Origin of the sequence: Bradyrhizobium sp. AUGA SZCCT0177 (assembly GCF_018130125.1) — a bacterium.
In the GTDB taxonomy this organism is placed as follows: Bacteria; Pseudomonadota; Alphaproteobacteria; order Rhizobiales; family Xanthobacteraceae; genus Bradyrhizobium.
This window is the reverse complement of the sequence record NZ_JAFCMA010000020.1, coordinates 1-108,921: the sequence shown is the minus strand read 5'-3', so window position 1 is coordinate 108,921 and position 108,921 is coordinate 1. Positions and strand designations below refer to the sequence as shown.

General features: G+C 62.7%; 116 protein-coding genes, 1 pseudogene and 1 riboswitch (1 of these 118 only partly in view). Of the genes and pseudogenes, 56 read left to right on the top strand and 61 right to left on the bottom strand.

Annotated features, from left to right (window positions below; genetic code table 11):
- Positions 1-15 carry the 5' portion of a pyrroloquinoline quinone precursor peptide PqqA gene (gene pqqA / locus JQ597_RS23315; protein WP_012029362.1) on the bottom strand. The gene continues 66 nt to the left of window position 1, outside the view, so 15 of the gene's 81 nt are visible here — the first part of the coding sequence; the start codon lies at positions 13-15; its stop codon lies off the left edge, out of view.
- Positions 16-321: 306 nt separating this feature from the next.
- Between pqqA and JQ597_RS23310 the strand changes: the two genes are divergently transcribed.
- The 7 genes from JQ597_RS23310 (at position 322) to serA (ending at position 6,460) form a co-directional block, all read left to right on the top strand.
- Positions 322-579, top strand: a complete 258-nt coding sequence (locus JQ597_RS23310) for a DUF6894 family protein (RefSeq protein WP_192740088.1) — start codon at positions 322-324, stop codon at positions 577-579.
- 199 nt (positions 580-778) lie between these two features.
- Complete coding sequence (locus JQ597_RS23305; protein WP_212266902.1) at positions 779-2,062, top strand: PQQ-dependent sugar dehydrogenase; 1,284 nt, start codon at positions 779-781, stop codon at positions 2,060-2,062.
- 148 nt (positions 2,063-2,210) lie between these two features.
- Positions 2,211-2,777, top strand: coding sequence for a c-type cytochrome (locus JQ597_RS23300; protein WP_212266900.1), 567 nt, complete (start codon positions 2,211-2,213; stop codon positions 2,775-2,777).
- A gap of 70 nt (positions 2,778-2,847) precedes the next feature.
- On the top strand, positions 2,848-4,248 hold the full coding sequence (locus JQ597_RS23295; RefSeq protein WP_212266898.1) for an amidase family protein: 1,401 nt from the start codon (positions 2,848-2,850) through the stop codon (positions 4,246-4,248).
- Positions 4,249-4,322: 74 nt separating this feature from the next.
- On the top strand, positions 4,323-4,799 hold the full coding sequence (locus JQ597_RS23290; RefSeq protein ID WP_212266896.1) for a glutathione peroxidase: 477 nt from the start codon (positions 4,323-4,325) through the stop codon (positions 4,797-4,799).
- Positions 4,796-5,059: a DUF3297 family protein gene (locus JQ597_RS23285; RefSeq protein WP_212266894.1), complete on the top strand. Its 264-nt coding sequence runs from the start codon at positions 4,796-4,798 to the stop codon at positions 5,057-5,059. Before JQ597_RS23290 ends, JQ597_RS23285 begins: the two co-directional genes overlap by 4 nt.
- Positions 5,060-5,200: 141 nt before the next feature.
- A complete protein-coding gene (serA, locus tag JQ597_RS23280; RefSeq protein ID WP_212266892.1) occupies positions 5,201-6,460 on the top strand; it encodes a phosphoglycerate dehydrogenase in 1,260 nt (419 codons plus the stop codon).
- Positions 6,461-6,674: 214 nt separating this feature from the next.
- On the opposite strand, the gene JQ597_RS23275 is transcribed toward serA, so the two are convergent.
- The gene (locus JQ597_RS23275) at positions 6,675-8,027 is read right to left on the bottom strand and encodes a malonyl-CoA decarboxylase (RefSeq protein WP_212266889.1); all 1,353 of its coding nucleotides are present in this window, start codon (positions 8,025-8,027) and stop codon (positions 6,675-6,677) included.
- Between the two features lie 116 nt (positions 8,028-8,143).
- The gene (locus JQ597_RS23270; RefSeq protein ID WP_249136094.1) at positions 8,144-8,944 is read right to left on the bottom strand and encodes an AraC family transcriptional regulator; all 801 of its coding nucleotides are present in this window, start codon (positions 8,942-8,944) and stop codon (positions 8,144-8,146) included.
- Between the two features lie 127 nt (positions 8,945-9,071).
- Here JQ597_RS23270 and JQ597_RS23265 point away from each other — a divergent pair, with 127 nt between their 5' ends.
- Entirely contained in the window at positions 9,072-10,250 is a 1,179-nt protein-coding gene (locus tag JQ597_RS23265; RefSeq protein ID WP_212266884.1) for an MFS transporter, read from the top strand.
- Positions 10,251-10,283: 33 nt separating this feature from the next.
- On the opposite strand, the gene JQ597_RS23260 is transcribed toward JQ597_RS23265, so the two are convergent.
- Positions 10,284-11,903, bottom strand: coding sequence for a GMC family oxidoreductase (locus JQ597_RS23260; RefSeq protein ID WP_212266882.1), 1,620 nt, complete (start codon positions 11,901-11,903; stop codon positions 10,284-10,286).
- A gap of 175 nt (positions 11,904-12,078) precedes the next feature.
- Here JQ597_RS23260 and JQ597_RS23255 point away from each other — a divergent pair, with 175 nt between their 5' ends.
- From JQ597_RS23255 to JQ597_RS23245, 3 genes are all read left to right on the top strand, one after another.
- Positions 12,079-12,876, top strand: coding sequence for a transporter substrate-binding domain-containing protein (locus tag JQ597_RS23255; RefSeq protein ID WP_212266880.1), 798 nt, complete (start codon positions 12,079-12,081; stop codon positions 12,874-12,876).
- Between the two features lie 569 nt (positions 12,877-13,445).
- Positions 13,446-14,258 carry a formate/nitrite transporter family protein gene (locus JQ597_RS23250; protein ID WP_192740075.1) on the top strand — a complete coding sequence of 271 codons (813 nt, stop codon included), beginning with the start codon at positions 13,446-13,448 and terminating at the stop codon, positions 14,256-14,258.
- Between the two features lie 76 nt (positions 14,259-14,334).
- Positions 14,335-16,074: a bifunctional protein-serine/threonine kinase/phosphatase gene (locus JQ597_RS23245; protein ID WP_212266878.1), complete on the top strand. Its 1,740-nt coding sequence runs from the start codon at positions 14,335-14,337 to the stop codon at positions 16,072-16,074.
- Positions 16,075-16,243: 169 nt separating this feature from the next.
- Here JQ597_RS23245 and JQ597_RS23240 read toward each other — a convergent pair whose 3' ends face one another.
- Positions 16,244-17,038 carry a substrate-binding domain-containing protein gene (locus JQ597_RS23240; protein ID WP_212266876.1) on the bottom strand — a complete coding sequence of 265 codons (795 nt, stop codon included), beginning with the start codon at positions 17,036-17,038 and terminating at the stop codon, positions 16,244-16,246.
- Between the two features lie 214 nt (positions 17,039-17,252).
- On the opposite strand from JQ597_RS23240, the gene JQ597_RS23235 reads away from it, so the two are divergent.
- The gene (locus JQ597_RS23235; protein WP_212266874.1) at positions 17,253-17,990 is read left to right on the top strand and encodes a cupin domain-containing protein; all 738 of its coding nucleotides are present in this window, start codon (positions 17,253-17,255) and stop codon (positions 17,988-17,990) included.
- A 214-nt stretch (positions 17,991-18,204) separates the two neighbouring features.
- Here JQ597_RS23235 and JQ597_RS23230 read toward each other — a convergent pair whose 3' ends face one another.
- Positions 18,205-19,497: a M20/M25/M40 family metallo-hydrolase gene (locus JQ597_RS23230; protein ID WP_212266872.1), complete on the bottom strand. Its 1,293-nt coding sequence runs from the start codon at positions 19,495-19,497 to the stop codon at positions 18,205-18,207.
- 165 nt (positions 19,498-19,662) lie between these two features.
- Between JQ597_RS23230 and JQ597_RS23225 the strand changes: the two genes are divergently transcribed.
- Together JQ597_RS23225 and JQ597_RS23220 are read left to right on the top strand one after the other, a co-directional pair.
- The gene (locus tag JQ597_RS23225; protein ID WP_212266869.1) at positions 19,663-20,040 is read left to right on the top strand and encodes a nuclear transport factor 2 family protein; all 378 of its coding nucleotides are present in this window, start codon (positions 19,663-19,665) and stop codon (positions 20,038-20,040) included.
- 251 nt (positions 20,041-20,291) lie between these two features.
- Positions 20,292-20,450, top strand: coding sequence for a hypothetical protein (locus JQ597_RS23220; RefSeq protein ID WP_192740070.1), 159 nt, complete (start codon positions 20,292-20,294; stop codon positions 20,448-20,450).
- Between the two features lie 239 nt (positions 20,451-20,689).
- On the opposite strand, the gene JQ597_RS23215 is transcribed toward JQ597_RS23220, so the two are convergent.
- Positions 20,690-22,267, bottom strand: a complete 1,578-nt coding sequence (locus JQ597_RS23215; RefSeq protein ID WP_212266866.1) for a L,D-transpeptidase — start codon at positions 22,265-22,267, stop codon at positions 20,690-20,692.
- A 467-nt stretch (positions 22,268-22,734) separates the two neighbouring features.
- Here JQ597_RS23215 and JQ597_RS23210 point away from each other — a divergent pair, with 467 nt between their 5' ends.
- Positions 22,735-23,670 (top strand): helix-turn-helix domain-containing protein, encoded by a 936-nt coding sequence (locus tag JQ597_RS23210; protein ID WP_349628873.1) that lies wholly within the window; start codon positions 22,735-22,737, stop codon positions 23,668-23,670.
- A 130-nt stretch (positions 23,671-23,800) separates the two neighbouring features.
- On the opposite strand, the gene JQ597_RS23205 is transcribed toward JQ597_RS23210, so the two are convergent.
- Entirely contained in the window at positions 23,801-25,024 is a 1,224-nt protein-coding gene (locus tag JQ597_RS23205; protein ID WP_212266986.1) for a polyhydroxyalkanoate depolymerase, read from the bottom strand.
- A gap of 193 nt (positions 25,025-25,217) precedes the next feature.
- Between JQ597_RS23205 and JQ597_RS23200 the strand changes: the two genes are divergently transcribed.
- From JQ597_RS23200 to JQ597_RS23190, 3 genes are all read left to right on the top strand, one after another.
- The gene (locus JQ597_RS23200; RefSeq protein WP_212266863.1) at positions 25,218-25,871 is read left to right on the top strand and encodes a glutathione S-transferase family protein; all 654 of its coding nucleotides are present in this window, start codon (positions 25,218-25,220) and stop codon (positions 25,869-25,871) included.
- 81 nt (positions 25,872-25,952) lie between these two features.
- Positions 25,953-26,126: a hypothetical protein gene (locus JQ597_RS23195; protein ID WP_212266860.1), complete on the top strand. Its 174-nt coding sequence runs from the start codon at positions 25,953-25,955 to the stop codon at positions 26,124-26,126.
- Between the two features lie 5 nt (positions 26,127-26,131).
- Complete coding sequence (locus tag JQ597_RS23190; protein WP_212266857.1) at positions 26,132-26,269, top strand: hypothetical protein; 138 nt, start codon at positions 26,132-26,134, stop codon at positions 26,267-26,269.
- A 236-nt stretch (positions 26,270-26,505) separates the two neighbouring features.
- On the opposite strand, the gene JQ597_RS23185 is transcribed toward JQ597_RS23190, so the two are convergent.
- Entirely contained in the window at positions 26,506-26,724 is a 219-nt protein-coding gene (locus JQ597_RS23185; RefSeq protein WP_212266854.1) for a hypothetical protein, read from the bottom strand.
- Positions 26,725-26,907: 183 nt separating this feature from the next.
- Between JQ597_RS23185 and JQ597_RS23180 the strand changes: the two genes are divergently transcribed.
- The 7 genes from JQ597_RS23180 (at position 26,908) to JQ597_RS23150 (ending at position 34,318) form a co-directional block, all read left to right on the top strand.
- Positions 26,908-27,258 (top strand): hypothetical protein, encoded by a 351-nt coding sequence (locus JQ597_RS23180; protein ID WP_502752315.1) that lies wholly within the window; start codon positions 26,908-26,910, stop codon positions 27,256-27,258.
- Positions 27,259-27,391: 133 nt separating this feature from the next.
- Complete coding sequence (locus JQ597_RS23175; protein WP_212266852.1) at positions 27,392-28,228, top strand: AraC family transcriptional regulator; 837 nt, start codon at positions 27,392-27,394, stop codon at positions 28,226-28,228.
- A gap of 505 nt (positions 28,229-28,733) precedes the next feature.
- Entirely contained in the window at positions 28,734-29,876 is a 1,143-nt protein-coding gene (locus JQ597_RS23170) for a hypothetical protein (RefSeq protein ID WP_212266849.1), read from the top strand.
- Positions 29,877-30,067: 191 nt separating this feature from the next.
- Positions 30,068-30,994: an SMP-30/gluconolactonase/LRE family protein gene (locus JQ597_RS23165; protein WP_212266846.1), complete on the top strand. Its 927-nt coding sequence runs from the start codon at positions 30,068-30,070 to the stop codon at positions 30,992-30,994.
- A 196-nt stretch (positions 30,995-31,190) separates the two neighbouring features.
- Positions 31,191-31,784 (top strand): GNAT family N-acetyltransferase, encoded by a 594-nt coding sequence (locus tag JQ597_RS23160; protein WP_212266843.1) that lies wholly within the window; start codon positions 31,191-31,193, stop codon positions 31,782-31,784.
- A 27-nt stretch (positions 31,785-31,811) separates the two neighbouring features.
- On the top strand, positions 31,812-33,455 hold the full coding sequence (locus JQ597_RS23155; RefSeq protein WP_212266840.1) for a GMC family oxidoreductase: 1,644 nt from the start codon (positions 31,812-31,814) through the stop codon (positions 33,453-33,455).
- Positions 33,455-34,318 carry a hypothetical protein gene (locus JQ597_RS23150; protein ID WP_212266837.1) on the top strand — a complete coding sequence of 288 codons (864 nt, stop codon included), beginning with the start codon at positions 33,455-33,457 and terminating at the stop codon, positions 34,316-34,318. The genes JQ597_RS23155 and JQ597_RS23150 overlap by 1 nt, the downstream gene beginning before the upstream one ends.
- A gap of 233 nt (positions 34,319-34,551) precedes the next feature.
- Here the strand turns inward: JQ597_RS23150 and JQ597_RS23145 are convergent, their stop codons facing one another.
- From JQ597_RS23145 to JQ597_RS23135, 3 genes are all read right to left on the bottom strand, one after another.
- A complete protein-coding gene (locus JQ597_RS23145; RefSeq protein WP_212266834.1) occupies positions 34,552-35,538 on the bottom strand; it encodes a PDR/VanB family oxidoreductase in 987 nt (328 codons plus the stop codon).
- A 112-nt stretch (positions 35,539-35,650) separates the two neighbouring features.
- Positions 35,651-36,400, bottom strand: a complete 750-nt coding sequence (locus JQ597_RS23140; protein ID WP_212266831.1) for a GntR family transcriptional regulator — start codon at positions 36,398-36,400, stop codon at positions 35,651-35,653.
- 4 nt (positions 36,401-36,404) lie between these two features.
- Positions 36,405-37,457, bottom strand: coding sequence for an aromatic ring-hydroxylating dioxygenase subunit alpha (locus JQ597_RS23135; RefSeq protein WP_212266829.1), 1,053 nt, complete (start codon positions 37,455-37,457; stop codon positions 36,405-36,407).
- A 175-nt stretch (positions 37,458-37,632) separates the two neighbouring features.
- Here JQ597_RS23135 and JQ597_RS23130 point away from each other — a divergent pair, with 175 nt between their 5' ends.
- The 3 genes from JQ597_RS23130 to JQ597_RS23120 are packed head-to-tail and all read left to right on the top strand — an operon-like array spanning position 37,633 to position 40,255.
- Positions 37,633-38,151 (top strand): MarR family winged helix-turn-helix transcriptional regulator, encoded by a 519-nt coding sequence (locus JQ597_RS23130; protein ID WP_212266827.1) that lies wholly within the window; start codon positions 37,633-37,635, stop codon positions 38,149-38,151.
- A 22-nt stretch (positions 38,152-38,173) separates the two neighbouring features.
- Positions 38,174-39,217 carry a Bug family tripartite tricarboxylate transporter substrate binding protein gene (locus tag JQ597_RS23125; RefSeq protein WP_249148125.1) on the top strand — a complete coding sequence of 348 codons (1,044 nt, stop codon included), beginning with the start codon at positions 38,174-38,176 and terminating at the stop codon, positions 39,215-39,217.
- Positions 39,218-39,238: 21 nt separating this feature from the next.
- Positions 39,239-40,255, top strand: coding sequence for a methyltransferase (locus JQ597_RS23120; RefSeq protein WP_249148122.1), 1,017 nt, complete (start codon positions 39,239-39,241; stop codon positions 40,253-40,255).
- 44 nt (positions 40,256-40,299) lie between these two features.
- On the opposite strand, the gene JQ597_RS23115 is transcribed toward JQ597_RS23120, so the two are convergent.
- The 3 genes from JQ597_RS23115 to JQ597_RS23105 form a co-directional block, all read right to left on the bottom strand.
- Positions 40,300-41,805: a flavin-containing monooxygenase gene (locus JQ597_RS23115; RefSeq protein WP_212266823.1), complete on the bottom strand. Its 1,506-nt coding sequence runs from the start codon at positions 41,803-41,805 to the stop codon at positions 40,300-40,302.
- 75 nt (positions 41,806-41,880) lie between these two features.
- A complete protein-coding gene (locus JQ597_RS23110; protein ID WP_212266821.1) occupies positions 41,881-42,723 on the bottom strand; it encodes an AAA family ATPase in 843 nt (280 codons plus the stop codon).
- 98 nt (positions 42,724-42,821) lie between these two features.
- Positions 42,822-43,064 (bottom strand): GlsB/YeaQ/YmgE family stress response membrane protein, encoded by a 243-nt coding sequence (locus JQ597_RS23105; RefSeq protein WP_212033892.1) that lies wholly within the window; start codon positions 43,062-43,064, stop codon positions 42,822-42,824.
- A gap of 148 nt (positions 43,065-43,212) precedes the next feature.
- Here JQ597_RS23105 and JQ597_RS23100 point away from each other — a divergent pair, with 148 nt between their 5' ends.
- The 3 genes from JQ597_RS23100 to sseA all read left to right on the top strand — a co-directional run bounded on the left by JQ597_RS23100 (position 43,213) and on the right by sseA (position 45,899).
- Complete coding sequence (locus JQ597_RS23100) at positions 43,213-44,388, top strand: vWA domain-containing protein (protein WP_192740051.1); 1,176 nt, start codon at positions 43,213-43,215, stop codon at positions 44,386-44,388.
- A gap of 130 nt (positions 44,389-44,518) precedes the next feature.
- Positions 44,519-44,932: a rhodanese-like domain-containing protein gene (locus tag JQ597_RS23095; RefSeq protein WP_212266819.1), complete on the top strand. Its 414-nt coding sequence runs from the start codon at positions 44,519-44,521 to the stop codon at positions 44,930-44,932.
- Positions 44,933-45,041: 109 nt separating this feature from the next.
- Complete coding sequence (gene sseA / locus JQ597_RS23090; RefSeq protein ID WP_212266817.1) at positions 45,042-45,899, top strand: 3-mercaptopyruvate sulfurtransferase; 858 nt, start codon at positions 45,042-45,044, stop codon at positions 45,897-45,899.
- Between the two features lie 15 nt (positions 45,900-45,914).
- Here the strand turns inward: sseA and JQ597_RS23085 are convergent, their stop codons facing one another.
- Complete coding sequence (locus JQ597_RS23085; RefSeq protein WP_212266814.1) at positions 45,915-46,718, bottom strand: hypothetical protein; 804 nt, start codon at positions 46,716-46,718, stop codon at positions 45,915-45,917.
- Positions 46,719-47,155: 437 nt separating this feature from the next.
- On the opposite strand from JQ597_RS23085, the gene JQ597_RS23080 reads away from it, so the two are divergent.
- Both JQ597_RS23080 and JQ597_RS23075 read left to right on the top strand, forming a co-directional pair.
- The gene (locus tag JQ597_RS23080; protein ID WP_212266979.1) at positions 47,156-48,376 is read left to right on the top strand and encodes a L,D-transpeptidase; all 1,221 of its coding nucleotides are present in this window, start codon (positions 47,156-47,158) and stop codon (positions 48,374-48,376) included.
- Between the two features lie 297 nt (positions 48,377-48,673).
- Positions 48,674-49,639, top strand: a complete 966-nt coding sequence (locus JQ597_RS23075; protein ID WP_212266810.1) for an NAD-dependent epimerase/dehydratase family protein — start codon at positions 48,674-48,676, stop codon at positions 49,637-49,639.
- A 19-nt stretch (positions 49,640-49,658) separates the two neighbouring features.
- Here the strand turns inward: JQ597_RS23075 and JQ597_RS23070 are convergent, their stop codons facing one another.
- From JQ597_RS23070 to JQ597_RS23060, 3 genes are all read right to left on the bottom strand, one after another.
- Positions 49,659-50,618, bottom strand: coding sequence for a D-2-hydroxyacid dehydrogenase family protein (locus JQ597_RS23070; RefSeq protein ID WP_212266807.1), 960 nt, complete (start codon positions 50,616-50,618; stop codon positions 49,659-49,661).
- A 94-nt stretch (positions 50,619-50,712) separates the two neighbouring features.
- Positions 50,713-51,000, bottom strand: coding sequence for a hypothetical protein (locus tag JQ597_RS23065; protein WP_212266806.1), 288 nt, complete (start codon positions 50,998-51,000; stop codon positions 50,713-50,715).
- A 101-nt stretch (positions 51,001-51,101) separates the two neighbouring features.
- Positions 51,102-51,290, bottom strand: coding sequence for a hypothetical protein (locus JQ597_RS23060; RefSeq protein WP_212266804.1), 189 nt, complete (start codon positions 51,288-51,290; stop codon positions 51,102-51,104).
- A gap of 263 nt (positions 51,291-51,553) precedes the next feature.
- On the opposite strand from JQ597_RS23060, the gene ettA reads away from it, so the two are divergent.
- A complete protein-coding gene (gene ettA, locus JQ597_RS23055) occupies positions 51,554-53,203 on the top strand; it encodes an energy-dependent translational throttle protein EttA (RefSeq protein WP_212266802.1) in 1,650 nt (549 codons plus the stop codon).
- 157 nt (positions 53,204-53,360) lie between these two features.
- Positions 53,361-53,954 (top strand): TIGR00645 family protein, encoded by a 594-nt coding sequence (locus JQ597_RS23050; protein ID WP_192740043.1) that lies wholly within the window; start codon positions 53,361-53,363, stop codon positions 53,952-53,954.
- Between the two features lie 29 nt (positions 53,955-53,983).
- On the opposite strand, the gene JQ597_RS23045 is transcribed toward JQ597_RS23050, so the two are convergent.
- Positions 53,984-54,439, bottom strand: coding sequence for a hypothetical protein (locus tag JQ597_RS23045; protein WP_212266800.1), 456 nt, complete (start codon positions 54,437-54,439; stop codon positions 53,984-53,986).
- Positions 54,440-54,540: 101 nt separating this feature from the next.
- Between JQ597_RS23045 and JQ597_RS23040 the strand changes: the two genes are divergently transcribed.
- Positions 54,541-55,764, top strand: a complete 1,224-nt coding sequence (locus JQ597_RS23040) for a lytic murein transglycosylase (RefSeq protein WP_212266977.1) — start codon at positions 54,541-54,543, stop codon at positions 55,762-55,764.
- Positions 55,765-55,869: 105 nt separating this feature from the next.
- Here JQ597_RS23040 and JQ597_RS23035 read toward each other — a convergent pair whose 3' ends face one another.
- Both JQ597_RS23035 and JQ597_RS23030 read right to left on the bottom strand, forming a co-directional pair.
- Positions 55,870-56,145, bottom strand: a complete 276-nt coding sequence (locus tag JQ597_RS23035; protein WP_212033871.1) for a hypothetical protein — start codon at positions 56,143-56,145, stop codon at positions 55,870-55,872.
- Between the two features lie 292 nt (positions 56,146-56,437).
- The gene (locus JQ597_RS23030; protein ID WP_211997293.1) at positions 56,438-56,758 is read right to left on the bottom strand and encodes a hypothetical protein; all 321 of its coding nucleotides are present in this window, start codon (positions 56,756-56,758) and stop codon (positions 56,438-56,440) included.
- On the opposite strand from JQ597_RS23030, the gene JQ597_RS23025 reads away from it, so the two are divergent.
- The 3 genes from JQ597_RS23025 to bfr all read left to right on the top strand — a co-directional run bounded on the left by JQ597_RS23025 (position 56,724) and on the right by bfr (position 58,429).
- Positions 56,724-57,341: a hypothetical protein gene (locus tag JQ597_RS23025; protein ID WP_212266798.1), complete on the top strand. Its 618-nt coding sequence runs from the start codon at positions 56,724-56,726 to the stop codon at positions 57,339-57,341. The two genes, JQ597_RS23030 and JQ597_RS23025, sit on opposite strands and share 35 nt — an antisense overlap.
- 205 nt (positions 57,342-57,546) lie before the next feature.
- Positions 57,547-57,807 (top strand): (2Fe-2S)-binding protein, encoded by a 261-nt coding sequence (locus tag JQ597_RS23020; protein WP_212206892.1) that lies wholly within the window; start codon positions 57,547-57,549, stop codon positions 57,805-57,807.
- Positions 57,808-57,943: 136 nt separating this feature from the next.
- Complete coding sequence (gene bfr, locus JQ597_RS23015) at positions 57,944-58,429, top strand: bacterioferritin (RefSeq protein WP_212266796.1); 486 nt, start codon at positions 57,944-57,946, stop codon at positions 58,427-58,429.
- A 216-nt stretch (positions 58,430-58,645) separates the two neighbouring features.
- Here the strand turns inward: bfr and JQ597_RS23010 are convergent, their stop codons facing one another.
- Entirely contained in the window at positions 58,646-59,251 is a 606-nt protein-coding gene (locus JQ597_RS23010; RefSeq protein ID WP_212266793.1) for a pyridoxamine 5'-phosphate oxidase family protein, read from the bottom strand.
- Between the two features lie 108 nt (positions 59,252-59,359).
- Positions 59,360-59,713 carry a hypothetical protein gene (locus JQ597_RS23005; RefSeq protein WP_212266790.1) on the bottom strand — a complete coding sequence of 118 codons (354 nt, stop codon included), beginning with the start codon at positions 59,711-59,713 and terminating at the stop codon, positions 59,360-59,362.
- Positions 59,714-60,031: 318 nt separating this feature from the next.
- On the opposite strand from JQ597_RS23005, the gene JQ597_RS23000 reads away from it, so the two are divergent.
- Positions 60,032-60,706, top strand: a complete 675-nt coding sequence (locus JQ597_RS23000; protein WP_212266787.1) for a hypothetical protein — start codon at positions 60,032-60,034, stop codon at positions 60,704-60,706.
- Between the two features lie 38 nt (positions 60,707-60,744).
- Here the strand turns inward: JQ597_RS23000 and JQ597_RS22995 are convergent, their stop codons facing one another.
- From JQ597_RS22995 to JQ597_RS22980, 4 genes are all read right to left on the bottom strand, one after another.
- A complete protein-coding gene (locus JQ597_RS22995; RefSeq protein ID WP_212266784.1) occupies positions 60,745-61,089 on the bottom strand; it encodes an MmcQ/YjbR family DNA-binding protein in 345 nt (114 codons plus the stop codon).
- 19 nt (positions 61,090-61,108) lie between these two features.
- Complete coding sequence (locus JQ597_RS22990; protein ID WP_212266782.1) at positions 61,109-62,167, bottom strand: alpha/beta fold hydrolase; 1,059 nt, start codon at positions 62,165-62,167, stop codon at positions 61,109-61,111.
- Between the two features lie 67 nt (positions 62,168-62,234).
- Positions 62,235-62,828 (bottom strand): hypothetical protein, encoded by a 594-nt coding sequence (locus JQ597_RS22985; RefSeq protein ID WP_212266779.1) that lies wholly within the window; start codon positions 62,826-62,828, stop codon positions 62,235-62,237.
- 82 nt (positions 62,829-62,910) lie between these two features.
- Positions 62,911-63,156: a DUF2188 domain-containing protein gene (locus JQ597_RS22980; protein ID WP_212266777.1), complete on the bottom strand. Its 246-nt coding sequence runs from the start codon at positions 63,154-63,156 to the stop codon at positions 62,911-62,913.
- A gap of 131 nt (positions 63,157-63,287) precedes the next feature.
- On the opposite strand from JQ597_RS22980, the gene JQ597_RS22975 reads away from it, so the two are divergent.
- Both JQ597_RS22975 and JQ597_RS22970 read left to right on the top strand, forming a co-directional pair.
- Positions 63,288-63,554, top strand: a complete 267-nt coding sequence (locus tag JQ597_RS22975) for a DUF2277 domain-containing protein (RefSeq protein WP_211997302.1) — start codon at positions 63,288-63,290, stop codon at positions 63,552-63,554.
- 144 nt (positions 63,555-63,698) lie between these two features.
- Positions 63,699-63,920, top strand: coding sequence for a hypothetical protein (locus JQ597_RS22970; protein ID WP_212277134.1), 222 nt, complete (start codon positions 63,699-63,701; stop codon positions 63,918-63,920).
- Between the two features lie 271 nt (positions 63,921-64,191).
- Here JQ597_RS22970 and JQ597_RS22965 read toward each other — a convergent pair whose 3' ends face one another.
- The 5 genes from JQ597_RS22965 to JQ597_RS22945 all read right to left on the bottom strand — a co-directional run bounded on the left by JQ597_RS22965 (position 64,192) and on the right by JQ597_RS22945 (position 67,996).
- On the bottom strand, positions 64,192-64,698 hold the full coding sequence (locus JQ597_RS22965; protein WP_212266773.1) for a collagen-like protein: 507 nt from the start codon (positions 64,696-64,698) through the stop codon (positions 64,192-64,194).
- 341 nt (positions 64,699-65,039) lie between these two features.
- Positions 65,040-66,209: a cytochrome P450 gene (locus JQ597_RS22960; RefSeq protein ID WP_212266771.1), complete on the bottom strand. Its 1,170-nt coding sequence runs from the start codon at positions 66,207-66,209 to the stop codon at positions 65,040-65,042.
- 118 nt (positions 66,210-66,327) lie between these two features.
- Complete coding sequence (locus JQ597_RS22955) at positions 66,328-67,095, bottom strand: SDR family NAD(P)-dependent oxidoreductase (protein WP_212266769.1); 768 nt, start codon at positions 67,093-67,095, stop codon at positions 66,328-66,330.
- Positions 67,096-67,313: 218 nt separating this feature from the next.
- Positions 67,314-67,565, bottom strand: coding sequence for a hypothetical protein (locus tag JQ597_RS22950; RefSeq protein WP_212266766.1), 252 nt, complete (start codon positions 67,563-67,565; stop codon positions 67,314-67,316).
- A gap of 176 nt (positions 67,566-67,741) precedes the next feature.
- Positions 67,742-67,996: a hypothetical protein gene (locus JQ597_RS22945; protein ID WP_212266763.1), complete on the bottom strand. Its 255-nt coding sequence runs from the start codon at positions 67,994-67,996 to the stop codon at positions 67,742-67,744.
- Between the two features lie 285 nt (positions 67,997-68,281).
- On the opposite strand from JQ597_RS22945, the gene JQ597_RS22940 reads away from it, so the two are divergent.
- Entirely contained in the window at positions 68,282-68,722 is a 441-nt protein-coding gene (locus JQ597_RS22940) for a hypothetical protein (protein ID WP_212033840.1), read from the top strand.
- A gap of 87 nt (positions 68,723-68,809) precedes the next feature.
- On the opposite strand, the gene JQ597_RS22935 is transcribed toward JQ597_RS22940, so the two are convergent.
- From JQ597_RS22935 to JQ597_RS22885, 11 genes and pseudogenes are all read right to left on the bottom strand, one after another.
- Positions 68,810-69,508 carry a glutathione S-transferase family protein gene (locus tag JQ597_RS22935; protein ID WP_212266761.1) on the bottom strand — a complete coding sequence of 233 codons (699 nt, stop codon included), beginning with the start codon at positions 69,506-69,508 and terminating at the stop codon, positions 68,810-68,812.
- Positions 69,509-69,512: 4 nt separating this feature from the next.
- Entirely contained in the window at positions 69,513-69,899 is a 387-nt protein-coding gene (locus JQ597_RS22930) for a RidA family protein (protein ID WP_212266759.1), read from the bottom strand.
- 965 nt (positions 69,900-70,864) lie between these two features.
- Positions 70,865-71,161 (bottom strand): helix-turn-helix domain-containing protein, encoded by a 297-nt coding sequence (locus JQ597_RS22925; protein ID WP_212266757.1) that lies wholly within the window; start codon positions 71,159-71,161, stop codon positions 70,865-70,867.
- A 107-nt stretch (positions 71,162-71,268) separates the two neighbouring features.
- The gene (locus tag JQ597_RS22920; RefSeq protein ID WP_249148121.1) at positions 71,269-71,859 is read right to left on the bottom strand and encodes a hypothetical protein; all 591 of its coding nucleotides are present in this window, start codon (positions 71,857-71,859) and stop codon (positions 71,269-71,271) included.
- Positions 71,860-71,952: 93 nt separating this feature from the next.
- Positions 71,953-73,026, bottom strand: coding sequence for a CBS domain-containing anti-phage protein (locus JQ597_RS22915; RefSeq protein ID WP_212266755.1), 1,074 nt, complete (start codon positions 73,024-73,026; stop codon positions 71,953-71,955).
- Between the two features lie 171 nt (positions 73,027-73,197).
- Positions 73,198-75,114 (bottom strand): phosphomethylpyrimidine synthase ThiC, encoded by a 1,917-nt coding sequence (thiC, locus tag JQ597_RS22910; protein ID WP_212266753.1) that lies wholly within the window; start codon positions 75,112-75,114, stop codon positions 73,198-73,200.
- Positions 75,115-75,331: 217 nt separating this feature from the next.
- A complete protein-coding gene (locus JQ597_RS22905; RefSeq protein ID WP_212266751.1) occupies positions 75,332-75,940 on the bottom strand; it encodes a thiamine phosphate synthase in 609 nt (202 codons plus the stop codon).
- Positions 75,927-76,709, bottom strand: coding sequence for a thiazole synthase (locus tag JQ597_RS22900; RefSeq protein ID WP_212266748.1), 783 nt, complete (start codon positions 76,707-76,709; stop codon positions 75,927-75,929). Before JQ597_RS22900 ends, JQ597_RS22905 begins: the two co-directional genes overlap by 14 nt.
- A gap of 162 nt (positions 76,710-76,871) precedes the next feature.
- Positions 76,872-77,069: a sulfur carrier protein ThiS gene (gene thiS, locus JQ597_RS22895; RefSeq protein WP_212266746.1), complete on the bottom strand. Its 198-nt coding sequence runs from the start codon at positions 77,067-77,069 to the stop codon at positions 76,872-76,874.
- Positions 77,060-78,073: an FAD-dependent oxidoreductase gene (locus tag JQ597_RS22890; RefSeq protein ID WP_212266744.1), complete on the bottom strand. Its 1,014-nt coding sequence runs from the start codon at positions 78,071-78,073 to the stop codon at positions 77,060-77,062. Before JQ597_RS22890 ends, thiS begins: the two co-directional genes overlap by 10 nt.
- Positions 78,061-78,199: riboswitch (TPP riboswitch) on the bottom strand. It overlaps the preceding gene by 13 nt.
- A 236-nt stretch (positions 78,200-78,435) precedes the next feature.
- A pseudogene (locus JQ597_RS22885) lies at positions 78,436-78,900 on the bottom strand (transglycosylase SLT domain-containing protein); the annotation flags it as partial.
- A gap of 279 nt (positions 78,901-79,179) precedes the next feature.
- On the opposite strand from JQ597_RS22885, the gene JQ597_RS22880 reads away from it, so the two are divergent.
- Positions 79,180-79,374 (top strand): hypothetical protein, encoded by a 195-nt coding sequence (locus tag JQ597_RS22880; protein WP_192738155.1) that lies wholly within the window; start codon positions 79,180-79,182, stop codon positions 79,372-79,374.
- 163 nt (positions 79,375-79,537) lie between these two features.
- Here JQ597_RS22880 and JQ597_RS22875 read toward each other — a convergent pair whose 3' ends face one another.
- Both JQ597_RS22875 and JQ597_RS22870 read right to left on the bottom strand, forming a co-directional pair.
- On the bottom strand, positions 79,538-80,866 hold the full coding sequence (locus JQ597_RS22875) for an ATP-binding protein (RefSeq protein WP_212266740.1): 1,329 nt from the start codon (positions 80,864-80,866) through the stop codon (positions 79,538-79,540).
- A 2-nt stretch (positions 80,867-80,868) separates the two neighbouring features.
- The gene (locus JQ597_RS22870) at positions 80,869-81,621 is read right to left on the bottom strand and encodes a response regulator (RefSeq protein WP_212266738.1); all 753 of its coding nucleotides are present in this window, start codon (positions 81,619-81,621) and stop codon (positions 80,869-80,871) included.
- A gap of 183 nt (positions 81,622-81,804) precedes the next feature.
- On the opposite strand from JQ597_RS22870, the gene JQ597_RS22865 reads away from it, so the two are divergent.
- The 4 genes from JQ597_RS22865 (at position 81,805) to JQ597_RS22850 (ending at position 84,022) form a co-directional block, all read left to right on the top strand.
- On the top strand, positions 81,805-82,410 hold the full coding sequence (locus tag JQ597_RS22865; protein ID WP_212266736.1) for a hypothetical protein: 606 nt from the start codon (positions 81,805-81,807) through the stop codon (positions 82,408-82,410).
- Between the two features lie 132 nt (positions 82,411-82,542).
- Positions 82,543-82,920 carry a PRC-barrel domain-containing protein gene (locus JQ597_RS22860; protein WP_212266734.1) on the top strand — a complete coding sequence of 126 codons (378 nt, stop codon included), beginning with the start codon at positions 82,543-82,545 and terminating at the stop codon, positions 82,918-82,920.
- A gap of 139 nt (positions 82,921-83,059) precedes the next feature.
- Complete coding sequence (locus JQ597_RS22855; RefSeq protein ID WP_212266732.1) at positions 83,060-83,617, top strand: PRC-barrel domain-containing protein; 558 nt, start codon at positions 83,060-83,062, stop codon at positions 83,615-83,617.
- Positions 83,618-83,809: 192 nt separating this feature from the next.
- The gene (locus JQ597_RS22850; protein ID WP_212266730.1) at positions 83,810-84,022 is read left to right on the top strand and encodes a dodecin family protein; all 213 of its coding nucleotides are present in this window, start codon (positions 83,810-83,812) and stop codon (positions 84,020-84,022) included.
- A gap of 166 nt (positions 84,023-84,188) precedes the next feature.
- On the opposite strand, the gene JQ597_RS22845 is transcribed toward JQ597_RS22850, so the two are convergent.
- The 5 genes from JQ597_RS22845 to JQ597_RS22825 all read right to left on the bottom strand — a co-directional run bounded on the left by JQ597_RS22845 (position 84,189) and on the right by JQ597_RS22825 (position 90,570).
- Positions 84,189-85,757, bottom strand: coding sequence for a DUF4403 family protein (locus JQ597_RS22845; protein ID WP_212266728.1), 1,569 nt, complete (start codon positions 85,755-85,757; stop codon positions 84,189-84,191).
- 580 nt (positions 85,758-86,337) lie between these two features.
- Positions 86,338-86,703, bottom strand: coding sequence for a GYD domain-containing protein (locus tag JQ597_RS22840; RefSeq protein ID WP_249132819.1), 366 nt, complete (start codon positions 86,701-86,703; stop codon positions 86,338-86,340).
- A gap of 334 nt (positions 86,704-87,037) precedes the next feature.
- Positions 87,038-88,015: a Bug family tripartite tricarboxylate transporter substrate binding protein gene (locus tag JQ597_RS22835; protein WP_212266726.1), complete on the bottom strand. Its 978-nt coding sequence runs from the start codon at positions 88,013-88,015 to the stop codon at positions 87,038-87,040.
- Between the two features lie 244 nt (positions 88,016-88,259).
- Positions 88,260-88,943, bottom strand: coding sequence for a L,D-transpeptidase (locus tag JQ597_RS22830; protein ID WP_212266724.1), 684 nt, complete (start codon positions 88,941-88,943; stop codon positions 88,260-88,262).
- A gap of 226 nt (positions 88,944-89,169) precedes the next feature.
- Positions 89,170-90,570, bottom strand: coding sequence for a TAXI family TRAP transporter solute-binding subunit (locus tag JQ597_RS22825; RefSeq protein WP_212266722.1), 1,401 nt, complete (start codon positions 90,568-90,570; stop codon positions 89,170-89,172).
- Between the two features lie 135 nt (positions 90,571-90,705).
- Here JQ597_RS22825 and JQ597_RS22820 point away from each other — a divergent pair, with 135 nt between their 5' ends.
- The 3 genes from JQ597_RS22820 to JQ597_RS22810 all read left to right on the top strand — a co-directional run bounded on the left by JQ597_RS22820 (position 90,706) and on the right by JQ597_RS22810 (position 93,225).
- Positions 90,706-91,761: a glycosyltransferase family 4 protein gene (locus JQ597_RS22820; RefSeq protein WP_212266719.1), complete on the top strand. Its 1,056-nt coding sequence runs from the start codon at positions 90,706-90,708 to the stop codon at positions 91,759-91,761.
- A gap of 35 nt (positions 91,762-91,796) precedes the next feature.
- Positions 91,797-92,486, top strand: coding sequence for a class I SAM-dependent methyltransferase (locus JQ597_RS22815; RefSeq protein WP_192738113.1), 690 nt, complete (start codon positions 91,797-91,799; stop codon positions 92,484-92,486).
- Positions 92,487-92,607: 121 nt separating this feature from the next.
- Positions 92,608-93,225 carry a hypothetical protein gene (locus JQ597_RS22810; RefSeq protein ID WP_212266717.1) on the top strand — a complete coding sequence of 206 codons (618 nt, stop codon included), beginning with the start codon at positions 92,608-92,610 and terminating at the stop codon, positions 93,223-93,225.
- A 132-nt stretch (positions 93,226-93,357) separates the two neighbouring features.
- Here JQ597_RS22810 and JQ597_RS22805 read toward each other — a convergent pair whose 3' ends face one another.
- A complete protein-coding gene (locus JQ597_RS22805) occupies positions 93,358-95,022 on the bottom strand; it encodes an aminotransferase class III-fold pyridoxal phosphate-dependent enzyme (protein ID WP_212266714.1) in 1,665 nt (554 codons plus the stop codon).
- A 34-nt stretch (positions 95,023-95,056) separates the two neighbouring features.
- Between JQ597_RS22805 and asd the strand changes: the two genes are divergently transcribed.
- Positions 95,057-95,926, top strand: a complete 870-nt coding sequence (gene asd / locus JQ597_RS22800) for an archaetidylserine decarboxylase (RefSeq protein ID WP_212266711.1) — start codon at positions 95,057-95,059, stop codon at positions 95,924-95,926.
- 118 nt (positions 95,927-96,044) lie between these two features.
- Positions 96,045-96,215, top strand: a complete 171-nt coding sequence (locus JQ597_RS22795; protein WP_212266709.1) for a hypothetical protein — start codon at positions 96,045-96,047, stop codon at positions 96,213-96,215.
- A 98-nt stretch (positions 96,216-96,313) separates the two neighbouring features.
- On the opposite strand, the gene JQ597_RS22790 is transcribed toward JQ597_RS22795, so the two are convergent.
- Positions 96,314-96,745: an NUDIX hydrolase gene (locus JQ597_RS22790; protein WP_212266707.1), complete on the bottom strand. Its 432-nt coding sequence runs from the start codon at positions 96,743-96,745 to the stop codon at positions 96,314-96,316.
- 94 nt (positions 96,746-96,839) lie between these two features.
- On the opposite strand from JQ597_RS22790, the gene JQ597_RS22785 reads away from it, so the two are divergent.
- Positions 96,840-97,376, top strand: a complete 537-nt coding sequence (locus JQ597_RS22785) for an NUDIX hydrolase (RefSeq protein WP_212266705.1) — start codon at positions 96,840-96,842, stop codon at positions 97,374-97,376.
- Between the two features lie 124 nt (positions 97,377-97,500).
- On the opposite strand, the gene JQ597_RS22780 is transcribed toward JQ597_RS22785, so the two are convergent.
- The 3 genes from JQ597_RS22780 to JQ597_RS22770 all read right to left on the bottom strand — a co-directional run bounded on the left by JQ597_RS22780 (position 97,501) and on the right by JQ597_RS22770 (position 100,437).
- A complete protein-coding gene (locus JQ597_RS22780) occupies positions 97,501-98,856 on the bottom strand; it encodes a FecR family protein (protein WP_212266703.1) in 1,356 nt (451 codons plus the stop codon).
- Between the two features lie 179 nt (positions 98,857-99,035).
- A complete protein-coding gene (locus tag JQ597_RS22775; protein ID WP_249148120.1) occupies positions 99,036-99,356 on the bottom strand; it encodes a hypothetical protein in 321 nt (106 codons plus the stop codon).
- Between the two features lie 244 nt (positions 99,357-99,600).
- Complete coding sequence (locus tag JQ597_RS22770) at positions 99,601-100,437, bottom strand: DUF2147 domain-containing protein (protein WP_212266701.1); 837 nt, start codon at positions 100,435-100,437, stop codon at positions 99,601-99,603.
- Positions 100,438-100,605: 168 nt separating this feature from the next.
- On the opposite strand from JQ597_RS22770, the gene JQ597_RS22765 reads away from it, so the two are divergent.
- Together JQ597_RS22765 and JQ597_RS22760 are read left to right on the top strand one after the other, a co-directional pair.
- A complete protein-coding gene (locus JQ597_RS22765; protein WP_212266699.1) occupies positions 100,606-101,508 on the top strand; it encodes a DUF2147 domain-containing protein in 903 nt (300 codons plus the stop codon).
- Between the two features lie 351 nt (positions 101,509-101,859).
- Positions 101,860-103,080, top strand: coding sequence for an extensin-like domain-containing protein (locus JQ597_RS22760; protein WP_212266696.1), 1,221 nt, complete (start codon positions 101,860-101,862; stop codon positions 103,078-103,080).
- Between the two features lie 150 nt (positions 103,081-103,230).
- Here the strand turns inward: JQ597_RS22760 and JQ597_RS22755 are convergent, their stop codons facing one another.
- The 5 genes from JQ597_RS22755 to JQ597_RS22735 form a co-directional block, all read right to left on the bottom strand.
- Complete coding sequence (locus JQ597_RS22755; RefSeq protein WP_212266693.1) at positions 103,231-104,139, bottom strand: FAD binding domain-containing protein; 909 nt, start codon at positions 104,137-104,139, stop codon at positions 103,231-103,233.
- On the bottom strand, positions 104,136-106,826 hold the full coding sequence (locus tag JQ597_RS22750; RefSeq protein WP_212266690.1) for a molybdopterin-dependent oxidoreductase: 2,691 nt from the start codon (positions 106,824-106,826) through the stop codon (positions 104,136-104,138). The genes JQ597_RS22755 and JQ597_RS22750 overlap by 4 nt, the downstream gene beginning before the upstream one ends.
- Entirely contained in the window at positions 106,823-107,500 is a 678-nt protein-coding gene (locus JQ597_RS22745) for a TetR/AcrR family transcriptional regulator (RefSeq protein WP_212266688.1), read from the bottom strand. Before JQ597_RS22745 ends, JQ597_RS22750 begins: the two co-directional genes overlap by 4 nt.
- Before the next feature lie 118 nt (positions 107,501-107,618).
- Positions 107,619-108,107 carry a peptidoglycan-binding domain-containing protein gene (locus JQ597_RS22740; protein ID WP_212266686.1) on the bottom strand — a complete coding sequence of 163 codons (489 nt, stop codon included), beginning with the start codon at positions 108,105-108,107 and terminating at the stop codon, positions 107,619-107,621.
- A 318-nt stretch (positions 108,108-108,425) separates the two neighbouring features.
- On the bottom strand, positions 108,426-108,680 hold the full coding sequence (locus JQ597_RS22735) for a PilZ domain-containing protein (protein ID WP_212266684.1): 255 nt from the start codon (positions 108,678-108,680) through the stop codon (positions 108,426-108,428).
- Positions 108,681-108,921: the final 241 nt, after the last annotated feature.

Below are 108,921 nucleotides of genomic sequence, written 5' to 3'. Positions count from 1 at the left end.
TGCTTTCCAGGCCATTAAGCGCTCCTTTTGATACCGGACGAACTCCGCCCTCGGAGATAAGGTACTGCGGATCAGAAAGTTCGCCAGTGAAATCTTTTTGCCGCATGCCTTCCGTGTTTTCATGTTGCATCGCGAGATAATTCACGTTTTTGTGCGGAGGCCCGCGGTCAAAACTGCGTGGGATCAAGCGTTTCCGGGTTGATCGCAACGCCGCGAATGCTGATTTTCCGTTCGACGGAGCGCTGCCGGCTTCAGATAAAGAACTTGTGAAAAATGGGCTGGCCCCCGGCTGCGGGGCATCCATGGAGTAGGTTACCGCCGATGCCACGCTATTTTTTCAACACCCGTATCGGCGATGAGCTGATTTCCGATCCCGATGGCGAAGTGCTGCGGGATCCCGACCGCGCCTGGGAAATGGCGCGCGCCATGATCCGGGAACTGCTCAAGACCGAAGGCACTGACGGCGCGCTGCTGAACGCGACCATCGAGGTCACGGACGACGAGGGCGAGATCGTGCTCGAGTTTCCGTTCACCGAGGCCATTCTCGACACGCCGGATCGCTCCATCACCCGGCATTGATTCAGCCACCGTCATTCCGGGGCGCGCGTCAGCGTGAATCTCAGGTGCGAATTGCGCACCGGGGAATGGCGCTGGATGATGGGTCAGCGATGTTTTCCGATTGCAAATGTACGGACAAATATTAGAGAGTGCCGCCCGGGGGGCCACCGGCGGATGATGTTTGCCGCGCGAGGATAAGGCTTCCGCCAGGGAGAATGCCATGATGAGCTATTCGTCGGCGCCGCGCAGCCTATTGCTGGCCGGTGCTTTTTTCGGTGCATTGACATTGAACGCTGCAGCGCAGCAGCCCGCCACGCCGCCTGCGGCAGGTGCGGCGCCGGCAGCCGCAGCCCCGCTTCCGCCGGGCTCGCCCTTGATCGGCCGGCCTGCCGATAATGAAGCCGCCGCCAAGCTCGCACCGATCGCACCGCCGCCCATCCCCGCCGCGCCCGACAAATTGCCGACCGCCAAGCTGAAGGTGCCGGCCGGCTTCAACATCGAAGTCTACGCCGCCGGGATGGCCAACGCGCGCTCGCTGATCGAAGGCGACAAGGGCACGGTGTTTGCCGGCACCCGCCTGATCGACAAGGTCTATGCGGTCGTCAACAAGGACGGCAAGCGCTCGGTGAAGGTGATCGCCTCCGGCCTCTATCGCCCGAACGGCCTCGCGTTCAAGAACGGCACGCTCTACATCGCCGAACTGTCGAAGATCTCGAGGATCGACAAGATCGAGGACAATCTGGACAATGCGCCGAAGCCGACCGTGATCTACTCCGATCTGCCCAAGGATGAAGCCCACGGCTGGAAGTTCATCGGCATCGGTCCGGACAACAAGCTGTATATTCCGGTCGGGCAACCCGGCAACAACGTGCTGCACAGCGACGCGCACGGCCTGATCAAGCGCATCAATCTCGACGGCTCCGGCGCCGAAGTGATCGCCAGGGGCGTGCGCAACACCGTCGGCTTCGACTGGAATCCGGAGAACAAGCAGCTCTATTTCACCGACAACGGCCGCGACTGGATGTCGGAGGACGTGCCCGAGGATGAGCTCAACCGCATCACCAAGGTCGGCGAACATTTCGGCGCGCCCTACTGCCTGCAGGGCAACATCGTCGATCCCGAATTCGGCTGGGGAAAATCCTGCAGCGACTACACTGCGCCGGTCGGCCTGCTGGGCCCGCATTCCGCAGCGCTGGGCATGCGGTTCTACACCGGCAACATGTTCCCGAAGTCCTACAAGAACGCGATCTTCATCGCCCGCCATGGTTCGTGGAACCGGACCAAGAAGGTCGGCGGTGACGTCCTCATCGCCCGGCTGAACAAGGACGGGTCAGTCAAATCCGTGGAGCCGTTCCTCACCGGGTTCGTCGAGGACAACAAGTACATCGGCCGCCCGGTCGATGTGCTGCAGCTGAAGGACGGCTCGCTGCTGGTCTCCGACGACTACAACGGCGCCGTCTATCGCATCACCTACGGCAAGCAGAAGGTGGCGGGCGCTAAGTGATCGGAAGTTCGTCATTGTGAGGAGCAACGCGACGAACAAGCTACGTGGTCATTCCGGGCTGGTGCGTTAGCACCAGACCCGGAATCTCGAGATTCCGGGTTCGATGCTTGCGCATCGCCCCGGAATGACAGGCATTCCTGGAAGTCCGATGCATAGAACAATAACGGCGCTGGCGTTCACCCTGATCGCCTCAATGGCAAGCGCGGAAACCTTCCAGGATCGCATCGCGCCGTGTCTGGCCTGTCACGGCGAGCGCGGACAGTCCGAGACCGAAAACACGCCCTCGCTCGGCGCGCAGCAGGCGCCTTACACGCTGATCCAGCTCTTCATGTTTCGCGAGAAGCTGCGCAGCTTCGAGCCGATGAACGAGATGGCGAAGGCGCTGACCGACGACGATCTGCGCACCTTCTCCGATTTCATCGCCAAGATACCCAAACCCACACCACCAGCTGAGGCCGGCGATCCCGCGCGGATGCAGCGCGGCCAGACGCTGGGGCAGCAGCATCGCTGCAACAGCTGTCACAACCCGGATTATTCCGGCAAGGAAAACGTGCCGCGGATCGCCAACCAGCGCGAGGATTATCTCGCCAAGACGCTTGGCGAATACAAGGACAATAGCCGCCACGGCTATGACGGCAGCATGGCCGACGTGATGGGTCCGATCACATCAGAGCAGATCGCCGATCTCGCTCATTTCATTGCCCATTTGCGCTAAACCCTGGTTCACGGCCCCGGCTGGCGTTGCTGTTCGCGCGGCGCTACAAGGCGGTCAAACGGAGTTTCCCATGCAAGAAATCTGGCGCCTGTCGGCCGCGGAGCTGGCCTCGCTGATCAAGACAAAAAAGGTCTCGGCAACGGAGGCGGCCACATCCGCATTGGCGCGGCTGGACGCGGTCAATCCCAGGATCAATGCCGTGGTCGACCACAAGCCGGCCGAGGTGCTGGCGCAGGCCGCGGCCATCGATGCCGCGATCGGGCGGGGCGAAGATGTCGGCCCCCTGGGCGGCGTACCCATTACCGTGAAGGTCAATATCGACCAGACGGGCTTTGCCACCACCAACGGCCTGAAGCTGCAGCGCGACGCGATTGCTACGACCAACAGCCCCGTGATCGATAATCTCTACAAGGCCGGCGCCGTCATTTTGGGGCGGACCAATTGCCCGGCCTTTTCCTATCGCTGGTTCACTACCAATCTCGTGCATGGCGATACCAAAAACCCCCGCGATCCCGGCATCACGCCGGGCGGCTCCTCGGGCGGCGCGGGTGCAGCGGTCGCGGCCGGCATCGGGCATATCGCGCATGGCACCGACATCGCTGGCTCGATCCGCTACCCGGCCTACGCCTGCGGCGTCCATGGCCTGCGGCCGACGATGGGCCGGATTCCGGCATTCAATGCCGCGCTCCCCGAGCGCACGATTGGTCCCCAGATCAGCGCGGTATCGGGACCCTTGGCCCGGACCATCGGCGACATCAGGATTGCCCTGGCGGCGATGTCGGCCCGGGATTATCGCGATCCCTGGTGGGTCCCGGCGCCGCTGGAAGGCCCGCCGGTGCAAAAGCGCGTCGCGATGTGCCTCAATCCTGATGGCCTCGATCCCGTGCCCGAGGTGAAAGCCGCCGTTGCCGATGCCGGCAAGCGGCTGGAGCGCGCGGGCTGGATCGTCGAGGAAATCACCAATACACCGCCGCTGCGCGAGCCCGCCGATCTGCAGACCAAGCTCTGGCTCGGCGACAGCTATGAGGCGCAGCTGGAGACCGCCGAGCGTGAGGGCGATCCCGGCGCGCTGGCCTGTCTGCGCGGCAGCCGGACAAAAGTGTTTCCGTTCGATGCCGCGGCGTTCTCGAGGGCGCTGACCCGGCGCGCGACGCTGACCCGTGAATGGCTGGAATTCTTCGAACAATACGCGGTGCTGCTGATGCCGGTATCCGGCGAATTGCCGTTCCCCGATCACCTCGACCGCAAGGACGAGGCGTCTTTTGCGAGGGTGTGGCACGCCCAATTGCCGCAGATTGCCATTCCCTTCATGGGCCTGCCCGGGCTAACGGTTTCGACGGGACTGGTGGGGCGGATTCCGGTCGGCGTTCAACTGGTCTCCGGCCGTTACCGTGAGGATCTCTGCCTTGCCGCGGGCGAGGCGATCGAGGCCGGCGGAACGCCGTCGGCGGCGATCGATCCGGCAAGCTAGCAGAGCGTTTTCAAGCGAAGTGGACACCGGTTCGCGTAAAGAAAACGCGTCAAACAAGAGACCGAAGGAATTCGATGTCAGGCATTTATGATTTCACGGCGCAGTCGCTGGCCGGCGAAGAGGTTCCGCTGAAGCAGTTCGAGGGTCAGGTGCTGCTGATCGTCAACACCGCCAGCGCCTGCGGATTCACGCCGCAATACAAGGGTCTGGAAGCGTTGCATCGCGAACTTTCGCCGCGCGGCTTTGCGGTGCTCGGCTTTCCCTGCAACCAGTTCGGCGCGCAGGAGCCGGGCGACGCCAAACAAATCGAGGCGTTCTGCGAAACCAGATTTCAGGTGACGTTTCCGATGTTCGCCAAGATCGACGTCAACGGCAGCAAGGCGCACCCGCTGTATGAATACCTGAAGAACGAACGGTCGGGCCTGCTGGGCTCGTCGATCAAATGGAATTTCACCAAATTCGTGGTCGACCGTTCGGGCAAGGTGGTGGGACGCCATGCCCCGACCGTGACACCCGAAGCACTGAGAAGAGAAATCGAGGCACTGCTATGAACGAGAAAACCGAAACCGACGCGTTCCCCGACCGCCTGTCGACCAATCCGAACAGCCCTTATTACAACGAAGAGCTGCTGTCGCGCGACGTCGGCATCCGCTTCAAGGGCGCCGAGAAGACCAATGTCGAGGAATATTGCATCAGCGAGGGCTGGATCCGCGTCACTGCGGGCAATGCCAAGGACCGCTTCGGTAATCCCCTGACGATCAAGGTTCATGGCCCGGTCGAGCCGTATTTCCGGGACAAGGCGTCGTCCTGAGGGGGTCCTGTCTCATTCGTCATTGCGAGCGAAGCGAAGCAATCCATCTCGCCACAAAAAGAAAGAATGGATTGCTTCGCTTCGCTCGCAATGACGGCATAGATCAATCATCCATTTCTATCGCTGAAGGACGCCGCGATCTTGACCAGTAAGCTCCCCCAACTCTCGCTCGCAAAGGACAAGATCCGGGTCCTGCTGCTCGAAGGTGTCAACGACAGCGCCGTGCAGCTGATCGAGTCGGCCGGCTATTCCAGCATGACGCGCCTGTCCAAGGCGCTGGAAGGCGATGCGCTCAAGGAAGCCATCAAGGGCGTGCATCTGCTCGGCATCCGCTCCCGCACGCAGATCACCCCGGATGTACTGGAAGCCGCGGACCGGCTGATCGCGATCGGGTGCTTCAGCGTCGGCACCAACCAGGTGGATGTCGACGCCGCGCGCCGCAGCGGGATTCCGGTGTTCAATGCCCCGTTTTCCAATACGCGCAGCGTGGCGGAACTGGTGATCGGCGAGATCGTCATCCTGCTGCGCCGGATCGTGGCGCGTTCCAACGCCGCCCATCAGGGACGCTGGGACAAGTCCGCCAACGACAGCTATGAGGTGAGGGGCAAGACGCTCGGCATCATCGGCTACGGCAATATCGGCTCGCAGCTCTCCAATCTCGCTGAAGCGTTGGGCATGAAGGTCATCTTCTACGACCACACGGACCGGCTTCGTCACGGCAACACCGAGCCGGTCGCGAGCTTGCATGAGCTCCTGGCACAGAGCGACGTCGTGTCGTTGCATGTGCCGGAAACGGCGGCCACGGCCGGGATGATCGGGCGCGACGAGATTGCCGCGATCAAGCCGGGTGCGTATTTCATCAACAACAGCCGCGGCACCGTCGTCGACCTCGAGGCGCTCGCCGACGCGCTGCGCGAAGGCAGGTTGCGCGGCGCCGCGGTCGACGTTTTCCCGGTCGAGCCGCGCTCGAATGCGGATCGCTTCGTATCGCCGCTGCAGGGGCTGGAAAATGTCATCCTGACGCCGCACATCGGCGGTTCGACCGAAGAGGCGCAGGAGCGCATCGGTGCCGAAGTGGCACGCAAGCTGGTCGAATACAGCGATTCCGGCTCCACCATGGGCGCCGTCAATTTCCCGCAGGTCCAACTGCCGCCGCGGCCTTCGGGCACAAGGTTCATTCAGGTGCAGCGCAATTTGCCGGGCATGCTGGGCCGTCTGAACGAAGTGCTCGCGCGCCACTCGGTCAACATCGCCGCGCAATATTACGAGACCGATCACGACGTCGGCTATGTCGTTCTCGACGCCGACGCCTCCGCCGCCGACGGCCAGCGCGTGCTGGCGGACATCCGGGCTCTCGAGGGCACCATTCGCGCCCGCTTGCTCTACGAATACAAGATCTGAGCGGGGCGGAAGCAAATCTGCGTAGCTCCGGCGGCAGGCTCGCTGCACCTCTCCCGCTTGCGGGGGAGGTCGCATCGCATCGAACGATGCGATGCGGGTGGGGGCTCTCGCCACACGGGTACTCGCGGCGACACCCCCACCCCAACCCTCCCCCGCAAGCGGGAGAGGGGGCGCGGTTCCTTCGCGGTTGCTATTGACCTAACTTCATGACGTTTTACGACAGCCGCATATCCAGCAGCCGCCGGCCTTCGGTCTTGAGCAGCTTCTTCACCGCGCTGGAGGCGGCGATCTCGCCCTGGTTGGCGTAGGCTTCGTGGTTCTTTTCGATGTCGTCGAGCCGGTAGAGGTAATTGACCATGATGCCGGCGGACTCGCGAACGCCCTTCGGCGAGAGGTCGCCGAGCCAGTCGATCCGCTCCAGCCGCGCGCCGTTGCCGATATGGAAGCGCGCCACCGAATCGATCAGCCGGCCTTTTGAGGTGCGGGCCTTGAGAAAATAATGCGCGGCCAAGGGCTCGATCACCGCGCGCAGTTGCGTGGTGGTCTCCGCGTTCTCGAACCAGCCGGGCTGGTTGAGCTTTTCCAGCAGCGTTCGTTCCTCGTCGGACAAGGGAACGTCGTCGGCTTCCTTCAGCCATTGCATGAAGCCGGGCACCGGCGACAGCGTCACGAAGGTGTCGAGTTTCGGCAATTCGCGCCGCAATTCCTCGACCACCTGCTTGATCAGGAAGCTGCCGAACGAGATGCCGCCAAGTCCCTTCTGGGTGTTCGAGATCGAATAGAACACGGCGGTACGGGCACGCTCGATCGCCACCGGCTGGCGTTCGGCGGCGAGCAGCGGCGCAATCGCGGTCGGGATCGTTTCGGTCAGCGCGACCTCGACGAAGATCAGCGGCTCGTCGGTCAGCTGCGGATGGAAGAAGGCGTAGCAGCGGCGGTCGACCGGGTCGATGCGGCGGCGCAGATCGTTCCAGTCGTGGATTTCATGCACTGCTTCATAACGGATGATCTGTTCCAGAATGTTCGCTGGCGTCGACCAGTCAATCCTGCGCAGCACGAGAAATCCCCTGTTGAACCAGGAAGACAGCAAATGCACCACGTCGCGGTCCAGCGCTGCCAGATCCTTGTTGCCCTTCATGAGCGAAAGCAGATCGGCGCGCATCGCCACCAGATCGCTGGTGCCGCCCGGCGCGCGGTTGAGCCGGCGCACCAGTTCCTGGCGCCGCGGCTCGGAAGCAAAATGAAGATCGCTGGCGTCGGCGTCGCTCGGCTGCGCGCGCCAGCTCTCGATCGCCCGCGAAAGCCGTTCGCGATCGGGACCGTAGTCGCGGGCGAGGGCGGCAAAGAACGAAAGCCGGCCGGCTGTGTCGAGGTCATGGTAGCGATCGAGCACTTCGCGGGCCATCGCGGTGCCCGTAGCCTCGCCGCGGCCCGACAGCAGCGCCTCGCACAGTTCAAGCAGTTCGGAGGCGTCTTCCTTGGTATCCGAAGATCCGCCGCGCCGAAGCAGCGTACGGCCGCGTTCGGAAATCGTCGAAAGCAGGTCGGAGAAGAAGGCGTTGGCCATGGGCGAAGTCGATTCCGGAGGTGATGCCGAACCTTATATCGAATCTAGGGCGCGGCCGATCTTATTCAAGCGCATGGATCGTACGGAAATATGTCAGGCTTCGACGAAGGTATAATTCAGGCCTTTTCCGCAAATTCGGTTGGCGTCTTGCCGGTGACCTGCCGGAAGGCGTGCGAAAACGCCGGTACGCTGGCATAGCCGAGGTCGGAAGCCAGCTGCTTGACCGAGACGTTGGCGTCGGTGGACAGTTTTTCGATCGCGGCCGCGACACGGGCGCGCTGGCACCAGCTCTTGAAGCTGAGTTGCGTCTCGGCCGAAAACAGCCGCGACAGCGTCCGCGCCGAGGTGCCGACCTCGCGCGCCAGCGTTTCGATCTCATGGGCGCCGGTCGGATCCGACAGCACGATGTCGGCGGCGCGCCGGCAGCGTGGCTCGTGCGGCAGCGGGATGAAGGTCGCGGAATCTTCCGCCTGGTGCAGCTCCAGCATTGCGAGTTTGACCAAAAGGCCGGTGCGCTCGGCTGTGGTGTGCTCGTCGAACAGCGCCAGAATTGCCTGATGCAACAGCGGCGACACCCGCACCACGAATTCTGACCTGAGGCTCTGGCTGCGCTCCTCGCGGGCCAGCCAGTCGAGGTCGAAATACAGGGTGCGCATTTCGATGTCGGCGAGCACGTCGATGGCATGCGCAAGCCGCGCCGGCACCCAGACCGCGCGGTCGGGCGGCACCAGCCAGCGGCCCTTCGGGGTGGTGACCTGCATGGTGCCCCGGGCGGCGTAAACCAGCTGCGCCTCGCGGTGCATGTGGGTGTCGATCCGGAAGCCCTTTTTGTAGTTGTTGGCGATCATATGGATGCCGTCGCCGGTCGAGATGCGGCGCCCGATAATGGCGGCGATTGGCTTTTCGGCGATATTCATTGGCGACATCCCGTCAGGACAACCCCCTATAACCTATTTTGGAAAGTTGCGGGATTCGGGCCCAGGGCTCTGACCGGGACCCGCCTGCCAAGAAATGCCCAACAAGCGCCAAGGACTGGACCAGACCATGAACAGCCCCAGCCGGGTGATCAGCTTCGTCAACGCCGCCCATTTCATCGATCATTACGCGATGCTGATCTTCGCCGCCGCCGTCATCATCATGGGGCCGGCATTCGGCATGGCCTATTCGGAGCTATTGCCTTACGCCACCCCCGGCTTCGTCGCCTTCGGCGCGGGATCGCTGATCACCGGCTGGCTCGGCGACCGCTGGAGCCGCCGCCACATGATGGTGATCTTCTTTGCCGGCATCGGCGCCTCGATGATCGCGGTCGGCTTCGTGCGGACACCGCTGGAGCTCGGCGCGGTGCTGCTCTCGATCGGCCTGTTCGCCTCGATCTATCACCCCGTTGGCACCGCCATGATCGTATCCTATGCCGACAAGCTCGGCCGCGAGATGGGGCTGAACGGGGTCTGGGGCAATCTCGGCGTGGCGTCGTCGGCGCTGGTCACCGGCGTGATCGGGCAATATCTCGGCTGGCGCTGGGCCTTCATCGTGCCGGGGGTCGTCACCATGCTGATCGGCGTGGCCTTCGCCATGCTGGTCGTGCACGAGGATCGAACCGGCTCCAGGCAGGCGGCAGCCCAGGCGCGCATCGCCAAAGAGGACATGTGGCGGGTGATCCTGGCGCTGCTGATCGTCGTGATCGCGATCTCGACCACTTTCAACGCCGTCACCGTGGCGCTGCCAAAGCTGTTTGCGGAGCGGCTGGCCGACTTGACCAATAGCCCGGCGCTGCTCGGCGTCATCGCCGCCGGCGTCTATGTGTTCGGCGCGATGACGCAGTACACCATCGGCAAGCTCATCGATCACTACTCACTGAAGACCGTGATGCTGCCGCTGTCGTTCCTGCTGGCGCCATTCCTGTATTTCGCGGCGACGCTGTCGAACCTGCCGCTGATCATCGCCTCGATCGGCATCGTGATGGGCGCGTTCGGCCAGGTCACGGTGAACGACGCCATGGTCGGCAAGTACACCACCGATGAATGGCGCTCGCGCGCTTACTCCGTGCGCTACTTCATCGGCTTCACGGCCGCGGGCGCTTCCGTCGGGCTGGTGGCGTGGCTGTACGAGAAGGGCGGCTTTGTCACCATGCTGCAGGCGTTTGGCGCGCTGTGCCTCCTGGTGATCGTCGCCGCCATCATCCTGCCGCAGGAAATCAAGGTGCCGGCGGCGCAGACGAATTGATCGCAGTCGAGTTTTCGCGTCAGCTCGCCAGCGTCAGTTCGCCAGCGCGCTGGCGATGATATCGGAGCTCTTCTCTGCGACCATGATCGTCGCCGGGTGAATGTTCGGCGAGGGCATCGCCGGCATGACGGACGCATCGACGACCCGCAGACCGTCGATGCCGCGAACGCGGAGCTGGCTATCGACGACGGCCCCGTCATCCTCGCCCATCCGGCAGGTGCCGCAGGGATGATAGACGGTCGAGCCGATATTCCTGATGTAATCGGCGGCCCGATCGTCGCTGGTGACCTCGGGACCGGGCCTGATCTGTTCGACCACCAGCGATCGGAAAGGCTCGGTCGCGACGATTTGCCGGGCAATGCGAAAGCCCGCCAGCATGATGCGCATATCATCAGGGTCGGTCATATAGTTGGCGCGGATATGCGGCGGCGTGCGGCCCTCCGCGTCGCGCAGCGTAATTTCACCGCGGCTCTTCGGCCGGCAGACGCTGAAGATGAAGGTAAAGCCCGGCCACCGATGCAGGCCGTTCTTGAACCCGTCAGTCGAAAAATTGAGGCACTGATACTGGATGTCAGGCACCGGTTCGGAAGGGTCCGATTTCGCAAACAGCGTCGCTTCGGTCGCGCCGACCGAGAGTTGTCCGGATCCCCTGAGCAGCCATTCGAGCGCGAGCTTGACCGACTTGGCCGGGCTCATCACGGCTTCATTCAAGGTATCGGTCGCGTTGGTCTTGAATGTGAAGTTCGACTGATAATGGTCCTGCAGATTCTTGCCGACGCCGGGCAGGTCGCATTTCACGTCGATGCCGAGCTTTGCCAGTTCTGCGGCCGGGCCAATGCCGGAGGCGAGCAACAGCACCGGAGAATTGATCGCGCCGCTTGAGACGATGAGCTCGCGCCGCGCGCCGATGCGCTGGATCTGGCCGTCGCGTTCGACCTCCACGCCGATGGCGCGGCGTCCGTCGAACAGGATGCGGCGGACGCGGGTCTTCGTCATCAGCTCGAGATTTTTGCGGGCAAGGTTCGGCTTGAGATATCCGACCGCCGTCGAGCGGCGCCAGCCATTGTGGACGTTGAGCGGCGCGAAGCCGACGCCGTCAATACGCTCGCCGTTGAAATCAGGGTTGCGCTGATATTGCAGGCGCTCGCAGGCCTCGACGAATGCCTTCGCCGCCGTCGAAGGGCGTTTGATGTTCGACACCGTCATCGGACCGCCGGTGCCGCGCCATGCATTGGCGCCGTCAACGCTGTGCTCCATTCGCTTGAAATAGGGCAGCACGTCATTGTAGCCCCAGCCACGCGCGCCTAGGCGCTGCCATTCGTCGTAGTCGCTGGGGGCGCCGCGCAGGAAGACGAGGCCGTTGATGGAGCCGGAGCCGCCCAAAACCTTGCCGCGCGGCCAGATCACGGTTCGGCCGCCCAGACCCGGTTCGGGTTCGGTTTCGTAACCCCAGTTCATCTTCGGGTTCGGGACCAGTTTGCCGAAACCCATCGGAATGTGAATCCATGGATTGCGATCGCGTCCGCCGGCTTCGATGACGCAAAGCGACACTCTTGGATTTTCCGTCAGTCGTGCCGACAGCACGCAGCCGGCGGAGCCGCCGCCTACCACGACGACATCGAACTCCGCATCAAAACCGGATTTACCCGTCAAGACGTTTCGCTCCCGATCTGCGTTTGCGGCAGACGATAGTGGCCTGCAGATGGTCTGGATAGGGCTTTGCGTCATATGCGGCGTGCATGGCGGATCGCTGTACGCCCGATCTTCGCTGAGCTAAAAGCAAACTTTCCAGAATTGACCGGGCGAAGACCCGGCGTGGAGGAAAGCTATGTCCCATCAATTGCCGCGACTTGCCGGCCTCGTCCTTGGAGCCATGATGATAGCCATGCCGGCAAATGCCGATGCCCTGAAAGATGAAATCGCGCCGACCGGCAAGCTGCGGGTGGCGATTGCGATCAGCCCGGCGGGCGGCGCGTTCTGGTCGACCAAAACCGAATCCGGCTATGCTGGCGTCCCGGTCGATCTCGGCAAGGCGATGGCGGCGCAGCTCGGCGTTGCCGTCGAATATGTCGTGCACCAGAATTCCGGCCAGATCGTTGACGCCGCGTCGAAGGGCACCTGGGACGTCACCTTCCTGCCGAAGGATCCGGAACGCGAGGGAAAGATGTCGTTCGGGCCGATCTATGAGGTCGCGGACGCCACCTACATCGTCAAGCCCGGCTCGACGGTGACTGATTTCGCGACCCTCGATCAACCCGGCGTCAAGATCGCCGCCGTCAACAACACCACGACCATGCGCGGCGCGATCGTGCATCTGAAGAATGCCAAGATCACCGGCTACCAGACCTTTGACGAAATCGCCGGCCTGCTTGCGAAGGGCGAGATCGATGCCTTCGCGCTGTCGCGCGAAACGCTCAATGCCATGGCCAAAAAAATTCCGGGCACGCGCGTGCTCGACGAAACCTTCAAGCAGACGGTGACCGCGGTCGCGGTGCCGCTCAATCATCCGTTGTCGCACGCGTTTGCGGTCAAGTTCCTGACCGAGTCGATCTCGAACGGCACGCTGCGCAAGGCCTATGACAATAACGGCCTGAAGGACTCGCCGATCCGGACCCAGACGAAGTGAGCGGTTAGAGCGTTAGACCGCACACTGCTTCCACGATGGAGCTGGGCTTTCTCTCCCGCACTTGCGGGGGAGGGTTGGGGTGGGGGTGTCTCCGTGGTTTGCGATGTTAGCGTGAGGAGTCGAACCCTGCGCTACATCTGTGCAACTGCACAAATACAAGGCATGAGATCGATGCGCCTGGATGCGATCCGGGGCGATTAATCCTGTAAAATCACGGGGTTTTTGCCACTTCGGCGCCCGCCCCGTGTTGGCACATCGATTGCTTAATTAAATCTCAGTCAATGACGACTGCCGTCCTACGGATTGCCAAAGCCAGTGTTGGCCAAGGCGCAGGGATCAGGCGACCTCCATGAGGCGCCTGGAGCAGTCATCGGGACCACTCCACAAACATCTCTGTCTCAGATCAAGCGTGAGCGTGTGACCCGCGGCGCCGAGCAGAAGCGTTTTGCTTCTGCTGATGGTGTTGGTTGCGGTACGCGCGCGCGAGGACGGCTCGCCACACCTCACATCGGCGCGGGCCATATGGATGCCGGCGCTGGTTAGATTTTTGCGAAACAGGGGGAACTGCAATGGCTTATCTCGTGCCTTCGGAATTCGTGACCAAGATGGTCGATGCCGGAGAATCCAAGATCTTCATGTCGACGCGCGACACCATCATCCGCGCCTATATGGCCGGCGCGATCCTCGCGCTCGCGGCCGCCTTTGCGGTCAGCATCAACGTGCAGACCGGCGTACCGATCGTCGGTGCGGCGCTGTTTCCGGTCGGCTTCTGCATGCTCTATCTGTTCGGCTTCGACCTCCTGACCGGCGTGTTCGTGCTGTGTCCGCTGGCGCTGATCGACAAGCGTCCGGGCGTGACGCTGGCCGGCGTGCTGCGCAACTGGGGCTTGGTGTTCGTCGGCAATTTCGGCGGCGCGTTCACGGTCGCCGTGATGATGTCGATCGTCTTCACCTTCGGCTTCTCGACGCCGCCGGACAAGGTCGGTCAGGTGATCGGCACCATCGGCGAAAGCCGCACCGTCGGTTACGCCTCGCACGGCGCGTCCGGCATGCTGACGCTGTTCATCCGCGGCATGCTCTGCAACTGGATGGTTTCGGCCGGTGTCGTCGGCGCGATGATCTCGACGACGGTCAGTGGCAAGGTGATCGCGATGTGGATGCCGATCATGCTGTTCTTCTACATGACCTTCGAGCATTCGATCGTGAACATGTTCCTGTTCCCGTCGGGCCTCTTGATGGGCGGCCACTTCACCGTCTGGGATTACCTGATCTGGAACGAGATTCCGACCGTGGTAGGCAACCTCGTCGGCGGCCTCGCCTTCACCGGCCTGACGCTGTACGCCACCCACGTCAAGACGGCGCCGAAGCGCGCCGTGGGTTGACCGCATCGGCCATTCGGGGTCTCAACTCCAGGGATTATTCCAAGGGTTGAGACCCCCATTTCCTTTGACGGGACAGATGCCGCGTGAACTGAAAATATCGGTCGGGCAATATTCTGACAAAGGTCGCAAGGAGACCAATCAGGATTTTCACGGCGTCCTGATTCCGGCCGAGCCGCTATTGAGCCTCAAGGGCATCGCCATCGTGCTGGCGGACGGCATCTCGAGCAGCAATGTCAGCCGGATCGCAGCCGAGTCCGCCGTCAAGGGTTTTCTGACCGACTATTACTGCACCTCGGAATCCTGGTCGGTGCGAACTTCTGCCCAGCGCGTGCTGGAAGCGACCAATTCCTGGCTGCACTCGCAAACGCGAAGAAGCCAGTATTCCTACGACCGGGACCGCGGCTACGTCTGCACGCTGAGCGCCATCGTCCTCAAGTCGACCACGGCGCATCTGTTTCACGTCGGCGACAGCCGGATCTATCGCATGTCCGGCAACTCGCTGGAGCAGCTGACCAACGACCATCGCGTCATCATTTCGTCGGAACAGTCCTATCTCGGCCGCGCGCTCGGGGTGAATCCGCAGATCGAAATCGACTATCTGATGTCCCGGGTCGAGAAGGGCGACACCTTCGTGCTGGTGACCGACGGCATCTACGAACAGGTCAGCGATCGCCATATCGCCAGAACGGTCCGGGATAACGCCGCCGATCTCGACCAGGCGGCAAAAGCCGTAGCCGAACTCGCCTTTGAACTCGGCAGCAAGGACAATCTCACCATTCAGATCGTGCGCGTCGATGAGCTGCCCGAAAGCGCCGCCAGCGAGGTGTTCGGGCAGCCGAGAGAACTGCCGCTGCCGCCGCTATTGGAAGCGCGGCAGGTTTTCGATGGATACCGCATCGTCAGGGAATTGCACGGCAGCAGCCGCAGCCACATTTACCTTGCGGTCGACATCGAGAGCGAGGACGTCGTCACTCTCAAGATTCCGTCGATCGACCTGCGCGACGATCCTGAATATCTGAAGCGGTTCATGATGGAAGAATGGGTGGCGCGGCGGATCGACAGCCCGCATGTGCTGAAGCCGTGTTTGCCGTCACGCAAGCGCAACTTCCTCTATGTCGCGACCGAATACATCGACGGCCAGACGCTGACGCAATGGATGATCGACAATCCCCGGCCGACGCTGGAAACGGTGCGCGGCATCGTCGAGCAGATCGCCAAGGGCCTGCGCGCGTTCCACCGCAAGGAGATGCTGCATCAGGACCTGCGGCCCGACAACATCATGATCGACAAGACCGGAACGGTGAAGATCATCGATTTCGGCTCGACCAAGATCACCGGCGTCATCGAGGCCGCTCCATCCGGCAACCGCAACGACATCCTCGGCACCGCGCAATACACCGCGCCGGAATATTTTCTGGGCGAGCCGGTCTCGTCGCGCTCCGACCTGTTCTCGCTCGGGGTCATCACCTATCACATGCTGACGGGAAAGCTGCCCTATGGCGCCGCAGCGGCGAAAGCCCGAACCCGCTCGCAGTTCAGCAGGCTGATCTACAGCCCGGCCTCGCACCGCGACCGCGAAGTGCCGGTATGGGTCGACGGCACGCTGGAGCGCGCGGTGCATCCGAATCCTTACAAGCGATACGACAGCCTGTCGGAATTCCTGCATGATTTGCGTCATCCCAACGCCAATTATCTCAGCAATTCGTCAACACCGCTGATCGAGCGCAACCCGCTGCTGTTCTGGAAGAGCACCACGGTCGTGCTGGCGCTGGCGATCATCGTGCTGCTGGCGATGCAGCACGGCATGCACCGGTGACGCGGGACTTCACCTCTCCCGCTTGCGGGGTCGAGACGAGCGAAGCTCGCTCTTAGGTCGCTGCGCTCGAAGAGCGCGGCGGGTGAAGACTCTCTCCCCACGAAGAGTGCGACTCGCGGCAACTCCCCCCAACCCTCCCCGCAAGCGGGAGAGGGAGCGCTAGCATCACCTAATTCGTCGCCCCCACGATCGGGTCCATCCCGCTCTTGACGATCTCCGGCCGCGCCGCGGGCGAGGCGAGGAATTTGATCAGCGCCTTGGCGGCGTCGGGCTCCTTGGAGACGCTGGCGATCGCGGCGGAGAACACCGTGATCTTCTGTAGTTCGTCGGGCAGGGGACCGACGATGTCGATGCCTTCGACCGGCCGCAGCTCGCTGATCTGCTGGAAGCCGATCTCGGCGTTGCCGTGCGCGACGATTTCGCCGACCGGGGTCGCGGGAATTTTTCGCGCCTTGTCCTTCATGGCGTCCTTGATGCCGAGCTTGTCGAACATCTCGGTCGAGACATAGACGCCGCTGGCGCTGTCGGAATAGGCGATGGTCTTCGCGGCCAGCAGCGCGCGCTTGACCGCGTCCGCGTTGCTGATGTCCGGCTTCGGGGCGCCTGCCTTCACCGCAACCCCGATCGGCGATTTGACCAGGTCGATCTTGCTTTCCGCAATCGCCTTGCCCTGCCTGGCGAGATCGTCGATCGCATAGCCGACCATGATCAGGACGTCGGCGGCCTCGCCGCGCTCCAGCCGCACCGGGATAGCATTCGCCGTCGTGCCCATCGACGGACCGTAGGCGGTCAGCACCTTGTGGCCGGTGGCACGCTCGAACTCAGGGACCAGCGCCTTATAGGCGGCGGACAATCCGCCGGAGATCATGACGCGGACCTCGGCGGCGGAGGCTGAGCCTGAAAACGCGAAGGCGGCAACGAAGCCGAGTGCGAGTGCGCGGAAAACAGTTGAATTCAGCCGCATGGTTATTCCTCCCGGGGCGCTTCTTGAGCGGACGTCCTTGTGACGATGTTACTGCGCATAAGGCCGAGCGGCTATCCCAAATGAAGCCCTCGCCACCTGCATGCGACACCCTCACTGGTTGCATGTTACACCTAAGGTCTAGTTCCACGGGCCTGCTTGCTTCGGCACAAATAGTACTGACGACTACGAAAACCAAAACAGGCGGAGGACACAGATGAGCAGGCTCTCGTGGCGCTGGTGGACACGAAACAAGGACAAATCCGTAAGCGAGAGGACGCCCCCGTCCGAAGAATTTGCAGGCGGAGATCGGCGCCAGTTGCTGCAGGCGCTTTCCGCGATCGCCGGCAGCGGCGCGCTGGCCGTGATCTCGCAACCTGCCGAAGCCAAGGATTCCAGCGACCTGCCACCGCCCAAGCGGGCGCTGACCGGCCGCGATGAGGCCGGCAAGTCGGTGTTCAAGTCCTTTGACGTCACGTCCAAGGTCGTGGAGATCGATAGCAATCCGGGGCTGACATTCTACGAGCTATACATGACCGAAGGTGTGCCGCAGCTCACCGGCCGGGAGCCGGACCCGATGCTCAAGGGCACAATAGGGTTTCCCGGCCCGGGCGGCACGATGTTCCGCCTGATCTCGTATCCGCCGAGGCGGCCCGAAGGCTACAAGCCGCCGGCCGGCGTCACGTTCGAAAGCGGGCTGAAGGAATTGTCCGACAAGCTCCCCGGCATGGGTGACGTTTTCGACCGCAGCGCGCCGGGCATGCACACGTCCGATACCATCGATTACGGCGTCGTGGTCCGCGGCGAGATGACGCTCGAACTGGACGACGGCCAGAAGGTCCATCTGCGCCAGGGCGATTGCATCGTGCAGAACGGCACCCGCCATCGCTGGCGCAACCCGTTGCCGGAGCCCTGTCTGATGGCCTTCATCTCGATCGGCGGCAAGCGCGGTTAGGACTTGCGCCGTTAGGACGCGATAGCCTTCGCAGATCAGGACACCGTATTTGCCCGGAATCCACAATAGAACGGTTCTGCGCTATCAAGTTGCCAAGCAGGATTTCATACTTAAAAATTTTAGCGAGGCCGCTGACATCACTCAGCGGCCTTTTTATTTTTGGAACTCGTGACAACGAGGCCGATTCCAGCGGCGCAGCCACCGCTGAACCGTCTCATTTCACCTTGTCCTGCGACACATCCATGATCATGCGCGCCGACAGATAAAGCCGCGGCACGATGGTCTCCAGCTTGACGTATTCGGCGTCGTTGGAATGGGCGCCAAAGCCGCTGAGACCAAAGCCCTCGATGACGGGAGCCTTGGTCTTCAGCGCGGCGAAGGCGGCGTCGGTGCCGCCGCCGGAGGCGACGTCGATCACCTTCAAGGGCAACCCGAGTTCCTCGTAGATGGCGGTGCCGTGGGCGGCCAGGCGGCGCGAGGCGGGCGTGGCTTCCAGCGGCGGGCGGCGCATCTCGAACCGGAGCTGCACCTTGGCATCGGGGATCCGCTGGGTCTTGATGCGTTGCTGCAGCGTGGCCTCCAGCTCGGCGAAATCGGACACTTTCAGCGCCCTTGCGTCGCCTTGCGCGGTGGCCTGCGCCGGGATCACGTTGCGATTGGTGCCGGACTGCGAGACCGTCCAGTTCAGGGACAGGCCCTGTTCGCGCCGCGACAGGTCGCTCAATTGCAGCATCTGGTGCGACAGCTCGTATAGCGCGTTGACGCCCTTTTCCGGCGCCGCACCGGCGTGCGAGGCCTTGCCGTCCACCGTCAGGTATGCCGCGCCGATGCCGCTGGTGGCCAGGCGCAAATTGCCATCCATTCCGCCGCCCTCATAGGAGAACACCGCATCGTGCTCGCCCGCCATGCGGGTGATGGTGCTGCGCGAGCCCGGTGAGCTGATCTCCTCATCGCCGTTGATCAGCACGGTGAGCATGCCGTAATCCGTAAACTTCAGTTTTTGCAGCATCGCCACCGCGTGCAGGATCAGCGCGATGCCCTGCTTGTCGTCGCCGACGGCGAGGCCATAGGCGCGGTCGCCGTCGATGCGGAAGGGTTGGTCCTTCAGCATGCCTTTCAGGTAGACGGTGTCCATGTGGGCAATCAGCATGATCTTCCTGGTTCCCGTCCCCTTGAACTCCGCATGCACCATGGAACCCGGCTTCGGCGGCGTGTCGTCCATCCGGTAGATTTCGGTCGGCTCGATGATCTCGACCTTGCCGCCGAGCCTGGTCAGGCGTTCGGCGATCAACGCCGCCAGCTGCGCCAGGCCCTCGGAATCCTTGCTGCCGGACTCGATGTTGACGAGGTCGCGCAGCGTGTCGAGCAGCGGGGCCTTTTCCTGCTGCGCCAGCTCGTGAATGCTGGCCACCGGGGCGGCCCGTGCGGGCAGGGGCGACAAGGCCAGGGTGCAGGCGGCGATACAGGCCAGCGGGAAACGCAGAGGGAACCGGGCGGGACGCGACATGGCGAGCCTTTCGAATGATCTGACGATATTGATAGTTCGTGGGATGGGTAGAGCCACCCTACGGTCCTTGCTTCAAACATTCGAGCGAGGTGTTCTGGAGTTTACAGCTAAATGAATGCGAGGGTTTCGGAAAATAATAGCCGGAAGCGCAAGCGGGAGATTGCGATGGATGATCGAACCGTGCGGGCGAGGCTGGAGCGCCATTGGGATGCTTCGGACGCGAGCGATTTCGAGGCCGAACATGAAATCTACCGCGAGGATGCTGTGCTTGATTATCCGCAGTCGGGCGAGCGGATCCGGGGCCGGCGCAACATTCAGGAGAGCCGAACCGTCCAGCCAAACAAGAAACATTTTGCGGTGCGGCGAATGATCGGCAGCAGCGATCTCTGGATCACTGAATTCGTGCTTACCTATGACGGCATACCATCTTACGCCGTGAGCATCATGGAGTTCCGCGAAGGACTGGTGGCCCACGAAACGCAATATTTCGCCGATCGTTTTGACCCTGCAGCCTCGCGTGCGCATCTTGTTGAGCGAGTCTAGCGCGGCTGAGCCAACGGGTCGCGCGAATGCGCGCCCGATGACAGGCTCCACGATTTCAGGGTTTTCGCTGTGACATCATCCCGTATGGCACTTCGCTTGTACGGGCTACTTGCTGAGGCGCTCACACCTGCGCGCCCCCATGCGCGTGCCTGGGGTCTCCGCAGTCACACGGGCGAAAATCGCTGGCCGCGTCTCATTGCCATACATACTGTACGAGGGCTGCCAAACATGGCGGCGTGGAAGGGGTTCAAATGAACGCCATGATGCAAAAGATCAAAGAGCACACCTGCGCTGCCTGCAATGGAACGGGATTCCCTGCGGTGAAGCAGCCCGTGCTGGCAACTCGCAAGATCTATCCGGCGAAGTGCGAGGCCTGTGCCGGCAAGGGAAGAATTACGGACGCCGACTGAACTCAGCGAGCGTATCCCGGATGAGCCAAACGGGTCGTGCAAATGCGCGCCCGATGACAGGCTCCGCGACATCCGGGTTTTCGCGGTGACGTGATCCCGTTTGGCGCGTCGTTTAAGGCTACTTGCTGAGACCGAGGCCCTCGCGGGGCGGGTTGAGCCGCTCCGCTGATCGGACATCGAGAGGCAGATTAAATCGACGCGAATGAACCTGAGCGTCCCTGCGCCCAGCGTGCCTTGCCCTACCACCAGTTCGTGCCCGGCTGCCAGTACTGTTGGCCGCCGCGCCGGCGCGTATTGGCGGGTTGGGGCGGCTGGGGTTCCCAGCTGCGCTGGAAAAACGGGTTGAAGCCGTCGCCCTGGACGGGGTCGCTCGAAGCGTAGACATCGACCGGGGGCGTCGGCTTGCGCGTGATGAAGCCGCCTTGCGGCTGCGTGCTCAGCACCGCGACGAACTCGGTGCGATAGTTGGTCTCGACGCTCAGCGGCTCGTCCGAGATGATGATCGAGGATCGCGGTATGGCGGTCGGCGCGATGCGATCGAGCACCTCCTGCGGGATGGTGATGCGGTCGAGCGCGGCCTTGGCGTCGTCGGCGCCGTCGATGGTGACCGCGGTCCAGCGCAGGCCCGAACCGGTTTGCGCCACCGCCGTGAAGACATGCGTACCGATCGGCCTGTCGGAATTGCGGATCGTGACCGGAACCTCGATGGTCGCATCGAACACAATGCCGCCGCCGTCGGGCGCCGGCTTATGCGTCGGGCGGCGCACGTACAGCTTTTGCGTCGCGCGGCTGATGTAGATCGAGACCGGCTCGAGCGCGAGCTTGGCCTCGCTCGCCGCCTTGGCGGTGTCGGCCTTCCTGGTCTGGGCCGTCTTGGCCGCTTCCTTGGCCGCGGCGGCGGCGTCGAGCTTCGATTTCGAGTCGGCCTTGGCGGTGTCGAGCTGGGTCCCCAGGTCCGCGGCCTTGGCGGCGGCCTTTTGCTTGAGGTCCTCGGCCCGCGCCTTGACCTCGTCGGTCTTGGCGGCGGCGACCGCCTTCTCGGCGGAGGCAAGCTCGCCGTCGGCGCGGGTCTTCAGGCTCTGCAGCTTGCGCAGCGACGCCGTCAGCGACGCGGTCTCGCGCGTCGCCGTCGCGATGGCTTTCTTCGCCTCGTCGGCTGCCTTGGCAGCCTCGGCCGCCTCGCGGGGCAGCGCTTCGGCCTTGGCCGGCGCGGCCGCGATGGCTTCGCGGTTCGGCGAGAAAAGCGCCGGATGGGAGAATTCCATTGGCTCGGCGTCGTTGGGTGAGATGATCACCCGCATCCCGATCCGCGTCTTGTCGAACATCTTGTCGGCAAAGCCGAACGGCATCCGCACGCAGCCGTGCGAGGCCGCATAGCCGGGCAGCGGCCCACCATGAAGCGCGATGCCGTTCCAGGTGATGCGCTGCATGTTCGGCATCTCGGCATCGTCATACATGTTCGAGCGGTGTTCCCTGTTCTTCTCGAGGATGGCGAAGATGCCGGCGGGCGTCTCGCGTCCCTTGGTGCCGGTCGACACCGGCGCGCGCAGAATCCAGCCGTCGGCGTCGTAGAAAGTGACCTGCTGGCTCTTGATCGACACGATCGCCATGAGCGGCTCGCCGGCATCGCGCGGCGCCGTCGCCTCGGTGGCGGGCTTCGGGCGCGCTTGTTTCGGCGCGGCGTCGGCGGCCAGTCCCGTCAAGGCCGTCAGTGCGGCCACCGCCGCGAATGTCACAATGGCAGGAACACCCCGGGCAGGAACACCCCGACGCCGCATCGCCACGGAGTATCGCGCCGTCGCCAATCGAATTACCATTCCTTGCCCCGGTTCAAATGTCTGTCCGCGCGTGCGTCGATCAGATGTCAGATTCATGAATTTTGGATCAACCAATCGCCACCACTATCCACGCCGCGAATTCGGCCAGTTCCGGGGGCGATTCACTTTTATACGACAGCCTGCGCAGGAGAAAGAGCGGCCCGCGGCTCGGATTGTAACGATCTGGATACATCGGTGCGACAAAACAACCCGGACGGGCGGATCATCAACAGTCTCTCGCCGGAAATTCGGCCTGACCACGTCCGGTCCCGAGGTGGATAAGGATCCCGTCATGGAGTCCAGGTTCCGAAATTGACTCGAAGCGGACCGTGGAATCCACGATACCTTGAAATCGCAGCGTAAACGGTCCTGTCATCGGCCGCGCTGGACGGCCCCTCGCTGATCTACGATAATGCGGGACGGCGCGGCAATGATGCTGATCCCGCGTTACCCATGGGTAGACGCATATGACACAGAGCGGTTTTCACGGTCAGGCGTTCAAGGACCTGCTGCACCTTCAGGATACACCGTCATCGCTGATCACGCGGTCTATGCGCGGTGTCGAGGTCACAGCCACCGAAACGCGGGATGACAATCCCGTGCCGGGCCTTTGCGGCGCCATCGCACCTGAGGATGCCTATCTCGTTAGCTTGAAACTTCGCGATTATCCCGACTGCGAATACTGGGAGCATGGCAAGTGCGTGGCCAAGCCCAATATCCGGGCAGGCACGACATATCTGTACGACATGAAGTGCGATCCGCGCTTTGTGATCGAAAAGCCGTTCCACTCCGTTCATTTCTATGTTCCGGCTTTGGCGCTCAACGGCGTCGCGGAGCGGTTCGGCGCGCGGCGTGTCGGCCAGCTCGACTGCCAGTTCGGCAACGGCTTTGACGACGCCGCCGTGCATCACATCGGCGCAGCGCTCCTGCAGGGATTGCGCCGGCCATCCGAAGCGAACCAGCTTTTCGTCGATCACATGATGCTGGCGCTCACAGCGCATGTCGCTCGGGCGTATGGCGGGCTTCGCAACGCCGAGCCCGTGTATCGTGGCCTTGCTCCGTGGCAGATGAAGCGTGCCTGCGAAAGACTCCAGTCTGATCTCAGTGGCAAATTCACGCTGCAGGAGATCGCGGCTGAATTGGGCCTGTCGGTCAGCCATTTTTCTCGAGCGTTTCGGGCGTCCGTCGGCCTGCCGCCACACCAGTGGCTCCTTCGCCAGCGCGTTGACACCGCCAAGCAATTGATGACCGTCCGTGGCCTCTCGCTTGCGGAGATCGCAATATCCGCCGGGTTTGCCAATCAAAGCCACTTTACGGTTTTCGGCCCTGGTCGGCGTCAGCCCGGCCGCGTGGCGCCGCGAAGCACAAGGTGCGGCGGAAAGCCCTGCGCTCTCCGATCTTGAGGGCGGATGATTTTGAAAACTTCGGGCGCATCGCGCCGCGAAAATGCCGACGCGCGCCCTCACGCCGTTTGAGAATCAGAATCCCACCTCACGTCGTCCCTGCGACGACGCGAAGCGAAAGCGTCCCGCCTCACGAATTCACATGAACAAAATCCCGCAACAGCGGATAGATCTCGTTGTTCCAGCGTTTTCCGGAGAACACGCCGTAATGGCCGACGCCGGCCTGCATGTGATGGACGCGGCGATAGGCGCGCACGCCGGTGCAGAGGTCTTGGGCGGCCAGTGTCTGGCCGATCGAACAGATGTCGTCCTTTTCGCCTTCGACCGTCATCAGGCCCATGCGCTTGATCGCGGCCGGGTTCACCGGCTTGCCACGATGCATCAGCTTGCCCAGCGGCAGCAGATGCTCCTGAAACACGTCGCGTACGGTCTCGATGTAAAATTCCGCCGGCAGGTCCATCACGGCGAAATATTCGTCGTAGAAAGTCTTGATGACTTCCGCCTTCTCCTTCTCGCCCTTGGCCAGATGCTGGGCAAGATCGATGTGTTGCTTGATGTGACGCTCGAGGTTCATCGAGACGAACGCCGTGAGCTGCACGAAGCCCGGATAGACCTGGCGGAACGCGCCCTTGCATTGAACGGGCACGTAGTTGATCAAATTCTCCTCGAACCATTTGATCGGTTTGCTCTTGGCGAAATCATTGACCTTGGTCGGCTGGATGCGGGTGTCGATCGGCCCCGCCATCAGCGTCAGCGTCGCAGGCCGCGCGGGGTGATTTTGCTCCGACATCACGGCCGCCGCCGCCAGCGCCGAAACCGAGGGCTGGCAGATCGCCACCATGTGCGAGCGCGGGCCCATCTTGTCGAGGAAGGTGATGAGGTGGTCGGTATAATCCTCGAGGCCGAAGCGGCCGGCATTGAGCGGGATCTCGCGCGGATTATGCCAGTCGGTGATGTAGACGTCGTGGTCCTGCAGCAAGGTCTTCACGGTGCCGCGCAGCAGCGTCGCGAAATGGCCGGACATCGGCGCCACCAAAAGCAGTTTGGGTTGCTCCGGCGCATGCTCCTTCTTGAACCGCAGCAGCGATCCGAACGGCGTGGCAAAGGTGACTTCCTCGGTCACCTCCAATTCCTGATTGCCGACCATGACCTTGTCGATGCCGTAGGCCGGGCGGGTGTAGGTCAGCGAGGTGCGCGAGATCAGTTCGAGCGCCGCGGCCAGCCGCCCGAACGCCTTGTCGGACACGCCTTGCGGCACGAGGTTGAGATATTTCAGCGCCGCTCCGGCCCCGGTCCGCCACGGCGCCGTGAGGTCCATATGGTTCTGATAAGCTTGGTACATCAATGACATCATACGCATCCGCCCTTGCCCGATGATGCCATGCAATATCGAAGCCAAAGCGGAGCGAACCGCCCGAAAAACTGGCACGTGGCTTGCTGCGGAACGTGACCGGCGCATGTGACCGGCGTAAGCTATCGGCGGCGGCGCGCTGGCGCGGCCGTCCACTTAGCCTTGCGGTAGACGTTCAGGCGTGAGGGAAGGCCCTATGGCGAATACGACACTAACCATCAGCAGCAAGAACTATTCGTCCTGGTCGCTGCGCGGCTGGCTGCTCGCGAAGTTCTCAGGGCTCCCCTTCGAAGAGGTCGTGACCGCACCTGATGACGCGTCGGCGCGGGCCGAAATCCTGCTGCTGTCGTCATCGATCCTGGTGCCGTGCCTGCGGCACGAGGGCGCCACCGTCTGGGACACGCTGGCGATCGGGGAATACCTCAACGAGGTGATGCCGGACGCCGGCCTGTTGCCGGCGGACCGCGTGCTGCGGGCGCACTGCCGATCGATCTGCGGTGAAATCCATTCCGGCTTCACCACGCTGCGGGCCTCACTGCCGGTCAATCTCAAGGGCCATTTCCCGAACTTCAAGATCTGGTCGCGCGCACAGTCCGATATCGACCGGGTCTGTACCATCTGGCGCGAGTGCCTGGCCCAGTCCGGCGGGCCGTTCCTGTTCGGCGAGCGCAGCATGGCGGACGCGATGTACGCGCCGGTCGTGACCCGCTTCATGACCTATGACGTCAAGCTCGACCCGAAGCTTGCAGCCTACGCAAAAACCATCATGGAGATGCCCGAGATGGTCGAGTGGATCGAAGCCGCCAAGGCCGAGCCCGCCGACATCGAGGAGCTTGAGGTCGAATATTAGGCAGTGCACCCGGCGCTGTGCCCGTTTGACGGGCTTTCAGCGGTGATCGCTGCAGTGCAACGCGATTGGCGCGGATTTCGCATGACAGCATGCAGCTGTGAACGCGACGATGCGGCGCTGCCGAAAATCTGGACGCCTTGCGTGGTCGCGATCTCGCGAAGAACCGTGGAGGCTTCGATGAATCACACCGCAATCGCGCGCAACTACTTCCTCTATCGCGACCTCGGAATTTCGCCGCCGACACCTTGGAAGTGACCGCGATGTCATCCCCCGAGGAATTAACCTTTGTCGTCGGCCGCTGGTTGCGGCCAATCGTGGCGGTGCTGCATGTGGTGCGCCGCCTGACGTTCCAGCCGATATCTAGCCGTGAACAGGGGAGTACAGCCGCCAAGCAGTGATTCGGGCGCGATTCGTTCCGTCCGCGTTCCGAAACTTAAAGACCGCTCCGGATGACGCGCGATATCGTCGCATTCTGGAACAATGCGCCGCGCGTCCGGCTGACCTGCAGCCGCCCAGAGCGTTTTCCAGCGAAGTGGACACCGGTTCGCGTGAAGAAAACGCGTCAAAACAAGAATCTAGAGCCCCGTTCCGATTCCATCGGAACGGAAAAGGCTCTAGCCCCGGAAAATGCCCGTCAAACCTGACTGCTCACCCGTGGCAGCCGCCAGCCGACCACGGTCGCCTCGACCGCACCGCCGGTCCGCTCATTGCGCCATTGACCTTCAATCCAGCGGCAGGCGAATGGCAATTGATACGTGCCGCTGTGATCCTCGCACAGCACCTCCACCGGCCGGTCCGGCGGCGGTTCCCCGTTGCCATCGAACTGTGCCAGCCGCTTCTCGCGCGTTGCCATAGGTTAAATCTCCACTGCCGGGGCGTGCAAACCTCTCGTTTGGGTTCCCCGGCGAAAGTCCATCCACACCAATAAAGAGAGCTCACCGCCTGAATGCGGTATCAGTGTGGTATCGCTGCAGCCAGCGGCCTGATACGAGCAAATTGATGTGATTGACCGAATGAAGTTTGAGTGAGGGTTGGAATGATTGCCCGGATTGCAAGAACCGCTGTCGCCGTTGCAGCACTGCTGATGCCTTGCGCAAGCTACGCGCAGGATGTTCCCGGCATCGAAATCTGCACGGTCGAAAAAACCATGGAGCGGCGCACCTCTTGCCTGCAGAGCAATGTCGATTTCCTGCAAAAGACCATCAACAAGATCACGCAGGACAATCAGCAGAAGCTCGACGCCGCCAACCGGCAGATCGAGGCGCTGAAGGGAACGGTGATCGCACTGCAGAAGTTCGTGGACGATCTGCAGAAGAAGACGGCGGAGGAATTGAAAAAGAAAGCCGACGTGCCGGCGGCCAAGGATGCGGCGCCTGCGGCGAAATAATTGCCGCCGTTGCGGGATAATGCCCGGCCTCGGTAATCAGCGGCGCAATTGCAGCTGCGAGAGCAACGCCGGTCAAATGCGGCGCGCGATAAGCGCTCATGGTTGCGGCGGTTTCGAATGAAAGCTGTCACCGATGAATCCGGCCCAGAAGGCGCTCTGGTATATCGAAAGCCATCTCGCCGCACCGTTGACCCTCGACGAGATATCGGCGGTCGCCGGCGTCTCGCGCTTCCATCTGGTGCGGGCGTTTGCCGCTGCGACCGGATATTCGGTCATGCGCTATGTACGTGCGCGTCGTCTCAGCAACGCGGCGCGTGCGCTTAGCGCCGGCGCGCCTGACATTCTCAGCCTCGCGCTGGAGGCGGATTACAGTTCTCACGAAGCTTTCACCCGCGCGTTCCGCGACCATTTCGGCATCACGCCTGAGATGGTTCGATCAGGAACGTGCCTCGATCGTCTCAAGCTTCAGGAGCCCATCGTCATGATTTCAACCGCACTCGATCATCTCAAGCCCCCGCGTTTCGAGACCGGCAAGGCCTTGCTGGTTGCCGGCATCGGCGAACGCTGTACCCACGAAAACGAAGGCGCGTTCATCCCAAGCCTGTGGCAGCACTTCCATCAGACCATTGACAATGTCCCGGGCCGGATCGGCAAGGTCGCCTACGGCGTCTGCTGCAACGCCGACGATGCCGGCAATTTCGACTATGTCGCCGCCGTCGAAGTGACCGATTTCTCCGACTTGCCGCGCGAATTCCAGCGGGTGCGGATTCCCGAACAGAAATACGCCGTGTTTACCCACGCCGAGCACATCTCGACCATCCGCCGTACCGTCAACACGATCTGGAATCACTGGCTGCCGGCGTCCGGCATGAAGGCCGCCGACGCGCCGAACTTCGAGCGCTATGACGAGAAGTTCGATCCCGCGACCGGCAATGGCGGGCTCGAGATATGGATAGCGGTGAGGGAGTAGGACGGCTCGTGGAATGAGTTGGCGGAAGCGAAATCCATCACCTTCGGGGCGAGCGCCGGAGCGCGGGGCCGACGCGCCGGGCATGAGTTCTCTCCGGGATGAATAGACCGCATGACCAACCAAAGCAGCGCGTCGCGGCAGATCAGTCTCGCGGCGTCCAGCTGCGCGTTTCCTGGCAATGCTTGCTGACAATTTACGCAAGGCAACTCTCGCTAATTCTCCCTGGAGTTGCGAAGTTGGCGATGAGGGGCAAGGCAGCGTCAAGCGGCGGGCTGTCTAACGTCCTGTACACCTTGAATTTTTTTCAATCGTCCTGTCCCAAAGAATGCCTTGGGAATCGGCGCGATGCTCCGTGCTCGAACTGGCCCGGAATTCGCATTGCAGCATGAGCCCGTCAGCGTCGACCCGCGACTCCAAGCGCTCTGCCAAAGCTGAGCAGCGCATTTGAACAGGCCAAATTTGAAGAGGGCCGGGTCGCGCTGAAGTTCAGGGATTGGAGGGTGCCATGAATATACATGCCGCGGTTGATCTCAAATGGCCTGGCCTTACTCGTCCGGACGGCGATGCCCTCCGCCTGAATAAAACGAACTTCGTGGCTATCGATCGCGATCGGGATGCCTTGCACGAGCCGACCTATCGCCCGCAAGCCCTCTACAACCGCGCGAACGAAGGCTTTCACGCGAACAACGAAACCTTCCTCCTCCACGAGGTTTCGACAAATCTGCCGATCTACCGCTCCGATACAGGCCCCACCGATTTCCATCTACACCTTCCACCCGGCGGTTACCAACTCGTGCTGGTCACGTCTGGCGTGTTCACCTTCGATTACGATGGCCGATTTTACTACGTCGGTCCCGGTGCGGTGATGCTGCAGAGCGCGATCGTGCATCGCCAGCTCTTTTACACGTGGTCGGGATTGTCCACCGAAGAAAACCTGAAAACGCCGCAGACGGTGGTGCCGGATCCGATGTCGATGGGCTATTCCGGCAAATTTCTTGAAGCCTTCATCACCGATCCCACGACCTTCCCCAACCCGACGGTGGTGGATCATGATCACATCAACGAAGAGGAAACGCCGCGTGTAGCCTGGAGCCATCCGCTGCATGACCGTCCTGCCGATGCCTGTTTCTGGCTGCAGGATCCGCTGGAGCTGGAAGCACTCTACAAGCCGCTGCCGGCAGGCTCGCCGATCAAATCCGCCGGGCCTGTTTACGTGCGCGATATCGGGATCGAGATTCCGAGCGGTCGCCTTACAACTGGACATATCATCGCGACCGACCCGCGTGGCCAGTCGCTGTTGCCGAAGAGCACCTCCGCAGCAGCGGAAACCGCCTTTCTTGGGAAAGGTGAGGTTGTCATCTATCGCGTCATTCGCGGCACAGCCCAATTCACGAATAGCGCGGGGGAGAATTTTGAACTTGCGACCGGCGATACGGTCACGGCGGGCAAGAACACGATCGATCTGGTGGGGCTGGGCGAAAATACCCAGATCCTCCGACTGGGCTTGCTGAAAGGCATGGAAAATCTTCGCAGCTGGACGCCGACGCAGCGCGACGAAATTGACGGCCTGGCTGGTCAAATCATTACGCGGAAGGACGTTCGTCCGCTGCGTAACGAAGGCAAGCCGGTCGGATATTTGTACGAGTGAACTGAAAAAGCGCCCCCACTGGCGACGGAGGCAGGAGGTATTCGTCTCCGGAAAGCGCGGCATACCTGTTGCGCAGGTCGTCGGGTTGGCAAGCGTGATCTGCTTTGCCATAACATCACGCAACGAAATGTTGCGCGTGCGGGGTCGAGCCAAAAATCCGCCTGCAGCCAAAAGCAAGCCGGGAGGATTTCATGGCCAATATCCGCGTTCTCGCCACCGATCTGGAGTTTCCGGAAGGGCCGGTGGTCATGCCTGACGGATCGGTCGTGCTGGTTGAAATCCGCGGCCGTCGGCTGACGCGGATCTGGCCGGACGGCCGCAAGGAGGTCGTCGCGGAGGTCCCCGGCGGGCCCAATGGCGCAGCGCTAGGCCCCGACGGAAAAATGTACTTCTGCAACAACGGCGGCTTCAGCTGGATCCCCACCGGCAAGGCGATCATGCCGGGTCCGCAGCCTGATGACTATGTCGGCGGCTCGATCCAGCGCGTCGACCTGTCGACCGGCAAGGTCGAGACGGTGGTCGACAAATGCGGCGAGCATTCGCTGCGGGGCCCCAACGACCTTGTTTTCGACAAGCACGGCGGGCTGTGGTTCTCCGAACTCGGCAAGCGCCGGGCCCGCGACATGGATGTCGGCGGCGTCTACTACGTGAAGCCCGGCATGAAGGAGATCGTCGAAGTCGTGCACGGCGTACTCCCGGCCAACGGCATCGGGCTGTCGCCGGACGAAAACACCGTCTACATCGCCGAAACTCCGACCGCGCGGCTATGGGCCTACGAACTTTCCGCGCCCGGCACGTTGAAGCCGCGTGAGCCGATCTATCGCGGTGAACGCGGCAAGCCGATCACGGGCCTCGGCGGCTATCAGATGTTCGACTCGCTTGCGGTCGAAGCCTCAGGCAATGTCTGCGTGGCGACGCTGATCTCGGGCTGCATCTCGGTGATCGCGCCCGACGGCACGCTGGTCGAGCAGGTGCCGACCGGCGACCGCATGACCACCAATATCGCCTTCGGCGGGCCCGACCTGAAGACTGCCTACATCACGCTGTCAACCAAGGGCGAACTGGTCGCGATGGACTGGCCGCGCCCCGGCCTGCCGCTGAATTTCTTGAATAAGTGACGATCGCGCAAAACGCGATCGTCACCCCGGGGCGATGCGAAGCATCGAACCACAGATGCGCAATTGCGCATCGGGGGATCTCGAGATTCCCCGGTGCGCAATTGCGCACCTGAGGTCTGGTCCTTCGGACCATCCCGGAATGACGATCTCTGAAATTGCGCTTACACTCCTCGCAACGACGACTTCGGAGTTTTGAATGCCCTGGCTTGAACCGGTTACCCTTCGCGGCGCCTACGCGCGGCTCGAACCGCTGTCGCACGATCAACGCGACGGCCTCACCGAAGCGGTGCGCGACGGCGAGCTGTGGAATCTCTGGTACACCTTCGTGCCGGCGCCGGAAGACATGACCAAGGAGATCGATCGCCGGCTCGGCTTGCAGGCGTCGGGCTCGATGCTGCCGTTCACGGTGTTCGATGCCGATGGCAAGATCGCGGGCATGACGACCTACATGAATGTCGATGCCGCCAACCGGCGCGTCGAGATCGGCTCCACCTGGTACGCCAAGCGCGTGCAGCGCAGCGCCGTCAATACGCAGTGCAAATTGCTGTTGCTGACGCACGCGTTTGAGCAGCTCGATTGCATTGCGGTGGAGTTCCGCACCCACTTCTTCAACCAGCAGAGCCGCCGCGGCATCGAACGCCTGGGTGCCAAGCAGGATGGCATCCTGCGCAACCATGTGATCGCGCCGAACGGCACGTTGCGCGATACCGTGGTCTTCAGCATTATCGCCAGCGAGTGGCCGACGGTGAAGGCGCATCTCAATTATCAACTCAACGATAGACTGCGGTAGTTTTAGCCCGCGGCGGAAAAAAGTGTGATGGAAACGTTCGATTATGTGATCATTGGCGCGGGCTCCGCAGGCAGCGTGCTCGCCAATCGCCTCAGCGAAGATGCGGGCACCCGCGTCTGCGTGCTCGAAGCAGGGGGCAAGGACTGGCATCCTTACATCCATCTGCCGGCCGGCTTCATCAAGACGTTCCATATGAAGAGCATCAACTGGGCGTATCAGCAGGAGCCCGGCCCCTGGACCGGCGGCCGCAGCATCTACGCGCCGCGCGGCAAGACGCTCGGTGGTTCGTCGTCGATCAACGGCCATATCTATAACCGCGGCCAGCGCCAGGATTTCGATACCTGGGCGCAGCTCGGCAATCGCAGCTGGGGCTATCCGGACATACTGCCCTATTTCAGGCGGCTGGAGCGGCGCGTCGGCGAGGGCGATGAAACCTATCGCGGGCGCGACGGCAACCTGACCGTCACCACAATGGACTGGCGGGATCCGCTCTGCGAGGCGTTCATGGCGGGCGCGATGAGCCTCGGCATCCCGCGCAATGCCGATTACAACGGCGCGATCCAAGAAGGTGTCTCCTACGCCCAGCGCACCATCCAGAACGGCCTGCGCGTCAGCGCCGCGACCGCGTTCCTGCATCCGGCGGTAAAACGCGGGAATGTCGATGTGCGGACCCATGCGCACGTCACCAACATCATCTTCGAGGGCAAGCGCGCGGTCGGCGTCCGCTACGTGAAAGGCGGCAAGGGCGGCGTTGCCACCGAAGTGCGCGCCAATAAGGAAGTCATCCTGTCCGGCGGCACCTACAATTCGCCGCAGGTGCTGCAATTGTCCGGCGTCGGCTCGCCGGAGCTGTTGCAGTCGCACGGCATCGAGGTGCGTCACGCGCTATCAGGCGTCGGCGAAGGCTTGCAGGATCATTACGCGCCGCGCTCGGTCGCACGCGTCAAGAACATCAGGACCATCAATGAACTTCGGCGCGGATTGAGTCTCTGGGTCGAGGCGCTGAAGTGGGCGACGACGCGGCGCGGGCTGCTGTCGCTGTCGCCGACCATGGTCTATTGCTTCTGGCATTCCGGCGAGACCACCGAAAGCTCCGACCTGCAGCTGACGTTCACGCCCGCAAGCTACAAGGAGGGCGTGCAGGGCCAGCTCGAAGACGAGCCCGGCATGACCATCGCCTCATGGCAGCAGCGCCCGGAAAGCCGCGGCTATGTCCGCATCCGCTCGGCCGATCCGTTTGCGCCGCCGATCATCCAGACCAATTATCTGGTCGAGGAGCTCGATCGCCGCGTCGTCGTCGCCGGCATGAAGCTGGCGCGCCGGCTGCTCGCCTCCGCGCCGCTGTCGCAATATTACGCCTATGAGGATTTCCCCGGGCCCAAGGTGCAGAGCGACGACGAGTTTCTCGCCGCTGCCACCGAGCGCGGCACCACCACGTTCCACCCCGGCTGCACCTGCCGGATGGGGCCGGCGGATACCAAATGGGCCGTCGTCGACGACCAGCTGCGCGTGCACGGGCTGCAGGGACTGCGGGTGGTCGACGCCTCGATCATGCCGCGAATGATCTCGGCCAATCTCAATGCATCGACCATGATGATCGCCGACAAGGCCTCCGACATGATCCGCGGTAAGGCCGCGCCGGAGGCGGCGCGGCTGGCGGGTTATGCGTAATGGGGTGGTTCAGCGTGCCTGTGGATGAAGCCGAACTGACCAAAGAGCATCCGCTTCTCCGGATAGTGTCGAAATGGCCCGGCCGAGGTCCAACGCAGCGCGCATTCGAGGCTCTTGGCTTCTCCGTTCACCATGTTTGGCAGAACGAGATCATCCAGTTTTGCGGAGAGCATCAGTCGCAATTGCTCAACCGATACTGGGACGAAGTCGCTTTGGAGACCATGCTGTCCATAGGAAAATGCGATTCCGATATGAGGTATTTCGCCATTCAACCTCAATATCGCTCAGCGTTTCTGGATGAACTCTTCGCCGCGAGAGGTCCCATTGAGCCGCCATACCAGCATCCACCACTCCTCAAATGCCTGCTTGAACATCACAAAAGGGTCTGGACGGATCGGGAGTTCATGGCGAACCGGAGCGCGCTCTTTCGCCGTGCGGGGGCGGTGGAAGCCGCCCGGTTGGCTATCGACGCCAAGGACGGGTTGAAGAAGAAGAAGGACGTGATTCCGTTCCTCGAACAGTTCTGCTCCGCACTTGGGTTCGAAGGTTACTCTCGCAACCGTTGGCGGAAAAAGACTGATAGCGGCCTCGTTTTCGAGATTGGCGTCTGGCTCGGCGGCAATATGTTTCGCATGTGGTCCCCATTGAAGTTTCGAATCTTTCATGTCGACGAGCCGAAGTTCGGGCTCGACGTCGAAGGAGCTGCCGGCTTGCTGGGTCGGCTTGTGCCGGGTGTCGCGACTTACGAGGGTTGCAGCAATGACCGCGAATATGTTCTCGGCGTCAGGGCACTAGTCGAGCTGTTCAATGTGGTCGCCGGGACAATCGAGCAAACTTCGCCACGACCGGAGAGCTCATCTTGAGGAGCGCGATGGCCCGCGGCGCGGGTCCAAAGCGTGATGACTATGAGTTGAAGCGGCGCACCCGCGGCATCTATCGCGTCATCCTGAGGTGCGCGCTCTTGCGTTCCTCGAAGGATGGAAAGCGCCCGTGGCCCATCCTTCGAGGCTCGCCCAGCGGTGCAAGTGCACCGCAAGGCTCGCACCTCAGGATGACGTGTGCAGATTCGATCCACAATCATCCCGCTCTAGCTAGTCTAGCGACTGGGAGCCGCTTCTGCCCGGTACAGCGTGTCGATCGTGACCACGCCCACGGCGCGTGACACGCATGGGCAGATCTTGCGGTTGTCGCGCTTCTGCTGGTCGCTGAAGAACACGTCGCGGTGGTCGATCTCGCCATCGACGGCGATGACATCGACCGCGCAGACGCCGCATTCGCCGCGCTGGCAGTCCGAGATCACCTCGAACCCGGCATCGTTGAGCACGTCGAGCATCGAGCTGTTGGGCGAGACCACAAGCTCCGCGCCGGTGTCCTTCAGGCGGACACGGAATTCCGCCGTGGGCAGCAGGCCGCTGGAGCCGAATGTCTCGTAGCGCAGATCGGCGGGAGACCGCCCCGCGTCGTTCCAGGCACGCCGCGCCGCTTCCAGCATCCGCATCGGCCCGCACATGATGGCAATCGCATCCGATGGCAGTGCGCGGAAGGTGGCATCGAGATCGAGCCGCGTGCCTTCGTCGCTGGCGTGGACGACCAGCCGGTCAGCGAGCAAGGAAGACAATTCGTCGAGATAGGCGGCATCGCCGCGCGACTTCACCGCGTAGTGCAGGGTGAGGTCGATATTGCGCCGGTGCAGGGCGCTGGCGATCGCGGTGATCGGGGTGATGCCGATGCCGCCAGCGATCAGGCAATAATTCTGCCTGTTCCAGTCGATCTCGAGCAGCGATGTCGGATTGGAGATCTCGATCCGCGCGCCTGGCTTCAGACTCCACATTGCGCGCGAGCCGCCACGGCTGTCCGGCGCCAGCCGCACCGCGATGCGATAGCTGTGTGGATCGCGGTCGCCGACCAGCGAATAGGACCGCCGTGCGGGCTGTCCGTCGATCAGCACCGCGACGTTGAGATGGCTGCCGGCCGGGTAGGGCGCCACGCCGCCGTCAGGGCGCAGGCGGAATTCGCGGATGCCAGGCGTGACGTCACGGATCGCATCGACCGTGCACCAGCTCCATTGTTCGGCAAAGCGCATGACGATCCCTCCTAGTGCGTTTTCAAGAGAAGTGGATACCGGTTCGCGTCAGGAAAACGCGTCAAAACAAGAATCTAGAGCCCGTTCCGATCGAATCGGAACGGAAATGGCTCTAGGCTGGCGATTGGAGCAGAGCGAGCGCGGGCAGCAAATCGAGATGCGTGCGATTGCGCAGCGCCAGCCGCAGATTGCGTGCGGCGAGGCGCGAATGCTCGCGCATGATGGCTTCGGCGCGCCCGCCCTCGCGGTTCTCGATCGCGTCCACCACGATGCGGTGATGGTCCTGGCCGATCAGCAGGATCTGGTGCGCCTCCGGCAGCGCCGACTGCGCCATCACGAAGCCGCTCGGCGACGCGAACGGCAATGCCGAGACGCGGTCGATCTGCCGGATCAGCGGCGGGCTGGCGGATAGTTCAGTGAGCAGCGCGTGAAAGCGCGCGTTCATGGTGACATAGGCGGAAAAAGCTTCGACCGAGACCGGATCCTGGCGAACCAGCTGATCGAGGTCGGCGAGGCACTCCTTCAGCGGCTCGAGGCTGCGCGCGCTGGCGCCGCGTTCGGCGGCGAAGCGGGCGGCGAGGCCTTCCAGCGTGCCGCGCAGCTCGATTGAATCGAGAATGTCGCGCTCGGTGAACGCCTTCACCATGAAACCGCCGGAGGGGATCGCCTGCAACAGGCCTTCGTCTTCGAGCCGGACCAGCGCCAGCCGCACCGGCGTCCGCGACACGCTGGTGATCTCGACCGCCTGCAATTCGCTGATGCGCTCGCCCGGCCGCAATTGCCCGGAAAGGATCATGTCGCGCAGCGCGAGCTGGGCCCGCACCGTCTGCGAGATCGAGCGTTCGGAATCGCGTTCGCTCATGGCCTCACTCCGCGGCTTGCGCGGTGGTCGGCGGCGATGTCTCGTGGGCCACCATGCGATCGATCACGCGCCGCGCCCACATCGCGCCGGCGTCGATGTTGAGATTGTAGAAGGTGCGGTCCGGGTTCTCGTCCATGGCGCGTTGCTGTGCCTCGAGGATGATCTCGTCCTCGCGAAAAATATTGGAGACGCCATCGCGGATCTCGGTGGTCAGCTTCTGTTCGGTCAGGCGGTGGTTGCGGACGAAGGCCCAGAAATAGTGGCAGGTGGTGTCGGTCTCCGGCGTCATGGTGTTGAGCACGAAGCCGTTGACGCCCTGCGAGCGGTCGCCCTCCGGCGCGCCGGTGCCGGCTGGCGCCACGCCGACATCGATATTGACGGTGCCGGGCGCCTGGAAATGGATGATCTGCCAGCGGTCGACCGGGCCGGGCTTGCCGAGCTGTGCGGCCCAGAACGGCGGCGCCTCGATGCCGCGCATCCAGCGCGTTACCGTCACGGTGCGCTCGCTATGGGTGACGTCGAAGGGGGCCTCGGCGACGTGGTCGTTGCCGATGCTGGAGCCGTGCACGAAGGTTTCGTGGGTGAGGTCCATCAGATTGTCGACCACGAGGCGATAGTCGCATTTCACTTGAATGGTCTTGCCGTCGCCGGCCCAGGCCGGATCGTCGTTCCAGTGCATGTCAGGCACCAGCGCCGGATCGGCCAGCGCCGGGTCGCCCATCCAGAGCCAGACGAAGCGATGCCGCTCGACCACGGGATAGGAACGCACGCAGGCGGAAGGATTGATGGTCTCCTGCGAGGGCATGTAGGTGCAGCGGCCCTGCGCGTTGTATTTCAGCCCGTGATAGCCGCAGACGACGGTGTCGCCGTCGAGCCGGCCTTTCGACAGCGGCACCAGCCGGTGCCAGCAGGCGTCTTCCAGCGCGGCCACCTGGCCGTCAGAGCGGCGGTACATCACGACATGCTTGCCGCAGATCGTGCGGGGAAACAGCGCGTGCTTGAGATCGACGTCCCAGGCGGCGGCGTACCAGGCATTGAGTGGGAAGGATGACGGCATGGCTGCACTCCATGGCACAATGAGTTCATTATGTATACATTAGTGTGCCAGAGATGGCAAATTGCGAATTTTATGGTTTTATATTACCTTTAAAGTATACATACATCTAAATTCTCGGCGGTTTGACATACAGTAAGAATTATTATAATAATAATTATTACCTTTGGAGATGGTCATGGCCGAGCCGCACGCTTCTCCGGAAGTATTGCCGTCCCACCGGGTGCCGGCTCATTTGGCGCGTCGCTTCAATCAAATCTGCCTTGGTGTCACCGCCGAGATACTGAGCGGTGACGATCTGACGCCGATGATTTTCGGCGTCCTCGTGGCCGTCCTGGAGCAGCCGGGGAGAGGCCAGAGACAGGTGGCCGAGCGCATGGGCGTCGATGTGGTCAATTTTGGCCAGATGATCGACGAACTGGAGGGCAAGGGCCTCGTCGAGCGGAAGATCGATCCCGATGACCGGCGCGCGCGCAAGCTCTACGTGACCGAGCGAGGCGCGGCCTTGCGCCGCCGCTTAAGTCCCGACTTGCTCGCCGCTCAGGAACGTCTGCTGGCGCCGCTATCGCCAGATGAACGGCGCGCGTTGCTGGACATGCTCGTGCGCGTCATTGAAGCGAATGATTCCTACGCGCGTCCCGGAAACGGTCGCCGAAAGCCGCAACGCAAATCCAAGCCAGTAAATCCAAGCCAGTAACGAATGGGAGGCAGTCGTGACAATGTTCTCGCAAGTGTCTCATGGTTCAACATCGTCGGCTCATCGCTCAGCTCAAGGAAAATCCATCGGGTGCAAGGCGCGAGGGCTGCGCGCGATCGCTGTTCTTGCGGCTTGTGTCACGGCGCTTATCGCGCCGATGTCGGCAAGAGCGGATTGGCCCGAGCGGCAGGTCAAGCTGATTGTGACCTTTCCGCCCGGAAGCGCCAATGATGCCGCTGCCCGAATCTTCGCCGATGCTCTAGGCAAAAAATGGGGCAAGCCAGTCGTGGTTGAGGATCGGCCTGGCGCTGAAGGTACGATTGGCGTCGGATCGTTCGTCGCAAACCAGGACGATCATGCGTTGTTGTATACGGTGGCCGGCTCCATCACGGTGGCGCCACTGCTCGTCGACCGGCTGCCATACGACGTCAACCAGGATCTGGTGCCGATTGCGGCGACCACAGAGATCGTTTTGACGCTCGCAGTCAGCAATCAGCTGTCAGTCAACAGCATTCCGGAGTTGATCGCGGCGCTGCGGACCAGCCCCGAGAAACATGCCTGGGCGTCCGGACCGACCCTGCCGCGATTTGTATTTTCAGCATTCCTGAAACAACACGGTCTGAAGATGAATTTCGTCAGTTATCGAGACGCCTCCCAGCCGCAGGCTGACCTCGGTGAGGGCCGGATACAGGCGCTTCTGACCTCATTGACGGCCTCGTCCTCGCCTGTTCAGGCCGGAAAGGCGCGCTTTCTTGCCGTCGCCAATCCAGGCCGTGCAGCCACGTTGCCCGACATCAAGACCGTGCGCGAACTCGGTTACCCCGAGCTTGAAATCGCTGGAATGGCAGGAATTTTTGGTGGCAAGGCCCTGTCCGAAGCGCTGAGAAACCGAATTGCCGCTGATGTCGCCGCGATCTGCCGGGACGCCGATGTTCGCCGCAAACTGGAGGCAAGCGGGCATAACGTGCTCAACGGAACGACCGAGGAGCTGAAACAAGGGATCGAAAAGCAACGAACAGCGTTGAGCGAAATCACCAAATCGATTGATATCCGGAGCCCGCAATAAACCCGCGTTCGGAGAGAGGCGATGTCGTCACAACTCCCGGCCCTCAAGCTTCTCGACTTGATACAGTCGCACCGCATCACTGCGGTGATCCATGTCGCGGTGAAACTGGGGCTGGCGGAGCTTCTGCGGGACGGACCGCAGACGGTGGGCAAGCTTGCAGCGGCGACCGGCGCGGACGAGCGGGCGCTCGGACGTCTGCTCACCGCACTTTCCACCATCGGCCTGTTCGCGCGGACCAGCGACAATTCCTACGCACTGACTGACGTGGGGGCCTGCCTCGACGGCGCATCCGAGCAATCGTTCAAGGCGTGGGCCTTCCTGGAAGCGGAGATGCTCACAAAGTCCTGGGCTGGCCTGCTCGAAACGATAATGACCGGCAAGACCGCCGCTCAACTTATGGGGCTTGAGAACAGCTTTGATTTGATGGGGCAAACGCCGGGCAGCGTCGCCAAATTCAACGCGGCGATGACGGACCTTACGCGGCTGGTCACGCCGGAAATTCTGCGATGCTACGACTTCAGCGGATTGTCCCACCTGATGGATGTGGGAGGCGGGTCCGGCGAATTGCTCGGCGCCATCGCCCGGCAAAACCGGCAGCTGCGCGGAACTGTCTTCGACCTTCCGAGGTGCGCGGAGGCTGCAACCAGCCATCTTCGACACATCGATGTGAGTGACCGCGTGGATTTCGTAGCCGGTGATTTCTTTCAGCGCGTGCCGCCGGCCATTGACGCAATCATCCTCAAGAGCGTGATCCACGATTGGGATAACGTCCGCAGCACTTCAATCTTGCGGAACTGCCGCCAGGCGCTGCCGGGCGGCGGCAAATTGCTGTTGGTCGAACGGCTGATGCCGGAATCGCCAACGACGGCGGAAGAGGACAGGGCGCACGCACTGAGTGATCTGAACATGCTTCGCGGGCCGGGCGGGCTCGAGCGCACCGAGCGGCAGTATGCCGAACTGCTTGCCCAAACCGGCTTCCGCCTCGCCGCGATCCATCCGACCGGCCGCTTCAACGTGATTGAGGCACATCTCAACTGACAGCTGCCCGAGTGACGGATGTCTCCGTCACTCGGCGCCCATCATCAGGAGCCGTAGATAAAGACGTGGTCCTTCAGGTCGATGGCCGGGAATTCATCCTTCTCCGCCCAGTAATCCTGGTTGTGCTGCCATTCCGGCTTGTCGCCGCGCTTGGGCAACAGGTGCATGCCGCGCATCATGTAGCCGGGATTGAAATTTTCGGCATCGATCCAGGGCAGCAGCGGCATGTTGTGGTCTTCCGGCCGAAGCTGCGGCACCACTTTCTTCGCGCCGGTGTCCTTCATGTGGTTGAGCAGCCGGCACACGAAATCGGCGACGAGGTCGACGCGCAAGGTCCAGCTGGCGCGGAAATAGCCGAACACCCAGACCAGATTGGGTACGCCGGTGAACATCATGCCGCGATAGGTCACGGTATCGGCGAAATCGAGCTTCTTGCCATCGACCGCGAATTCGATGTCGCCGTTTGCACTGAGGTTGAAGCCGGTCGCGGTAACGATGATGTCGGCTTCCAGCTCCTTGCCGGACTTCAGCAGGATGCCCTTCTCGGTGAAGCACTCGATCTCGTCGGTGACGACCGAAGCCTTGCCCGACTTGATGCCCTGGAACAGGTCGCCGTCGGGAATGAAGGCGATGCGCTGCCGCCACGGCCGGTATTTTGGCGTGAAGTGGGTAGCGATGTCGTAGTCCTTGCCGAGATAGGCTTCCACTGCCGACAACAAATCCTTCTTCGCTGCTTCCGGCTCCTCGAAGGTCTTGCGGGTGAACGCGTCCTGATCGAACAGGATTTTCCGCCGCGTGATTTCGTGGATCCACTTCTCGTCGACCTGCAACTGCCGCAGTTGCTCGGCGATCTCGATCGCGTTGCGGCCGGTGCGGAAATAGGTCGGCGAACGCTGCAGCATGGTGACATGCGCGACGTCATTGGCCAGCGCCGGGATCAGCGTTGCGGCCGTTGCACCGGAGCCGATCACGATGACGCGCTTGTTCTTGTAGTCGAGATCTTCGGGCCATTTCTGCGGATGGACGATTTGGCCCTTGAACTTGGCCATGTCCTTCCACTCCGGCGTATAGCCTTCGGTGTGGCGGTAATAGCCCTGGCACATCCAGAAGAAATTCGTGGTGAAGCGCAGCTTTTCGCCGGTGTCGCTCCGCGTGGCCTCGATGGTCCAAAGGTTCTGTTCGCTCGACCAGGTCGCCGAATTGATGGTGTGCTGGTAGCGGATATGGCGGGCGAGATCGTTCTCCTCGATCACGTCGCCCATATATTTGAGTATCTCGGCCGCGCTTGCGATCGGCGCCGAGGTCCACGGCTTGAAGCGGTAGCCGAACGTATGCAGGTCGCTGTCCGAGCGGATGCCCGGATAACGGTGCGTGCTCCAGGTGCCGCCGAACGTCTTCTGGGTTTCGAGGGCGACGAAACTCGTGCCCGGACATTGCGTGGTGAGGTGGTAGGCCGCGCCGACGCCGGAGATGCCGGCGCCCGCGATCAGCACGTCGAAATGCTCGGTTTGGCCGGGCGAGGCGGCGTGAATCTGGGTTTGAACGTTCATCTTCCCTGTTCTTCTTGTCGTTGGTTTTGTCAGCAAAACGCCAGAACCCCGGGTTCTGGCGTTGTCGTCTTCCGATTACACTTCGCGGCGGCTCAGGAACGCCAGCCGCTCGAACAGATGCACGTCCTGCTCGTTCTTCAGGAGCGCGCCGTGCAACGGCGGGATCAGCTTGCGCGGATCGCGCTCCCGCAGCATTTCCGGGGTGATGTCTTCGTTGAGCAGCAGCTTGAGCCAGTCGAGCAGCTCCGACGTCGAGGGCTTCTTCTTCAGGCCCGGCACTTCGCGCACCTCGAAGAAGATCCGCAAGGCTTCCTCGACCAGACGCTTCTTGATGCCGGGGAAGTGCACGTCGACAATCCGGTTCATGGTGTCGGCGTCGGGGAACTTGATGTAGTGGAAGAAGCAGCGGCGCAGGAATGCGTCCGGCAATTCCTTCTCGTTGTTCGACGTGATCATCACGATCGGTCGCAGGCTCGCCTTGATGTTCTCGCCGGTCTCGTAGACGAAGAACTCCATGCGATCGAGTTCGAGCAGGAGGTCGTTGGGGAATTCGATGTCGGCCTTGTCGATTTCGTCGATCAGCAGCACCGGGCGCTTGTCATGGGTGAAGGCTTCCCACAGCTTGCCGCGCTTGATGTAGTTGGAGATGTCGGAGACCCTGGCGTCGCCGAGTTGGCTGTCGCGCAGCCGCGATACCGCGTCGTATTCGTAAAGGCCCTGCTGCGCCTTGGTGGTGGACTTGATGTGCCAGGTCAACAGCGGCGCGCCGAGCGCCTTGGCGACTTCCTCGGCCAGCACGGTCTTGCCGGTACCGGGCTCGCCCTTGATCAGCAGCGGGCGCTCGAGCACGATCGAGGCGTTGACCGCGACCTTGAGGTCTTCGGTGGCGACGTAGTCCTTGGTGCCGGTAAATTTCATCTATCTCTTTGCCTTGTTGTTCGTTCCTGCGCCGTTTCCGGCCTGAACAGTAAACGACCGCCGGCTCGGCGGTCGCGATTGGAGGTGATGCGCGCCTCTCAGCGTTTGACCAGCGAGAGGATCACCAGGATGATCACGCCGCCGATGGTGGCGTTGATGATCTCGCGGATCCAGCCGCCGCCGAGGTTTACGCCCAGTTGCGGCAACAGCCAGCCCGCGAGAAGCGCGCCGATGATGCCGATCACGATGTTGCCGATCAGCCCGAAGCCTGCGCCCCGCACGATCTTCCCGGCCAGCCAGCCCGCAATCGCGCCGATGATCAGCGCAGCTATGATCCCCATTGAATTTCCCCTGCCGGAATAAGCCCTTTATGGCTCAATTCTAGAGGAAAAACCCTCCCGGTCTAGGCCTGTCTGGTATGCGCTGGCCTTCCCCGTCTGGAATCCGCCAGCCCTTGACGTCAGCGGCCCGGCGGGCAATCTGTATTCCATGTTCTTGCAATTCTTCACATCGCTGCGCGACGCACAGGTCCCGGTGACCCTGCGCGAATATTTGACGCTGATGGAGGCGCTCGACGCCGACCTCGCCGATCAAACGGTGGAGAATTTCTATTACCTCTCCCGCGCCGCTTTGGTGAAGGACGAACGCAACCTCGACAAGTTCGACCGCGTGTTCGGCTCCGTGTTCAAGGGGTTGGAGAACCTGCTCGACGCCATGGAGAAGGCGGACATTCCCGCCGAATGGCTGAAGAAGCTCGCGGAGAAATACCTCACCGAGGAAGAGAAGAAGCAGATCGAGGCGATGGGCTGGGACAAGCTCATGGAGACGCTTCGCAAGCGGCTTGAGGAACAGAAGGGCCGCCACCAGGGCGGCAGCAAGTGGATCGGCACGGCAGGCACCTCGCCGTTCGGCGCCCACGGCTACAATCCCGAAGGGGTGCGGATCGGCCAGGAAAAGAACCGCAACAACCGCGCCGTCAAGGTGTGGGACAAGCGCGAGTTCAAGGATCTCGACGGCAATGTCGAGCTTGGCATCCGCAACATCAAGATCGCGCTGCGGCGGTTGCGCAAATTCGCCCGCACCGGCGCGCCCGATGAGCTCGACCTCGACACCACGATCAAGGAGACCGCGAACCACGGCTATCTCGACGTGCATATGCGCCCCGAGCGACGCAACGCGGTCAAAGTATTGGTCTTCTTCGACATCGGTGGGTCCATGGATTCGCATATCGAGCAGGTCGAGGAGCTGTTTTCGGCGGCGAAGACCGAATTCAAGCACATGGAATATTTCTACTTCCACAACTGCCTCTATGAAGGCGTCTGGAAGCAGAACAAGCGGCGCTTCACCGATCGCACGCCGACCTGGGACGTGCTGCATAAGTACCCGCACGACTACAAGGTGGTGTTCGTCGGCGACGCCTCGATGTCGCCTTACGAAATCATGGTCCCCGGCGGCTCGGTCGAGCACGTCAACGAGGAGGCCGGCTCGGTCTGGCTCGATCGCATAACGCGCACCTATCCGCACGCGGTGTGGCTCAATCCGGTGGCGAAGAAGCACTGGGACTATTCGGAATCCACCACCATCATTCGCCGGCTGTTCTCGGAGCGGATGTACCCGATTACGATCGAAGGCCTCGAAGGCGCGATGAAGGAATTGGTGCGGTAAAAGGATGTCGTCGTTCCGGGGCGCGCGTAGCGCGAACCCGGAACCTCGAGATTCCGGGTTCGATGCTTCGCATCGCCCCGGAATGACGGCAGCAAACAACAGCAGTCGGATAACAACAAAGGTGCAATCAATGCCCCAGTCCATCCACCGCGGTATCAAATCCCTGATCGACGAAGCCAATGCCGAGATCGAAACCCTGAGCGCTGCGGATTCGATCAAGGCGGCTGCCAGCGACGACGTGGTCATCGTCGATATCCGCGATCCCCGTGAGATCGAGCGCGACGGCCGCATTCCCGGCGCGTTCTCCTGCACCCGCGGCATGCTGGAATTCTGGATCGACCCGGAAAGCCCCTATGCCAAGCCGGTGTTCCAGCAGGACAAGAAGTTCATCTTCCACTGCGCCGGCGGCATGCGTTCGGCGCTGGCGGCCAAGACCGCGAAAGACATGGGCCTGAAGCCGGTCGCGCACATGGCCGGCGGTTTCGCCGCCTGGCGCGACGCCGGCGGCCCGGTCGAGAAGTGGGAGCCGAAGAAGAAGGGCTAGCATTCCCATCGTCATTCCGGGGCGATGCGTTGGCATCGAACCCGGAATCTCGAGATTCCGGGTCTGGTCCTTCGGACCATCCCGGAATGACCAGAAAGAAACTGCACACATGACCACCACCGACGATCCGCTTGTCTCCACCGATTGGCTCGCGGCGCATTACGACGATCCAACAATCAAGATCATCGACGCGTCGTTCAAGATGCCGGGTATTCTGCCGCTGCCGAAGGACGATTATCTCGCTTCCCACCTTCCGGGCGCGGTCTTCTTCGACGTCGATGCGGTGTCCGATCATTCCAATCCGCTGCCGCACATGTTTCCGAGCGCCGAGCAGTTCGGCCGCGATGTCGGCGGGCTTGGAATAGGCAACGGCGATAAGGTCGTGCTCTACGATTCCGGCGGATGGGTCGCAGCACCGCGCGTGTGGTGGATGTTCCTGTCGTTCGGACACCAGAACGTCCGGATCCTGAATGGCGGCCTGAAGAAGTGGCGTGCCGAAAGCCGCAAGGTCGAGAGCGGTGAGGTCAAGCCGATGCCGGCGACGTTCAAGGCGACCTTCGATGCGCGGTACACGCGCAACATCCAGCAGATGGTCGACAATCTCACCAGCCGCACTGAGCAGGTGCTCGATGCGCGCGCCAACGAACGTTACCAGGGCAAGGTGCCCGAGCCGCGGCCGGGCCTGCGTTCGGGGCATATTCCCGGCAGCCTCAGCGTGCCCTACAACCAGCTGTTCGACGCCTCGACCGGTGCGATGAAGTCGCTCGAGGAGTTGCGCGGCGTGTTTGTCGGCGCCGGCGTCAAGCTCGACGCGCCGATCGTGACGAGTTGCGGCTCCGGCGTCTCCGCGCTGGTGCTGACGCTGGCGCTTTATCGCCTCGGCGTCCGCGGCAGTGCGCTATATGACGGCTCATGGACCGAATGGGGTGAGCAGGACGGGCCGCCGGTTGCGACCGGCCCCACCTGAGCGGCGCGGGTTTTATTATCTGCCGCGCGAGGTTAGTTGCGCAAACGGGTCGGCCGCTTGCTGAGCCACCTGCCGCGCCTGCAGCGCGCGTCGCGCCGCGATGATGCGCCGGCGCTCTTTGGCGCGCTGCGCCCGCTTCCGGTTGACGCTGCGCTCTGGTTTCGCGGCCGTCGGTTTCACCGAAGCCGTTTCCTGGATAGCGACGGCAGGACCGCCCAGCGTGGCGATCTTCATTGCGGCGAGGTTGCCTTCCAGGGAGGGCGCTTCCGCCACCGGCGCAGGCTCGGTCGATACGGCTGATGTCGCCGGCGGCGGCGTTTCCGCGATCGCCGCGAGCTTCACTTGCTCATTGGCCGCAGGCGTCTCGGCAGCAGGCGCTTCGGCGGCAGGCACCTCGGCCGGCGTGGCCTGAACAGCCGGTATTGTTTCCGTCGCCGGGATTTCCGCTTTCACCGTCTCGGCCGGCACGACCTCGTTCAGCTTCACGGGCTCGTCCAGTTTCAGCGCAGCAGTCTTTTCCGGTTCAGCCGGCGGCGCTTCCGGAGCTTGTGCGGCAGGGGTAACGGTCTCGATAATCGTCGCCGCGACATTGTCAGGCACCTTCTCCGCGACATCGGGCTCGACGCGCAGCAGGGCCAGCGTCGGCATCGGCGGTTCGTTCTGCCTGACAAAGACGGGTTCGGGCGGCGGCCGCCGCGACGGGATGCTGGCAAATTGCTCGTGCGAGGCACGCAGCAGTGCTGCCGCTCCGAGCCCAAAGACCAGAACCGACATCGACAGCACGATCGCGGCGAACAGAAAGCGAAAACCGGGGAGCATGGACGCGAGTTCCGCCTTGCCAGGAATATGCAGGGCTGTTGATGCCAAGGGAACGCGGTGACCACTGGGAAGCGGCTGGATTCGCACCGCGAATCAGGCCGATTCGAGAGTATCTCAACGTCTCTAACCTGTTTGTTACAAAATTGGCGGCCAATGGCGGCGCTAGAGCGTTTTCCAGCGAAGTGGGCACCCGGTTCGCGTCAAGAAAACGCGTCAAATCAAGAATCTAGAGCCCCGTTCGGATTCAATCGGAACGGAAAGGCTCTACGCCGGTAATCAATGTTTTTCGCGCCGTGCGGCATCTTTGCCGCAGCGTTCACGGTCCATCACAAAATGACCGATTTGGGCCGAATTTGACGGATTTGTCTTGAATGCGCCGCTATCTTCCGTCATCTGCCGTTAACGGTCCGGTGTGGCTTGGGGACTATACAAGAGCGATGATGATTAACCGTATTCTGACGATCTGCGCTGCCGTCGCTGCTGCCTCGGCAGGAATTTCGCTTGCCCAGGCACAGCAGGGCTATCCCGCTGGCTCGACCTATTCGGCAGCTCCGGGACCGTATGTTCCCGGTGGTTATGGCATCGATCAGCGCCGCGGACCCGGCACGCCCGATTTCGATGCCTTGGACGACGAAGACGACGAGGCGCCGAACGCCCGGAGTTCGACCGCGCTGCCGCCGCCTGGTCCGGTGCTGTCGCCGAACGACCCGCGCTACGGCCGGCCGATGTATTCCGACCGCGGCCCGCCGATGCCCACGGGTCCCGTCCTTTCGCCGGATGATCCGCGTTACGGCCGTCCTGCCGGTCCTCCCCCGGTGATCTACTCCGATCGCGGCGATGGCCGTGTTCCCGCTGCAGGCGTGGTCTATCCGAGCGACGACCGCTTGCGGCCGCCGGAAGCCGTCGGCGGCGGACCCGCCGTCACCGGCGCCGTGCAACCGCAGCAGCAGCCCGCTGTTGGCGCTGACGGCAGGCCGATCGTGCTGTCAGCACTGCCACCGGAAGAACAGCCGGAAGCGGCGCCCGTGCAGCTTCCGCCGCATCTGCGCCGTCAGGAAGTTTCGTTCGCGACCAAGGAGCCCGCCGGCACGCTGGTCGTCGATACGCCGAATACCTACCTCTATTACGTGCTCGGCGGTGGCCGCGCGATCCGCTACGGCGTCCGCGTCGGCCGCGATGGCTTCACCTGGACCGGCGTGCAGAAGGTCAGCCGCAAGGCCGAGTGGCCGGATTGGCATCCGCCGTCGGAGATGATCGAGCGTCAGCCCTATCTGCCGCGCTTCATGGCCGGCGGCCCCGGCAACCCGATGGGTGCCCGCGCGATGTATCTGGGTTCGACCGTCTATCGCATCCACGGCACCAACCAGCCGTCGACGATCGGCAAGTTCGTCTCGTCGGGTTGCATCGGCATGCTGAACGAGGACGTGTCCGACCTGTTCGAGCGCGTCAAAGTCGGCACCCGCGTCGTCGTGATGCCCGGTGGTCCGCCGCCTGGAACCGCGACCGCTTCAGCCGCGCCTGCTCAAGGCTTGGCACCTGCACAAGGCTTGCCGCCGGCAAGTGCTCAGGGCGCGCCGGCTCAGGCGCAGCTCGCCCCGGTTCCCGGCATGCAGCCGACCGTGGTGCCCCCGCTGCCCGCGCCGGTGACGGTGCGCTAGGGTCAGAGGTTTGCACGACCGTTATTGAAAAAGGCCCGCAACGCGGGCCTTTTTTTCGTCATTGCCTGCGACAAACGCGAAGCGTTTGCGCAAGGGAACGAAGCGACGAAGCAATCCACACTTGCTTTGCCGGACCATGGATTGCTTCGCTTCGCTCGCAATGACGGCTGTGCGTCGTTCGGCGTCGTACGCAAGCTTTCGGCGCCGCGCCTTGTCCGGCTGCCACTTGAATTCACATTTCTTCCGACTATTTGCCGCCGACGTCAGAAGCTGGGCGGCAAGCAGAAGGATCTCAGCATGCGAATTTTCGTTGCGGGCGCCACCGGCGCCGTTGGCCGCGAACTCGTTCCTGCATTGGTTGCGGCCGGTCACTCCGTCACCGGCATGACGCGGACGGCGGCGAAGGCCGATGCCGTCAAACGGCTGGGGGCTGAACCAGTCGTGGCCGACGGCCTCGACGCACCGGCCGTTCATGCCGCCGTGATGTCAGCGAAGCCCGATGTCGTGATCGACGAGATGACCGATCTTGCCGCGGTGACGGATCTGCGCCGTTTCGATCGCGCCTTCAGCGCCACCAATCAGCTGCGGACGCGCGGCACCGATTTTCTGCTGGTTGCCGCGCGCGATGCCGGCGCGAAGCGTTTCATCGCCCAGAGTTTTTGCGGATGGACCTATGGCAGCGGTGGCGGCCCGGTCAAAACCGAAGCCGACGAACTCGATCCTGATCCGCCGCAGGAATTGCGCCCTACGCTCGAAGCGATCCAGCATCTGGAGCACGCCGTGACCGCGTCGGCCGCACCCGAAGGCATCGTGCTGCGCTACGGATCGTTCTATGGACCCGATACCGGCATGCTGTCGTCAGCCATGATCGGCCAGTTGCGCCATCGCCGCGTGCCGCTGATCGGCGACGGTGGCGGCTGGTGGTCGTTCGTGCATGTCGAGGACGCGGCTTCCGCGACCGTTGCTGCGATTGAGCATGGCCGGCCCGGCAGCATCTACAACATCGTCGACGACGAACCGGCGCAAGTCAGGGACTGGCTGCCGGCGCTGTCAGGCGTTCTCGGCGCCAAGCCGCCATTTCACGTGCCGGCCTGGCTTGGCCGGCTGCTGGCGGGTGAGCACATGGTCTCGATGATGACCCAGGTGCGCGGAGGATCGAACGCCAAGGCGAGGCAGGAACTGGGCTGGCGGCCGGCCTATTCATCCTGGCGCGAGGGATTTGCAATGGTCGCGAGGCAGGTGGCGGAGAGGACTGCGGCCTGACTGAGGCTCGCTCGCGTCCTCAGGCCAGCTTCCGCGGCGCTTCGCCCTTGAACCAGCCGTCGATGCCTTCGACCATCTGGCGATAGTGGTTGCGAAAGCTGTCCTCGGTGACGTAGCCGAGATGCGGCGTCAGCACGAGGTTGTCGAGCTTGCGGAAGGGATGGTCGACCGGCAGCGGCTCGACCGAGAACACGTCGATGCCGGCGCCCGCGATCTTTTTCTGCTGGAGCGCTTCCAGCAGCGCGCCTTCGTCGACGATCGGCCCTCGCGCCGTGTTGACGAGGTAGGCGGTCGGTTTCATGCGGGCGAGATCTTCCCGCCCGACCAGCCCGCGCGAGCGCGGGCCCAGCACGACGTGCACGGTGACGATGTCGGCGGTAGCGAACAATTCCTCCTTGGAAGCGTAGCCGACGCCGGCTTCCGCACACTTCTCAGGCGTCAGGTTCGGGCTCCAGGCGATCACGTTCATGCCGAACGCCTGCGCCAGTTTTGACACTTTGGTGCCGAGCTTGCCGAGGCCGATCACGCCGAGCGTGCGGCCCTCGATCTCCATGCCGACGAATTTCTGCAGCGGCTCGCCGGCATGCATGCGCGCGTTTTCGCGGCCGATATTGCGGGTCAGTTCCAGGATCAGGCCCATGGTCAGCGGCGCGGTGGGATCGCGGCCCCATTGGGTGCCGCACAGCACCACGCCGTGGTCCTTGGCGGCTTCCATGTCGATCGCGGCGTTTCGCATGCCCGAGGTGATCAGCAGTTTCAGCTTCGGCAGCGCCGCAAACATCGTGCGTGGAAACGGTGTGCGCTCGCGCATCGCGCAGATGATCTCGAAATCCTTCAGCGCACTGGCCGCGGTTTCCGCGTTCGCAAACGGCTGGTTGAAGACGGTGACATCGACCCGGTCGGCGATTTGGGACCAGTCGGCGACCTTCAGGGCCACATCAAGATAGTCGTCGAGGATTGCACAGCGCAGCCGCGTCATTGGAAAGTCCATACGTTGAGAGATGGCGGCTCGAGGGCCGCCCAGGATCAGCCATGCTTGCGCGCTTTGTGGTCGAACGCAAGCGGCTGATGTCTCACGTCAGGGGCCAAGAATCTGGCTTTCGCACCTCACCTTTTGTGCGGGCGTTGGTGCGTACCCGGTCGTCCGCGTCAGCATGTTTCTGCTCGATCCGCGACCTCAACTTCCGGCCCCAGCGCGAGTACGTCAGAATGCAAGCTGCGCCGGCCAGGGCCGAAAGGAACAAGAGGGTGACGAAAACATCCGTTGAGCCGATTTTTCCAATATCCTGCTTCTGGAAGAATGCGAGCGCGATCACACCGGCAAGACAGCCGCCGGCCAGGAGATAGAGCAAGCCGTTCATCGATTTTGCTCGCGGTCTGCGACAATGCAAGGTTGCATGATACGCTAACAGCCGGGATTACCGGGCGTCACGCGCCGTTTGGGGACTTGCTTGAAAGTCGCTTAATCGCGGCGAGCCTGCTTGGCGCGCCAGGCCGGGCCGGGGCCGCGCATATAGTGCAGTTCCGGACGGTAGGGGTTGAAGGCCTTGGCAACGAACTGGCGCCAGAAGTTGCGGAGTTCGGCGAGCGGCTTGGCAAGGCCGTGGCCGTGCGCCGGGGTGGAAAGGGATGCCGAACTGGTCGTCGCCATGACGAGGGTCTCTGGTTTGCCATTCGCGGTTTCGCCGCGGAGACGCCGTTTTTCGGCGTCTTGAACGACTTTTGGCCTGATTTATTAAAAGTTGGTTTCAATTGTCGTGATCCGGCGCACACATGCCCGCACATGGTGACCATCCCGTATTCATCCGTGGTGAACGAACAGAAAACGCGTTCCCGCGGTTGCCCTTTGGGGGCCGCGCCGCTACATCAGCGGCAGCAAAATTTCCATAAATCCTCTGGTTTCAAGGGATCGCGATGGCTCGCCAGTTCGTCTATTTCATGCAGGGTCTGACCAAGAGCTACCCGACCCGCAAGGTGCTCGATAACGTCCATCTGTCGTTCTACCCGGACGCCAAGATCGGCGTGCTCGGCGTCAACGGTTCCGGCAAATCGACCCTGCTGCGGATCATGGCCGGCCTCGACAAGGAATATAACGGCGAGGCCTGGGTCGCCGAGGGCGCCCGGGTCGGCTACCTCGAGCAGGAGCCGCATCTCGATGAGACCAAGACGGTCCGCGAGAACGTTATGCTGGGCGTCGCCAAGCAGAAGGCGATCCTCGATCGCTACAACGAACTGGCGATGAATTACTCGGAAGAGACCGCCGACGAGATGACCAAGCTGCAGGACGAGATCGAGGCCGCCGGCCTGTGGGATCTCGACAGCAAGGTCGACCAGGCGATGGACGCGTTGCGCTGCCCGCCCGACGATGCCGACGTCACCAAGCTGTCGGGCGGTGAGCGCCGCCGCGTGGCGTTGTGCAAGCTGCTGCTCGACCAGCCGGACCTGCTGCTGCTCGACGAACCGACCAACCATCTCGACGCCGAGTCGGTGTCGTGGCTGGAAGGCCATCTGCGCAACTATCCCGGCGCGATCCTGATCGTGACCCATGACCGCTACTTCCTCGACAACGTCACCAGCTGGATCCTCGAGCTCGATCGCGGCAAGGGCATTCCCTACGAGGGCAATTATTCGTCCTGGCTGGTGCAGAAACAGAAGCGCCTCTTGCAGGAAGGCCGCGAGGACGCCGCGCACCAGAAGACGCTTGAGCGCGAGCAGGAGTGGATTGCGTCGTCGCCCAAGGCGCGCCAGGCCAAGTCCAAGGCGCGCTACCAGCGCTACGAGGACCTGCTGAAGCAGGCCAGCGAGAAGCAGACCCAGACCGCGCAGATCACGATTCCGGTGGCCGAGCGGCTCGGCCAGAACGTCGTCGACTTCGAAGGCCTCAGCAAGGGCTTTGGCGACCGCATGCTGATCGACGACCTCACCTTCAAGCTGCCGCCGGGCGGCATCGTCGGCGTGATCGGCGCCAACGGCGCCGGCAAGACCACGCTGTTCCGGATGATCACCCAGCAGGAGACGCCGGACAAGGGCACGATCACCGTCGGTGAAAGCGTGCATCTCGGTTACGTCGACCAATCGCGCGACGATCTCGACGGCAAGAAGAACGTGTGGGAGGAGATCTCCGGCGGCAACGAGTTGATCTTGCTCGGCAAGCGCGAAGTCAACTCGCGCGGCTATTGTTCGTCGTTCAACTTCAAGGGCGCCGACCAGCAGAAGAAGGTCGGCGCGCTGTCGGGCGGCGAGCGCAACCGCGTGCATCTGGCCAAGATGCTCAAGTCCGGCGCCAACCTGCTGCTGCTCGACGAACCGACCAACGATCTCGACGTCGACACGCTGCGCGCGCTGGAAGAGGCGCTGGAGAACTTCGCCGGCTGCGCCGTCATCATCAGCCATGACCGCTGGTTCCTCGACCGCATCGCCACCCACATCCTGGCCTTCGAAGGGGAAAGCCATGTCGAATGGTTCGAAGGCAATTTCCAGGATTACGAGAAGGACAAGATGCGCCGGCTCGGCCAGGACTCCATCATCCCGCATCGCGTGAAGTACAAGAAGCTGACGCGCTGAGTTGTGGTTCGCGCCGAGATGACGAAGCCGTGTCGCAGGCGCTACTCCGCCTGCGCCAAATGGCCGCTCAATTCCGCCCGTCCGGAGGGTGCCATATCCGGCTATTAGATTGGCCGCGATTGCCCCACCTAAGTCCCGCACAGAGAGACCCCCGACCATGTCCATGACGCCGGAAACGCCGTTGCCGCCCCCAGCTGAGAGGAAGGCATTGCGTCCGATCCCGTTCCTGATCTTCAGCTCCCGCTGGCTGCAATTGCCGCTTTATATCGGCCTGATTGTCGCGCAGGGCGTCTATGTCGTGCTGTTTCTGAAAGAGCTGTGGCACCTGTTCGCCCACGCCTTCGATTTCAGCGAGCAGCAGATCATGCTGGCGGTGCTGGGCCTGATCGACGTGGTGATGATTTCGAACCTCCTGGTGATGGTCATCGTCGGCGGCTACGAGACGTTCGTCTCCCGTCTCAATCTGCAAGGACATCCCGACCAGCCGGAATGGCTCAGCCACGTCAACGCCAGCGTGCTCAAGATCAAGCTCGCGATGGCCATCATCGGCATCTCGTCGATCCATCTTTTGCGCACCTTCATCGAGGCCGGGAATCTCGCTTCGGGCAAGGGCTCCTACACCGAAACCGGCGTGATGTGGCAGACCATCATCCATACGGTTTTCATTCTGTCCGCGATCGGCATTGCTTATGTCGACAAGCTGTCGAATGATTCCGCCGAAAACGCCAAACACGCCGCCGCCACGCATTGACGGCGATCGCCTTCGGCAAGCGGTGGACGTCACTTCAGCCGGCGTTTGATATCGCCGAATCTGTCGAGGAAATTGCGTGCTCGAGGCAGAGCATCATGGAGGGACTGCTTTGGTTCTCGCAGCCAGAGCCCCTCGATTTGCCGCGAGCGCTGTTCCGAAACCAGAATGGCGGCTGGCAAGTCCACCAGGCTTGCGTCCCAGCCGGGAAAAAACCGGCGGCCGCGTTTGAAACCGAAGGCGAGCAGGCGCTGTTCCGTCGTGAGGCCGTGATAGTCGAAGGCGTTGATGCCATCCGTCACATAGATGTGGTTGCCGGTGAACCCGGCCGTGGGTTTGATCCAGCGGGCGTGGAAGCCCAGGTCCGGGTATCGTTCCAGAAAAGCGAAGGCCAGCACCTGACAGGCGCCATTGGCGAAGAAGTGCCGATCGGGCCTGTGCCAGTGCTTGGCCGGGTCATTCTTCACATTGATCTTTGGGAAGAACATCGCGTGGATGGTCCCGGCTGGTTACAATCACCGAGCCGAACGACTCAGTCTGGTAGATTACCGAGCGTCATGGAACAGGTGCGCGCGTGCAATATGCAACTATGATTGGGCGAGCGGGAATTCTGTTATGGGTCGCCCTGTTCGGCTCACAACCCGCCCTTGCCGCCGATGCCGGCTTCACGCAGTTCATTGCCTCGCTGTGGCCGGAGGCGCAGGCCGCCGGCGTGTCGCGGGCGACGTTTGACGCCGAGACCCGCGGCCTCGAGCCGGATTACAAATTGCCCGACCTGATCCTGCCGGGACGGCCCGCCACCGGCGCGCCGTCGCAGGCCGAGTTCGTGCAGGTGCCGGCCGATTATGTGAAGGAGGCCTCGATCGCGCGGCTGGCGGCGGAGGGACAGAAGCTGATGGCAAAGCATCGCGCAGCGCTCAGTCAAATCGAGAGCCGCTTCGGCGTGCCCGCGACGGTCGTGCTCGCGATCTGGGGCCGCGAAACCGATTACGGCCGGTATCGATTGCCTTACGACACCGTGCGCGTGGTGGCGACGCAGGCCTATGTCGGCCGGCGCAAGGATCAGTACCGCGGCGAATTCATTCTGGCGCTGAAGATCCTCGGCGAGGGCGCGGTGACGCGCAAGGACATGCGCTCGTCCTGGGCCGGCGCCACCGGGCTCACGCAATTCCTGCCGGGCGAATATTACAAGCATGGTGTCGATTTCGATGGCGACGGCCGCATCGACATCTGGAATTCGGTGCCGGATGCGCTCGCCTCCGCCGCTCAGCAGCTCGTCAACAAGGGCTGGCAGCCGGGCGTGCGCTGGGCCTATGAAGTGCGCGCGCCTGATAATGCCGACTGCACCACGGGCGTACCCGAGGTGAGCAAGCCGATCGGCGAATGGCTGCGCGCCGGCTTCGTGCCGGTGCGCGGCGCGAAGTTGAGTGCGGCCGAGCAGGCCCAGCCGGCCTCGCTGCTGCAGCCCGAAGGCATCTATGGTCCGGCGTTCCTGACCACCAAGAACTACTTCGTGATCAAGGAATATAACTTTTCTGATTTGTACGTGCTGTTCGTCGGCCATCTCGCCGACCGCATGGCGAACCCGTTGCCATTCGCGACGCCATGGTCGGCATCGACGCAATTGCGCAGCAAGGACGTCGAAGCCATGCAGCGTCATCTGACGCGGATCGGCCTCTACAAGGACAAGCTCGACGGCAAGGCCGGCATGCAGACCCGCGCGGCGCTGGGGGCGTATCAGAAGCAAGCAGGGCTGAAGGTTGATTGCTGGCCGAGCGAAGCGGTGCTGCGTTCGATCAGCTCGTCGCGTTGACGCAAGAGAGATAGGCACCAAGCGAGATCGGCCAAGAAAAAACCCGGCCGAGAGTTTCGGCCGGGCTTGAACTCGCAAGGCGCGTAAGACGCGCCGGTGGTCGGATCAGTGGCAGACCTCGACGCGGCGGTAGGCCCAGCCGTAGCCGTCCCAGAAGCGCTCGCGAACCAGGCGGCAGGCCGGGGGCGCGTCTTCCACATAGACCGGTCCGCCGTAAGCCGGGCGGCTGGAGGCGATGGCGCCACCGATGATCGCGCCGCCGATCAGGCCGCCGACCACGCCAGCTGCCACGCCGCGCTGAGCGTTCGCGGGTGCGGGTGCCGCAGCGAGCGAACCGGCAATCGTTGCGGCCGCGACGAAGGCAGCAAATGTCTTCTTCATGTTGGGGACTCTCCTGGAGGTGGCGCCTGATCAGCCGACGCCGGGTTTAGGGTTAGGCAAACACGCCGTACTCGAATTGGCCGCTTCGAAAAGAGCGCACAACGGTCAACCGAAAGTAAACGTGCGGGCTTGATGGCCGAAAAAAGCGGTTTTTTCTGGCCATGGAAGGGCAAAGTCCCGGACAACCCATCGGGTTTCCGGGACTTTGCGTGCGATTTAATGAAGGTGAACGGGTGTTCAGAGCGTTTTCGGGCTTCGGTTCTGATCCGACCAGATCAGAACCGACAATGCTCTAGTCGCAAACCCGGACGCTGCGCACTCGCCAGCCATAGCCGTCCCAGAAGCGCTGCTTCTGCCAGATGCAGTCCGGACCGTAGCCGGGTTCGGCGACATAGGCCGGGCCGCCGTAATAGCCCGGAGCCGGCGCATAATAGCCCGGACCACCGTAATAGCCGTGCTGCGAGGCGATCGCACCGCCGACAATGGCGCCGCCGATCAATCCGGCTGCGACGCCGGCCGCTACGCCACGCTGCGCATGGGCAGGAGCTGGAACGGCTACCGCGGAAACAGCCAAAGCGGTGACGGCAGTCAGCGCCATCAATGTCTTCTTCATGGGCCTCACCTTTCTGATGGAGCAAAGGACGGCGGGAAAGCGGTCCGTCGCGGCGAAAGTTCCATATTTCGCTGAAATGATCAATGAACGGGACCGCCTCTTTTTGCGACGAAGGGGCGTACGGTTGGGCTTCATTGCGGTGCAAAAGGCCCGTTTCCCAACCGCTTTTGAAGAGGATTCCGGGATGAGCGGGATGCCAATATATCTGGTCGCACTCGGCGGCATGGCGGTGATGTTCTATTGGGTGATAGCCCGGACGTACAATATCAGCGCATGGCCCAGCGGCTCGTCGCGCGACAGCGACCGCTATCGCGACCGCAATGATGACAGCTATGGTTCCAGTAGCGGCGGCGGCAGCAGTGGCTCGAGCATCGCCAACCTGTTCAGCAGCGATAATTCCAGTTCGAACTGCTCGTCCGACAATTCCACGCCGACCGATAATTCCAGCTCCAACTGTTCGTCCGACAGTTTCAGCTCGTCCGACGACTCCAGCTCGTCGAGTGATTCCTCCAGCGATGATAGCGGGGGAGGCGACAGCGACAGCGGTAGTGACAGCGACAGCGGCGGTAGTAGCGATGATTGATAGTGGTGGAGTTGGTGGTGATTAAGGTCACGGTGCCCGCGCGGGAAGCCTGCGATTGTGCCTGTAAGACAAGGCTTTTTAGACTCATTCCAAACTGACTTGGGTTCACTTTGGAATTGCTTGAAAGTGTTGTTTTTCCTTTTGCATCGCGACCGCCGCTTCAATATCGAAGTGGGTAAGCATCACCGATGGACCTGCCGTATTCATGATCGTCTGTTCCTGTAACGTCCTCAGCGACCATGATGTCCGCAATGCTGTCAGTGCAGCTTCGGACCTGCCGCGCAATCCGAAGCAGATCTATGGATGCTTGGGCTGCAGCGCCGAGTGCGGCCGCTGCGCGCGCACCATCAAGGCCATCATCGACGAAGCGCTGGGCCCCTGCGCCAAGGCCTGCTGCTCGGGCTGCCCGCATAGTCACGCCGTGACCGAAGAGCAGGCCCACGAGTTCGCGCTCGCTGCCTCCTGATACCTCTCAAATCCACGGGATAGTTCGGTTCCCACCGCTTTTTTGCGGGAACGGTTGCTCTTGCCTCCAAACTGATTTAGAAACGTTCTAAATACAGTTTCGGGCCGATTTGGCCTCAAAACCACGGAGTGCACCAATGCAGGGCGACCCAAGAGTCATCGATTATCTCAACAAGGGCCTGCGCAGCGAGCTTACCGCGATCAGCCAGTACTGGCTGCATTACCGGCTCCTGAACAATTGGGGCCTGCTGAATATGGCCAAGGTCTGGCGCAAGGAATCCATCGAGGAGATGGAACACGCCGACAAGTTCACCGATCGGATCCTGTTCCTCGACGGCTTTCCCAATTTGCAGGTTCTCGATCCCTTGCGGATCGGCCAGAACGTCCTGGAAATCATCGAATGCGATCTGGCCTCCGAGATATCCGCGCGCGCGCTCTACCAGGAAGCCGCTACCCACTGCCACGGCGTCAAGGATTACGTCTCACGCGACCTGTTCGAGCAGCTGATGAAGGACGAGGAGCATCACATCGATTTCCTCGAGACCCAGCTCGACCTGATCAAGCGCATCGGGCTTGAGCTCTACACCCAGAAGCATGTCGGCGGGCTCGAGAGCGAGCACTGAGGCGGCCAGCTTCGGCGGTCGCAGGTGACCATCTCGGCATGGCCGGGCTAAAGCGCGAAGCGCGTCTTCGCCTTGGATGACCCGGCCATCCACGACTTAGGCGCCGCCAGACCGTGAAGACGTGGATGCCCGGGTCATAGGCGAGCGAAAGCGACGCCGTCCTTTAGACGGCTATGCCCGGGCATGACGGCGAGAGTCGCAGCTTAACTCTTCATCTTACAGCTGAGTCTTGTAGCGCTCGTAAATCACTTCCTGGCTTTCCCGTTCGCCAAGGCCGGTCTGGTCGTGAATGACTTCGCCGATGCTGGGCATCACGGCGCGTTCAACCCGCGTATCGCCCGCCCACAGCTTTGAGCGCATCAGCGCCTTGCCGCAATGGAAATAGGCCTCGTGCACGTCGATGTGCAGCACCGCGCGCGGCGGCTTGCCGAACTCCACCATCGACGCCATCACCTCCGGATCCACCGATACCTTGCCCTTGCCGCCGACGCGTAGCGTCTCGTCGATCCCCGGCACGAAGAAGATCAGCTGCACGAAGCCGCTTCCCTCGATAATGTTGCGAAAACTGTCGATCCGGTTGTTGCCGGAGCGGTCCGGCATCAGCAGCGCCTTCGGTCCGGCGACATGGATGAAGCCGGGATTGCCGCCGCGCGGCGAGGCGTCGACGCTGCCGTCCGAGCCCGACGTAGCCAGCACGCAGAACGGCGACATGCCGATGAATTTCTTCGCATGGACGTCGATTTCGGGGCGCGCCTTCGCGATCACGCGCGGCGAGGGGGCAGGATAGATCGCGGCGAGGTCGCTGGCGGCAAAGTCGGTCAAGGCACATCTCCTGAGTGAATGCGGCGCGATGAGGTGAAGATACCATCGCGGTATTCCGGCGACCACCTATTATCTCTACATCCTGCGATCACGGATGCTGCCGGAATCCTACACCGCGTCCGCAGGCACGAAACAGCTGATGATGATGCTGCCGCGGTGATGCACGTACCACACCACGGCCTCTCCGATCGGATTGCCGTGATCGCGAATGACGGCGCGGTCGGGCACCACCATCCATTGGCCTTCGATCGGCACCCAATAGGCGCCGTCGCGCACGTCGTAGGAGGTGCGATGGCCGTCGGAAATATCGCAGCAGGGCACGCCGTTCGGCGCGATCACACTCTTGAACCAGTTGCGGATATCGGGCGGGACATTTTCGAACTGGCCCCTGTCGACGGCGAGCGTTGCGCTTGCGAGCGCACAGAGACACACGAGTAGAGCGAGCTGCGCGAGTCTTCGCATCCAATCCTCCACCGTGTTGTCTTTCGAATCGTATCGGTGACAATTCAAGCGGAGCAGGCGAACTGATGCACGCTCAAATAATGAGCGATGCGGCGGGTCCAAAATTGATGCGGTGCGAAATCGGGAATTCATGCTGGCCGCTCAGCCGTCGCATCGAACTGATTACTGCCTTGAAATGGGCGCAGCACGAACGTGCTATCTTCTTGCGGTGGACGTGTGGTGAGCTGGCGGGGGCAGCAAGCTGCCTAACATGCGGTCTGACCGCCCGTGGTTGGTGGCAGGAGCCGCTCTGCGGTCATCGTCACGATTGGAAACGCGTTGGGCACGAATCCGAAGATTGCGATAGGCTTGCTTTCACCCGTGGGATTGCTGTTTGCGCTCCCCGTCTTGCTCTGGGCTTTCAGCTTTACCGAACTCCTCGGGCTGGAGAAATGCAGCGTCGGTTCGATTGGCGTTGCTGAATACGAGCGCATCCTGTCTCGGGCGGGTGCGCAACGCTGGACAGTCTGGCCCGGTCTGTCGAATGGGGTGTTTTGGCCGTCGGACAGTGGCTTTCGGGGCCCGACAGTAACCTTCAACAGCAATCTCAATGATCAGCTTCTCTCACACATTAGAGAGCTTGCTGGATCCGATCCGTCCATCAGTCGCCAACTGGCCTCGGCCCATGCCGTCATGCGTAGCATGGGTGCAGAATACGTCCAAACGCAGGAGGTGCCGGACATGCGCGGGGACCGCACCAGTTCGCGCGTCCATTTCCAATACTACTTGCCTCAAGTGCGTTTCGCGCCTGTGTGTGTTCTTTGCCTGATATGGTCGTACACAACCATTGACGTGATCTTTTCTCATGATCTTGCCACCGATCGATACGCGTTGCAGGAAGTCAACGTTCTGCACGCCGGGCTGAAAGGAGCCCCCGACAAAAATCGCGCGCGCAACGTCCCATGGGGTAGTTGTCCCGAGTTTCGAATATCCAGGCGGGTCGACGATAGATGATGCAGCAATCGGAAGGAGCTATGGGGTTGCAGCAATCGCTATTGCGGCATCGCGCGTTGCTTGGCGTATGCCCTTGGCGTGACATTCTGCCAGGCCATTGTCAGCGCGCTTTTTAGCGTCGCCGCATTGGCCTTGGCCAGGCGAACATTGGTGTAGCCCTGTTTGCCCCATCCACCTGGCACCGGTTGGAAGATTTCGGGATCCGCCTCTACCAGCATCGATTGCTGCTCGTACGTTAGCTTCACCGTGCCCCAGTTTTCGTCGGGATGGCCCAGCGTAGCGAAGATACGTTTGCCGACGCGGAAATCAGCCTTGCCGTGATGCGCGCTCTCCACCGTATCGGAAAGCGCGAGTGCGGTCCGACGAAAACGGCTGGTTGACATTGCACGCTTTCTTCCGGGCCTACATCGTCCGCTGCGGCGCGGTCTGCAGCAATTCCTGCAATTGCTTCTTGTAGAATGCCGCGTTGCCGGTGGTGAGGTGTCCGCGCGTCTCGGTCGAGGGCGGGATCAGGAACAGGCGGCCATTCTTGACGCGTTTCATCGCTGCATCGGTGACGCCGGTTTCCGGCGGATTGCGCTCATCGTCGGCGGCGTTGATCGCAAGCAGCGTCGCTTCGATCTTGTCGAGCCCTGCGGACGGATTGTAATCGCGCGAAGCTTCCCACTGATAGATGAAGTCGTTGGCATCGGCTGTAATCGGCAGCGCCAGCCGGTCGTCCACCATCTTGTCCGCCTTCGCGCCCGTCGGCGCCAGCATCTGATAGGCCAGCGTGCCGCCGCCGGTGGCGATGCCATAGGCGGCGATGGCGTATTTCATCATGCGCGGCTGGGTGATGTAATTGCCGCGGTTGTAGTCGGGGTCGTTGCGGATGGTCTCCAGCATCATCCGCCGCAGCATCCAGTTGCGCGCCGCCATCTCGGTCGGCTGCGCGGCCATCGGCACCAGCGCGTCCATGTACTGCGGATATTTTCCGCCCCAGATCCAGGTGTGCATGCCGCCCATCGAATTGCCGATCACCAGCCGCAGGTGCTTCACGCCGAGGCCTTCCTTGACCAGGCGGTAATGCGCGTCGACCATGTCCTCGTAATTGTATTTCGGGAATGCCGTCTTCATGCCGTCGGAGGGCTTTGACGATTTGCCGTGGCCGAGCCCGTCCGGGATGATGATGTAGTATTTCGCCGCGTCCAGCGGCTGGCCGGGGCCGAACAATTCGCCGGCAAAGGTCGGCGTCAGCATGTTGGTGGCCGAGCCACCCGATCCATGCAGCACCAGCACCGGCTGGCCGGTCGGCTCGCCGATCGTGGTGTAGTGCAGCCGCAGCTCCATGGTTTCGCCGGAGTGGAATTTGAAATCCTTGGCGATCCAGTCGCCCTGTTTGGGCGCCGGATAATCTGCGGCAGACGCGGCGAAGGAGGTCAAGGCGATGGCAGCCGTTAATGTGATTTGCGAAAAATTCATGCTGATCTCCCTGATGCGGCGCTCTTTTTTAGGGCCACTTGTCAGGGAGCCTATCACAACGGCTGTTTCAGCGCACCAGATTGCCGTACAGCGTGTAATTGGCTTTCGGGCCCTGCATCACCAGCGTCCAGTGCGTAAAGTCGATCGAGGAAGTGCAGGAATTGCCACCGCCCTGCAGGATCAGCGTCAGGATCTGCTGCGTCGCGATACCAGGCTGAAACACGCCGCTGCCTGAGGCGGGCGCTGACAGCTTCCATTCCTTGTAGAGCGTCGGGCCGCGGCCCCTGTCGGGCCGGTCGCGCGGGTCGACCTCGAACACCGAGATCGTTGGGGGACGCGTCAACGCTAACGTGCCGGTGTGGCCGGCGGCGTCGCGGAACGAAAGCACGAGTCTGTCCTCGCGCCATTGCGCCGAAAGCGTGTAGGTGCCGGCGGGCGAGGCGATGCCTTGGATGCCCTCGACGTCGCCTTCGCCCGTGAACAAGGTCGCCCTGCCGCCGAAACGCAGGCTTTCAATCTCCTGCTGCTTGCTGGAATCCAGCGCCACGGTGGCAACGTTGCGTTGGCCTTCGTTGGTGCAGCAGGCGCAGGCGAGGGCGGAGGACGTCTGGCCCACGAGATAAATGGCGAGCGCAAGGCCGAGGCGGATCGGGGCGAGCATCGGAAGCCTTTCGCTGTCGCGCTACGTTGGTCGCGGCTTTCACCCCTTGCGTTCACCAGACTTGAGGCGTGCGCCCTGGCGGCTAGGCGGTGTCCTCGACATCGGTCTCCGGCCGGTCGTTGCCGGCCGCGGTCTCGGTCTGCCACTTGCCGTCAGCGGTTTCGTATTCGATCACCTCGGTGCGACCGGGCACCCGCTGCTCGGCCGCCGCACGCCGCGCGGCCGCGAGCGCCGCGGCATGGGTCCGATACGGTTCGGAAAAAACGCCATTGGCGGTATAGGCCCAGCCGCCGTCATGCTCGACGATCTTGTAGGTCACGTGGCTCATCGGGAACTCGCTATGCCATTGCCGAGAGGGTGAACGCGCCGGTCAATCTATGACAGAATAGTCGAAACTGTCGGATTTTGCATCGGCCGTTCGTCCTTGGAATGGCCAGCCTGCATCCCGAGGAGAGAACCATGTGTCGCAACATCAAGACCCTGTTCAATTTCGAGCCGCCGGCGACGCACGCGGAAATCCATGCCTCGGCGCTGCAATTCGTGCGCAAGCTTTCCGGGTTCAACTCGCCGTCGCAGGCCAATGCGGAGGCCTTCAACCGCGCGGTCTCCGAGGTTTCCGACAGCGCCCGCCGCCTGCTGGCGTCGCTGCAGACCAACGCGCCGGCCCGCGACCGCGAGGTCGAGGCCGAGAAGGCACGGGAACGATCGCGGGCGAGATTCGGGTAAGACGTGCTGCGTTCGCCGCCGGCATTGAATTGGAGGCGTTCCTGATCGCGTTTTCCTGGGTTCGGTAGCCCACGTGACGTAGCTCACAGTGCGGCCGGTCGCCCGGGCATAGGTTGGCACCATCCGATTGCCATGGAGGGTGTCATGAAGCCGACGATTCCCCTGAAATTGAGCGCCATCGCTTTCACCGTGCTGTGGTCCGGCTGGATGCTGTGGGTGGGCGGAAGCTACGAGCCCGCCATCATCACCATTCTCGCGATTTCGGGCTCCATTGCGGGTTTTCTCTGGTATCGCGTCATGCGCTGGTGCTTCCGGCTCATGCGTCTGCTGCCGGATATTGGCGCCGGGCCCAGCGCCGCTCATTGAACGTCATGATCGCACGTTTATCGGGCTCGGCGTTGCTGATGCTGTTCACCGGACTGGCGACGGCCTGGTCGATCCCATGATCCCCGCGGGTGAATGGCAATATTCACGCCGGCTCCACGCAGGCGGATGCTGAGTGCCTACAACTTCGCCTTGCGCCAATATCTCATCGACAATCGCCACATGGACACGCTTGGCGTTTCACGCCATTCGGGGGGCGATGATCATCGACAGGTTCGGCTACAGGGAATGTCCGCGGCGCTGAGCGGCGCGCTTACTTCTTGTCCTTGTGTTTGCGCTTGTGCTTCTTCTTTTCCTTTTGGCGATCGTCGTCATCATCAGCGTCGCCATCATCGCCGTGCAGGGCCGTCTCGAGTGCCTCTCGCTCGGCGGCTTCACGTTCGGTGTCCTCAAGTGCCGCGGCTTCACGCTCCGCTGCCTCGCGCTCGCGCATCTTCCGGTGATCTTCCCAGGCATCGAAAATCAGATGCAGCCACGGCATTACCTGCTCGATCGAGGGCAACTGGCCGGGCGGTCCGGGTTCGCCGCGGGGGCCGGCTGCGCCTTGCGGACCGGGCTTGCCCTGTGGACCGGTTTCGCCGCGCTTGCCTTGCGGTCCGACTTTACCTTGCGCGCCGGCCTTGCCGTCCGCTCCAGGCTTGCCGCGCGGGCCTTCCAGGCCCGGCGGTCCGGGATGCCCCTGCGGTCCGGGACGTCCGGGCTCGCCGCGCGGGCCTTGTGGTCCCTGTCGTCCCTGCCGGGTACCTGCTTCGTCCGCCACGTGTGCGCTCCGAATATGATTCCGAAGCGCTTCTTATCAGACGTTTGATGACGGCTTCAATTGAGTTGTCGATTTTGATCAACATCAACGGAATCGTCATGGAGGCGTCGCCGTTGGCGGGCCCCCGATGACGGTTCTGCTACGAACGCAGTACGATCGGCACGAAGCGTGGATTCCTCAATGGCGTGGTTTGTTGGTTCGATCGCAACTTGGCTTCCAGGCGCAGCAAAAAGATTTCCGCAAGCATTGTCGTTCTCCCTTGTTAGCGTGTGTGGAGATTGGTCGTCAGCTTGCCGATGTCCGTTCGATTTTTCGGCCCGAACCGGGAAGTCTCGCTTTGCTTATGTGATCCAGGTCACGGGCAGATTGAGCAGGCCGCGAAACGCCCAGCCGCCAATCCGCACCGGCTCGCTCTCGTCGAGTTGCAGAGCCTTGAGCCGTGTGAAAATGCCGGGCAGCGCGACATCCGCGACCATCGCGCGCGAGGCAAAGGCGCCGGCGCAATAATGCGGGCCGGCGCCGAAGGCGATGCTCTTCGACGTGTTGCGGGTGATGTCGAAGCGATCAGGATCGCCGAAAACGGCCTCGTCACGGTTGGCGGAGCCGAACATGAAGAACACGCGATCCTCCGGCTCGAAATCGACGCCGCCATAGGACCACGGTTTCGCAACGCGGCGCGGCGACATCCCGATCGGGGCGATCCAGCGCGCATATTCCTCGAACACGTCGAGCCACTTCGCCTTGCCCTCGCGAACCAGCGCGAGCTGTTCGGGATGCGTCAGCAGCGCCCAGGTCGCGCCGGCGATGGCGTCGCGCGGTTCGTTCTGGCCGCCCGAGATCGCCAGCTTGATGTTGGCGCGGATGCTTTCCATGTTCTGCCCGGAGGCTAGGAGCACGCTGAGGATCGAGGTGTTGGGATGTTTGGCCACCACCGGGACCATGTCGTCGATCGCGGCATCGATGCCTGACGTCGCGGCGTGGCAGCGCGCCTCGACCTCCTTGTTGCCCGTGTAGTTGGCGATGCCGTCGATCATCGCCTGCGACCAGGCGTCCATGTCCTGGTAGCGCATGTTGGTCAACCCGGTGACGTCCTTCAGGCATTCGGCCGACAGCGGCAGCGCCAGCGCCTTGCACAGATCGGCTTTGCCCTGCGGCATGAGCTCGTCGAGGATGCGGTCGGCATGGGCCTGGAACTGGCGCACCCAGGTGTCGCGCACCGTGCGCGGCGACACCGCCGGAAACATCGCCGCGCGTTCCGACATGTGCGCATCGCCATCTTTGCGCATCATGTTGTGGCCCATCAGCACGTTCATCAGCCCCGCCGGCTGATGCGAGGAGAACACGTCGATGCGTTTTTCCTGGGTGAAGATGTCGTCGCGCCGGGTGAACACGGTCGAGCCCAGCTGAGGCACGAACGCGATCGGCGCCTCCTTCCGCATCCGCGCCAGGGCCGGATAGGGATCGGCCCAGAACGTTGGTACGTCGATGTCGAAATGCGGGGCGTTGGACATGATCGGTTACCGCGGGTGGGAGAGCTAACTAGTTGCCTAGGCAAGTATGTCATTGCCGGGCCTGACCCGGCAATCCGTTTTTGTTGGGTTCCCGCACCAAATCGCGGGTCCCGTCGGCTCAGACCGTCCGGTAGCCGCCATCCACCATCACGATCGACCCCGACACATAGGCGGACAGATCGGACGCCAGGAAGACCGCGGGGCCGACAATGTCTTCGGCGGTGCCGGCGCGGCCGAGCGGGGTGTGGTCGACGAACACTTTTACCAGCGCCGGATTGCTGGCGCGGACCTTTTCGTTCAGCGGCGTCTCGATGAAGCCCGGGCCGATCGCGTTGACGCGGACGCCGTCCTTGCCGAGTTCGGCGGCGAGCGCCTTGGTGAAGCCGAGCACGCCGTGTTTGGAGGCGGTGTAGGCCGGCGAACTCGGCGTCTTCAGATGCACGAACGACTGGATCGAGCCGATATTGACGATGCGCCCCTTGGCGGCGCGCAGCGGTTCGAGGAAGGCATGCGTCACATTGAAAACACCGGTGAGGTTGATCGCGATGATGTCTTCCCAATCGTTGATCACGGCTTCCGCCGCGCCCAGCATGCCGTTGCGGCGGGCGATGCCGGCATTGTTGACCAGGATCGAGACCTGCCCGACTTTTTCGGCGACGCGCCTGGCGATCGCGACGCAGTCGTCGCGCCTGGTGACGTCGAGCAGGAAACTTTCGGCCTTGCCGCCGGCGTCGCGGATTTCCTTTGCCACGCTGGCCGCCGCCGCCTCGTTCATGTCGAGCAGCACCACGCGCGCGCCCTCGCTGGCGTAGCCTTTCGCGATCGCGCGCCCGATGCCGGAGCCTGCGCCGGTGATGACAGCGATGTGATTTTGGAGCAGGGGCATGGATGTTTCCTCAACGGTTCTGTTTTTGTGTGAGGATCATATTAGGATGCGGATCGCGGGCCGTCAGCCCCCGGACGGTGCTGGAAGCGCGGGGCAGGTGTGTGCGGAGCATGGAGCCGGCAGCGCGACGCGGCAGGCGTTTTTCAAAGCGGCAAGGCCGGCGGGGCATCACCCACCGGCCTTGATCGACGAAATGATGATGGTCGATAGGCGCAAGCTTAGATCTTGCAGGCGCCCTTCTTGAGCATGCCGTCCTTGATCGCGATCGCGGCGGCGAAGGTCGGGACCGGCTTGCTGACTGTCTTGTAGTTCGAGGGGATCGGCTTGCCTGGAATGCTCTCGTCCCAGATCTGGCAGGCGCCGGTGCCTTCCCAGCGGATCAGGTGAAACGCGGCTTCGGCAGGAGCGGTCGCGGCAAAGGCGGACAGTGCGATAGCGGCGGCGGCACTGAGAGCGGTAACTCGAAGCATGGGCAAAGGTCTCCTGTTGGGAAATGTCTGGCCGGCCCCCGCAATGCGTGCTGGCGGGGTCGGCGCCCGATGGGGATCCGGGCATTCATTGAGTGTGGCGAAAGCGTGATTGGTTCAATTCTTCCGCCACGAAAAAGGCCGGCGGGGCCGGCCTTGATCGAAGCGTCAACGCGCGCTCAGAACGAGCAGGTGCCGTTGTGCAGCAGGCCGTCTTTCAGCACCAGCGCATCGCCGAAGGTCGGCACTTCGCTGCCGACGACGACCGTGTAGTTGCCCGGATACGGCGCGGTCGGCACGCTCTGGTCCCAGATCTGGCAGAAGCCGGAATCCTGCCAGCGGATCAGATGGAAGGAGGCTTCGGCGGGGCTCATGGCGGCAAGCGAAGTGACGGCAACAGCGGCAGCGGCGGCGAGGAGGCAAAGACGGCGCATCGAGGGTCTCCTGAGCATCAAGGGGTTTGCAGCTCTCCCAGCCAATGAAATCCGATCGGGGAGGTGCCCGAGACGTCATGTCCCGGTCATGAATTATGTCCCGCAAGTGCCCGATTGGTTCAAAGCCGCGCGCCCAGAAATGGCCGGGCCTGAAGCGCGGTGGAACCCTGCAAATCGCGCGGCGTGAATAGGCTTTGTCGATCCCGTCAATCGGTTACAATCAGCCAGGCGCGACTCTGATTCACCGTCGCGGCGCTCGCTCTCCACCGCCTAAGGAAACACTCCATGAAGAAGTCATCCGCCATTCGTGTCGCGCTCGTTGCGCTGACGGCTTTCGCCGGCGCCGCGCTGTCCTCCGTCGCCCGTGCCGATGAGGGCACCATCGCGATGACGATCTACAAGGCCGGATGGGTCATCGGCGGCTCCGGCGGCAGCGGCACGCTGAACTTCCGCGGCAGGCGCTACGCGCTCTCCACCGGCGGGCTGGACTACGGCCTGGTGTTCGGCGGCTCGAAGACGGTGCTGCGCGGCCGCGTCAGCAACATCTACCGCCCGTCCGACGTCGCAGGCGTCTATGGCGCGGCGGGCGCGGGCCTTGCGATCGGCCGCGGCGCGCGCGCGATCGTGCTGACCAACCAGAAGGGCGCAGTGCTCGAACTCGCCGGCCAGCAGACCGGCCTGATGGCGAATGCGGATTTGAGCGGGCTCGCGATTACGCTGAGGTAACGCGAGGTGCGTAGGGTGGGTTAGGCGAAGCCGTAACCCACCATCTTTGCTCATCACGCGGTGGGTTACGCCTTCGGCTAACCCACCCTACGATTTCTTGCTCACCATCGCATGGATCGCCTCGCAATGGCGCACGAGATTGGGATGATCCGACACGAACGCCTTCAGCGGCGTCGGAATGGGTAGGAAGTGAATGTTGGCGATGAAGCCGTAGATGCCGGCATCGACGCTGGTCGGCGTCACCCCATGCACATATCCATCCGCCGGAATCAGATCGGCCAGCACCTGTAGATCCGCCAGCCCGCGCGCGTAGGCCTGGTCGGGCGTGTAGCGGCCGATGCCCTGGTAATAATAGCGCTGCGCGTTGTAGTCCCGCGCCTTGTTCAGCCCGGCCGCGTCGATCTGCGAATGCTGCGCCATGAAGCCGTCGCGGAACGCGGGGAAATAGCGATCGTCCTTCCAGCGCGAATACGACATCACCCAATAGAGATCGTCGAGCATGCGCGTGACCAGATGATCGGTCATGCGCTGCGCAAGTGTCAGCGCTGCGTCGATGGTGAGGCGATATTTTCGCACCAGATGCGCGATGATGGTCTCGCTGTCGCCGATCGTTTCGCCGTCGTCGACGATGTAAGGCAGCTGCCCGCGCGGCGCCGCCGAGGCGTCGAACACATGCTCATGGACGAACGGAACGCCCGTGAGCTTGAGGAAGGCGAACACTTTCAGCCCATAGCCGTTATTGTCGGCGACGCCGAACAGTTCTGGATAGGAATAAAGCGTCAGCATCGGCTCACCGCGCCTTCAGCGACGCCACGCCCTCGATCTCGATCAGCATCTGCGGGTTCGGCAGCGCCACCACCACGCAGGTGGTGCGCGCCGGATAGGGCGCCGGCCCGAACGCTTCCGCATAGAGCTTGTTCATGGTGGCGACATCGGATGCGCGCGTCAGCAGCACGTTGACCTTGACCAGGTCGCGGAACGTCGCGCCGGCCTCAACGAGGATGCGCTTGATGTTGATCACGACGTTGCCGAACTGCGCCTCGAACGTATCTGGCAGCGCGCCTTTTTCGTCGAAGCCGGGAATGCCTGAGATGAACAGCAGATCGCCGACGCGGGCAGCAAACGACAGCGGCGGGGACTTGATGCTGGCGGGAGGGAGGAAGTGCTGGATGGGCATGGGGCGCCTCGATATGTGAATTGTAGCCCGCATGAGCATAGCGACATGCGGGATTTCTACCAGTCCCGGATGTCGCTCGGTGCATCCGGGCTTTGCTACGTCGTCCCGGCGAAGGCCGGGACCCATACTCTGTGACGTTCATTGCGGCAAAAGGTATTTGACGCCAGCGGTCTCACCGATGGGCCGCGGCGTATGGGTCCCGGCCTTCGCCGGGACGACGTGGATATGACTTCGCATCCTCGCGGCACAATGCGCCCGAGCTTTTGAAAATTCTTCACCCTCAAAAAATAGAGGGCGCAGGGAATGCCGGATGCGCGCTGCACCCGCGGTCCCGTGTGCGGTTAGTGCTAAGTAGGCTGCACACGAGCATACAGGGCAGCGGAGAACATCCGACATTCCCTGCGCAGTGGCTTTACGGCTTATATCGTGCTCTCCCCGGCGACGAGTTCTTTGTTGTCACCGTCGCTGACGGATTAAGGCTGATCGAACCCGGTTGGGCCAACTTCACCTCCGCCAGCTTGACATCAGCAACGGATGCCAGGACCACACGGTTTTGCCGTACGCATTGGCGCCGTTCGTCTGCGTGCCGATGACCGCTCACGGCAAAACCGCCCTGCGATCTCGTTTCACGCCTGACGCCAACGCGTCCACCGCTCCCCGCCCAACGTCCGTGACGACGGCCGACGCCCTTCTGATCAGGGCGGGATGGACATACAGGAGCACTGATTTGAGGTTCGGTAAAAGAGAAATATTTTTTGTTTCGGGGCTTGACGCGATTTCAGTAAATCAGAACTGATTTGCCCGTCGGGTTGATTTGTCGCAGGTAGATCGCGAGATTGCGCTTGCGCGCGAGGCGACGCAGCTTCGTAGGGTGGGTTAGCGAAGCGTAACCCACCCTTGCGGAACCAATTCCATGTGTTCGCGAGAGTGGCGGATTACGCTCCGCTAATCCGCCCTACAACCCTCTACTCCGGCCCGGGAACGTCGAGCCCGTCGGTGGTGTACTGGCGGATCTTGTTGCGCAGCGTGCGCACGGAAAAGCCGAGCACCCGCGCGGCGCGCGTGCGATTGCCGTCGCACCGGACCAGCGTCTGCACCACGAGCTCGCGCTCGACCGCCTCGACGGTGGAGCCGATCAGCATCGGAACGATTTCATGGGGCGTAAGTTCGTGGGGTACAAGATCTTGGGGCGCAAGGCTTTGCGGATCCGGCGATGAAAACTCCGGCGCGCCGGAAAAGCGCTCAAGGGACTCTTGGGTCATCAACACCTCCCGATCAACGCTAGCCCCCAAACACGGAGCAGAAGCATCAGGAATCAACGGCCCCCAAGCCGCTGAGGGGAAGGTGGGCGGAAATGGTTAACGAAATGCTAACGGGAGAAAAAGAAGACCTGCGCTACTCCTGGTTGGAGCGCGAAGTTCTGGAGTTCCTGGTCTATAGCCCGCATGAGCCAACGGGTCGCGCGAATGCGCGCCCGATGACAGGCTCCGCGATATGCGGGATTCCCACCATCCCCGGACGTCGCTGCGCTCATCGGGGCTACGCTCGTTTCCTGCGTCGGCTGGCGCACCGGCTCCTTTGTCCGTTCTTCGGTTGCAGTCGTTTCCGCCGTCTTGCTCGATCGGACCATCAAAAATGTCCCCGAGAGCGTGGCGCCCGGCAGTCGCCAGCGGCCGCTGATCTCCGTGGCGTCGGAATTGACCGCGCCTTCATAGAAGACCTTGTCATAGCCGTAGCCCGGCGGTTCGTACGTCTTGACGAACGACACCGCGCTGCCGGAGCGCTGACCCGCGATCGAAGCGTTGTGGCTGCTCACCGGGCAGCCTGATGTCATGCAAGGTTCGGTCACGCTTCCTCCGAACGCGCCACCGGAATCGATGAGCGTCGCCAGAAACGTGACCATTCCAAGTGACGGCTGAATATAGGTGCCGTCCCAGACACCGGTGAGATCGTCGGTCATTTTTGGTCCTGTAGGGTGGGTTAGCGAAGCGTAACCCACCGTTTCTGCGTCGGCAAAGTTGGTGGATTGCGTTACGCTAATCCGCCCTGCGAGCTACTTGCTATCGTTTGAAGAAATGATGCTTTGGATTTGATTTAGAAATTTCTTGAAATCCCTCAAGCTGTCCAATTCTTTTTGGAGGACGCCATCCGAGTCGAAGTGCATTACGTCATTACGAATCCGCCGAATGTTGTCCAAATCCTTGCAAAAGCTCACTCTATCGATAGCGAGACCGAATTTCGCCCATCGCTCAGGTTTCTCTAGCAACCTCAAATAGTCGCCGAATGCCAAATCGTCAGGGCCTTGTATTTCTCTTGCATCACTTGGATCTCTTCCCTCAATGAGATCGGCGCTAGAAAAGCGATCCGCGATCAGGCCACGCAGCAGATTTTCGATCTCGCCCAACAAGAGGAACGGTTCCGCAAGCAACCTAAATTGTTCACTCAGATCGCTAGCGGTAATTATTCCACTAACCTTATTATCTTCGCCGCGTACCAATACGTATTGATGCATCACGACAATAGGGATCGCGTCGAAAATCGAAAAACTACTTCTGATTTCGTGATGCGGTTCCATGAAATTACGAGCTGCATCGCCTGGAGGCTTTGATAGGGCCAGCCGAGAACCTATCGAAGCCCATGTTATGACTCCTTTGACGTCCCTTTCGTTTGTCATTACCGGCAATTGTGAGAAATTTTTCAGCAGCAGTATGCCAACCACTTCCGCCAAGGTGCTGTCGGGCTTTACGCTAATGATCGCTTGGTTCGCGGGCGCCAGTTTACTTATTCTGTAAGTCGGATCTCTGCGGACCCAGTCAGAGCTTGCTTCTGTTCGGTCGGTTTGCGCCTCTATTTCGTCCGCAATTGTATCTTTGATCGCTTTGTCTTGCCCCGGAAGCGGAGGAATTGGCACTGTTGGTAGCAGGTGAAGCGGCGCATCAATATAGTTGGATTCAAAGTCGGGCACTGTCACGAGATTATGTAACTCTAGCTCGCGCCGTATCTGCCGAACGATCGAGTAACCGCGCCTTTGGGCGTTAAACCACGATAGAAACTCTCGCGTAGTTACCGTAGGTGAAGCTTCTCCGCTTGCTACTTGTTCTGAAATTATCGCGAGGTTGGTATTCATGTGTGCTCAATTCTATGTGCTATCAATAATCAAGCGGATGAATTCTATTATAGATAGTTTGTAAGGTTAGATGCAATCGTCCTGATTAGAAAAGGCCGGGCTCTCGCCCGGCCTTCCACGTTTCCGATGGATGCCCGGGTCAAGCCCAGGCATGACGAGCCTCGGGTGCGACTACAACACCCGATTGCTCTCCTTCACCTTCTCCGCATCCAGATACACCTGCCCGCCCATGTCCTTGAACTTCTGCGACATGGACGCCATGCCGTCCTCGATCACGCCTGACATCGACATGCCGACGCTGCCGGCGACCGCGCGTTTGTCGGGGTCGTTCAGCGTGGCGGCGTAGTCGCGCACGTCCTGCGTGATCTTCATCGAGCAGAACTTTGGGCCGCACATCGAGCAGAAATGGGCGACCTTGTGGGCTTCCTTCGGCAGCGTTTCGTCGTGGTAGGCGCGCGCGGTTTCCGGGTCGAGGCCGAGGTTGAACTGGTCTTCCCAGCGGAAGTCGAAGCGGGCGCGGGACAGGGCGTCGTCGCGCAGCTGGGCTGCCGGGTGGCCCTTGCCGAGATCGCTGGCGTGGGCCGCGATCTTGTAGGTGATGACGCCGACCTTGACGTCGTCGCGGTTGGGCAGGCCGAGATGCTCCTTCGGCGTCACGTAGCACAGCATCGCGCAGCCGAACCAGCCGATCATGGCGGCGCCGATGCCTGACGTGATGTGGTCGTAGCCCGGCGCGATGTCCGTGGTCAGCGGGCCCAAGGTGTAGAACGGCGCCTCGCCGCATTCCTTGAGCTGCTTGTCCATGTTGATCTTGATCTTGTGCAGCGGCACGTGGCCGGGGCCTTCGATCATGACCTGGCAGCCCTTCTTCCAGGCGATCTGCGTCAGCTCGCCGAGCGTCTCCAGTTCGGCGAACTGCGCGCGGTCGTTGGCGTCGGCGATCGAGCCCGGCCGCAGGCCGTCGCCGAGCGAGAACGAGACGTCGTACTTGCGCATCAGGTCGCAGATCTCTTCGAAGTGGGTGTAGAGGAAGCTTTCCTTGTGATGCGCCAGGCACCACTTCGCCATGATCGAGCCGCCGCGCGACACGATGCCAGTGACGCGGTTGGCGGTGAGGTGGATGTAGGGCAGGCGCACGCCGGCGTGGATGGTGAAGTAATCGACGCCCTGTTCGCACTGCTCGATCAGCGTGTCCTTGTAGAGCTCCCAGGTCAGTTTGACGGGATCGCCGTCGCACTTCTCCAGCGCCTGGTAGATCGGAACGGTGCCGATCGGGATCGGCGCGTTGCGGAGAATCCATTCCCGCGTGGTGTGGATGTTGCGGCCGGTGGAAAGGTCCATCACGGTGTCGGCGCCCCAGCGGATCGCCCACACCATCTTGTCGACTTCCTCCTCGACCGACGAGGTCACGGCGGAGTTGCCGATATTGGCGTTGATCTTGGTCAGGAAATTGCGGCCGATGATCATCGGCTCGAGTTCGCCGTGGTTGATGTTGCAGGGAATGATGGCGCGGCCGCGCGCGATCTCAGAGCGCACGAATTCGGGCGTCACGAATGCGGGCACCGCGGCGCCGAAGCTCTCGCCGTCGGCCAATGCGGCTTCCGCGCGCTCGAGCTGCACCTTGCGGCCGAGGTTTTCGCGGGTCGCGACGTAGATCATCTCCTTGGTGATGATCCCGGCGCGGGCGAATTCGAGCTGGGTGATCATGTGGTCACCTGTCCCGCGCAGCGGCTTGTGGTGCGCGGTGAAGGCCTTTGCGGCATGGGAAGCGCCGACATTGCCATTGTCTTCGGGCTTGATGTCGCGGCCTTCATACTCCTCGACGCCGCCGCGCTCCTTCACCCACTCGATGCGCGCGCGCTTCAGGCCGGCGTTGACGTCGATGGTGACATCAGGATCGGTGTAGGGACCGGAGGTGTCGTAGACCGGCAGGTTCGGCTCGCCGGCGCCTTCGCTCAAAATGATCTCGCGCAGGGGAACGCGCACATCCGGCGCCTCGTCGGGCGTAACCCAGATTTTGCGCGAGGCGGGCAGCGGCCCGGTGGTGACGGCGGGCAGGGTGGTGTCGGGGTTGGAGCGGATGTTCATGTTATCCTCCGTTGAATTTGTTGTCAGTTTGTCCGGCCCGCTACGCGGTCCGATCCTGGAATAGAGTTCGTGGCGCGAGCCCCCACCCGTCGCGCGCTGACGCGCGCGCCACCCTCCCCCGCAAGAGCGGGAGAGGGAAGACAAGGGCGAGGTCCGCTCCCTCTCCCGCTCTTGCGGGGGAGGGTTGGGGTGGGGGTGTCTCCGCGGGCGATATACATCACGCAGCCTTCGACTGTTCGCCAAGCCATTGCTTCACCCGCGCGTCGGGGTCGGTATTCTGGGTGACGTCAGAGACCACCGCGATCGAGTCGGCGCCGGCGGCAAAGATCTCGGCTGCCTGTTCGAACTTGATGCCGCCGATCGCGACCAGCGGGATGTCGCCGATGCGCTTTTTCCATTCGGTGATTTTCGGAATGCCCTGCGGGGCGAAGCGCATCGATTTCAGCGTGGTCGGGAAGATCGGCCCGAGGGCGATGTAATCCGGCGCTGCGCGCAGCGCGGTCGCCAGTTCCTCGTCGTCATGGGTGGAGATGCCGAGCGTCAGTTTTGCTTTGCGGATTTCGTCGAGATCGGCGTCGACAAGATCTTCCTGGCCGAGATGCAGATGCTCCGCGCCGGCCACAATCGCCGCGCGCCAGTAATCATTGACCACGAGTTTTGTGGACGTGCCCTTGGTGACCGCGAGCGCGTCGCTGACGATCTGCAGCGCCTCGGAGTCATTCAAGTCCTTGGCGCGCAGCTGGATAGTGCCGACGCCGAGGGCGGTCAGCCGGGCTACCCATTTCACGCTGTCGACGACAGGATAGAATTTATCAGGATACGGCATGCCAGAACGGTGTCCCGATGACAGGGGTTGAAGGGGAGGCGAAATCGCGAGCTTCCATCAGCCCGGCCTCATAAGCGGTACGTCCAGCCTCGACGCCGAGACGAAACGCATTCGCCATCGCGACGGGGTCGGCGGCTTTTGCAATGGCGGTGTTGAGCAGCACCGCGTCGTAGCCGAGTTCGAGGGCGTGGGCCGCGTGCGACGGCGCGCCCAAACCGGCGTCCACCACCAGCGTGATGTCAGGCAGCCGGTCGCGCAGCAGTTTTAAGGCATCGCGGTTGGTGATGCCCTTGGCGCTGCCGATCGGGGCTGCCCATGGCATCACGACCTTGCAGCCGGCGTCGACCAGCCGCATCGCAACGCCGAGGTCTTCGGTGCAGTAGGGAAATACTTCAAAGCCGTCCTTGATCAGGATGCCGGCGGCCTCGACGAGGCCAACCACGTCGGGCTGCAGCGTGTCGTTGTCGGCGATCACTTCCAGCTTGATCCAGGGCGTGCCGAACAATTCGCGCGCCAGTTTTGCGGTGGTGACGGCTTCCTTGACGCTGCGGCAGCCCGCGGTGTTCGGCAGCACTGACACGTCGAGCTCGCGGATCAGCGACCAGAACGCATCCCCGGTCTTGCCGCCGGCGGCTTCCCGCCGCAGCGACACGGTGACGATGCCAGCGCCGGAGGCGCGGATAGCGCCTTGCATGATCGCAGGCGAGGGGTAGAGCGCGCTGCCGATCAGGAGGCGGGAGGAAAAGGTTTTGCCGTAGAAGTTCAGCATGGCGATAACATTCCGTTGTCGTCCCGGCGAAGGCCGGGACCCATACGCCGTGACATCTCGTTAAGGCACGGTGTCAGAGACCTTTCGTAACCACGCAGGCCGGTGGTTATGGGTCCCGGCGTTCGCCGGGACGACGGGTGGAGAGAGGTTGCGATCATCAACTCACCCTCCCTGCCTTGGCGTGATGATCTCGATCTCGTCGCCGCTCTTGATCGGCGTCTCGGCCCAGCGGCTCTTCGGCAGCACGTCGTAATTCAGCGCGATCGCGAAATGCGTGCCTTCGTATTCGAGCTCGCGCAGCAGCGCATCGACGCTTGACGCGTTGATCTCTCGCGCCTCGCCATTGATGGTTACACGCATTGCATCACCTCATTGTCGATCACGCCGCGCTTGATGTAGCCAAGCGTCAGCTCTGCCAGCGCCGGGGCCAGCAGAAAGCCGTGGCGATAGAGTCCGTTGACGGCGATCTTTTCATCGTTGATGGCGATCCGCGGCAGATTGTCGGGAAAGGCCGGGCGCAGCCCCGAGCCGAATTCGACGATGCGCGCTTCGGCGAATGCCGGATGCACCGCGTAGGCGGCGCCCAATAGTTCCAGCGCCGAGCGCACGCTGACGCCGGTGTCCTCGGCTTCGATCGAGGTCGCGCCCAGCATGAACCTGCCGTCGCCGCGCGGGATCACATAGAGCGGCCAGCGCGGATGGATCAGCCGGATCGGGCGCGCCAGTTCGACCTCTGAGGTCTCGACGATGATCATCTCGCCCTTGACGCCGCGCAGCTCCGGCTGCGCGTCTCGCGCGGCGACGCCGCGGCAATCGATCACGAGGCCGTCGAGATCGTCCGCGCTGGCGTCATGGTCAAACTTGATCTGGCCGCCGGCCGCGGCGATACGCGCGTGCAGTTCCGGCAGCACGCGCCGCGGCTCGACATGGCCTTCATCGGCGTAAAACAGCCCGTCGCGGAAACGGCCTTCCAGCGACGGTTCGAGTTCGCGCAAAGCTAGCGCGTCCAGCCTGACATGGCCTGACGTGAGTTTGGCAAAACGCTCGAAATCGGCGCGGTCGCGCGGATGCGCCACGACCAGCGATCCGTTGAACGGCGTTTCCGGGAAATGCTCGCGCCAGAGGTCGAGCGAGCGGATGCCGAGCCGGCCGATCACGGGTTCGGACGCTTCGGCCTCGCACCAGGGCGCCAGCATGCCGCCGGCCCAATGGCTGGTGGACAGCGTCATCGCGGCGTCACTGCGCTCGTACAAGGTGACAGCGTGGCCGGCCTGCGCGAACAGCAACGCCTGCCACGCGCCGGCAATGCCGGCGCCGATAATAGATACAGGGGAATCCCCCCGCGGTTTGAAACCCTGAAACATCCCTGTCCCTTCGCCGGCATGACCCGGATCAGGTTCAAAGGGTCACCGCGGTCCCAAACCGTGCCATTTGGCAGGTCCAAGCTTGCGGTATCTCAGCTCCTCATCGGAGCTCCCCTCGGAACAGGTCTAATGTAGGCCGATGTGGGGGCGTGTCAACGCGGCTTGGCGCCGTTTGCACCTGATAAGGCGTCTGGCGGGTGCGGAACTTGCGGCTTCGCCTCGGCGAGTTTCTTCGGACGCTTCTTCGGGATCGGGACGAGCGTCGCTGCTGCTTTCGGCTTTTCGACCGCCTCGGCCGGTTTCAAAGCTCCTTTCGGCTCAATAGCGGCTTCCTTCGCCTCCTCCGGGGCGTCCCTGGCCGGCGCGATGTCCCTTGGCGGGGCGCTGGCCAGCACCGGTCCGGGTTGGTTCAGCCGTTCCAGCCGCTGGCGCTTTGCGACGTAATAATAGCCGCTGGCGTATAAACGCACGGCGCGGGCGTGGTCGCTGTTGGCGGCGCGCCAGGCGCCGGCGAGGTATTTCACGCCATAGGTGAGATTGGTGTCGGGATCGCGCAGGCCCGCCGCGTCGCCGGTGTAGCCAAGGCCGCGTGCGGTCGGAAGCTTGATCTGCATCAGCCCGATGGTGCCGCCGCGTCCGACCAGATCCGGATGATATTTGCTTTCGCGAACGATTACGCGATGCACCAGCGCTTCCGGCACATTGTTGGCGCTGGCATGGGCGGCGACAAGGCTTTCATATTGCGAACGCTGTTGCGCCGCAGCTGGTGGCGCAACCAAAAATGCCGCGACGACGGGAAACGAAGTCAGCTTCAGCAAAGCTTTCATCAACAAATCAAAGCCTTCATCAAAGAGTCTCGAGCGCAACTTGCGCGTTAACGGTTTGCGTATCACGATTATTGCGGAGGATCGACCGGCAATAGCGGAAAAATTCGACGCCATTGCGGCGATTGGTTCGAACAGGATTGCGGCGATTCGTCCGAGCATGAATGTCGTGCAAATGATTCGAGGAAGGTTTAAAAGACTTCGCGACAGCGTGTTCAGTTTCGACAGCAAAGCTGTCTATTTCAAATACAAAACAAGAATATCAGCGAGGGGAGATGCGCCATGGCTCGATTGGATTCCAGCTATTTGCCCCGTGAGAATCCCTGTGCCCAATGCGGAACGCCGATCTCGAGACCCGACTGGATCGAAAGCAACGCGGGCCGTACGTCCTTCCTGTGGTATTGCCGCGCCTGCGACTATCAGTTCGAGGCGGTCGCGATCTACGAGGAATCGCATCCGGATTCACTGGCGGCCTGAATATCTCGTCCCTCTCCCCGCTCTTGCGGGGAGGGGGTCGGGGTGAGGGGCTCTATCAGCGAGCGTTGGCAGCAGAGGGACCTGTACCCCCTCACCCGGATTGCTTCGCAATCCGACCTCTCCCCGCAAGCGGGGCGAGGTGACCAAGCTCATCCGCCAGAAACTAAGCCGCAACGCTCTGCTGATGAACCGGCAGCTGGATGCGCACCACCAGCCCACGCGGCTGCCGGTCGTGCAGTGACAGCGTGCCGCCATGGGCGAGCACGATGGCGTTGGCGATGGAAAGGCCGAGGCCGAAGCCCGCGGCTTCATCCATGTTGCGGGCGTCGTCGCCGCGCACGAACGGCTCCAGCATGTTCTGCTTCTGCGCATCCGAAATACCGGGGCCGTCGTCTTCGACGTCGATCGTGATCTGATCGCCCGATACGCGAAGACGGATGACGGCCTCGGCGCCGAACCGCACGGCATTTTCCACGAGGTTTGTAACGCTGCGGTGCAGATCGTCGGGCCGCACCGTCGCCATCGCATGCGCGGGGCCGTCGTAAGCGACCTTGCGTCCCATGTCGCCGAACTGATCGGTGATCAGTTGCAGCGTGCTGGCGACGTCGGCCAGCGTCATCGATTCAAGCCTGCGGTCGTTGCGCAGGAACGACAGCACCGATTCCAGCATCGCGCGCATCTGGTCGAGATCGTCAAGCATGCGGCTGCGATGGGTTTCGTCCTCGATGAATTCGGAACGAAGCCGCATTCTTGTGATCGGCGTGCGCAGATCGTGGCTGATGGCGGCGAGCATTTTGGTGCGGTCGTCGATCAGGCCGGTGATGCGCGCGCGCATCCGGTTCAGCGCCCGTGCCACCGAGCGGATTTCCTCCGGTCCGCGCTCGGGCAGCGGCGCCGCCGCGCCATTGAGGCTGAAGCTTTCGGCGGCCTTTGCGAACGACGACAATGGCGCGGTCAGCGCGCGAGCCGCCCAAAGGCCGAGCAGGGTGACGCTGATGACCGCAAACAGCAGCGTCATCATCCACGGTCCGCCCAGGAAGGGTGGTGGCCGGTGCTGGTCCGGCATCACATTCGCCGAAACCATCGCGCCGTCCGGCAAGGCCACGCCGATCTTGCGGACGTCTCCGTCCGGCGGCAGCGGGAAGATGCGAAAATCGCGGCCGAGCCGCCGCTGCAGGCCGCGCAGATTGCCCTCGGGTTCGCGCGCCTCCGGCGTCAAGCCCGGCGGCAGGATCTGGATCCCGAGTTGCGGAAAGGCGCGCGCGATGTCGCCTGACAGCCGCGGCCGTTCGGAGGCAGGCGCCGCGCCGAGCAGTTGGACGGCGCTGGCGAGCTGGCCGTGCCCGCGGTCGAATGAGGGATCCGGCTGGTCCGGCCGGTGCAGCCAGAAACCCGCCGTGATGATCAGATGCAGCGCTGCGATCGAGACGATGACGAGGGCCGCGATCTGGCCGCTGATGCCGCGAAGATTCAGAAAGCCCAAAAGCTTCATGATCACCTGCCGCCGGCGGTCACCGCCTCGACTCCTGTCGCGTCAACTCTCGGCGTGAACATGTAGCCCCCCGAGCGCACCGTCTTGATCATGGTGGCTTCCAGCGGATCCGGTTCGATCTTGCGGCGGATGCGGCTGACCAGCACGTCGATAGAGCGCTCGAACGAGCCGGCGTTGCGGCCCTGGGTGAGGTCGAGCAGGCTGTCGCGCGACAGCACGCGGCCGGGCCGCTCGCAGAAGGTCCGCAGCAGGTCGAATTCGGCGCTGGTCATGGCGACGCGCGCGCCCTCGGGATTGCGCAGCTCGCGCAGCCGGCAGTCGATCCGCCAACCCAGAAATGTCAGCACGCTTGCGCCTTCGACCGCGCTGGCGGTTTGCGCGGCCGCCTGCCGGCGCAGCACCGCGTTGATCCGCGCCAGCAATTCGCGCGGGTTGAACGGCTTGGGCAGATAATCGTCGGCGCCCATCTCCAGGCCGAGGATGCGGTCGACGTCCTCGCCGCGCGCGGTGAGCATGATGATCGGGGTCTGCGACGTCGCGCGCACCTTGCGGCACAGGCTGAGACCGTCCTCGCCCGGCAGCATGACGTCGAGGATCAAGAGGTCGACGCGATGGTCGGTCATGGCGCGGGCCATCTCCCGGCCGTCGCTCGCCGTGGTGACGTTGCAGGAATTGTTGCGCAGATATTTCGCGATCAGCGTGCGCGTCTCGCGGTCGTCCTCGACGACGAGGATGTTGGGCTGTGCCTGGGCCATGTCGACCTTTTGTCGGTGATTCGGGGGTGCGGGCGAAGGATTTTTGTTTCCCAATGTTTCCAGATGGAGTCGGGCAATACGGGGCAACAGGTCAGGGAGCGGCTGCAAAGACCTCGTTAAGACCGTTAACCCTACGGTCGTGACGTCTCTTACCACCGCTTGCTACGAAACTTTGGAGCCATCATGACCTCGATTTCGGCGGCCTCGGCCCAGTCCTACCAGTCGCCCCTTCAGAAGTTGCAGAACGAGTTGCTGTCCGAAGTCAATTCCGGCGTCATCAGCTCGTCGGACAAGGATGCGCTGTCGGCGGCGCTGACCGATATCGACTCGGCGATGCAGTCCAGCCGGGCCAGCGACCAGGCCAGCGGCGTTCGGCCCTCGCCCGAGGAGATGAAGTCGAAGATCGACGATCTGATCAGCAGCCAGGTTTCCAGCGGCAAGCTGACCAGCGAGCAGGCCACCGAATTGCAGGGCGTCTTCAAGGCCGCGTTCGCCAATGGCCCCGGCGGGGCTGGTCCTGGCGGACCGGGTGGTCCGGGCGGACCGGGTGGTCCCGGCGGCGCCGGTGGTCCGCCTCCCGGCGGTCCGCCGCCCGCTGACGGCGCGTCCTCGAGTGACGACACTTCTTCGAGCACCACTTCGCTCGACGACATCCTCAAGCAGTTTTTGCAGACGCTGCAGGAATCACTGTCGGCGTCGTCATCCACGAGCTACAGCGCGACCGGCAGCTCGAGCACATCGAGCACCAGTGCCTCGTTCTCGGCGCTGCTGATCGACTACCAAAGCTGATCTAGCCAACGCAGCGATACGTCGCAGCCATCCTTCCTTGCTGAAAGGGAAGGGTGGCTGTCTCATTTTGCGGTGCGGGAACCGGCCACCGGCTGGAGCGTTAGATCATTGATTTTATGTGTGGAGGGTCCGATGGCAATCGACGTCATGACCAAGCCGCATCAGTTGATCGCGAGCGATCGTGTCGAAGGCACCGCGGTGCGACGACCGAACGGCGACATGATCGGGCATATCGAACGGCTGATGATCGACAAGATCTCCGGCAAAGTATCTTACGCCGTGTTGAGTTTCGGCGGGTTCCTGGGCATGGGCACCAACCTGCTTCCGTTGCCCTGGGGCCGGCTCAGCTACAACACCAAATTCGAAGCTTACGAACTCGACATCGACGATGAAGAATTGAAGCGCGCGCCGTCGTTCCGCGCCGACAAGGATTTCGATTGGGGCGATCGCGCGCAGGAAGCGGAACTGCATCGCTACTATGGCATGCCGCCATACTGGAGCGGCTTCTAGCGCGCTTTCGAGCGAAGTGGGTACCGGGTTCGCGGTGAAGAAAGCGCGTCCAAAGAGAACTCTTGTCGCATGTTCCATTGGAACACTTGTTCATGTCACGGGTTTTCTCAGCACGATTTCGAAACTGAGGAGAACCGATATGTTAGCCAAATATACCATCGCCGGCCTGGCCGGTTCTGCGTTGCTTGCGACTGTCGCGTTCGCGCAATCACCGACGGCTCCCGCTGAAACCAGCAAGGCACCTGCGCCCGCCGCTGAAATGAGCAAGGCGCCAGCGCCTGCGACAGCGTCGGACATGTCTTCGTCGTTCCAGGGCACCTGGCGCGCCTCGAAGATGGTCGGCCTGAGCGTGTACAACGACAAGAATGAAAGCCTTGGCTCGATCAACGACCTGCTCACCGACAAGAGCGGTGACATCAAGGCCGTCGTGATCGGCGTTGGCGGCTTCCTCGGCGTAGGCGAGCATCTGGTTGCGGTGCCGCTCGACAAGGTCAAGTTCGTGATGGAGCCCGTCGCCTATACCGGCGCCGCAAATACGCCCGCCAGCGGCGGCGCACGGCCGGGATCGACCACGACCACGGGTGCGGCCACGGCGCCTGCGGCAAAGCCGAATCCCTGGTATCCGGATCACGCCGTACTCAGCGCGACCAAGGATGAGCTGAAGGCGATGAGCGAGTTCAAATATACGACCAACTAGGCTCGCGACCTTAAGTTACGACTGATCTGGAAAGGCCGGTCGGCATCATTGCCGCCCGGCCTTTTGTTTTGCTGAAGCTCGCTCTGCGTGCAATTGCTGCACCGCATCCTATCAGGTCTGAAATCCCGATGTTAGGCTGAGGCGCGGCAGGAGCACCTTAAGTCCTGCCTGTAACATCAACGGGAGGACGACATGGCTGAGAGCGTCTACAAGGTGATTGAGCTGATCGGTACCAGCAAGGACTCCTGGGAAAAGGCCGCGACCGCGGCCGTCGCGAGGGCCGGAAAGTCCTTGCGCGATCTTCGCGTCGCCGAAATCGTGCAACTCGATCTGCAACTGGACGCCAAAGGCAAGGTCGAAGCCTACCGCGCCAAGGTGAAAGTCTCGTTCAAATTCGAAGGTTGATATACGCGGGTACCCACCACCGTCATGGCCGGGCATAGCTGTCCGAAGGACGGCGTCGCTTCCGCTAGCCTATGCCCGGCCATCCACGCCTTTTTCTTGCTTGATGGAAGTCAAGACGTGGATGCCCGGCACAAGGCCGGGCATGACGACGGATAAAGCTGTTCTCTCACAATCCCGGCAGCGTGGTCACAAACACATTGATGGCGCCTTCGGCTTCCGCGATCACGCGCAGCGTTTTCGAATCGAAGGCGATGTCGGCCAATCTCAGCTTGGTGATCTCGGCGGCGACGCGAATGCCGTCCTCGTTCTTCTGGAAGTCCGCGATCACGGCGGCGATCTTTTTCTGCGCATTACTGGCGAACGGCTTGAGGTCGACGGTGGCCTTGTCCGCCAGCGCCTTCTGCAGATGTGGCATCGCCGCGCGCGCCGCGGCGCCGAGCAGGCCGAACGCCGCTTCCGACTCGACCGCGAGTTCGACATCGGTCAACCGCAGGGTCTGCTGTGTCTGATCGAGCACCGGCTTGCCCCAGATATGAACATTGGCCTCGCCGCCGAAGCCGAAGAAACTCTTCTTCTCCTTGGCGTTCACCAACAGCGAAATCAGCAGGCGATTGCCGGATGCCGCCACCGTGGCGCGCTTCACGGTGACGTCGACTGAACCCGAACCGTCCTCGGGAAAGGTCTTTCCGGCGAACTGCGCCTCGACGATCTTGTTGATGTCGGTGAAGGGCATGTCGACGGGGACGCCGATGGCAACCCGGCCCGGCGTCGGCGGCACGATCGAGATGGTGGCGGGGAACGGGCAACTGGGCTTGGTCTCGACCGGGGTAATGCGGGTCTCCGCCTCGATGCCTAGCGTCAGTATCAGCGCCTGCGCGTCGACGCGCGGTTGGGCCGCGATCGCCCTTGTCGGCCGCAGCTCCAGCCACAGCGCCGGCAGAGAAGAGCTGGTGCCGGTGCCCTGCAGCGGGATCGAGCGACAGGCCTTGGCCCATTGCACCTTCGCGTTGTTTTCAAACGCGGGATCGTTACGCATCCGCGCCTGCACCAGGTTGATCTGATCGGCGACCGTCTTGTCGATCAGCGGCTTGACCTGGGCCGGCACGTTGATGCGGGCACCGGCCATTGTAACGCTGGTGTCGCCCAGATTCACCTGCGCGGCGAGATTGGGCTCGATGCGCCAGGCGGCGGCGATCTTCGGCCGCGCGGTGATGACGACATTGCCCTTGATCTCGGCTGACGCGTTGAGGTTCTTGATGTTCACGCTGCCGATCTGTTTGGCGACGTTGCCGCCGAGCAGGCCGCCGAGCGCGTCGCCAACCGCCCCCGTTGCCTTTGCCGACAGCGAACCGGTGACGTTAAGCGTCCCGGTCAGCGGCGTCGTCAGCGTCAGCAGGTCCTGCCCGCCGGTCGCGGCGATCGGGCCGCGCGAGGCGGTCCAGCCGATATCGGCGTTCTGCAGGATCTGCGAGATGGGATTTTCCGCCTTGCCGTTGAAGGCGCGCGGCGAACCGCGATCGGCGGCGTCGCGGATCGCCGTCAGCGCCACCGCGATCGGCGCCATCACGGTGGAGCTGCGCGGGGCGGGAGCGAGCGGCGGCAATTCGACAAGCACCGGCGGCTTAACCGTGCCGCTCGGCGCCAGCCAATCCATAGCTTTCAGGCTGATCAGAAACGAGACCGCGATTACCGCGACCCCGATCAGGATCGTTTTGGAATGCATCGGCAGACGCATCGTCCCCCCGGACCGATTGAATTACTTCTCTTACAGGGGCGGCGAGGGGGGCGCCAGAGTGGGCCGGAACTCATCACGTTAATCCGTTAACACCGGGCACGCCGTAGCGGCGTGCGGACAAGGCAACAAGGCTTGGCGAGATGGCGGATTAACGGCACGATGGCGGCAGACGCCATGCGATTTGCGGCGCTCACTAATAATTGCGATTGCTTGATCGGACCGGGCGAGGGTTGGCGGATTGCCTAGCCGAAGAAATCGAGGCGCCGAGAAAAAAGCGCCCACATGCAAATTGCGTGGGCAGCGACGGATGTGTAGATTCAATGAAGTCAGCGAGCCGACGTTGACGAAGGCCTCAGCAACGCTGAGGTTGATCCTGTCCGTGAGGCTGGATTGGGCGACGGCTCGCTGGCGTCCGGCCTCGCCAAGGCAACGCGAAGCCTCCGCGCGATCATCCTCATCAAAATCTCCGCACATCGATCTCGGACGACGATCGTTCGTCGTCGGCGCAGGATGGAGTTACGAGTGGCACCCAACGGGCCGCGCTTTGCGCGCGCCCGTTGGGCTCAATCCACCCTGGGGACTAGCCGCCGGGCGGCGTGTATGAGGCACGAAGCTGGACCGCCTTTTGGCGAACCAGCATGATTTCATCCTGCGTCCACAAACGAGTCAGGTGTACATTGTGGATGGCACCGGATGCCACCACCGTGCCTGAAATGGCCGGTGCTGCATTGGGGTCAGGTACATCGAAGATTACCAGAACGCCGGGACCATCGGCAGCGGTGCTATACATCGAGAGTAATTTGCCACCAGCTGCTTCGATCAGCTTTTTCGCCGCTTCATGGCGATTGGTCTTGGGATTTTCCATGATTTTGTTGAGAGCCTGAGGCGTGTATTGTGCTGTCATACAAAAATGCATGATGTTCTCCTGTTGGGTGTGTTTGATCAACGAGGCGCACGCCTCCCTGCCGACTCCATTGAAAACGGATCGGCCCCCCAAAACGTGAGATGAACATTGCAAGCCCGCCGTGGGCAAAATACCGCTAGCACTCCAACGGGCCTTCGGCACTGCCCGCTTGCGGCTGTCGGTCAGCCTACATCAATCACGCGTCATGCGGAAGAGCGCTTGGCCTGAGAGCGTTCGGTTCAATCCTAAATCGAAGCCGACGACCCCTGCTCGCGTCGAATGTTCGGTCCAACGTAGGAAGAAGCGCGCGTTGAAAATCGCCAACGCGCCGCGGCCATATCGGGCTTATGGAATCGCCGGCGAAGTGCCGACTGAGTCATTCCGCCTTGATGTTTGCCGTGCGGATCACCTTGCCCCACTTCTCGGTTTCATCGGCGATGAACGTGCCGAAGTCGGCAGACGAGCCTGAAAGCATCGTGCCGCCAAGATCGGTAAGCCGCGCCCTTGCCACAGGGCTGGCGAGGATCGCGTTGATTTCCTTGTTGAGCAGGGCAACAATTTCGGCCGGCGTTTCCTTCGGGGCGCCAACGCCGAAAAACGCACTCGCCTCAAAGCCCGGTACGCTGTCGCCTACCGTCGGGGTATCCGGCAAGCCATGCCAGCGTGTTGCGGTTGTGACCGCCAATGCCCGCAGTCTGCCGGCCCTGATGTGTTCGATCGAGTTGGAAATGTTATCGAACAGCATCTGTATTCGGCCGCTCATCAAGTCGGTCAGTGCGCCCGGCATGCCGCGATAAGGTACATGAACCATGTCGATGCCGGTCATCTGCTTGAACAATTCGGCGCAGACATGGACGGAGGTTCCGACGCCGGCCGACCCATAGCTGATGCTGCCGGGATTGGCCTTCGCATAGGCGATAAACTCGGGAACGGTCTTGACCGGAAGTGAAGGGGTCACCTCCATGACGTTCGGCACACGCATGATGGCCGCGACCGGCGCGATGTCGCGGATGAAATTGAAATTGAGATTGTTATAAAGCGCCGGGCTGATTGCGTTCCCGACGCTGATCAGGAGCAGCGTATGGCCATCGGGAGACGCGCGAACCACGGCTTCGGTGGCGATGTTGCTGCCGGCGCCCAGACGGTTCTCGACGATGAATTGTTGCCCGAGGCGCTCCGACAAGGCCTGGCCAATGATGCGCGCCAGGATGTCGACGATGCCGCCGGCAGCGAACCCGGCAATGATCCGAACCGGCCGCGACGGATAGGTCTGCGCCCGCGCCATCCGCGAAGCGGCCGGGAACGCGGCAGCACCCGCTGCCAGATTCAAAAATCGACGGCGCTGAAGCTTCATGAATCCTCCCTACAATCGACGGCGGCGTCATTCCGCCTTTTTTGACCGCTGAACACAGCCGGCATTCCTGGTGCTGCCAGCCGACGGCACGTTGCTTTTTATTGCCGAATTCTCAAGGAACATATCGCACTTCGGCCGTGCGCGAAGATGTTTTTGGAGGATCGGACTGGCGGTAGCGAACTCCGCAACGCAAAAACGGCCCCGGCGAACGCCGGAGCCGTTTTTGGATTTCGAAGATTGGGTCTTAGCGGATGGTGCGGCCGAGGTCGGCGCGGCGATCCGTCATTGGCAGCACGATCACCTTGGTGCCGACGCTGACCCGCGAGTAGAGGTCGCTGACGTCTTCATTGGTGAGGCGCAGGCAACCGGAGGAAACGCGGGTGCCGATCGTCTCCGGAGCATTGGTGCCGTGGATGCGATAGATGGTGCCGCCGAGATACATCGCGCGCGCGCCAAGCGGGTTACCCGGGCCACCGGTCATGTGGCGCGGCAGGTAGGGCTGGCGGGCGATCATTTCCGGGGGCGGCGTCCATGCCGGCCATTCCGCCTTCTTGGTGATCGTCTGGGTGCCGGACCAAGTGAAGCCGTCGCGGCCTATGCCGATGCCGTAGCGCATCGCCTGGCCGTTGCCCATCACCAGATAGAGATAGGTGTTGGGGGTGTCGATGATGATGGTGCCGGGAGCTTCGCGGGTGTTGTAGTTCACGACCTGGCGGCGCAGGCGGGCGGGCAGCTCGAAGCGCTCTTCGTCCTGCGAGGGAGCAACCGCCACCGGCGGCGGAGCGGCTTCGACCGGGGGCGCCATGAAGAAGGGAAACAGCGGCAGCGGGGCTGCGGCGGCGGGTGCGGAAAATGCGGTAGCGCCGATCGCGATTGCGCCGAAAGCGGCGGCGGCGAGGCGGGTATTCAGTTTGAATGAGTTGAACATCGGTCGTCCCCTTCAGTTTGCGCCCTGTCGCGCCAGTTCCAGCGCGTCGTTGAGGCAAACCAGTACAGGCCAACCGTTTCAGGACATTTGCACAATGCCGCCAAAATGGTTTCGTCGCGTTAGGGAATTGTTTCAGGACGGCTTCGTCGCAAGCTTTGGGGATGGCAGCGGGGCGCAGTTCGTGCGCAAAGCATTAAGAAAATGGAGAAAAAGCCGCCGTTCTTGCTCAGCTCTGCAGCGCCCGCAGCCGCTGCATGTCGGGTTCGGCCGTGCCGATCATGGCGCGGCGGTCCGCCACCGCATGGTGGAATTGTTCGAGCGCCAGACCGATCGCGGCCAAATCCCCGTCCTCGATCGCACCGTCCTCGTGACAGTCGAGCGCCTCGCGCAACAGCGCATCCGCCGTGCCCTGCATCTCGGACAATTCTTCGGGCGTTTCAGCCATGCGCGCCTTCGAAATCAGGTCGAGCAGATTGTCGCGATGCTCGGAATATTGCTCGCGCTCTTCCCGCTTCCAGTAATGCTGCAGCCATGCCCATGCCGAGCCGATGCCCGAGAACACCATGATCGCGAACCAGAGATAGTCGGTATTTCTTTCGAGGAACGTGCGCTCGTTGCCGTCGATATAGGCGGCGGCGCCCTGATGCGCCGGCAAGGCGGCGTCCTTGTCGGTGTCGGGCTTCTCGATTTGCGCGGCGCTCGGCAATTCGCGCGCGAGCTGCTGGCGGTGGGTAAAGATCTGGCGGGCGAGCGCGCCGACCGCGGTGTCGGACAGCGTCTTCGGCGCGATGATCAAATGGTTGACGCTGACGGTATCGATCTTGTCTTCGGGGCGCGCCGGCGATGAAGCGAAGATGCTGCCGGGAATTTCCTCGGCTTCATAGACCGGGTGCTTCTTCGCAATCGTCTCCGACACCTCGATCGGGAGAAATTTTGGTTCGCCCCGGACCGCTACGGTGGCGTTGATCGCGTCGACAGTGATCTTGCTGTTGAGCGGGCCGACCGTCATGAACGCGTCGACGGCCTGGTCGCGCGCCATCTCGGCGAGCTGATTGACGCCGAACTGGGTGATCGTCACCTTGTCGACCTTGATACCGGCCTCGGTCAGGATCGTGCGCAGCAGCTTGACGTTGGCCTCCGTTCGTCCGACGACGCCGACGCGATGTCCGGCGAGTTCGTCGAGGCTCTTGATCTTGGCCACCGGCGTTTTCTTCGAACCCTTCGGCGCAAGGCCTGACGGCGCCCACAGCACGACGACGTTCTTGCGCAGGATGGCGACCGACTCGGCGTTGGTCGGCAGGTTCAGATCGCCGCGCGCCACCGCAAGGTCGGCCTTGCCGGTATTGAACAGCGCGATGCTCTCGGCCGCGCCCGGGGTCGAAACGAGCGACAGCCGAACCGAGCTGTGATCGCGCGCGAAGGTCTGCGCCATCAGCTGGATCAGTTTCTGATCGTCGCTTCCGGGAGGGCCAACCGCGATCCGCAAGGTGGTCGGCTGCAACAGATAATAAAGCGTGGCGGCGGCGGCGCCGAAAACGAAAATTCCGGCGGCGAGGACCAGCAGCGCATAGTTCTTTCGCTTCCGACGCGGGCGGGATGGAGCGGAATTTGCGTTCGGGTTTGACATCGTACTGTCACGTTACACGAAAAAGCGCCGGGGCGACGGGAAAAACATCCTTACAGATCGATGACGTCATACGCTTGAAATATCCATGAACCAACGTCGGGAAGTGAGAATCATGGATAACCCCGGGGTCCCGACATGCGGGTATTGATAGCAACCGACGCCTGGCATCCGCAGGTGAATGGTGTGGTCCGGACGTTAACCTCGCTGGCGCGCAGTGCGTCCAAGCTTGACGCCGAGATCAGCTTCCTGACCCCCGACGGATTTCCGTCCGTCGGCGTTCCCACCTATCCCGGCTTGCGCATCGCGCTGCCGAACCGCCGCGAGATCGCGCGCCGGATCGAGGCGGCGGCGCCCGAGGCTATACATATCGCGACCGAAGGCCCGATCGGCTGGGCGGTGCGCGGCTATTGCCGCCGCCACAAGCTCGCGTTCACCACGTCCTACACCACGCGCTTCCCGGAATATGTCGCGGTCCGCACCATGATCCCGGCCAGCGTCGGCTACGCTTTGCTGCGGCATTTTCATGCGGCGGCGTCGACCACGATGGTCGCGACCGCCTCATTGCGGCAGGAGCTGAGCGAGCGCGGCTTTCGCAAGCTTGGCTTCTGGACCCGCGGCGTCGACACCGATTTGTTCTCGCCTGAAAGTCCGGCCACGATCGACCTGCCGCGGCCGATCTTCATGACCATGGGCCGCGTTGCCGTTGAAAAGAATCTCGAGGCGTTTCTCGCGCTCGATCTGCCGGGAACGAAAGTCGTGGTCGGCGACGGGCCGCAGCGGGCGCAGCTGGCGCAGAAATATCCACACGCCGTCTTCCTCGGTGAGAAGAAGGGCGAGGATCTCAGGTCGCATCTCGCCGCCGCCGATGTCTTTGTGTTTCCGAGCCTCACCGACACCTTTGGCGTGGTGCAGCTGGAAGCGCTCGCCTGCGGCACGCCGGTTGCGGCGTTTCCGGTCACCGGGCCCTTGGACGTCATCGCCGATCATCCGATCGGCGCGCTGGACGGGGATCTGCGCAGCGCCTGCCTGCGCGCGCTGACGATGTCGCGCGAGGCCTGCCGGAACTTTGCGCTCGGGCGTTCCTGGGAAAACAGCGCCCGTCAATTCATCGGCAATCTGGCCGCGCTGCAGCCCAGCCGCGCCACGCTGCCGGCGCGCCGCATCCCCGGCACCAGCGCCGTACAGGGTTAGTTCAATCTACTTGAAGAGAGACGAGAAGGCAGACCATGGCAGACATCATCAAGCTTGACGGCACCAGGGCGTTGGACTTCGACCGCGAGACGGTCGAGCAGGCCTACGACCGCTGGGCGCCGGTATACGACCTCGTGTTCGGCGGCGTGTTCAGCAAGGGCCGCAAGGCGGCCATTCAGGCGACCAACAAGATCGGCGGCCGGGTGCTCGAGGTCGGTGTCGGCACCGGCATCTCGCTGCCGCAATACGCAGCCCACTTACGCATCTTCGGTACCGACATTTCGGAAGCGATGCTGCAGAAAGCGAAGAAGCGCGTCGACGAGCTCAAGCTGAAGAACGTCGAGGGCCTGGCTGTCATGGACGCCGAGAAGCTCGAATTCCCCGACAACTCCTTCGACGTCGTGATGGCGCAGTACGTCGTCACGGCCGTGCCGAACCCGGAAGCGGCGCTCGACGAATTCGCCCGCGTGCTGCGGCCCGGCGGTGAACTCATCATCCTGACCCGCGTCAGTGCGGACGCCGGCGTGCGCCGCTTCATCGAGCAGCGCCTGCAGCCGGTGGTTCGCCCGCTCGGCTTCCGCACCGCCGAGTTCGCATGGTCGCGCTACGCGCAGTGGCTGGCCGGCGCGCGCGGCATGGAGTTGGCGGAGCGCCGCCTGGTGCCGCCGCTCGGTCACTTCTCGCTGGTGCGTTTCCGGAAAGTCGACGTCGCGAAGGCAGCGTAACGTACCGTAGCGGCGCTGCGTCAATGCGGCGTCGCGAAACTTCATATGACATTTAGATGATGTCATACGCCGGACATCGAATCCCGTTAATCCTTAACCCGAAAGAATTTTGGGGGAGATCATGATCAAGAACTTCATGCAGGAACTGCGAACCCAGCGCTGGGACGACCATCGCTACTATCACCACAGCCGCATCAACCAGTCGCTGCACTTCGTCAGCGCCATGAGCTTCCTGTTCGCCTATGTCATGCTGTTCATCGATCCGATGGTATCGGCGCTGGTCGGCTGGCTGGTCTCGATGACGTCGCGCCAGGCCGGTCACTTCTTCTTCGAGCCGAAGGGCTATGACCACGTCAACCACGCCACCCACGAGCACAAGGAAGATATCAAGGTCGGCTACAATCTTCAGCGCAAGGTCGTGCTGATGGTGATCTGGGCACTGTCGCCGCTGGTGCTGTATGTCGATCCGACCCTGTTCGGCATGTTCGCGCCGTGGGAGACGACGGCGGACTTCATGCGTCAGGTCGCCAAGATCTGGCTGGCGATCGGTATCGGCGGGCTTCTGTTCCGCACCATCCACCTGTTCTTCATCCGCGACGTCGAGACCGGCCTCGTCTGGATGACCAAGATCGTGACCGACCCGTTCAGCGACCTCAAGCTCTACTACAAGGCGCCGATCGCCCTGATGAAGGGCGAACTGATCGACCCGGGCCTCGAGAAGCACGTCAAGCACGCCTGATCGTTGATCTTGAATCTATCAAATGCGCGTCATGCCCGGCCTCGTGCCGGGCATCCACGTCTTGGCGACAGACAAAGGAAGACGTGGATGGCCGGGACAAGCCCGGCCATGACGAGAAATGAGAGAGCGGAGTTACCGCATCCACTTTCGCGTGAACATCTCTTTCAGGATCTGCCGCTTGATGTTCTTGTTGGTGAGGCCTGCATCATGCCACCACCAGCCGTCGCGCTTCATTTTCTCGGTGGCGGCGACGAAGCGGTCGGCGACTGCGGCAAAGTCGTCATCGGTATAGTTCAGGCTGAAGATCAGCCGGCCTGTGCCGACCCAGCTCAGCGCCAGCCCCTCGGCGCGCAGATAGTATTGCAGCATCCAGTTGTAACGGGACGGCTCGGTATAATGCACCATCCAGATCGACGACAGATTGCTGACGCGCACCGGAAGGTCCTGCGCGGCGAGCCGGTCGTTGAGCGTCTTGGCGCGCGCGTTCCAGGTCTCGTCGAGCCCGCTATAGACCGAGTTGAAATTCGGGCTGGCGAGCCGGCCGAGGAATTCGTCCATCGCGGTCATGACGTAGGGATGCGAATTGAAGGTGCCGCGGGCAAAGCAGACGTCGGCCGGGCGATCGTCGCGAAAACGCCGCATCAAATCCTTAGCGCCGCAGACCACGCCGACCGGAAGTCCACCGGCCAGGCTCTTGCCATAGGTCACCATGTCGGCGCGGACGCCGAAATATTCCTGCGCGCCGCCGGCGGCGAGGCGGAAGCCGACAAAGACCTCGTCGAAGATCAGCACGATGCCGCGTTCGGTGCAGACCTCGCGCAGCTTCTTCAGCCATGCGGTGTAGGCGGCGCGATCGAAATTGCCGGACCGCGAACTGTCGACCAGCGCGGAATCGCCGGGCGCGTTGGCGTTCGGGTGCAGCGCCTGCAGCGGATTGACCAGCACGCAGGCGATGTCGCGGCGCGTGTTCAAAACATGCAGCGTCCGCTCCGACATGTCGGCGAGCGTATAGGTCTCGTGCGGCGACACGGGATTGCCGACGCCGGGCTGCACGTCGCCCCACCAGCCGTGATAGGCGCCGGCAAAGCGAACCAGATGCGTGCGTTTGGTGTGGTAGCGCGCCAGCCGGACCGCCTGCATCACGGCTTCGGTGCCGGACATGTGGAACGAGACTTCGTCGAGGCCGGAAATCTCGCAGAGACGCTTGACGTTGTCGGTGATGACGGGGTGATAGGGGCCGAGCACCGGTCCGAGCGCATGCGCGCGCTTTTCCGACTCGGTGATGCAGTCCTTGTAGAAGTCGTTGCCGAAAATGTTGACGCCGTACGAGCCGGTCAGGTCGTAGGAAACATTGCCGTCGACATCGGTGACGGTGACGCCGGCCGACGACGCCACGAAGGCGCTGGTGGAAAGATGCTCGCGCACCAGGCGGCTGTACTGGAACGGCACCCGGTAGGCTTCGGTGAATTGCAGGTCGGAAATGTGCTCGGCCGCCTCGGCGGTCATCTGCCGGCCCTTGGCGTAACGATCCTGATAGACACCGGCGAGCCGGAAGAAGCCGTCCTGGCGTTGCTTCGCGACATCGGCCGGCGCGCCGTCGGAACAGAAGAACTCGCCGATATCGAATTCGTAATGCGGCACCAGCCGCGCGACCATCTTGGACATCTTGGAATGTCCGGTCAGCGAGCGGTGTTTGGCGCGCGACAGCGCCAGCCGCGCCTGCAATTTTGGGAAGGTCACCGCGGCGCCGGCAATCGCAACGGCGGACAGCGACAGAATCGAAAGGGGCGAATCCATGCCACCAGCGCTAGCTAATCCTGCTAACAGATTCATGACAGTCAAAGGCCTGATTTCGGCCTTTACCCAGCAGGAAGACCTCAATTTCCTGCTGACCAACCGGTTTCCCCGGGCGGCCATCACCCGTTTCATGGGCTGGTTCAGCAAGATCGAGAACCCGCTGGTGCGGGACGCCTCGATCGCCTGCTGGCGGCTGTTCTCCGATCTCGACCTATCGGAGGCGAAGAAGACCGAGTTCAAGAGCCTGCACGATTGCTTCACCCGCGAGCTGCGCCCGGGCCTGCGCCCCGCCGACCCGGATCCGAACGTTGTCGCCAGTCCCTCCGACGGCATCATCGGCGCCTTCGGCCGGATCGAGGACACAAGACTGTTCCAGATCAAGGGCGCGCCGTATTCGCTGCTGGATCTGCTCGGCGATCCCGCTTTGGTGGAGCGTCACCGCAACGGCCGTTACCTCACGCTGCGGCTGACCTCGAGCATGTATCACCGCTTCCACGCGCCCTATGACGCCACGATCGAGCGGGTGAGGTTCATCCATGGCGACGTCTGGAACGTCAATCCCATTGCGTTGAAAAGGGTGGAGCGGCTGTTCTGCAAGAACGAGCGCGCGGTGCTGGAGACGCGGCTTGCGTCCGGCGAAGCGCTGACGCTGGTGCCGGTCGCCGCGATCCTGGTCGCCAGCATCCGCCTGCACTTCCTCGATGTGACTCTCAACGCGCAGAGCAGGGGGCCGGTGGATTTCCCGTGCGCCGCCAGCATGCGCAAGGGCGATGAGCTTGGCTGGTTCGAGCACGGCTCGACCATCATCGTGCTGGCGCCGGAGCATTTTGAGTTCGCCGACAATGTAGCCGAGGGTGCGCGCGTTCGTGCCGGTGAGGCGTTGCTGCGGAAGCCAAAGGGATGATTGTGGTGTTCCGCAAGGCACTGCCGCGACTGTGAGCTGGATCACCGAGGCGCCGCTACACATCGTGCGATTATCTTGGCTCCGCTAACACCTCCGCAACAAACAAGGGAGCAGTGCCATGACGCAGACCAGCAAGTCGATCAATGGAAACCAGCGCACATTGGACGAGCGGGTCTTGAAAGATGGTGAGCTTGAGGCCGTTTCCGGTGGCGCCATGTTCGGCAGCGCGTTTTCCGAAGCCCTGAAGTCAATCGGGGAAGGGCTTACAACAATGGCACGTAAGGGCTGACTGCGTTGTCAGCGCCGAAACGACTCAGCGGCGTGCTCAGTAAATCAAAATCACAGAAGCCGCCGTGAGGCGGCTTTTCTTTTGCTGCGTGCCGGCCGTCAGGCGCGGGCGCCTCCTGCTAAGCCGAGCTCGGCAAGGGAGGGATAGTCGGCATCCACGATGTTCGCGAGCCCGCGCATTTCGCCGATGCTGAACCATCGCAGCTCGGTATGTTCGTCGCAGATGTTGGCGGGCTCGCCGCCTTGCCAGGCGGTCACGGCGTAGATGTGATGCAGCGCATCGCCATAGCGTTCGGGCTGCCGTTCCCGGACCGTCGCAATCAGCCGAAACCGGGTTGGCGTCACGCCTGTCTCTTCCTGAACCTCACGGATCACGGCATCATCGAGGCTCTCGCCGTCCTCGACATGTCCGCCGATTGTGTCCCAATGGCTTGGCCAAACCTTTTTCGAGGGCGCGCGCAAGCCAAGAAGGACGCTGCCATCTGGCCTGATGAACAGCGCACCGACGGTTCTGGCGGTTCTGTCTTGCATGCGGCGTCTCTGGCCTGAAGAACACGGACTGTAGCATCGCCGCGTGAAATTCTCTATGTGTGGAGCATTCCAACGACGATCGGAGAGGATGGCGATGGCGCGAGCGCCTGTGCTGGCGGCGGGAGGCATTGTGTTGCGGCAGGCGGCGACGCCGCTGGTCGCGATCGTGCGCCTGCGCAAGCGCAACGAATGGGTCCTGCCGAAGGGCAAGCTCGATCGCGGCGAGACGCCGCGGGCTGCGGCCGAGCGCGAAGTCAATGAAGAGACCGGGCACGATGTCGCCGTGCACGAGTTTCTCGGCACGCTGGTCTACGAATCCCGCGGCGGCTCCAAGGTCGTGCACTTCTGGCGGATGGAGGCAGGCGCCGAGCCGGTCCGTAAACTGATGCGCGACGTGAAGGCGGTGGAGTGGCTGCCGCTGGCGGATGCGGTCGAGCGGCTGTCGCGCGGCTATGAGCGGGCGTTTCTGGAAAATGTCGGGCCGATCGCGATGGCTGCGGGGAGGGTCGCGCAGATAGGTACGTCGGTTGCTCGTGTGCCTGAGCCTGCGCGTGTCGAAACGGTTAGTGAATTCCGGGATCGGCGCAGCCTCATGCAGAAGATGCGGGACTGGTTTCGGCGCGCAGCGTGATCCGCAATCTCTCGTCATGCCCGGCCTTGTGCCGGGCATCCACGTCTTTGCAGTGCCTCGACAAGTACGACGTGGATGGCCGGGGCATAGGCGAGCGGAAGCGACGCCGTCCTTCAGACGGAGCTTACCGCGCATCCTTCGGCAGCTTGCTTCCCCTTGGCGGCGGCGCCCGACCCGGAGCGGGTCGAGCCGGCAAGCCTTGCCGCAGCACACCGGGCGCAGCCTGCAAACCGCCGGGCCGTGAGCCTTGCCGGAAGCCCGGTTGCTGAACGCCCTGTTGTTGACCGCCGGGCTGCTGGAAGCGCTGCGGCCCACCAGCTTGCGAGGGCGCGCCTTGTTGGACGCCCGGTCGTCCCGCCGTCACCGGTTGTTGCGGCTGACCGGGTCGCGGCGGCAAGGCGGTCTCCCGTGGCGTACCCGGCTGCGTCGATCCCGGCCGCTGCAACGACCGACCCTGCCGGTTAGGCGAGCCTGGTTGCTGCAGCTGTTGCGGCTGGCCCGGCCGGTTCTGCAATCGTTGTTGCCCGGGACGATTCTGTAAGCCCGGTTGTTGGCCGGTGCGGTTCTGTCCCGGCAATCCGTTTTGCTGCGGCCCACGGCGCGGAGCGTTGCCACGATTGAAGCCGGGGTTGGCGCGGCGGAAATCGCGCTGCTCGTTGAAAACGCGGCGGCCGAGATTTTGCGTCGAGTGCACCTGGCGCACAAAGCCCTGATCGCGCAGCACCTGCTGCGGCGAAATCGTCAGCGGCACCGCGGCAAAGCGCATGCCGCCCGCGCCGGGACTTATCGTAAAGCCGCTGGAACCCTGGTTGAGGAAACCCAGCCGCGCGCCGGCGCGGTCGTTGACCTCGATGCGTCCAACCCTGCCGTCGGCGTCGGGATAGAGTTTGATGGCGACGTTGTTCGGGCTGTTGGCGGCCGCACCTTCCGGCACCTCGACGAGGCCGGTGGTGCCGCGAATGCCCAGCGTCGCGGTCGGCGTGGTGATTTTCATGTCGCCGGTCTTGGCGACGGCGGCGGCGACGAAGGCAACCGTGCCCTTGGCGACGTCGAATACGCCGGCATTTTGCTTGCCGCCATCCTCATAGACATAGCTGTCGATGGTGATCTGCGAATTCGCCTTGAGGTTAAAGGTGGTGGCGTCGCTGAAGGTGATGCCGAGCGAGGACTTTGCGCCGGTCTGCACGACGTCGTTCAAATAGATGTCGTCCTTGACCTTGAGCGGTGTGGTCTCGTTGTTGCGGATAACGCTGGCGCTGCCGGTCACGGTCGCGACATTGCCGATCGGCTCTTCCGCGGCCTGTTGTGCGTCGGCCGCGGGAGCCGCCGGATCGGGCGCAGCCTGCGCCGGCGCCGCAGGCTGCGCGGGTGCGGCTTGCGCCGATCTTGCTGTGACGGAGGGGCCAGCGAAACCGTTCGTCGCGCCAAACAGCGTGCCGCAAACCAACAGCAGAAGCGCGAATCGCAACCGGCGCGGCATCAAGGGGAGTTCCGGGAACAGGGAGAGACGAGGGCGAGGAGCGGCGCCGCGATTTCAGCGCTGCCGGGCTGAATGCGGGATGAACGTTTCCGCCTTGTTGTCATGGTCAGGCAAAACGGACAAGCGCCACGTCCGGCATCCCCGGGCATGGCGCTTTCTTATCTTACATAGAGTGTTGATCAGCCGCGCTTGTGCGGGGTCAGGTTCAGCGGCTTCGACGGCTTGGCCGACGGCGCGTAGCTGACGGGTGTCGCGGCCGGGGGCTCGTAACGGAACACGGCCTTGCAACCGTCGCTCAGCGACGCGCGCTGCCGGATCATGCAGGCGGTGATGCGATCAACATCGGGAATTTCCGCTCCGCACAGCCGCATCGCGTCGCCGGCGCACATCTGCTCCTGCTCTTGCGTATGGGCCTGCGAAACGGTCGTCAGCATTCCGAACGCAAGCGTGGCCGCGATCAGCAATTGGCAGTTACGGATGGTGGAGCGTGCGAAAGCCATGGTGTGTCCCTCTTGCAGGTTTGGTGAGTGGTGCGCCCGAGTTGCGCGCCGGGTGGCGCCTCGTTGGGCAAGAGAACTACGCGGGCTTGGTTTCGGGATTTCTTCGTCGCGGGACCAGAACGGTTTCGTCGCGCGGAGAATTGTTTCGTCGTCTATCGCGAGTAAGGAGTCGTTAACGAATGGAAACGCGAAAAGGGCCCCGTGACGTGTCACGAGGCCCTTGCACGTCCAGCTCGAAGAAATATCAGCTCACGCGCTTCCAGGTCTGGCCGCCGCAGAACATGCCGCCGAAGGCGCAGCCCTGCACGCGGAGGGAGCCGTTGCTCTTCATCGACATCGTCGAGTCGTACTTGCGGCCGCTGTCGGGATCGTTGATCCGGCCGGCCCACTTCGAGCCCTGCGGTTTCATGTTGATCAGGATCTTTTCGCCGGTCTTGACGGCATAGCCGCAGAGATTGTCGCCGCACTGCTCGATGCGGACATTGCCCTTGTTCTCTTCGGTGGCCCAGACGCCGATCGGCGAGTTCGCATCGGACGCGGGGCCAGCGTCAACCGGAGCCGGAGCAGGCGCTGAGTACCTGGCTGGGGCCGGCTCGGCAGCCGGAGGGGGCGCCGGTGGTGCGACGTCGGCTTGCGGAGGCGCGGCGGCGTAGGTCGTCGGGGCCGGAGCGGGGGCAGGTGCCGCCGCCTGATCAGGAGCCGGGGCCGGAGGGCGGTCCTGCCTTGGAGGCGCTGCCGCGTAGTCGTCGTCGCTGTAACGCTTGGCCTGGTCGTTCTTGTAACGGGGCTTGCCGGCGGCCGGTGCGTAATCATCGCCATTATAGCGCCTGTCGTCATTATAGCGCTTGGAGTCGCTGTATTCAGGTCGCGCCGGCGCCGGTGCGACATCGTCATCGTCGTCGTAGCGGTTGGACTTGAGGCCCTTGAAGCCGGGCGCCGTGATGTTGATGCAGGACAGCGAGGCACAACCGCGCGGCGCTTCGATGCGGACGCGCTGGCCTTCGATCTGGAACGAGATGCCTCCGGCATGGGCCGAGGTGGTGGCCAACAGCAGGGCTGCGAGGATGTAGAGCTTCTTCATGAGAGCCTCCTGGGCGGCTTGAATTGGTTGGCGATGAACTTGCGCAGACCCTATGCCCGGCCGGGTTCGCCTTCTGTGACGTAGGTCACGGGGAACCCAGGTGACTCAAATCACATCCAGGGGAACCGGCCGCGGCCTAGCTTGTGCGCTCAACCCGGGGAGGGTCCGATGAAGCGCCTTTGTTTTCTCGCCGCGCTGATGCTGCTCAGTCCGTCCGCGTATGCGGGTGACTCGATTTCATTCGTGGTCGGTGGCCATCGCATCCAGATCGACGCGTCCAGATATTGCCGTTCGACCTCCTGCGCCTCGGTTTCGATTTCGGGCACCTCGCGTAACCGAAGTCGTTATGACCGTGATCGCTATGACGACCGAGGTCGTTATGACGACCGTGATCGTTACAACGACGATGATCGCTATCGCGATGATCGCAGGATCAGCGAGTCAACGAGGACATTACCAACCGCACCGGCGGTAGCTCCGCCCCCGGTTCAATCCGTTGCCGCTCCGCCGCCGGCCGTGTACAGGCCGGCCGCCGCCGCGACGCAAATTGTGCCTGCGCCGCAGTCGCCCGCTCCGCCGGCAACACTCGCTGTTCCGCCCGCGCCACCGCCGCAGCCACCGCCTGCACCACCGGTTGCGAAGCCGGCCGAGCCGGTGCGCCCGGCGCCGGTGGCCGTGCCGCAGATTTCGCGTGTCTCGAATGATTTCGCCGACGATGCCGACACGCCTGTTGGAGACTGGCAGACCGAAGGCAAGGGATCGGTTCGTATCGCCAAATGCGGCAACGCGCTGTGCGGCTACGTGCTCAATTCGTCCTCCAACGACAAGGGCGAGGCCGTCCTGATCAACATGAAGCCGAAGAGCGAGAAGCAGTGGACCGGCAGCGTCTACAGCCAGGCCAGCGGCGACACCTATTACGGCACCATGGATATGAAAGGCCAGAACACGCTGCGCGTCGAAGCCTGCGCGCTCGGCCGCTTCTACTGCTCGGGCAACAACTGGCGCCGGATTACGACAGGGAACGAAAGCCTGATGTCGTCGCGGCAGACTTTTGTGGAGCCGCGGTCGTAGTCATCACGCATGAAAATGCCCGGTGGAGCGACCACCGGGCGAACAGTTTTCGATTGGCTTCAAGAAGCGGAAGCCTAGAACACGCCGATCACAATGGCGCCGACGAAGGCGAATGCGAGATACGCGGTTACAACGCTCAGTCTGCTGACCATGGTCATGGGAATACTCCCTTGGTTCACGTCGTGCCCGCTCATAACGCTTCAGGCTAACAAAGCGTTCCCGGCCCAAACAAGTCAGCGTTGCTGTCCATCCCGGCCCTGTCCACAGCCGGTGGTTCCAGCAAGCATGGTAAATGATTCATGAAATCAACGTGTTGAAGACTTCTTAAATAAATTCGCCGAACGTGCGCGGATGACGCGCGGAGTTCGTTTGTATCTCGTCGGCTCCTTCGTCCTTGTCTCCTTGGCGGGTTGCGGCCGCGGACTGTTTCAGTCCGCCGAGCGTGAACCGTGGCGGGCCGAGGCCGAGGTCGCATGCCTGAAGTCCGGTGCGGTCAAGGAGACCCCCGAACTGGTCCGGATTGACCCGATTTCCGGTCCCGGCGCCTGTGGCGCGCAATTTCCGCTGAAAGTCGCAGCCCTCGGCGAGGGCAGCCCGAGTTTCGGTTTTGCCGACGAGTTGCGGCCGCCCCGCGCTATCGGCAACCAGCCGCGCTGGCCGGTCCGGCCGGCGCCTGCCGCCGCACCGTCGCAGACCTATTCCGATACGGCACTGCGCCAGCCGAGCTATGGCGCGCCGTCCAACGGGCCGGTCTCGCTGACCGCGCCGGGCGTGGCCCAGCAGGACGACGAAATCGATCTGCCGGCCGAAGGCGCGCCGCAATCGCGCGACCCGCGCGGCGGCGGCTCTTATATGGCCGCGCCTTCTTATCCGCCGCGCGACCGCTACCCGTCATCCGCGCCTTACTCGCCGGCACCCTATTCGCAGGCGCCCGTCGCCGCGCCGCCTCCGCGGCTCGGACCTGGTCTGGGCGATCCCGTCAACACGGTGGGGCCAGTCGCGATCAAACCGACCGCGACGCTGGCCTGTCCGATCGTCTCGGTGCTCGACCGCTGGCTCGCCGATTCGGTGCAGCCGGCCGCCCAGCGCTGGTTCGGCGTGCGCGTGGTCGAGATCAGGCAGATCTCCGCCTATTCCTGCCGCGGCATGAACGGCAATCCGAATTCGCATATTTCCGAACACGCTTTTGGCAACGCGCTCGATATCGCCTCCTTTACGCTGGCCGATGGCCGGCGCGTGACGGTGAAGGGCGGCTGGCGCGGCATGCCGGAAGAGCAGGGCTTTCTGCGCGACGTGCAGGCGAGCGCCTGCCAGCAGTTCAACACCGTGCTGGCGCCAGGCTCCAACCGTCACCACGAGGACCACATCCATGTCGATCTGATGCGCCGCTCCAGCGGGCGGGTGATCTGCCAGCCGGCTGCGGTGTCCGGCGACCAAGTCGCGGGTAGGGCCGGAGGGCGCAGTCCCTACGCTTCATCGCGCGAGCCCTACGTGACGGGTTCACTCGGCGGCAGGAGGGCGCACCGGCACTCAAGCAAGGTCAACGAGGAAGACGAATTCGACGGCCATTAGGCCCACTGTCATCGCCCGCCTTGTGCGCAATTGCGCACTGGAGCGGGCGATCCAGTATTCCAGAGACGTCAGCGATAGAACCGAATGGCCGCGGCGTACTGGATACCCGCATGCGCGGGTATGACACCGTTTGTTGAAGGCTGAGCCTGCTTACGCGCCCAACTTCTCCAGCACATCGCGCACCACGCCTTCCAGCAGATCGAGCTTGTAGCCCGTCATCGGCAACGGCTTTGCGCCTGAGGTCGCAAGCTTGGCGGCCACTTCAATGTTCAACGCATTGGCCGCCTTGCCTTGCACGGCGCCTTCCGCCGCCTTCAGCCGCAGCGGCACCGGCGCGATGCCGCCGGCGGTGAGGCGGATGAACTGGAACGCGCCGTCCTTGATGACCGCGCGGGCGCAGACTTCGACCAGCGGCCATTCCGCATAGGAGCGGCTGATCGCGCGCTTGTAGAACGCGCGCTCGCCTTCCAGGGGCTTGGGCAGTTCAATGCCCCGGATCATCTCGCCCGGCTGCAGCAAATTGTCGACGGTGCCGTTGGAGCCGTCGCCCAGCACGTCCGGGATCGACAGGCCGCTTCTCGTGTAGGTGATGATGGTCGCGTCATAAGCGAGCAGCGCGGCCGCCATCGTGGAAGGATGCGGCGCCACGCAGGGGCCGAGATCGAAGGCGACATGATAGAGGTGATTGCCGTTGCGGGCGGGACAATCGGTGCCGCCCTTCTTCAGGCAGGCGATATGCGGATTTCGAAAATACCAGCAGCGCGAACGCTGCGCGATGTTGCCGCCGAGCGTCGCCAGATGACGGATCTGCGGCGTTGCGAGGCCGAGCGCTGACGCCGCAATGCCGGGATAGGCGGCGGCGATGCTTCGATCGGCGGCGATTGCAGCGATTGTGGTGTAGGCGCCGATGCGCAGCGTGCCGTCGGCGCCCCAGTTCATGCCCGAGATGTCAGACGCGGGCACGATATCCATCAGCGGGCCCTTCGAGACGCCGCTGCGGCGGCGTTCGGAAAGGTCGGTGCCGGCGGCGCGGAATTCGGTCGTCATGGCTGATGTCATGCGGCGGCCCTCCCTTTCAGGGCTGATATCAGGCGATCAGGCCGGATCGGCAACTCCATCGGCCGGATGCCGGTGGCGTTGTAGATCGCGTTGGCGACCGCAGGTGACGTCGGCACGGTGGCGACCTCGCCGATGCCGACGCTACCGCCGAGCACGTGATCGAAACCGGCTTCGTCGAAATGCACGTCGATCACGGGCGTGTCGGCTATCCCTGGAATCCGGTAATCCTCCAGCCCGCCACTCAGCGTATCGCCGGTTCGCCCGTCGATCTCGCGCGCTTCGTAAAGCGCGTAGCCAATGCCTTGAATGACCGAGCCCGCCGCCTGGCTTCGCGCCAGCGCGGGCGCTGCGATCTTGCCGACCGCGATGCCGGTGTGGACGTTGAGGACGCGGACATGGCCGAGCCAGGTATCGACTTCGACCTCGATCACCTGCACCGAACTCGGTACGCCGGCGCCGATCACCATGTTGGACATCCAGCGCATCATCTTGCCGAAGATCCAGCCCAGAATCCCCACCTGCTTCAGGGGCGACTCAACGCCCGGCGCCATCTGCCTGCTGTCCTCCGGCCGCACGCCTGACGCGGTGAGGTCGGGCGACGCCGCCAGCAATTCGCGCCACGGCGCATTCGAGCCCGGCGCCGGCTTTCGTTTTGCATTTTTCTCGATCGCGGCCTTGAGCTTTTGAATCGCGAGCAATGTCGGCGGCACCACCGAGGCGGTGGTGCGGCTGCCGCCCGAGCCCGGGCCTACCGGCAGCTTGGAATCGCCGATGTGAACCTCGACCTCATGCGGTTCGAGGCCGAATTCGCGCGCCACCGTATTGGCGATCACGGTGCGGCTGCCGGTCCCGATATCCTGGATCGCCGTACTCGCGATCAGGCGGCCGCCCTTGACCGATACTTCGACCTTCGAGCCGGGCTGCCAGAGATAAAGCCAGTATCCGGTGGCGACGCCGACGCCGCGGCGATAGCGGCCGGTCTGCTCGGCCGGTGACTTCCGGTTGCGCCAGACGTCGAGCCCTTGCGCCCATTCATAAAGCCGCCGTCGGTTGGGATCGGTATCCCAGCGTTTGCGCAGCTCGATTGGATCGACCTTCATCCGCAGCGCGGCTTCGTCGATCGCCTGCTCCACCGCGAACGCCATCGGCGGTCCGCCGGGGCCGCGAAACGCCGCCCCCGGCGGCAAATTGCTGATGACGTCGAAATCGGCGAGCTCCTTGCCATCAGCCGGATAGATCAGCCGTGCCAGGGTGGCGATGGTGGAATTGATCGCGGCGCCAGTGTCGGCGTAGGCCGTGAGCGACAGCGCTTTCAGGCCGCCTTGCTCGGACGGCAGCAGCGCGAGCTTGACCTCCGACGCCGGCCGATAGCCGGTCACCGAAAGCTCTTCGTGGCGATCGAAGGCGACGCGGACCGGCGCGTTGGCGGCGCGCGCCAGATCGATCGCGATCGTCGTCTCCGCGCCGAGGCTGGCCTTCGAGCCAAAGCCGCCGCCGACGTGATCGGCGATGACGCGGACCTTGTCGTGGTCGAGCTTGTAACGCTTGGCGATCAGCTCCATCAAATGGAACACGCTCTGCGTCGAGGCGTGCACCGTGAGCCGGTCGCCTTCGAAATGCGCGACTGTGGCGTGCGGCTCCAGACAGGTATGCGATTGCGTGCCGGTCCGGAACACGCCTTCGACCAGCAACGGATTTTTCTCCTGCCGCGCGCGTTCGACCCAGCTTCGGACTTGCTTCGGCTTGAGCGAGAACGCAGCTGACGGTCCGCGGATGTTCGCCTTCCACGGCGCCGGCGCACCGGCGCCTTCGGAGACGTTGCCGGCTTTCTTGCGGTCGGCCTTTTCGAACACCACAGGCGCATTGGGCTTGCGGGCTTCATCGAGCCCGATCACCGAGGGCAGCTTTTCGCTGGATATTTTGATCGCGGCAATCGCTGCCAGTGCGGTCTTGCGATCCCTGGCCGCGACGGCGGCGATGGGCTGGCCGACAAAGCGGACGATACGGTCTTCAGCGAGCAGCGAGATCGCGGCGCCGACACCCGGCAGCGCCAGCGCGGGCGCGAGGTCGAGCTCTGCGATTTTGCCATGCGCGATCTCTGAGCGCAGGATGACGCCTTCGAGCTGGCCTTCATGACGGATGTCGACGGTGTATTTCGCCGCACCCGTCACCTTGTCGCGCGCCTCGACGCGCGGCGAGACGATGTCGCCGCCGTCGAACTGGCCGCTGCAGGCCGCGGCCACCGCGCTGAAGATGCCGTCATAGGCGCCGCAGCGGCACAGATGCCCCGACAGCGCCGCGCCGATTTCGTCGCGCGAAGGTGTTGCCGTTCCTCGTGTTGCGCGCCAGTGGTCGTGAAACGCCGCGGCCTCGACGATGAAGCCCGGCGTGCAGAACCCGCATTGCAGCGCGTCGTGCACCATGAACGCCTTCTGCACCGGGTGCAGCTTTTCGGCGCCGATGCCCTCGACCGTGGTGACTGTCTTGCCGGCGGCGGCGCGGGCCGGCATCAGGCAACTCGCCACCGGCGCGCCATCCACCAGCACGGTGCAGGCGCCGCAAACGCCGGCGCCGCAGACGAGCTTGGTGCCGGTGAGATCGAGATCGCTTCTAACCACATCGATCAGCATGGCGTCGACGTCGTCGGGCAGGGGTGCGACACGGCCGTTGATCGTCATCGTACTCATCTGCGATCTCCTGATTTGCGGGCGGTTTTGCTTGCGACAGGTTTTGTTGCAGGTCTTCTTGCAGTTTCTCTTGAACGCGGCTTCGGCGACGGGCTCACTGCGCCGGCAACCAGCGTGCGCACCATGATGCCGAAATCCCGCAGGAAGGCGTCGGCCGGCTGCATCGCCGGATAGGCGGACTTGGTGCCGTTGAACGCCATTTCGACGCACCTCGCGAGGTCGGACGCGGTCATGCCCTTGATCGCGAGACGTTGCTTGCGGCAGACGCGTTCGATCGTGGACGTCAGCTGCGCGGCATAATGCGCGGCATATTTCTGGTAGATGTCGCGGGCCTGCAGCAGGTGCTCGGAGAACAGCTCTTCGATATGGGGCGAACCCTCGAGCGGCGCGATCAACTGCCCGATCCGCGCGGTGATCTCGGCGATCAGGATGTCGGCGAGACCGCCGCCGGCCTTTTCGGTGGCCTCGCCCCCCGCGATCTCGGCGGCCAGCGCGTTCTCATGCAGCCGCTCGATCACGGCGCGGAACAGTTCTTCCTTGGACTTGAAATGATGGTAGAGCGCCTGACGTGTCAGGCCGGCGGCCTCCGCCGCCTGCTCGATCGACGAGCGCCGAAACCCCTGCCGGCGGAACACCAGCATGGCGGCATCGAGGATGCGGTCGCGGGGCTTCATTTGACGAATTTGACAAAATTAGACGAAGTGTCAAATGACGGATTTGTGTTGGGGCGCGGCTAACTGCCCCACGTCTCGCTGCCGGTCGCGGCGGCCGGGTTCAAGGAGCATTTACGGATCACCGGCGTCCGAAAATTCCGCCGACCACGCCGCCCACGACGCCGCCGATCACACCAACCGGACCGCCGCCGCCCCCGCCGCGACGACGGGCGCGGCGCTCGTTGCCGGACTTGTTGTCGCGGATGCTGGCGTTCGCCGTCGAGACGGAATCGTTCAGGAGTGCCTGATGCTGCAACGTGTTGAGGAAACCGGTCTTGGGATAGTCGCGCGCGGCCTGCCAGCGCGTGATGACGGCGCGGGTCCGCGCGTCGAACTTTCCGTTCGCCCTGGTGTCGAAGCCGAGACGGGTCAGACGGCGCTGCAGGTCGCGGCGCTTGGGCTTGTCGAGGCCGATCCGATCCTCGGTTTCCTGCGTTGCTTCGTCGGTAAAGACCGCCTCATCGACGGATGCGGCCTGATCGCGCGTGGTCGTGCTTGGCCCGGCCTTGGCAGCATCCGAGCAGACAAGAATTCCCAGGATCGACAAGGCTAGGATCAAGACACGCATGGCCTATTGTTCCCCGAGTCTCTCAAATGATTTCGCTTTGAGAGCCTGCGTCGGTGCAAATACGAACCCGGCTTTTGAATCAAAGGTCGATTTTGGTTTCGTCGCTGGCAACTGCTGGCGGGAACACTTGTTCCATAGCGGGCGTCGATTGTTGCACCGCATGACACTCAATGATGGCGGTCGCCGCAGCTGTAGCCCGCATGAGCCACCGGGTTGCGCGAATGCGCGCCCGATGACAGGCTCCACGACATGCGGGATCAGGGGCCGGACACCCGGATGTCGCTTCGCTCATCCGGGCTACATTGTTGCTTTGCCCAATTAAACGAACTTGATCCCGATCAGGTCGCCCTTCTTCCAGGCGAGCTTGCAGGCCCTGCCCGGGGAGGCCCGGTCAAATTTCAGATGAAAATGCGGCTTGACGAATTGCGGGTCTTCAACCCGCAATCGCGCACCGCCTTCCGAAATGTCGATGACCGTGCATTGACGCGCGGCAAAACTGCCGTCGATGGTCATCCATGCGGGCTGGTTGGTTCGCCGGCGAGAGGGCCGGGACTTTCGACCGAAAATTGCCATGGCGGATACCTCCCGCCGATCAAACGCGCTGAGGGGACGCTGGTTGCAGTTGCGGACAATTTGAACGAACGGGAAGGCGCGGGGGCGGAGTTATTGTGTTTGCAGTTTTCCAAAACTCAATTCGGAAGAAACTGTCGTCCCGGCCTTGAGCCGGGATCTACCGTGTTAGCTGTCAAGAGGCGTTAGCGCCTTTCCAAGGCTGTCCGGACCTGATTACGGCATTGGCGAAGACGACAAGGCG

What these genes read in the sequence shown, in the direction of transcription:
- JQ597_RS23310 (WP_192740088.1), top strand. Translation starts at nt 322, where the DNA reads ATGCCACGCTATTTTTTCAACACCCGTATCGGCGATGAGCTGATTTCC.
- JQ597_RS23305 (WP_212266902.1), top strand. Translation starts at nt 779, where the DNA reads ATGATGAGCTATTCGTCGGCGCCGCGCAGCCTATTGCTGGCCGGTGCT.
- JQ597_RS23300 (WP_212266900.1), top strand. Translation starts at nt 2,211, where the DNA reads ATGCATAGAACAATAACGGCGCTGGCGTTCACCCTGATCGCCTCAATG.
- JQ597_RS23295 (WP_212266898.1), top strand. Translation starts at nt 2,848, where the DNA reads ATGCAAGAAATCTGGCGCCTGTCGGCCGCGGAGCTGGCCTCGCTGATC.
- JQ597_RS23290 (WP_212266896.1), top strand. Translation starts at nt 4,323, where the DNA reads ATGTCAGGCATTTATGATTTCACGGCGCAGTCGCTGGCCGGCGAAGAG.
- JQ597_RS23285 (WP_212266894.1), top strand. Translation starts at nt 4,796, where the DNA reads ATGAACGAGAAAACCGAAACCGACGCGTTCCCCGACCGCCTGTCGACC.
- JQ597_RS23275 (WP_212266889.1), bottom strand. Translation starts at nt 8,027, where the DNA reads ATGGCCAACGCCTTCTTCTCCGACCTGCTTTCGACGATTTCCGAACGC.
- JQ597_RS23270 (WP_249136094.1), bottom strand. Translation starts at nt 8,944, where the DNA reads ATGAATATCGCCGAAAAGCCAATCGCCGCCATTATCGGGCGCCGCATC.
- JQ597_RS23265 (WP_212266884.1), top strand. Translation starts at nt 9,072, where the DNA reads ATGAACAGCCCCAGCCGGGTGATCAGCTTCGTCAACGCCGCCCATTTC.
- JQ597_RS23255 (WP_212266880.1), top strand. Translation starts at nt 12,079, where the DNA reads ATGTCCCATCAATTGCCGCGACTTGCCGGCCTCGTCCTTGGAGCCATG.
- JQ597_RS23250 (WP_192740075.1), top strand. Translation starts at nt 13,446, where the DNA reads ATGGCTTATCTCGTGCCTTCGGAATTCGTGACCAAGATGGTCGATGCC.
- JQ597_RS23245 (WP_212266878.1), top strand. Translation starts at nt 14,335, where the DNA reads ATGCCGCGTGAACTGAAAATATCGGTCGGGCAATATTCTGACAAAGGT.
- JQ597_RS23240 (WP_212266876.1), bottom strand. Translation starts at nt 17,038, where the DNA reads ATGCGGCTGAATTCAACTGTTTTCCGCGCACTCGCACTCGGCTTCGTT.
- JQ597_RS23235 (WP_212266874.1), top strand. Translation starts at nt 17,253, where the DNA reads ATGAGCAGGCTCTCGTGGCGCTGGTGGACACGAAACAAGGACAAATCC.
- JQ597_RS23230 (WP_212266872.1), bottom strand. Translation starts at nt 19,497, where the DNA reads ATGTCGCGTCCCGCCCGGTTCCCTCTGCGTTTCCCGCTGGCCTGTATC.
- JQ597_RS23225 (WP_212266869.1), top strand. Translation starts at nt 19,663, where the DNA reads ATGGATGATCGAACCGTGCGGGCGAGGCTGGAGCGCCATTGGGATGCT.
- JQ597_RS23220 (WP_192740070.1), top strand. Translation starts at nt 20,292, where the DNA reads ATGAACGCCATGATGCAAAAGATCAAAGAGCACACCTGCGCTGCCTGC.
- JQ597_RS23215 (WP_212266866.1), bottom strand. Translation starts at nt 22,267, where the DNA reads ATGGTAATTCGATTGGCGACGGCGCGATACTCCGTGGCGATGCGGCGT.
- JQ597_RS23210 (WP_349628873.1), top strand. Translation starts at nt 22,735, where the DNA reads ATGACACAGAGCGGTTTTCACGGTCAGGCGTTCAAGGACCTGCTGCAC.
- JQ597_RS23205 (WP_212266986.1), bottom strand. Translation starts at nt 25,024, where the DNA reads ATGATGTCATTGATGTACCAAGCTTATCAGAACCATATGGACCTCACG.
- JQ597_RS23200 (WP_212266863.1), top strand. Translation starts at nt 25,218, where the DNA reads ATGGCGAATACGACACTAACCATCAGCAGCAAGAACTATTCGTCCTGG.
- JQ597_RS23195 (WP_212266860.1), top strand. Translation starts at nt 25,953, where the DNA reads ATGACAGCATGCAGCTGTGAACGCGACGATGCGGCGCTGCCGAAAATC.
- JQ597_RS23190 (WP_212266857.1), top strand. Translation starts at nt 26,132, where the DNA reads ATGTCATCCCCCGAGGAATTAACCTTTGTCGTCGGCCGCTGGTTGCGG.
- JQ597_RS23185 (WP_212266854.1), bottom strand. Translation starts at nt 26,724, where the DNA reads ATGGCAACGCGCGAGAAGCGGCTGGCACAGTTCGATGGCAACGGGGAA.
- JQ597_RS23180 (WP_502752315.1), top strand. Translation starts at nt 26,908, where the DNA reads ATGATTGCCCGGATTGCAAGAACCGCTGTCGCCGTTGCAGCACTGCTG.
- JQ597_RS23175 (WP_212266852.1), top strand. Translation starts at nt 27,392, where the DNA reads ATGAATCCGGCCCAGAAGGCGCTCTGGTATATCGAAAGCCATCTCGCC.
- JQ597_RS23170 (WP_212266849.1), top strand. Translation starts at nt 28,734, where the DNA reads ATGAATATACATGCCGCGGTTGATCTCAAATGGCCTGGCCTTACTCGT.
- JQ597_RS23165 (WP_212266846.1), top strand. Translation starts at nt 30,068, where the DNA reads ATGGCCAATATCCGCGTTCTCGCCACCGATCTGGAGTTTCCGGAAGGG.
- JQ597_RS23160 (WP_212266843.1), top strand. Translation starts at nt 31,191, where the DNA reads ATGCCCTGGCTTGAACCGGTTACCCTTCGCGGCGCCTACGCGCGGCTC.
- JQ597_RS23155 (WP_212266840.1), top strand. Translation starts at nt 31,812, where the DNA reads ATGGAAACGTTCGATTATGTGATCATTGGCGCGGGCTCCGCAGGCAGC.
- JQ597_RS23150 (WP_212266837.1), top strand. Translation starts at nt 33,455, where the DNA reads ATGGGGTGGTTCAGCGTGCCTGTGGATGAAGCCGAACTGACCAAAGAG.
- JQ597_RS23145 (WP_212266834.1), bottom strand. Translation starts at nt 35,538, where the DNA reads ATGCGCTTTGCCGAACAATGGAGCTGGTGCACGGTCGATGCGATCCGT.
- JQ597_RS23140 (WP_212266831.1), bottom strand. Translation starts at nt 36,400, where the DNA reads ATGAGCGAACGCGATTCCGAACGCTCGATCTCGCAGACGGTGCGGGCC.
- JQ597_RS23135 (WP_212266829.1), bottom strand. Translation starts at nt 37,457, where the DNA reads ATGCCGTCATCCTTCCCACTCAATGCCTGGTACGCCGCCGCCTGGGAC.
- JQ597_RS23130 (WP_212266827.1), top strand. Translation starts at nt 37,633, where the DNA reads ATGGCCGAGCCGCACGCTTCTCCGGAAGTATTGCCGTCCCACCGGGTG.
- JQ597_RS23125 (WP_249148125.1), top strand. Translation starts at nt 38,174, where the DNA reads ATGTTCTCGCAAGTGTCTCATGGTTCAACATCGTCGGCTCATCGCTCA.
- JQ597_RS23120 (WP_249148122.1), top strand. Translation starts at nt 39,239, where the DNA reads ATGTCGTCACAACTCCCGGCCCTCAAGCTTCTCGACTTGATACAGTCG.
- JQ597_RS23115 (WP_212266823.1), bottom strand. Translation starts at nt 41,805, where the DNA reads ATGAACGTTCAAACCCAGATTCACGCCGCCTCGCCCGGCCAAACCGAG.
- JQ597_RS23110 (WP_212266821.1), bottom strand. Translation starts at nt 42,723, where the DNA reads ATGAAATTTACCGGCACCAAGGACTACGTCGCCACCGAAGACCTCAAG.
- JQ597_RS23105 (WP_212033892.1), bottom strand. Translation starts at nt 43,064, where the DNA reads ATGGGGATCATAGCTGCGCTGATCATCGGCGCGATTGCGGGCTGGCTG.
- JQ597_RS23100 (WP_192740051.1), top strand. Translation starts at nt 43,213, where the DNA reads ATGTTCTTGCAATTCTTCACATCGCTGCGCGACGCACAGGTCCCGGTG.
- JQ597_RS23095 (WP_212266819.1), top strand. Translation starts at nt 44,519, where the DNA reads ATGCCCCAGTCCATCCACCGCGGTATCAAATCCCTGATCGACGAAGCC.
- sseA (WP_212266817.1), top strand. Translation starts at nt 45,042, where the DNA reads ATGACCACCACCGACGATCCGCTTGTCTCCACCGATTGGCTCGCGGCG.
- JQ597_RS23085 (WP_212266814.1), bottom strand. Translation starts at nt 46,718, where the DNA reads ATGCTCCCCGGTTTTCGCTTTCTGTTCGCCGCGATCGTGCTGTCGATG.
- JQ597_RS23080 (WP_212266979.1), top strand. Translation starts at nt 47,156, where the DNA reads ATGATGATTAACCGTATTCTGACGATCTGCGCTGCCGTCGCTGCTGCC.
- JQ597_RS23075 (WP_212266810.1), top strand. Translation starts at nt 48,674, where the DNA reads ATGCGAATTTTCGTTGCGGGCGCCACCGGCGCCGTTGGCCGCGAACTC.
- JQ597_RS23070 (WP_212266807.1), bottom strand. Translation starts at nt 50,618, where the DNA reads ATGACGCGGCTGCGCTGTGCAATCCTCGACGACTATCTTGATGTGGCC.
- JQ597_RS23065 (WP_212266806.1), bottom strand. Translation starts at nt 51,000, where the DNA reads ATGAACGGCTTGCTCTATCTCCTGGCCGGCGGCTGTCTTGCCGGTGTG.
- JQ597_RS23060 (WP_212266804.1), bottom strand. Translation starts at nt 51,290, where the DNA reads ATGGCGACGACCAGTTCGGCATCCCTTTCCACCCCGGCGCACGGCCAC.
- ettA (WP_212266802.1), top strand. Translation starts at nt 51,554, where the DNA reads ATGGCTCGCCAGTTCGTCTATTTCATGCAGGGTCTGACCAAGAGCTAC.
- JQ597_RS23050 (WP_192740043.1), top strand. Translation starts at nt 53,361, where the DNA reads ATGTCCATGACGCCGGAAACGCCGTTGCCGCCCCCAGCTGAGAGGAAG.
- JQ597_RS23045 (WP_212266800.1), bottom strand. Translation starts at nt 54,439, where the DNA reads ATGTTCTTCCCAAAGATCAATGTGAAGAATGACCCGGCCAAGCACTGG.
- JQ597_RS23040 (WP_212266977.1), top strand. Translation starts at nt 54,541, where the DNA reads ATGATTGGGCGAGCGGGAATTCTGTTATGGGTCGCCCTGTTCGGCTCA.
- JQ597_RS23035 (WP_212033871.1), bottom strand. Translation starts at nt 56,145, where the DNA reads ATGAAGAAGACATTTGCTGCCTTCGTCGCGGCCGCAACGATTGCCGGT.
- JQ597_RS23030 (WP_211997293.1), bottom strand. Translation starts at nt 56,758, where the DNA reads ATGAAGAAGACATTGATGGCGCTGACTGCCGTCACCGCTTTGGCTGTT.
- JQ597_RS23020 (WP_212206892.1), top strand. Translation starts at nt 57,547, where the DNA reads ATGATCGTCTGTTCCTGTAACGTCCTCAGCGACCATGATGTCCGCAAT.
- bfr (WP_212266796.1), top strand. Translation starts at nt 57,944, where the DNA reads ATGCAGGGCGACCCAAGAGTCATCGATTATCTCAACAAGGGCCTGCGC.
- JQ597_RS23005 (WP_212266790.1), bottom strand. Translation starts at nt 59,713, where the DNA reads ATGCGAAGACTCGCGCAGCTCGCTCTACTCGTGTGTCTCTGTGCGCTC.
- JQ597_RS22995 (WP_212266784.1), bottom strand. Translation starts at nt 61,089, where the DNA reads ATGTCAACCAGCCGTTTTCGTCGGACCGCACTCGCGCTTTCCGATACG.
- JQ597_RS22990 (WP_212266782.1), bottom strand. Translation starts at nt 62,167, where the DNA reads ATGAATTTTTCGCAAATCACATTAACGGCTGCCATCGCCTTGACCTCC.
- JQ597_RS22985 (WP_212266779.1), bottom strand. Translation starts at nt 62,828, where the DNA reads ATGCTCGCCCCGATCCGCCTCGGCCTTGCGCTCGCCATTTATCTCGTG.
- JQ597_RS22980 (WP_212266777.1), bottom strand. Translation starts at nt 63,156, where the DNA reads ATGAGCCACGTGACCTACAAGATCGTCGAGCATGACGGCGGCTGGGCC.
- JQ597_RS22975 (WP_211997302.1), top strand. Translation starts at nt 63,288, where the DNA reads ATGTGTCGCAACATCAAGACCCTGTTCAATTTCGAGCCGCCGGCGACG.
- JQ597_RS22970 (WP_212277134.1), top strand. Translation starts at nt 63,699, where the DNA reads ATGAAGCCGACGATTCCCCTGAAATTGAGCGCCATCGCTTTCACCGTG.
- JQ597_RS22960 (WP_212266771.1), bottom strand. Translation starts at nt 66,209, where the DNA reads ATGTCCAACGCCCCGCATTTCGACATCGACGTACCAACGTTCTGGGCC.
- JQ597_RS22955 (WP_212266769.1), bottom strand. Translation starts at nt 67,095, where the DNA reads ATGCCCCTGCTCCAAAATCACATCGCTGTCATCACCGGCGCAGGCTCC.
- JQ597_RS22950 (WP_212266766.1), bottom strand. Translation starts at nt 67,565, where the DNA reads ATGCTTCGAGTTACCGCTCTCAGTGCCGCCGCCGCTATCGCACTGTCC.
- JQ597_RS22945 (WP_212266763.1), bottom strand. Translation starts at nt 67,996, where the DNA reads ATGCGCCGTCTTTGCCTCCTCGCCGCCGCTGCCGCTGTTGCCGTCACT.
- JQ597_RS22940 (WP_212033840.1), top strand. Translation starts at nt 68,282, where the DNA reads ATGAAGAAGTCATCCGCCATTCGTGTCGCGCTCGTTGCGCTGACGGCT.
- JQ597_RS22935 (WP_212266761.1), bottom strand. Translation starts at nt 69,508, where the DNA reads ATGCTGACGCTTTATTCCTATCCAGAACTGTTCGGCGTCGCCGACAAT.
- JQ597_RS22930 (WP_212266759.1), bottom strand. Translation starts at nt 69,899, where the DNA reads ATGCCCATCCAGCACTTCCTCCCTCCCGCCAGCATCAAGTCCCCGCCG.
- JQ597_RS22925 (WP_212266757.1), bottom strand. Translation starts at nt 71,161, where the DNA reads ATGACCCAAGAGTCCCTTGAGCGCTTTTCCGGCGCGCCGGAGTTTTCA.
- JQ597_RS22920 (WP_249148121.1), bottom strand. Translation starts at nt 71,859, where the DNA reads ATGACCGACGATCTCACCGGTGTCTGGGACGGCACCTATATTCAGCCG.
- JQ597_RS22915 (WP_212266755.1), bottom strand. Translation starts at nt 73,026, where the DNA reads ATGAATACCAACCTCGCGATAATTTCAGAACAAGTAGCAAGCGGAGAA.
- thiC (WP_212266753.1), bottom strand. Translation starts at nt 75,114, where the DNA reads ATGAACATCCGCTCCAACCCCGACACCACCCTGCCCGCCGTCACCACC.
- JQ597_RS22905 (WP_212266751.1), bottom strand. Translation starts at nt 75,940, where the DNA reads ATGCCGTATCCTGATAAATTCTATCCTGTCGTCGACAGCGTGAAATGG.
- JQ597_RS22900 (WP_212266748.1), bottom strand. Translation starts at nt 76,709, where the DNA reads ATGCTGAACTTCTACGGCAAAACCTTTTCCTCCCGCCTCCTGATCGGC.
- thiS (WP_212266746.1), bottom strand. Translation starts at nt 77,069, where the DNA reads ATGCGTGTAACCATCAATGGCGAGGCGCGAGAGATCAACGCGTCAAGC.
- JQ597_RS22890 (WP_212266744.1), bottom strand. Translation starts at nt 78,073, where the DNA reads ATGTTTCAGGGTTTCAAACCGCGGGGGGATTCCCCTGTATCTATTATC.
- JQ597_RS22880 (WP_192738155.1), top strand. Translation starts at nt 79,180, where the DNA reads ATGGCTCGATTGGATTCCAGCTATTTGCCCCGTGAGAATCCCTGTGCC.
- JQ597_RS22875 (WP_212266740.1), bottom strand. Translation starts at nt 80,866, where the DNA reads ATGAAGCTTTTGGGCTTTCTGAATCTTCGCGGCATCAGCGGCCAGATC.
- JQ597_RS22870 (WP_212266738.1), bottom strand. Translation starts at nt 81,621, where the DNA reads ATGGCCCAGGCACAGCCCAACATCCTCGTCGTCGAGGACGACCGCGAG.
- JQ597_RS22865 (WP_212266736.1), top strand. Translation starts at nt 81,805, where the DNA reads ATGACCTCGATTTCGGCGGCCTCGGCCCAGTCCTACCAGTCGCCCCTT.
- JQ597_RS22860 (WP_212266734.1), top strand. Translation starts at nt 82,543, where the DNA reads ATGGCAATCGACGTCATGACCAAGCCGCATCAGTTGATCGCGAGCGAT.
- JQ597_RS22855 (WP_212266732.1), top strand. Translation starts at nt 83,060, where the DNA reads ATGTTAGCCAAATATACCATCGCCGGCCTGGCCGGTTCTGCGTTGCTT.
- JQ597_RS22850 (WP_212266730.1), top strand. Translation starts at nt 83,810, where the DNA reads ATGGCTGAGAGCGTCTACAAGGTGATTGAGCTGATCGGTACCAGCAAG.
- JQ597_RS22845 (WP_212266728.1), bottom strand. Translation starts at nt 85,757, where the DNA reads ATGCGTCTGCCGATGCATTCCAAAACGATCCTGATCGGGGTCGCGGTA.
- JQ597_RS22835 (WP_212266726.1), bottom strand. Translation starts at nt 88,015, where the DNA reads ATGAAGCTTCAGCGCCGTCGATTTTTGAATCTGGCAGCGGGTGCTGCC.
- JQ597_RS22830 (WP_212266724.1), bottom strand. Translation starts at nt 88,943, where the DNA reads ATGTTCAACTCATTCAAACTGAATACCCGCCTCGCCGCCGCCGCTTTC.
- JQ597_RS22825 (WP_212266722.1), bottom strand. Translation starts at nt 90,570, where the DNA reads ATGTCAAACCCGAACGCAAATTCCGCTCCATCCCGCCCGCGTCGGAAG.
- JQ597_RS22820 (WP_212266719.1), top strand. Translation starts at nt 90,706, where the DNA reads ATGCGGGTATTGATAGCAACCGACGCCTGGCATCCGCAGGTGAATGGT.
- JQ597_RS22815 (WP_192738113.1), top strand. Translation starts at nt 91,797, where the DNA reads ATGGCAGACATCATCAAGCTTGACGGCACCAGGGCGTTGGACTTCGAC.
- JQ597_RS22810 (WP_212266717.1), top strand. Translation starts at nt 92,608, where the DNA reads ATGATCAAGAACTTCATGCAGGAACTGCGAACCCAGCGCTGGGACGAC.
- JQ597_RS22805 (WP_212266714.1), bottom strand. Translation starts at nt 95,022, where the DNA reads ATGGATTCGCCCCTTTCGATTCTGTCGCTGTCCGCCGTTGCGATTGCC.
- asd (WP_212266711.1), top strand. Translation starts at nt 95,057, where the DNA reads ATGACAGTCAAAGGCCTGATTTCGGCCTTTACCCAGCAGGAAGACCTC.
- JQ597_RS22795 (WP_212266709.1), top strand. Translation starts at nt 96,045, where the DNA reads ATGACGCAGACCAGCAAGTCGATCAATGGAAACCAGCGCACATTGGAC.
- JQ597_RS22790 (WP_212266707.1), bottom strand. Translation starts at nt 96,745, where the DNA reads ATGCAAGACAGAACCGCCAGAACCGTCGGTGCGCTGTTCATCAGGCCA.
- JQ597_RS22785 (WP_212266705.1), top strand. Translation starts at nt 96,840, where the DNA reads ATGGCGCGAGCGCCTGTGCTGGCGGCGGGAGGCATTGTGTTGCGGCAG.
- JQ597_RS22780 (WP_212266703.1), bottom strand. Translation starts at nt 98,856, where the DNA reads ATGCCGCGCCGGTTGCGATTCGCGCTTCTGCTGTTGGTTTGCGGCACG.
- JQ597_RS22775 (WP_249148120.1), bottom strand. Translation starts at nt 99,356, where the DNA reads ATGGCTTTCGCACGCTCCACCATCCGTAACTGCCAATTGCTGATCGCG.
- JQ597_RS22770 (WP_212266701.1), bottom strand. Translation starts at nt 100,437, where the DNA reads ATGAAGAAGCTCTACATCCTCGCAGCCCTGCTGTTGGCCACCACCTCG.
- JQ597_RS22765 (WP_212266699.1), top strand. Translation starts at nt 100,606, where the DNA reads ATGAAGCGCCTTTGTTTTCTCGCCGCGCTGATGCTGCTCAGTCCGTCC.
- JQ597_RS22760 (WP_212266696.1), top strand. Translation starts at nt 101,860, where the DNA reads ATGACGCGCGGAGTTCGTTTGTATCTCGTCGGCTCCTTCGTCCTTGTC.
- JQ597_RS22755 (WP_212266693.1), bottom strand. Translation starts at nt 104,139, where the DNA reads ATGACATCAGCCATGACGACCGAATTCCGCGCCGCCGGCACCGACCTT.
- JQ597_RS22750 (WP_212266690.1), bottom strand. Translation starts at nt 106,826, where the DNA reads ATGAGTACGATGACGATCAACGGCCGTGTCGCACCCCTGCCCGACGAC.
- JQ597_RS22745 (WP_212266688.1), bottom strand. Translation starts at nt 107,500, where the DNA reads ATGAAGCCCCGCGACCGCATCCTCGATGCCGCCATGCTGGTGTTCCGC.
- JQ597_RS22740 (WP_212266686.1), bottom strand. Translation starts at nt 108,107, where the DNA reads ATGCGTGTCTTGATCCTAGCCTTGTCGATCCTGGGAATTCTTGTCTGC.
- JQ597_RS22735 (WP_212266684.1), bottom strand. Translation starts at nt 108,680, where the DNA reads ATGGCAATTTTCGGTCGAAAGTCCCGGCCCTCTCGCCGGCGAACCAAC.